General features: G+C 36.3%; 115 protein-coding genes and 1 riboswitch (1 of these 116 cut by a window edge). Of the genes, 67 read left to right on the forward strand and 48 right to left on the reverse strand.

What is annotated here, in order from left to right; all coding sequences use genetic code 11:
- Window positions 1-77 precede the first annotated feature (77 nt).
- Window positions 78-1,100: a 3-oxoacyl-ACP synthase III family protein gene (locus DBR39_RS13035; RefSeq protein WP_124533739.1), complete on the reverse strand. Its 1,023-nt coding sequence runs from the start codon at window positions 1,098-1,100 to the stop codon at window positions 78-80.
- 73 nt (window positions 1,101-1,173) lie between these two features.
- Here DBR39_RS13035 and DBR39_RS13040 point away from each other — a divergent pair, with 73 nt between their 5' ends.
- The 6 genes from DBR39_RS13040 to DBR39_RS13065 all read left to right on the forward strand — a co-directional run bounded on the left by DBR39_RS13040 (window position 1,174) and on the right by DBR39_RS13065 (window position 6,730).
- Window positions 1,174-2,073 (forward strand): CorA family divalent cation transporter, encoded by a 900-nt coding sequence (locus DBR39_RS13040; RefSeq protein ID WP_124533741.1) that lies wholly within the window; start codon window positions 1,174-1,176, stop codon window positions 2,071-2,073.
- Window positions 2,074-2,201: 128 nt separating this feature from the next.
- On the forward strand, window positions 2,202-3,788 hold the full coding sequence (locus DBR39_RS13045; protein WP_124533743.1) for a patatin-like phospholipase family protein: 1,587 nt from the start codon (window positions 2,202-2,204) through the stop codon (window positions 3,786-3,788).
- Window positions 3,789-3,821: 33 nt separating this feature from the next.
- On the forward strand, window positions 3,822-5,291 hold the full coding sequence (locus tag DBR39_RS13050; RefSeq protein WP_124533745.1) for an FAD-dependent oxidoreductase: 1,470 nt from the start codon (window positions 3,822-3,824) through the stop codon (window positions 5,289-5,291).
- A gap of 9 nt (window positions 5,292-5,300) precedes the next feature.
- Window positions 5,301-5,801 carry a DUF2199 domain-containing protein gene (locus DBR39_RS13055; RefSeq protein ID WP_124533747.1) on the forward strand — a complete coding sequence of 167 codons (501 nt, stop codon included), beginning with the start codon at window positions 5,301-5,303 and terminating at the stop codon, window positions 5,799-5,801.
- The gene (locus DBR39_RS13060; protein WP_124533749.1) at window positions 5,802-6,275 is read left to right on the forward strand and encodes a hypothetical protein; all 474 of its coding nucleotides are present in this window, start codon (window positions 5,802-5,804) and stop codon (window positions 6,273-6,275) included.
- A 2-nt stretch (window positions 6,276-6,277) separates the two neighbouring features.
- Window positions 6,278-6,730 carry a hypothetical protein gene (locus DBR39_RS13065; protein WP_124533751.1) on the forward strand — a complete coding sequence of 151 codons (453 nt, stop codon included), beginning with the start codon at window positions 6,278-6,280 and terminating at the stop codon, window positions 6,728-6,730.
- 46 nt (window positions 6,731-6,776) lie between these two features.
- Here DBR39_RS13065 and DBR39_RS13070 read toward each other — a convergent pair whose 3' ends face one another.
- Window positions 6,777-7,307: an NAD(P)H-dependent oxidoreductase gene (locus DBR39_RS13070; protein ID WP_103233027.1), complete on the reverse strand. Its 531-nt coding sequence runs from the start codon at window positions 7,305-7,307 to the stop codon at window positions 6,777-6,779.
- Window positions 7,308-7,398: 91 nt separating this feature from the next.
- Between DBR39_RS13070 and DBR39_RS13075 the strand changes: the two genes are divergently transcribed.
- Window positions 7,399-7,776: a winged helix-turn-helix transcriptional regulator gene (locus DBR39_RS13075; RefSeq protein WP_124533753.1), complete on the forward strand. Its 378-nt coding sequence runs from the start codon at window positions 7,399-7,401 to the stop codon at window positions 7,774-7,776.
- Window positions 7,769-8,185, forward strand: coding sequence for a hypothetical protein (locus tag DBR39_RS13080; RefSeq protein WP_124533755.1), 417 nt, complete (start codon window positions 7,769-7,771; stop codon window positions 8,183-8,185). Before DBR39_RS13075 ends, DBR39_RS13080 begins: the two co-directional genes overlap by 8 nt.
- Window positions 8,186-8,307: 122 nt before the next feature.
- Here DBR39_RS13080 and DBR39_RS13085 read toward each other — a convergent pair whose 3' ends face one another.
- Window positions 8,308-8,868, reverse strand: a complete 561-nt coding sequence (locus tag DBR39_RS13085) for a DNA-3-methyladenine glycosylase I (protein WP_124533757.1) — start codon at window positions 8,866-8,868, stop codon at window positions 8,308-8,310.
- Window positions 8,868-9,185: a MazG-like protein gene (locus tag DBR39_RS13090; RefSeq protein ID WP_124533759.1), complete on the reverse strand. Its 318-nt coding sequence runs from the start codon at window positions 9,183-9,185 to the stop codon at window positions 8,868-8,870. Before DBR39_RS13090 ends, DBR39_RS13085 begins: the two co-directional genes overlap by 1 nt.
- Before the next feature lie 165 nt (window positions 9,186-9,350).
- On the opposite strand from DBR39_RS13090, the gene DBR39_RS13095 reads away from it, so the two are divergent.
- The 3 genes from DBR39_RS13095 to DBR39_RS13105 are packed head-to-tail and all read left to right on the forward strand — an operon-like array spanning window position 9,351 to window position 11,728.
- Window positions 9,351-10,265, forward strand: a complete 915-nt coding sequence (locus DBR39_RS13095) for an alpha/beta hydrolase (protein ID WP_124533761.1) — start codon at window positions 9,351-9,353, stop codon at window positions 10,263-10,265.
- Window positions 10,266-10,303: 38 nt separating this feature from the next.
- Window positions 10,304-10,660, forward strand: a complete 357-nt coding sequence (locus tag DBR39_RS13100; RefSeq protein WP_124533763.1) for a hypothetical protein — start codon at window positions 10,304-10,306, stop codon at window positions 10,658-10,660.
- 54 nt (window positions 10,661-10,714) lie between these two features.
- Window positions 10,715-11,728, forward strand: a complete 1,014-nt coding sequence (locus DBR39_RS13105) for a TQO small subunit DoxD (RefSeq protein ID WP_124533765.1) — start codon at window positions 10,715-10,717, stop codon at window positions 11,726-11,728.
- A 366-nt stretch (window positions 11,729-12,094) separates the two neighbouring features.
- Here DBR39_RS13105 and DBR39_RS13110 read toward each other — a convergent pair whose 3' ends face one another.
- From DBR39_RS13110 to DBR39_RS13135, 6 genes are all read right to left on the reverse strand, one after another.
- Complete coding sequence (locus DBR39_RS13110) at window positions 12,095-12,691, reverse strand: hypothetical protein (protein WP_124533767.1); 597 nt, start codon at window positions 12,689-12,691, stop codon at window positions 12,095-12,097.
- A 398-nt stretch (window positions 12,692-13,089) separates the two neighbouring features.
- A complete protein-coding gene (locus DBR39_RS13115; RefSeq protein WP_124533769.1) occupies window positions 13,090-14,667 on the reverse strand; it encodes a DHA2 family efflux MFS transporter permease subunit in 1,578 nt (525 codons plus the stop codon).
- 143 nt (window positions 14,668-14,810) lie between these two features.
- On the reverse strand, window positions 14,811-15,914 hold the full coding sequence (locus DBR39_RS13120; protein ID WP_124533771.1) for an HlyD family secretion protein: 1,104 nt from the start codon (window positions 15,912-15,914) through the stop codon (window positions 14,811-14,813).
- A 16-nt stretch (window positions 15,915-15,930) separates the two neighbouring features.
- On the reverse strand, window positions 15,931-17,247 hold the full coding sequence (locus tag DBR39_RS13125; RefSeq protein WP_124533773.1) for a TolC family protein: 1,317 nt from the start codon (window positions 17,245-17,247) through the stop codon (window positions 15,931-15,933).
- Complete coding sequence (locus DBR39_RS13130) at window positions 17,231-17,857, reverse strand: TetR/AcrR family transcriptional regulator (protein WP_228447830.1); 627 nt, start codon at window positions 17,855-17,857, stop codon at window positions 17,231-17,233. The genes DBR39_RS13125 and DBR39_RS13130 overlap by 17 nt, the downstream gene beginning before the upstream one ends.
- Window positions 17,858-18,224: 367 nt before the next feature.
- The gene (locus DBR39_RS13135) at window positions 18,225-19,343 is read right to left on the reverse strand and encodes an ATP-binding protein (protein WP_103232936.1); all 1,119 of its coding nucleotides are present in this window, start codon (window positions 19,341-19,343) and stop codon (window positions 18,225-18,227) included.
- Window positions 19,344-19,595: 252 nt separating this feature from the next.
- On the opposite strand from DBR39_RS13135, the gene mdlD reads away from it, so the two are divergent.
- The 7 genes from mdlD to DBR39_RS13170 all read left to right on the forward strand — a co-directional run bounded on the left by mdlD (window position 19,596) and on the right by DBR39_RS13170 (window position 32,414).
- Entirely contained in the window at window positions 19,596-20,915 is a 1,320-nt protein-coding gene (gene mdlD, locus DBR39_RS13140) for an NAD(P)-dependent benzaldehyde dehydrogenase MdlD (protein WP_124533777.1), read from the forward strand.
- A 196-nt stretch (window positions 20,916-21,111) separates the two neighbouring features.
- Complete coding sequence (locus tag DBR39_RS13145) at window positions 21,112-22,425, forward strand: hypothetical protein (RefSeq protein WP_124533779.1); 1,314 nt, start codon at window positions 21,112-21,114, stop codon at window positions 22,423-22,425.
- 1 nt (window position 22,426) lies between these two features.
- A complete protein-coding gene (gene lptC / locus DBR39_RS13150; RefSeq protein WP_103232933.1) occupies window positions 22,427-23,017 on the forward strand; it encodes an LPS export ABC transporter periplasmic protein LptC in 591 nt (196 codons plus the stop codon).
- A gap of 11 nt (window positions 23,018-23,028) precedes the next feature.
- A complete protein-coding gene (locus tag DBR39_RS13155; RefSeq protein WP_124533781.1) occupies window positions 23,029-24,072 on the forward strand; it encodes an anhydro-N-acetylmuramic acid kinase in 1,044 nt (347 codons plus the stop codon).
- A 591-nt stretch (window positions 24,073-24,663) separates the two neighbouring features.
- A complete protein-coding gene (locus DBR39_RS13160; protein WP_124533783.1) occupies window positions 24,664-26,208 on the forward strand; it encodes a T9SS type A sorting domain-containing protein in 1,545 nt (514 codons plus the stop codon).
- Window positions 26,209-26,217: 9 nt separating this feature from the next.
- Window positions 26,218-28,962, forward strand: a complete 2,745-nt coding sequence (locus DBR39_RS13165) for a hypothetical protein (protein ID WP_124533785.1) — start codon at window positions 26,218-26,220, stop codon at window positions 28,960-28,962.
- A gap of 62 nt (window positions 28,963-29,024) precedes the next feature.
- Window positions 29,025-32,414 (forward strand): DUF6443 domain-containing protein, encoded by a 3,390-nt coding sequence (locus DBR39_RS13170; protein WP_124533787.1) that lies wholly within the window; start codon window positions 29,025-29,027, stop codon window positions 32,412-32,414.
- Between the two features lie 237 nt (window positions 32,415-32,651).
- Here the strand turns inward: DBR39_RS13170 and DBR39_RS13175 are convergent, their stop codons facing one another.
- Window positions 32,652-33,041: an SRPBCC family protein gene (locus tag DBR39_RS13175; RefSeq protein WP_124533789.1), complete on the reverse strand. Its 390-nt coding sequence runs from the start codon at window positions 33,039-33,041 to the stop codon at window positions 32,652-32,654.
- A 36-nt stretch (window positions 33,042-33,077) separates the two neighbouring features.
- On the opposite strand from DBR39_RS13175, the gene DBR39_RS13180 reads away from it, so the two are divergent.
- On the forward strand, window positions 33,078-33,689 hold the full coding sequence (locus DBR39_RS13180; RefSeq protein ID WP_124533791.1) for an NUDIX hydrolase: 612 nt from the start codon (window positions 33,078-33,080) through the stop codon (window positions 33,687-33,689).
- 109 nt (window positions 33,690-33,798) lie between these two features.
- On the opposite strand, the gene DBR39_RS13185 is transcribed toward DBR39_RS13180, so the two are convergent.
- Window positions 33,799-35,070, reverse strand: a complete 1,272-nt coding sequence (locus DBR39_RS13185; protein WP_124533793.1) for a UDP-N-acetylmuramoyl-tripeptide--D-alanyl-D-alanine ligase — start codon at window positions 35,068-35,070, stop codon at window positions 33,799-33,801.
- 155 nt (window positions 35,071-35,225) lie between these two features.
- Complete coding sequence (gene gldJ, locus DBR39_RS13190; protein WP_103232928.1) at window positions 35,226-36,827, reverse strand: gliding motility lipoprotein GldJ; 1,602 nt, start codon at window positions 36,825-36,827, stop codon at window positions 35,226-35,228.
- Window positions 36,828-36,991: 164 nt separating this feature from the next.
- Here gldJ and porU point away from each other — a divergent pair, with 164 nt between their 5' ends.
- A complete protein-coding gene (gene porU, locus DBR39_RS13195; RefSeq protein ID WP_124533795.1) occupies window positions 36,992-40,894 on the forward strand; it encodes a type IX secretion system sortase PorU in 3,903 nt (1,300 codons plus the stop codon).
- A gap of 59 nt (window positions 40,895-40,953) precedes the next feature.
- Window positions 40,954-42,117, forward strand: a complete 1,164-nt coding sequence (gene porV, locus DBR39_RS13200; RefSeq protein ID WP_124533797.1) for a type IX secretion system outer membrane channel protein PorV — start codon at window positions 40,954-40,956, stop codon at window positions 42,115-42,117.
- Between the two features lie 80 nt (window positions 42,118-42,197).
- On the opposite strand, the gene blaCHM is transcribed toward porV, so the two are convergent.
- Window positions 42,198-42,956 carry a CHM family subclass B1 metallo-beta-lactamase gene (gene blaCHM / locus DBR39_RS13205; protein WP_124533799.1) on the reverse strand — a complete coding sequence of 253 codons (759 nt, stop codon included), beginning with the start codon at window positions 42,954-42,956 and terminating at the stop codon, window positions 42,198-42,200.
- Between the two features lie 214 nt (window positions 42,957-43,170).
- On the opposite strand from blaCHM, the gene DBR39_RS13210 reads away from it, so the two are divergent.
- Window positions 43,171-45,435, forward strand: a complete 2,265-nt coding sequence (locus DBR39_RS13210; protein WP_124533801.1) for an FUSC family protein — start codon at window positions 43,171-43,173, stop codon at window positions 45,433-45,435.
- On the opposite strand, the gene DBR39_RS13215 is transcribed toward DBR39_RS13210, so the two are convergent.
- A complete protein-coding gene (locus DBR39_RS13215) occupies window positions 45,416-46,030 on the reverse strand; it encodes a 4'-phosphopantetheinyl transferase family protein (protein WP_124533803.1) in 615 nt (204 codons plus the stop codon). The genes DBR39_RS13210 and DBR39_RS13215 overlap by 20 nt on opposite strands.
- A gap of 158 nt (window positions 46,031-46,188) precedes the next feature.
- Window positions 46,189-46,707, reverse strand: a complete 519-nt coding sequence (locus DBR39_RS13220) for a HugZ family protein (RefSeq protein ID WP_124533805.1) — start codon at window positions 46,705-46,707, stop codon at window positions 46,189-46,191.
- A 172-nt stretch (window positions 46,708-46,879) separates the two neighbouring features.
- On the opposite strand from DBR39_RS13220, the gene ahcY reads away from it, so the two are divergent.
- The 7 genes from ahcY to DBR39_RS13255 all read left to right on the forward strand — a co-directional run bounded on the left by ahcY (window position 46,880) and on the right by DBR39_RS13255 (window position 56,208).
- Window positions 46,880-48,193, forward strand: coding sequence for an adenosylhomocysteinase (ahcY, locus tag DBR39_RS13225; RefSeq protein ID WP_124533807.1), 1,314 nt, complete (start codon window positions 46,880-46,882; stop codon window positions 48,191-48,193).
- A 102-nt stretch (window positions 48,194-48,295) separates the two neighbouring features.
- Window positions 48,296-49,099 carry a hypothetical protein gene (locus DBR39_RS13230; RefSeq protein WP_124533809.1) on the forward strand — a complete coding sequence of 268 codons (804 nt, stop codon included), beginning with the start codon at window positions 48,296-48,298 and terminating at the stop codon, window positions 49,097-49,099.
- 353 nt (window positions 49,100-49,452) lie between these two features.
- Window positions 49,453-49,845, forward strand: coding sequence for an inner membrane protein YiaA (gene yiaA, locus DBR39_RS13235; RefSeq protein WP_103234617.1), 393 nt, complete (start codon window positions 49,453-49,455; stop codon window positions 49,843-49,845).
- A 208-nt stretch (window positions 49,846-50,053) separates the two neighbouring features.
- Window positions 50,054-51,355, forward strand: a complete 1,302-nt coding sequence (locus DBR39_RS13240) for a BspA family leucine-rich repeat surface protein (protein ID WP_185147183.1) — start codon at window positions 50,054-50,056, stop codon at window positions 51,353-51,355.
- Window positions 51,356-51,386: 31 nt separating this feature from the next.
- Window positions 51,387-53,060 carry a BspA family leucine-rich repeat surface protein gene (locus DBR39_RS13245; protein ID WP_185147184.1) on the forward strand — a complete coding sequence of 558 codons (1,674 nt, stop codon included), beginning with the start codon at window positions 51,387-51,389 and terminating at the stop codon, window positions 53,058-53,060.
- A gap of 15 nt (window positions 53,061-53,075) precedes the next feature.
- The gene (locus DBR39_RS13250; RefSeq protein WP_124533816.1) at window positions 53,076-54,632 is read left to right on the forward strand and encodes a BspA family leucine-rich repeat surface protein; all 1,557 of its coding nucleotides are present in this window, start codon (window positions 53,076-53,078) and stop codon (window positions 54,630-54,632) included.
- Window positions 54,633-54,648: 16 nt separating this feature from the next.
- Window positions 54,649-56,208, forward strand: a complete 1,560-nt coding sequence (locus DBR39_RS13255) for a BspA family leucine-rich repeat surface protein (protein WP_124533818.1) — start codon at window positions 54,649-54,651, stop codon at window positions 56,206-56,208.
- Between the two features lie 54 nt (window positions 56,209-56,262).
- On the opposite strand, the gene purE is transcribed toward DBR39_RS13255, so the two are convergent.
- Window positions 56,263-56,766: a 5-(carboxyamino)imidazole ribonucleotide mutase gene (purE, locus tag DBR39_RS13260; RefSeq protein ID WP_103232583.1), complete on the reverse strand. Its 504-nt coding sequence runs from the start codon at window positions 56,764-56,766 to the stop codon at window positions 56,263-56,265.
- A gap of 54 nt (window positions 56,767-56,820) precedes the next feature.
- The gene (locus DBR39_RS13265) at window positions 56,821-57,651 is read right to left on the reverse strand and encodes an AraC family transcriptional regulator (protein WP_185147185.1); all 831 of its coding nucleotides are present in this window, start codon (window positions 57,649-57,651) and stop codon (window positions 56,821-56,823) included.
- An 85-nt stretch (window positions 57,652-57,736) separates the two neighbouring features.
- Here DBR39_RS13265 and DBR39_RS13270 point away from each other — a divergent pair, with 85 nt between their 5' ends.
- Both DBR39_RS13270 and DBR39_RS13275 read left to right on the forward strand, forming a co-directional pair.
- On the forward strand, window positions 57,737-58,747 hold the full coding sequence (locus tag DBR39_RS13270; RefSeq protein WP_228447831.1) for a zinc-dependent alcohol dehydrogenase family protein: 1,011 nt from the start codon (window positions 57,737-57,739) through the stop codon (window positions 58,745-58,747).
- Window positions 58,748-58,861: 114 nt separating this feature from the next.
- Window positions 58,862-59,767, forward strand: a complete 906-nt coding sequence (locus DBR39_RS13275) for a DMT family transporter (RefSeq protein ID WP_124533823.1) — start codon at window positions 58,862-58,864, stop codon at window positions 59,765-59,767.
- Window positions 59,768-59,943: 176 nt separating this feature from the next.
- Here DBR39_RS13275 and DBR39_RS13280 read toward each other — a convergent pair whose 3' ends face one another.
- A complete protein-coding gene (locus DBR39_RS13280) occupies window positions 59,944-60,870 on the reverse strand; it encodes an alpha/beta hydrolase (RefSeq protein WP_124533825.1) in 927 nt (308 codons plus the stop codon).
- A 94-nt stretch (window positions 60,871-60,964) separates the two neighbouring features.
- On the opposite strand from DBR39_RS13280, the gene DBR39_RS13285 reads away from it, so the two are divergent.
- The 3 genes from DBR39_RS13285 to DBR39_RS13295 all read left to right on the forward strand — a co-directional run bounded on the left by DBR39_RS13285 (window position 60,965) and on the right by DBR39_RS13295 (window position 64,424).
- On the forward strand, window positions 60,965-61,663 hold the full coding sequence (locus DBR39_RS13285; protein ID WP_228447832.1) for a hypothetical protein: 699 nt from the start codon (window positions 60,965-60,967) through the stop codon (window positions 61,661-61,663).
- 67 nt (window positions 61,664-61,730) lie between these two features.
- Entirely contained in the window at window positions 61,731-62,294 is a 564-nt protein-coding gene (locus DBR39_RS13290) for a hypothetical protein (RefSeq protein WP_124533828.1), read from the forward strand.
- Window positions 62,295-62,300: 6 nt separating this feature from the next.
- On the forward strand, window positions 62,301-64,424 hold the full coding sequence (locus tag DBR39_RS13295) for a cation:proton antiporter (RefSeq protein ID WP_103232578.1): 2,124 nt from the start codon (window positions 62,301-62,303) through the stop codon (window positions 64,422-64,424).
- A gap of 283 nt (window positions 64,425-64,707) precedes the next feature.
- Here the strand turns inward: DBR39_RS13295 and DBR39_RS13300 are convergent, their stop codons facing one another.
- Together DBR39_RS13300 and DBR39_RS13305 are read right to left on the reverse strand one after the other, a co-directional pair.
- Entirely contained in the window at window positions 64,708-65,820 is a 1,113-nt protein-coding gene (locus DBR39_RS13300; protein WP_124533830.1) for a 5-(carboxyamino)imidazole ribonucleotide synthase, read from the reverse strand.
- A 24-nt stretch (window positions 65,821-65,844) separates the two neighbouring features.
- Window positions 65,845-66,396, reverse strand: coding sequence for a DUF1543 domain-containing protein (locus DBR39_RS13305; RefSeq protein ID WP_124533832.1), 552 nt, complete (start codon window positions 66,394-66,396; stop codon window positions 65,845-65,847).
- A gap of 97 nt (window positions 66,397-66,493) precedes the next feature.
- Here DBR39_RS13305 and DBR39_RS13310 point away from each other — a divergent pair, with 97 nt between their 5' ends.
- Both DBR39_RS13310 and DBR39_RS13315 read left to right on the forward strand, forming a co-directional pair.
- Window positions 66,494-67,324: a sulfite exporter TauE/SafE family protein gene (locus tag DBR39_RS13310; RefSeq protein ID WP_124533834.1), complete on the forward strand. Its 831-nt coding sequence runs from the start codon at window positions 66,494-66,496 to the stop codon at window positions 67,322-67,324.
- Window positions 67,324-67,707 (forward strand): DUF1634 domain-containing protein, encoded by a 384-nt coding sequence (locus tag DBR39_RS13315; protein ID WP_109737959.1) that lies wholly within the window; start codon window positions 67,324-67,326, stop codon window positions 67,705-67,707. Before DBR39_RS13310 ends, DBR39_RS13315 begins: the two co-directional genes overlap by 1 nt.
- A 3-nt stretch (window positions 67,708-67,710) precedes the next feature.
- Here DBR39_RS13315 and DBR39_RS13320 read toward each other — a convergent pair whose 3' ends face one another.
- Together DBR39_RS13320 and DBR39_RS13325 are read right to left on the reverse strand one after the other, a co-directional pair.
- Window positions 67,711-68,088, reverse strand: a complete 378-nt coding sequence (locus DBR39_RS13320; protein WP_124533836.1) for a VOC family protein — start codon at window positions 68,086-68,088, stop codon at window positions 67,711-67,713.
- A 23-nt stretch (window positions 68,089-68,111) separates the two neighbouring features.
- Window positions 68,112-68,552: a nuclear transport factor 2 family protein gene (locus DBR39_RS13325; RefSeq protein ID WP_124533838.1), complete on the reverse strand. Its 441-nt coding sequence runs from the start codon at window positions 68,550-68,552 to the stop codon at window positions 68,112-68,114.
- A 110-nt stretch (window positions 68,553-68,662) separates the two neighbouring features.
- Here DBR39_RS13325 and DBR39_RS13330 point away from each other — a divergent pair, with 110 nt between their 5' ends.
- Window positions 68,663-69,745: an endonuclease/exonuclease/phosphatase family protein gene (locus DBR39_RS13330; protein WP_124533840.1), complete on the forward strand. Its 1,083-nt coding sequence runs from the start codon at window positions 68,663-68,665 to the stop codon at window positions 69,743-69,745.
- 46 nt (window positions 69,746-69,791) lie between these two features.
- Here the strand turns inward: DBR39_RS13330 and DBR39_RS13335 are convergent, their stop codons facing one another.
- From DBR39_RS13335 to DBR39_RS13380, 10 genes are all read right to left on the reverse strand, one after another.
- Window positions 69,792-70,850 carry a diphosphomevalonate/mevalonate 3,5-bisphosphate decarboxylase family protein gene (locus tag DBR39_RS13335; protein WP_124533842.1) on the reverse strand — a complete coding sequence of 353 codons (1,059 nt, stop codon included), beginning with the start codon at window positions 70,848-70,850 and terminating at the stop codon, window positions 69,792-69,794.
- 129 nt (window positions 70,851-70,979) lie between these two features.
- The gene (locus DBR39_RS13340) at window positions 70,980-72,749 is read right to left on the reverse strand and encodes an AMP-dependent synthetase/ligase (RefSeq protein WP_124533844.1); all 1,770 of its coding nucleotides are present in this window, start codon (window positions 72,747-72,749) and stop codon (window positions 70,980-70,982) included.
- Window positions 72,746-73,759, reverse strand: a complete 1,014-nt coding sequence (locus tag DBR39_RS13345) for an NAD-dependent epimerase/dehydratase family protein (protein ID WP_124533846.1) — start codon at window positions 73,757-73,759, stop codon at window positions 72,746-72,748. Before DBR39_RS13345 ends, DBR39_RS13340 begins: the two co-directional genes overlap by 4 nt.
- A gap of 497 nt (window positions 73,760-74,256) precedes the next feature.
- Window positions 74,257-75,261 (reverse strand): MvdD family ATP-grasp ribosomal peptide maturase, encoded by a 1,005-nt coding sequence (locus tag DBR39_RS13350; RefSeq protein WP_124533848.1) that lies wholly within the window; start codon window positions 75,259-75,261, stop codon window positions 74,257-74,259.
- A complete protein-coding gene (locus DBR39_RS13355; protein WP_124533850.1) occupies window positions 75,254-76,210 on the reverse strand; it encodes an MvdC family ATP-grasp ribosomal peptide maturase in 957 nt (318 codons plus the stop codon). Before DBR39_RS13355 ends, DBR39_RS13350 begins: the two co-directional genes overlap by 8 nt.
- Before the next feature lie 75 nt (window positions 76,211-76,285).
- On the reverse strand, window positions 76,286-76,513 hold the full coding sequence (locus DBR39_RS13360; protein WP_124533852.1) for a microviridin/marinostatin family tricyclic proteinase inhibitor: 228 nt from the start codon (window positions 76,511-76,513) through the stop codon (window positions 76,286-76,288).
- A gap of 52 nt (window positions 76,514-76,565) precedes the next feature.
- Complete coding sequence (locus DBR39_RS13365) at window positions 76,566-76,805, reverse strand: microviridin/marinostatin family tricyclic proteinase inhibitor (RefSeq protein ID WP_124533855.1); 240 nt, start codon at window positions 76,803-76,805, stop codon at window positions 76,566-76,568.
- A 114-nt stretch (window positions 76,806-76,919) separates the two neighbouring features.
- Complete coding sequence (locus DBR39_RS13370) at window positions 76,920-77,699, reverse strand: alpha/beta fold hydrolase (RefSeq protein ID WP_124533857.1); 780 nt, start codon at window positions 77,697-77,699, stop codon at window positions 76,920-76,922.
- A 104-nt stretch (window positions 77,700-77,803) separates the two neighbouring features.
- On the reverse strand, window positions 77,804-78,523 hold the full coding sequence (locus DBR39_RS13375; protein WP_124533859.1) for a pyridoxine 5'-phosphate synthase: 720 nt from the start codon (window positions 78,521-78,523) through the stop codon (window positions 77,804-77,806).
- A 173-nt stretch (window positions 78,524-78,696) separates the two neighbouring features.
- Window positions 78,697-79,965, reverse strand: coding sequence for a mechanosensitive ion channel family protein (locus DBR39_RS13380; protein WP_124533861.1), 1,269 nt, complete (start codon window positions 79,963-79,965; stop codon window positions 78,697-78,699).
- Window positions 79,966-80,237: 272 nt separating this feature from the next.
- On the opposite strand from DBR39_RS13380, the gene DBR39_RS13385 reads away from it, so the two are divergent.
- The 3 genes from DBR39_RS13385 to DBR39_RS13395 all read left to right on the forward strand — a co-directional run bounded on the left by DBR39_RS13385 (window position 80,238) and on the right by DBR39_RS13395 (window position 82,518).
- Complete coding sequence (locus DBR39_RS13385) at window positions 80,238-81,422, forward strand: carboxypeptidase-like regulatory domain-containing protein (protein WP_228447833.1); 1,185 nt, start codon at window positions 80,238-80,240, stop codon at window positions 81,420-81,422.
- Window positions 81,423-81,500: 78 nt separating this feature from the next.
- On the forward strand, window positions 81,501-81,992 hold the full coding sequence (locus DBR39_RS13390; RefSeq protein ID WP_124533863.1) for a DUF456 domain-containing protein: 492 nt from the start codon (window positions 81,501-81,503) through the stop codon (window positions 81,990-81,992).
- A 16-nt stretch (window positions 81,993-82,008) separates the two neighbouring features.
- Window positions 82,009-82,518 (forward strand): hypothetical protein, encoded by a 510-nt coding sequence (locus tag DBR39_RS13395; RefSeq protein WP_124533865.1) that lies wholly within the window; start codon window positions 82,009-82,011, stop codon window positions 82,516-82,518.
- Here the strand turns inward: DBR39_RS13395 and DBR39_RS13400 are convergent.
- Genes DBR39_RS13400 through DBR39_RS13415 form a run of 4 tightly spaced genes read right to left on the reverse strand, consistent with a single transcriptional unit; the run spans window position 82,505 to window position 85,163 of the window.
- A complete protein-coding gene (locus DBR39_RS13400) occupies window positions 82,505-83,146 on the reverse strand; it encodes a uracil-DNA glycosylase (RefSeq protein WP_124533867.1) in 642 nt (213 codons plus the stop codon). The two genes, DBR39_RS13395 and DBR39_RS13400, sit on opposite strands and share 14 nt — an antisense overlap.
- Before the next feature lie 37 nt (window positions 83,147-83,183).
- The gene (locus DBR39_RS13405) at window positions 83,184-84,182 is read right to left on the reverse strand and encodes an acyltransferase family protein (protein ID WP_124533869.1); all 999 of its coding nucleotides are present in this window, start codon (window positions 84,180-84,182) and stop codon (window positions 83,184-83,186) included.
- 38 nt (window positions 84,183-84,220) lie between these two features.
- The gene (locus tag DBR39_RS13410; protein WP_124533871.1) at window positions 84,221-84,751 is read right to left on the reverse strand and encodes a GNAT family N-acetyltransferase; all 531 of its coding nucleotides are present in this window, start codon (window positions 84,749-84,751) and stop codon (window positions 84,221-84,223) included.
- Between the two features lie 49 nt (window positions 84,752-84,800).
- On the reverse strand, window positions 84,801-85,163 hold the full coding sequence (locus tag DBR39_RS13415; RefSeq protein WP_124533873.1) for a hypothetical protein: 363 nt from the start codon (window positions 85,161-85,163) through the stop codon (window positions 84,801-84,803).
- Between the two features lie 257 nt (window positions 85,164-85,420).
- Between DBR39_RS13415 and DBR39_RS13420 the strand changes: the two genes are divergently transcribed.
- A complete protein-coding gene (locus tag DBR39_RS13420; RefSeq protein ID WP_124533875.1) occupies window positions 85,421-87,568 on the forward strand; it encodes an endonuclease MutS2 in 2,148 nt (715 codons plus the stop codon).
- A 126-nt stretch (window positions 87,569-87,694) separates the two neighbouring features.
- Window positions 87,695-88,363, forward strand: a complete 669-nt coding sequence (locus DBR39_RS13425; RefSeq protein WP_124533877.1) for a hypothetical protein — start codon at window positions 87,695-87,697, stop codon at window positions 88,361-88,363.
- A gap of 51 nt (window positions 88,364-88,414) precedes the next feature.
- Here DBR39_RS13425 and DBR39_RS13430 read toward each other — a convergent pair whose 3' ends face one another.
- A complete protein-coding gene (locus DBR39_RS13430; RefSeq protein WP_124533879.1) occupies window positions 88,415-89,503 on the reverse strand; it encodes a GEVED domain-containing protein in 1,089 nt (362 codons plus the stop codon).
- Between the two features lie 427 nt (window positions 89,504-89,930).
- Between DBR39_RS13430 and DBR39_RS13435 the strand changes: the two genes are divergently transcribed.
- The 3 genes from DBR39_RS13435 (at window position 89,931) to DBR39_RS13445 (ending at window position 92,136) form a co-directional block, all read left to right on the forward strand.
- Complete coding sequence (locus DBR39_RS13435) at window positions 89,931-90,593, forward strand: ATP-binding cassette domain-containing protein (RefSeq protein WP_124533881.1); 663 nt, start codon at window positions 89,931-89,933, stop codon at window positions 90,591-90,593.
- 30 nt (window positions 90,594-90,623) lie between these two features.
- Entirely contained in the window at window positions 90,624-91,424 is an 801-nt protein-coding gene (locus tag DBR39_RS13440) for a hypothetical protein (protein ID WP_103234988.1), read from the forward strand.
- A gap of 33 nt (window positions 91,425-91,457) precedes the next feature.
- Window positions 91,458-91,637, forward strand: a riboswitch (cobalamin riboswitch).
- 115 nt (window positions 91,638-91,752) lie between these two features.
- Complete coding sequence (locus DBR39_RS13445; RefSeq protein ID WP_002977578.1) at window positions 91,753-92,136, forward strand: acyl-CoA thioesterase; 384 nt, start codon at window positions 91,753-91,755, stop codon at window positions 92,134-92,136.
- Between the two features lie 55 nt (window positions 92,137-92,191).
- Here the strand turns inward: DBR39_RS13445 and DBR39_RS13450 are convergent, their stop codons facing one another.
- The 3 genes from DBR39_RS13450 to DBR39_RS13460 form a co-directional block, all read right to left on the reverse strand.
- Complete coding sequence (locus DBR39_RS13450) at window positions 92,192-92,782, reverse strand: HD domain-containing protein (protein WP_124533883.1); 591 nt, start codon at window positions 92,780-92,782, stop codon at window positions 92,192-92,194.
- An 8-nt stretch (window positions 92,783-92,790) separates the two neighbouring features.
- Window positions 92,791-93,486 (reverse strand): XAC2610-related protein, encoded by a 696-nt coding sequence (locus DBR39_RS13455; protein ID WP_124533884.1) that lies wholly within the window; start codon window positions 93,484-93,486, stop codon window positions 92,791-92,793.
- Between the two features lie 815 nt (window positions 93,487-94,301).
- Window positions 94,302-95,075, reverse strand: coding sequence for a helix-turn-helix transcriptional regulator (locus DBR39_RS13460; RefSeq protein WP_124533886.1), 774 nt, complete (start codon window positions 95,073-95,075; stop codon window positions 94,302-94,304).
- A gap of 100 nt (window positions 95,076-95,175) precedes the next feature.
- Here DBR39_RS13460 and DBR39_RS13465 point away from each other — a divergent pair, with 100 nt between their 5' ends.
- The 15 genes from DBR39_RS13465 to DBR39_RS13535 all read left to right on the forward strand — a co-directional run bounded on the left by DBR39_RS13465 (window position 95,176) and on the right by DBR39_RS13535 (window position 104,106).
- The gene (locus DBR39_RS13465; protein ID WP_124533888.1) at window positions 95,176-95,430 is read left to right on the forward strand and encodes a hypothetical protein; all 255 of its coding nucleotides are present in this window, start codon (window positions 95,176-95,178) and stop codon (window positions 95,428-95,430) included.
- A 129-nt stretch (window positions 95,431-95,559) separates the two neighbouring features.
- Entirely contained in the window at window positions 95,560-97,608 is a 2,049-nt protein-coding gene (locus DBR39_RS13470; protein WP_124533890.1) for a hypothetical protein, read from the forward strand.
- The gene (locus DBR39_RS13475; RefSeq protein ID WP_124533892.1) at window positions 97,601-98,542 is read left to right on the forward strand and encodes an ATP-binding protein; all 942 of its coding nucleotides are present in this window, start codon (window positions 97,601-97,603) and stop codon (window positions 98,540-98,542) included. The genes DBR39_RS13470 and DBR39_RS13475 overlap by 8 nt, the downstream gene beginning before the upstream one ends.
- Window positions 98,539-99,162, forward strand: a complete 624-nt coding sequence (locus tag DBR39_RS13480) for a hypothetical protein (protein WP_124533894.1) — start codon at window positions 98,539-98,541, stop codon at window positions 99,160-99,162. The genes DBR39_RS13475 and DBR39_RS13480 overlap by 4 nt, the downstream gene beginning before the upstream one ends.
- Before the next feature lie 3 nt (window positions 99,163-99,165).
- Complete coding sequence (locus DBR39_RS13485) at window positions 99,166-99,465, forward strand: hypothetical protein (protein ID WP_124533896.1); 300 nt, start codon at window positions 99,166-99,168, stop codon at window positions 99,463-99,465.
- 3 nt (window positions 99,466-99,468) lie between these two features.
- Window positions 99,469-100,101 (forward strand): DUF3164 family protein, encoded by a 633-nt coding sequence (locus DBR39_RS13490; RefSeq protein ID WP_124533898.1) that lies wholly within the window; start codon window positions 99,469-99,471, stop codon window positions 100,099-100,101.
- 173 nt (window positions 100,102-100,274) lie between these two features.
- A complete protein-coding gene (locus DBR39_RS13495; RefSeq protein WP_124533900.1) occupies window positions 100,275-100,733 on the forward strand; it encodes a hypothetical protein in 459 nt (152 codons plus the stop codon).
- An 88-nt stretch (window positions 100,734-100,821) separates the two neighbouring features.
- A complete protein-coding gene (locus tag DBR39_RS13500; protein WP_124533902.1) occupies window positions 100,822-101,283 on the forward strand; it encodes a hypothetical protein in 462 nt (153 codons plus the stop codon).
- A 2-nt stretch (window positions 101,284-101,285) separates the two neighbouring features.
- The gene (locus DBR39_RS13505; protein WP_124533904.1) at window positions 101,286-101,669 is read left to right on the forward strand and encodes a hypothetical protein; all 384 of its coding nucleotides are present in this window, start codon (window positions 101,286-101,288) and stop codon (window positions 101,667-101,669) included.
- The gene (locus DBR39_RS13510) at window positions 101,666-102,211 is read left to right on the forward strand and encodes a hypothetical protein (RefSeq protein ID WP_124533906.1); all 546 of its coding nucleotides are present in this window, start codon (window positions 101,666-101,668) and stop codon (window positions 102,209-102,211) included. Before DBR39_RS13505 ends, DBR39_RS13510 begins: the two co-directional genes overlap by 4 nt.
- A gap of 3 nt (window positions 102,212-102,214) precedes the next feature.
- Complete coding sequence (locus DBR39_RS13515; protein WP_124533908.1) at window positions 102,215-102,583, forward strand: conserved phage C-terminal domain-containing protein; 369 nt, start codon at window positions 102,215-102,217, stop codon at window positions 102,581-102,583.
- The gene (locus tag DBR39_RS13520; protein WP_124533910.1) at window positions 102,513-103,268 is read left to right on the forward strand and encodes a hypothetical protein; all 756 of its coding nucleotides are present in this window, start codon (window positions 102,513-102,515) and stop codon (window positions 103,266-103,268) included. Before DBR39_RS13515 ends, DBR39_RS13520 begins: the two co-directional genes overlap by 71 nt.
- Entirely contained in the window at window positions 103,261-103,533 is a 273-nt protein-coding gene (locus DBR39_RS13525) for a hypothetical protein (protein ID WP_124533912.1), read from the forward strand. The genes DBR39_RS13520 and DBR39_RS13525 overlap by 8 nt, the downstream gene beginning before the upstream one ends.
- A 5-nt stretch (window positions 103,534-103,538) precedes the next feature.
- Window positions 103,539-103,805: a hypothetical protein gene (locus tag DBR39_RS13530; protein WP_228447834.1), complete on the forward strand. Its 267-nt coding sequence runs from the start codon at window positions 103,539-103,541 to the stop codon at window positions 103,803-103,805.
- Window positions 103,806-103,869: 64 nt separating this feature from the next.
- On the forward strand, window positions 103,870-104,106 hold the full coding sequence (locus DBR39_RS13535; RefSeq protein WP_124533916.1) for a hypothetical protein: 237 nt from the start codon (window positions 103,870-103,872) through the stop codon (window positions 104,104-104,106).
- 283 nt (window positions 104,107-104,389) lie between these two features.
- Here DBR39_RS13535 and DBR39_RS13545 read toward each other — a convergent pair whose 3' ends face one another.
- The 7 genes from DBR39_RS13545 to DBR39_RS13575 form a co-directional block, all read right to left on the reverse strand.
- Window positions 104,390-104,899 carry a hypothetical protein gene (locus tag DBR39_RS13545; RefSeq protein WP_124533920.1) on the reverse strand — a complete coding sequence of 170 codons (510 nt, stop codon included), beginning with the start codon at window positions 104,897-104,899 and terminating at the stop codon, window positions 104,390-104,392.
- Entirely contained in the window at window positions 104,899-105,450 is a 552-nt protein-coding gene (locus DBR39_RS13550) for a phage virion morphogenesis protein (protein ID WP_124533922.1), read from the reverse strand. Before DBR39_RS13550 ends, DBR39_RS13545 begins: the two co-directional genes overlap by 1 nt.
- A complete protein-coding gene (locus DBR39_RS13555) occupies window positions 105,447-106,220 on the reverse strand; it encodes a phage minor head protein (protein WP_124533924.1) in 774 nt (257 codons plus the stop codon). Before DBR39_RS13555 ends, DBR39_RS13550 begins: the two co-directional genes overlap by 4 nt.
- A gap of 296 nt (window positions 106,221-106,516) precedes the next feature.
- A complete protein-coding gene (locus tag DBR39_RS13560; RefSeq protein WP_124533926.1) occupies window positions 106,517-107,860 on the reverse strand; it encodes a DUF935 family protein in 1,344 nt (447 codons plus the stop codon).
- Between the two features lie 2 nt (window positions 107,861-107,862).
- Window positions 107,863-108,324, reverse strand: a complete 462-nt coding sequence (locus DBR39_RS13565; protein ID WP_124533928.1) for a hypothetical protein — start codon at window positions 108,322-108,324, stop codon at window positions 107,863-107,865.
- A gap of 18 nt (window positions 108,325-108,342) precedes the next feature.
- Complete coding sequence (locus tag DBR39_RS13570; protein ID WP_124533930.1) at window positions 108,343-109,893, reverse strand: hypothetical protein; 1,551 nt, start codon at window positions 109,891-109,893, stop codon at window positions 108,343-108,345.
- Complete coding sequence (locus tag DBR39_RS13575; RefSeq protein WP_124533931.1) at window positions 109,886-110,326, reverse strand: DDE transposase family protein; 441 nt, start codon at window positions 110,324-110,326, stop codon at window positions 109,886-109,888. Before DBR39_RS13575 ends, DBR39_RS13570 begins: the two co-directional genes overlap by 8 nt.
- Before the next feature lie 134 nt (window positions 110,327-110,460).
- Between DBR39_RS13575 and DBR39_RS13580 the strand changes: the two genes are divergently transcribed.
- The 7 genes in view from DBR39_RS13580 to DBR39_RS13610 are tightly spaced (at most 60 nt apart) and all read left to right on the forward strand, a layout consistent with a single transcriptional unit that may run on beyond the window.
- Complete coding sequence (locus tag DBR39_RS13580; protein ID WP_124533933.1) at window positions 110,461-111,456, forward strand: phage protease; 996 nt, start codon at window positions 110,461-110,463, stop codon at window positions 111,454-111,456.
- A 5-nt stretch (window positions 111,457-111,461) separates the two neighbouring features.
- The gene (locus tag DBR39_RS13585; RefSeq protein WP_124533935.1) at window positions 111,462-112,430 is read left to right on the forward strand and encodes a phage capsid protein; all 969 of its coding nucleotides are present in this window, start codon (window positions 111,462-111,464) and stop codon (window positions 112,428-112,430) included.
- Between the two features lie 60 nt (window positions 112,431-112,490).
- The gene (locus DBR39_RS13590) at window positions 112,491-113,006 is read left to right on the forward strand and encodes a lysozyme (RefSeq protein ID WP_228447835.1); all 516 of its coding nucleotides are present in this window, start codon (window positions 112,491-112,493) and stop codon (window positions 113,004-113,006) included.
- Window positions 113,007-113,015: 9 nt separating this feature from the next.
- Window positions 113,016-113,525 carry a hypothetical protein gene (locus DBR39_RS13595; protein WP_124533936.1) on the forward strand — a complete coding sequence of 170 codons (510 nt, stop codon included), beginning with the start codon at window positions 113,016-113,018 and terminating at the stop codon, window positions 113,523-113,525.
- 33 nt (window positions 113,526-113,558) lie between these two features.
- Window positions 113,559-113,963, forward strand: a complete 405-nt coding sequence (locus DBR39_RS13600) for a hypothetical protein (protein WP_124533938.1) — start codon at window positions 113,559-113,561, stop codon at window positions 113,961-113,963.
- Window positions 113,964-113,967: 4 nt separating this feature from the next.
- Entirely contained in the window at window positions 113,968-115,125 is a 1,158-nt protein-coding gene (locus tag DBR39_RS13605) for a DUF2586 family protein (protein ID WP_124533940.1), read from the forward strand.
- Between the two features lie 2 nt (window positions 115,126-115,127).
- Window positions 115,128-115,343, forward strand: partial view of a hypothetical protein gene (locus DBR39_RS13610; RefSeq protein ID WP_124533942.1) — the 5' end (the start) only. The gene runs 219 nt beyond the window's last position; 216 of the gene's 435 nt are visible here — the first part of the coding sequence; the start codon lies at window positions 115,128-115,130; the stop codon falls past the right edge of the window.

Here is a 115,343-nt window from a genome sequence, read left to right on the forward strand (position 1 = left end):
TCGCCACCCCTCCAGAGGAAAGGTATTTTCACGTCTCCAGTTGTGGTATCTGTGAAAACCAGAGGGTTCTTTACTTATTAATATTCAAAAAGGACACTTCCCCACGTAAATCCGCTTCCGAAAGCTGAAAGAAGTACAAGATCTCCTCTTTTGATTTTCCCTTGCTCAATTGCTTCACTTAAAGCAATCGGAATAGAGGCAGCCGTTGTATTTCCGTATTTCTGGATGTTATTAAAGATTTTATCATCCGGTAATCCAAATTTTTGCTGAACAAACTGAGCAATTCTCAGATTGGCCTGATGCGGGATAAACATGTCAAGATCTTCAACCGTTTTTCCAGCTTTATTCAGGGCTTCCATCATCGTTTCCGGAAATCTTGTTACAGCGTGTTTGAAAACGAAGTTTCCATTCATAATAGGATACACTTCTTTATTGGTAACATTCTCAGGTTCCTTTCTCATCCTGTCACTCCATCCGAACTTAGAACCCGGAAACTGTGTGCACAATTCATCGGCATATTTCCCTTCAGAATGCATATTGACAGCTAATATATCTCCTGCTTTTTCATCTTCTGCAGCAGAAAGTATTACTGCTCCTGCCCCATCACCAAAAATTACAGAAACCCCTCTTCCTTCATCAGAAAAATCCAATCCAAAAGAATGAACTTCTGCTCCTACAACAAGAATATTCTTGTACATTCCTGATTTAATAAAAGCATTGGCAACGCTCATAGAATATACAAACCCCGAGCATTGATTTCTTACATCTAAAGCTCCGATGGTATCACATCCCAGCATATCCTGAAGCAATACTCCACATCCAGGAAAATAATAATCCGGAGAAAGTGTTGCAAAAACAATATAATCAATATCTTTCGCAGTAAGACCAGCTTTTTCAAGGGCTTTTTCAGAAGCTTTAAATCCTAGATAAGCAGCCGTTTCCTGAGAATCGTTTCTATTCTTACGATGCCTTCTTTCTTTAATTCCTGTCCTTTCCGTAATCCATTCATCATTGGTGGTCATTAATTCTGCCAGATCATCATTGGTAACAACATTATCTGGAACATAAAATCCCACACCTTTTATTGTACTTTTAATCATATAGTTTTTTAATTTTGGCAAAGATAAAACTTATTTAACACATACTTTTTCAAAATATTAGTATTTTTACTTTATGCCAATTGATACGATATACAGAACCTCCCAGTGCGAATGGGTAGATGTGGAGGCTCCTACTGCAGAAGACCTGAAATTTCTTCATGAAAGATACGAAATCAACAATCTTCTTCTGGAAGATACCATGGATCCTAATCACCTTCCCAAATATGAAGAAGACGGAAATGTAAAGTTCTTCTTACTCCGTGAAAGCACAGAACTGGAAAGAAAGAATCTGAATACGATCAGTGATATCAGCACCAAGATCGGGATCTTTTTGGTAGACAATACCATTATCACCATCCACAGGATGAAAACAAGAAGTATCTCCGAGGTGAAGAAAAAAGTTTCCATGATTCAGGAAGACCTTACTCCTCAGCAAATCATTCTGATGATCGCCATATTGATTATGAAAAGTTTTGACGACGAATCTTTGAGTCTTTTCGAAACGATGGACAATATAGAGAATGAGATTTTCCTTAAAAACACCAATCATACCAGCCAGATCCGCCGTCTTTATAAGCTGAAACGAAAATCAGGATTGAATTCACGGGTACTGATAATTTCTACGGATGCGATCGATAAATTCAAATTATTGAATCTCCAGGATTCTGAAATTGTAGATTTAAAGGATAAACATAAAGATGTAGTGGCAGATTTTGATCATTTAAATACTCAGATTACCAACCTTATTTCCATGTTCCTGGCACTTTCGGATCAGAAGGCCAACCAGGTCATGAAAGTGCTGGCTATTTATTCTATTTACTTCTTACCAATCACCTTTATTGCCGGGGTTTATGGGATGAATTTCGATAATATGCCTGAACTTCATCATAAATACGGATATTTTATAACGCTGGGAGTCATGGCTACTGTTATGATCAGTACATTTATTTATGTGAGGCGCAAGCAGTGGTAATTAATTTTATATGAACGCAAAGGCGCATAGATTTTATCTCCTATAAAATTTAAACCCGCTGACTATTTTAGATTAGAGATCACTTCTCCTCTACCCGCAAGGACTACACACCATCAAAACAAAATATCATGACCCCTGAAAACCTTAACACAATTCTGGAAGATCATTCTCTTTCGCAGGCATCTAAGGAAAAACTGATTGCTTTGCATGAGACCATTTCAGCAAAAGAATTTTCTGATCTGCTGGATCATTCAGGAAATCAATATGTGGAGTTCGTCCAGGAAGGTGGTGGTGTTTGGGGAAGCGCATTGGTGGGTTATCTTTATGGATTGGAAATATTCGGTGTCCGATTTCTGAAAGTAGCAGGAACGAGTGCAGGAGCAATCAATACCATGCTTATCGCTGCTTGTAAAACCAAAGAAGAAGCCAAAAGTGAGCTGATTAAAGATATTCTCTTCAGCTGGGATTTTTCAGATTTTATGGATGGGAAAACCTATGTAAAAACAACCCTCCACGCGATGCTGAACAACAAAGATTTCTTTAAGATCAATGCTGTTATTGCCGCAATTCTGTTCATTATCTTGGTCAGCATTCCTTTCCTGGCATCTTCAACAACCATACTGAATGCCAAACTGATGTTTTTGATTCCTCTGATTCCGGCTGTCATTCTTTTTTTCTGCATTAAAAAGCTGTACAACAATTTCAGGAAAGAAAACAGCGGTCTTAATCCCGGAAACGTTTTTCAGAATACCATGCAAAATGCACTGGATCATTTTGGAATAAAAACAGTTGCCCACCTCAACGAAAAATTCATTCAGAAAGAAAAGGAACTCAACCTCAACTATCGCTATGGAAACGGGCAGGAATATTATTTGATGGCCCTGCAGAGCATCGAAAAGATTAAAATCAAAAATCAGGAACATATTGATCAGACCCGATATAGAATTTTCTACGAAAGTGCTGTCAATAATGATTATTATAAAAACAATCCGTTTTACCTTCTTCAGTCTGATTATGTTGTGATTACCACTGATATCAATGCTAAAATTAAAGTACAGCTTCCGATTATGGCCAATCTATACTGGTCCGAAGAGGAACTGAAACACATCAGTCCGGCTGAATTTGTAAGAGCATCTATGGCCGTTCCTTTTTTCTTTGAGCCTTTTCAGAAACAAATCAATACCAACGAAGATTCTGTAAAATACGCCTGGAAATATTGGATGAATACCAAGCCGGAAGATATTAATCCCGCAGGGGTTTTCATTGATGGAGGCAGTATTTCCAATTTTCCGATTGATCTGTTTCATGCGGATGAAGTTTTCTATCCCAGAATGCCCCTTTTTGGAGTTCAGCTCACGAGTGATTCTGATATTCTTTCTGAAAAAGGAAAAACCAGTGAAGAAATTCTTAAAACACCCTTCAGCTATGCCGGAAATATCATCAATACCCTGAAAGGTTTTAATGACAAGACATTTTTGACAAAACATACTTTCTATAAACTCTACAGTATACAAACCGTGAACTGCGGTACCAGCAGCTGGCTGAATTTCTTTATGAAAAGAGAAGAAAAGGAAGAGCTTTTCAACAGAGGCTTTCAGGCTGCCCTTGATTTTCTCAACGGATTCAACTGGGAAAAATACAAATATGAAAGAATGATGCTTACCATGAAGGATAAAAAAATACTGAAAGAAGAGGATACACCTACGGTGGGATAAGGATTTTTAAGTATTTTAGCTTTTTAAATTTCCATGAAAAAGAGACATTTTTTTATATTAGGGATCGTTATGGTCCTTATTTTCATTGCTATTCCGGTTGTTCATGTTCTTAAAACAAAATGGAACGAATCTGGTATTAAAAACGAAATTCCCAAAGGATATACGAATGATGCCAGCCAGCTGAATTTAACAAAAATTGATACGCTGATCAAAGTTCCTGCTTCTAAAACTGAAATTGAAAACCAGCTTCGTCAGATCCTGAAATATGCTAAAGAAAAACATTTAAAAATCTCTATTGCCGGCGCCCAGCACAGTATGGGTGGACATACCATATACCCTGACGGCATCCTGCTGAATATGCTCCCTTATAAACATATGGAACTGGATGAAAAGACCAACATTCTTACCATCGGTTCCGGTGCGCTTTGGGAAGACGCTATCAAATACCTGGACAAACATGGAAAGTCTATCGCCGTAATGCAGGCTTTCAGTTCTTTTTCAGTAGGCGGATCTATGAGTGTCAACGGTCACGGATGGCAGAAAAACCTTCCTCCCATTTCGTCTAGTGTAGTTTCGCTTTCACTGATGGATCAAGAGGGGAAAATTCTTAATTGCAGCAGAGAAGAAAACCCGGAGCTTTTTAAACTGGTAATCGGTGGTTATGGACTTTTCGGGATTATTCTTGATGTGAAATTAAAAGTGGTTGACAACCTTGCTCTTCAGTATAAATATGTCCGCTTGAGTTCTGATCATTATACCGATTATTACAAAAAATTTGTTTCTGAAAATCCGAATGTTAATCTTGTTTTCGGAAGACTGAGAATTTCTGATAAACATTTCCTTGAAGAAGCTACCATCAATTATTTTGAAAAAGCAAATGAAAAGCCCTTACCGCTCCCCCTTCAAAATGCTAAAAACGCGGAAACGAAGCGTCTTGTTTTCCGTAGTACCGTAAACAGTGAATACGGAAAAAGGCTGCGATGGGATCTGGAAACGGGAATGAATAAAATGACTAAAGATGCTGTTTATTCCAGAAATGAACTCCTTAACGATCATGTTTCTCTCATTGAAAATAAAGACCCGAATTCTACCGATTTGCTGCAGGAATATTTTATTCCGGATAGAAATTTCAATCAGTTTATTAAAGATATAAAACCTGTTTTGAGAAACTCCGGGCTGGATCTCCTGAACATCACCATCCGCGCAGTGAATAAGGATGAAAACAGCTATATGAATTACGCCAGAGAGCATGTTTTCGGATTTGTATTACTTTTTAACCAGAAGAAAACAGAGAAGCAGGAAGAAGCCATGAAAGTTCTCACCAACAAACTGGTAGATATTACCCTGAAAAACGAGGGTACTTTTTATCTTCCTTACCGCCTTCATATCGGCAGAGAGAAAATGAGAAAGGTCTATCCACAGGCAGAATCTTTTTTTGAAATGAAAAGGAAGTATGATCCTCAGGAACTTTTTGATAATAAATTTTACCAACATTATAAATAAAACAATAGTATGAAATACATCTGCCAATGCTGTGGGGAAGAAAAGGAAGACTGGCCTGCGCTAGCCTATAACGAACCCTATTTCTATTCGTGTTTATCCGATGAAGAATTAAAAAATGCTGAGCTCAGTTCAGATTTATGTGTTGTTGAAGATTCTGATTATACTCATAGATTTATCCGTACCGTTCTTATACAGGAAGTTACAGATGACTGCAGGGATCTGGATTATGGAATCTGGGTGTCATTGAGTGAAAAGAGCTTTGATGAATATGTTGAAAATTATGACAATAAGGAATTTGAAGCTGAATATTTCGGGTGGCTTTCTACCTACCTTCCGGATTATGATTTTGAAGAAAGTATTCCTACAACAGTGGTGGTAAATAATTCTATCGGCCGGCCGTTTGTTTTTCCGCATGAAAGCTATGATCATCCGTTTGTACATGATTTTTATAATGGAATTACAAAAGAGGAAGCGGAGAAAAGAATCAATAGGGTTTTAAACAGAGAATAGATGAACTGGATTATCAGAAGTACAAAAAAGGTAAAATTCCATACTAATCTTCAGGAGGTTTTGAAACCTATATGGGATGACCTCGTTGTTTATAAATGGATTTTGACAGATTTAGATTTTATTTCTGATCAGCCTCTTCCCATTAACTTTGATGAAGATTTTTTTATTTTGAATAATCCGGAATTTGAAAAACTTTATAAAAGCAATACTCAGATAATTTGGGGAATAATATCAGCCGTAAAAGATAATATTGAACCAGATACTTCATTAGTATCCAGATTATCTGCTGAAGATACAAGTGTTTGGGAACCTAATCATTTTTTAATTCAGGAAAGTATTGTAGAAATTATTGCTTTTGATAGCGGGTACACTATTGTAAAATTTAAAGAAAAAAATCTTTCAGATAAGTTCAAAGAATATTTTCAGGAACAGGCGACAGATCTGCAAAAGTTCAATGAAAAATATATTAATTGAGTATGGAAAAATTGATCTTAAAAAATTTTCATATTGTTGTATTGATAGTCGTTTTCCTATTTATTATATTCTGTTTAATCAGTGCCAGTCTAGGAATTAATAACATACTCAAAAACCCTAAATATACAATTGGAGAAACCACCTCAGACTGGCATTATAAAAACAATAATGGGGTGGGAATAGATTATAAATATCATGTTAATGGTATTACATATTCTAAAACTGCTAATTTTTCTTATCAAAAAGGAGACAAATTCCTTATGATTTTTGATTCTATAAAACCTGATAATTCAGCGATACTTGATATCTACTCGATTGAAAACTATCTTATAGATTTAAAAGTTCCTTCAAAAGGCTGGAAATATCAGGATGTCCCTTTTAATATTGACAGTAATACGATAAAAAAATATGTGCAGGACTGGAATGTCGAGCCATTTGAATATATTCAAAAGTAGGCCGAACACATTGAACATTCAAAGTTTCAACCTACTTTTTATATCATTATAAATTATCCAAAAATTCCAGATACATCGGAACACTTCTGTTGATCCATTCATCGGAAGAATCTCTTTCAATTCCGTAGTAGACGAAAGGTTCTTTATAGTCTGCTTTTATATAATCAAAAGTCAGTTCGTAAGGTCTGAAGAGTTCATTCATCGTGTATTTATATTCTCCGGAGGTAGAGTATCCTTCCTCATCTATTCCTGCAGTAACTGCTAATGACATTTTCTTTCCGGCCAGTTTAAAACCACTGTTGCTTCCATACGCCCAGCCATATAAAACCACCTCATCCAGCCATTGTTTCAAAAGCGGCGGGCTGCTGAACCAGTAAAAAGGAAACTGAAATACGACTTTGTCATAAGACTCCATCAGTTTTTGTTCTTCTGCTACATTGATTTTTCCATCAGGATAAGCTTCGTACAGTTGATGAACGGTATATTTTTCAGGGTATTTTTTCAATTCGTCAATCCATTTTTTATTAATGGCTGATTTTTCAATATCTGGGTGTGTAACAATTACTAAGGTCTTCATTATGTTTAAATTTCTGCTACAAAATTACAACACGTAACTTACATTTCGTACATTAGCAACCTATTGTATGGTACTATAAAAAATGTAAGTAATGACTAAAATAAAGGAAACTTCAACCAATTTTGCCAATAAAAAGGCACTTGCTGATGAATGTCCGGAAATCTATGCATCCAACACGATCGGAGGGCAGTGGGCACTGGCAATCTGCTGCTATCTGATCAATGGGAAAATGAGATTCGGGGAACTTAGAAAAAAGCTTCAGAATATTACCGAAAGAATGCTTACGCTTCAGCTTCGCAGATTGGAAGAAGACAAGATTATTACCCGAACAGTCTATGCAGAAGTTCCGCCAAGGGTAGAATATGAGCTTACAGAAATAGGATACAAACTGAAACCCATTATCCTGGAGTTTGAAAAATGGGGAAATGAGCATAAGGAATTGATGAAAAAAGCTTCAAAGAATGACTGAGGAATTAGATTCATTTTATCTGGAATTAATCGTAATGGCAAGCCAAACAAGCCAAAACGACGTCTATATGGAAGGCCAGCTAGAAATAACACTCAATAATAAAAAGCCTTATGCAGAAGAGGATATTATTGATATCGGAGAGTTCTATGAAAGTATAGATTCTGATGGTGAATTTAAAATATTTTCATGTTGCTGTGGAATCCCTGAGTGCAGTGGTTGGCTTAGAGGAATCCAGGTTGATCATATTGAAAATAAGTATATAAAATGGACCAATCTTAATACCGGGCAATCCTGGACATTCGAAAAACATTTATTGGTTGATGCTCTACAGAAAATAGATGAAGAAGTAGAAGATTTTAAAAAATTCTTCAGCCAAAAAGATATTAGATATGTGGGATATGGTTATTAATAAAATATTTTTTATAAAAATTGATAAAGCCAGATTCCTACAGAATGATGAAATGTGCGAATAACCTAAGTACTCCGATTATCATTCCGCAGGAATTTAAAATTATATATTGATCAGTTTTTCTATTTATCTTCCATTTTATTCCATAACGGATTACTTTCCAATACCTTCCCGTAAATAGGGCAAGTTTCGGTATGACAGCCTTTCAAATATCCGGTACTCATGAGAAATTCGTTGACAATTTCTCCACCTGTAAATTTGAAGGTTTTCTTGAATAATTTCATCCATTCCTGCAATGTTTTGGGGTGATGATGTTCCAGCCATTTTTCAAATGAACCAAATTCCTTCTGCAGTTCAATGATGGTTTTTGCATTTTCTATCGCAGCGTTCACTTTGAGTTTATTCCTGATAATTCCCGGGTCACCGAGCAATCTTTCACGGTCTTGTTCTGTATAAGCCGCTATTTTCTGGATATCAAAATGATCATAAGCTTTTCTGAAACTGTCTTCCTTTTTCAGAACGGTTTCCCAGCTTAATCCTGCCTGGTTGATTTCCAGAATCAATCTTCCAAACAGCTCATTATCATCATGAATAGGAAACCCATAATAGTTGTCATGGTAATTTTTGTGCAGTTCTTTTCTGCTTTCGGGCTGCATGCCTTCTATTGCTAAACAATAACTCATTAGAATATATTTTCCGTTTTAGTTAAAAAATTTTCCATCGCTTCTTTAATATCAATTCCTGTTCGATCTGCCAGAACAATCAGCCACCAAATATTTTCTGCTAATTTATGTTCTAATTCTTCCGCTGAATCTTTTTTCAGCCATGTTTTCTGATGAGACATTACATTTCTTCCTACCAATCCTGCATCGGTAAGATAAGCAAGAGCATCTTCTTCCGGAGTCCATTCTTTTCCGTTGCCTTTTATTTCCAGCTGATGATATCTTTCTCTGATGTCTAAGGAACGTTTTATGATGGTATCAAAATTATTGGTGTCCATATTTTGTTGTTTTTATTAAACTTTGAGAATGTAAAGATAAACCGGAACTGTGACAACTGTCCGTCAGTAGTGTTTTCAATTTTTAAATGTAATAATAATTCAGATCACTTTATTTCCTTCTGCTCGGAGAATATTTAGTAGTTTAGAGAGTTCAAAAAAACCGTCATGAAATCACTGTTTTCCATCCTTTTCATTATATGTTCAATGTTTTTTAAATCACAGAATTTATATTCTAAAGCGTATGGAAATCCGAAAAATACTCCTATAATTTTTATTCATGGCGGGCCAAGCGGAAATGCAACTTTATTTGAGGAAACAACGGCTCAACATCTTGCTGACAAAGGATTTTATGTCATTGTCTATGACAGACGCGGTGAAGGGCGTTCAAAGGATGAAAATGCAACCATGACATTCAAAGAAAGTTTTGAGGATTTAAAAGGAATCTACACAACTTATAACATCAAAAAAGCCAATATTCTTGCCCACAGCTTTGGCGGAATTATCGGGACTCTATTTACGGCACAATTTCCTGAAAAAGTAAAAAGTCTGACTCTTGCAGGTGCATTATTTACTCAGCAGGAAACCTACGATCATATTTTAAAACAAGCCAGAGAACATTTTAAAAATGATCCTGCGCAGCTCAAAGAAATTTCGGAAATAGAAAGTCTGAACAAAAATTCTGCTGCCTATAGAAAAAGATGTTATGATATGGCCGGAAAACTGGGATTCTTCGATATGCCCCATCCTACCCCCGAAAGTGAAATGCTAAGGAATGAATACAAAGCAGGTGAATTTTACAAAAACAACATAAGAAACCCCGATTCTCCTTTGAAGTTTTATCAAAATGAACCTCAGAATAATCTGGATAATACCGCTGTTTTAAAAGACATCCGGAAAAAAGGAATTCCCATTTTTGCGGTCTATGGTAAAAATGACGGAATATTTTCAGAAAACCAGCTAAATGATCTTAAAAATATGGTCAGAAAGAAAAATTTCAAGCGTATTGATAATTGCTCCCATTACTTATTTGTAGATCAGCAGGACGATTTACTACAATTTATAAAGCTTACATTAAAATAAAGTGTAGATTTGTAATTATGCCCCATTCAGGACTTCATATGAAAACTTATAAAGCTGTCATTACGATGCTTATATTGGTGTTTTCATTGTCTCCATGTTCTGTCAAAAGAAATGTTCTTGATATTTTTGACATTCAGTACATCAGCGGCCTCAATAAAGTAAAAACAACCTCATCTCTTTCCTTCAGTTGTGATTCTGCATCTGCTTCCTCCGGAATTTCAGTTTTAAAAAATAAAGTTCAGAGCCGGTACAAAGAATCTTTTTCCGATATTTATTTCGATGCTGGGAACTCTTTTGAAGAGAAGATTTTTTTCAATCAATATTCAGGGCATTCTACAGGAAACAGCCCACCGAAATATATTTTATTTAAAAGACTGAAACTTAATCTGGTTTAAACTTTTTTAAGCCTCATTAAAAATCAGTTTTTTACAATAACAATATTAATTTCAATGAAACATATCATAAACAGCCCGTCTTCGGACCTGGCCGGATTATATACATTATCCCTCCGGATGGTTATCGGATGGACTTACTTTTCAGCTTTCTGGCGCAGACTTATCCTTGAAAACAAACTTATTCCCGATGAACAGGGATATATCGGGGAAAAATTCAATCATTTTTTACCCAATGCCCTCGGAATAAAACCCATTATTGAATATCTGGTTACCCATCCCGATGCTTTAGAGAGATCCATGATTACTTTCACCATTATTGAAGCCATTGTAGGATTATTGATTATCCTTGGATTATTTACCCGGTTGATGAGTATTGGGATCTTCAGTCTTGCCCTTGGAATCCTTCTAGGATCCGGATGGCTGGGCACAACCTGTCTTGATGAGTGGCAGATAGGAGTTCTAGGAGTCGCAGGCGGATTTGTTCTGTTTCTTACCGGAAGCGGTCCTTTTTCAATCGATTATTATTTCATAAAAAATAACAAGAATTTTACTCAAAAAAAAAGTTTCCCATGGTTGGGTTCGGGAGATCTGCCTGTTTCAAAACCTAAAACGATTGTCTTTGCGGGCTCGCTCATTATATTCGGATTAACTCTTTTTACCAATCAATATTTTCATGGAGGCGTATGGGGAACCTTACATAATAAATCGGTAAAACCCAAGCTGGAAATATCAAATATCTCCCATAGCAATTCGGATCTGACATTTGAAGTGTACAGAACGGAAGGTGCTGATGTCTATGGTTCTTTTCTGATAGGCATACATATTCTGGACAAAAACGGAAATATTTTAAAAGAATTGAACCATAAAGAACTTTCCGATTTTTCTAAAGACAATATAAAAAACCATTACGTTACCAAAGTAAAACCAGGAAAACATAGTCTTGTTATTCCGTTGGGAGCAAAGGCGGATTTAACTCTGAATATTGATGATATTCTTTTGAAAAGTGAAATTTATGCCCTGAAACTGATTGATGTAAGTGGTATTGAGTGGATAGAGAGGATTGAATAAAATATTTTGTTGGTGTACGCAAAGGCGCAGAAAGTTCATATAAATATGTTATAAGACGCAAGGATTTTATCTCCGATAAAATTGAATACTGCTGATATTTTTGATAATGTTATCGTTAAAGTGTGTGTGATTTTATGTTTTGGCTAAAGCCAATTGAAGGTATTGTTCTTTTGCAAATGGGCTTTAGCCCATTCCTATTGAATTTTTTCTCCATGATTATGATTTTATTAAAATTAAGATCTGCAGAATTAGCAAAATCTGCGAGATGCTTTATGCACTTTGACTAAAGCCATTAGATATTCATTTACAGAAAAAGCGGACTAAAGTCCGCTTTTTTTTTACTATTTAAAATTATTATTTTCATTACTATTTTTCTGAGACAATGACATGATAACTGCATGAGCTGTCCGGATCAAGCTTCAGGACTTTTATTTCAAGTAAAACATCCAGTCCCATGGTATCGCAAACTCCCTGTATGAAAGGCTTTATGACCGGCCATTTCAGCAAACCCGCAATCTGCAGGCTATGGGTGATTTTGTGGTAACGGTCTACTCCTTTAATCAGCAATTCGCATCTGTGATCATTTAATTCTTTAAATTCAAAATTATATTCGGGACTGGATGTAAAAACTGCTCCTATCAATATTTTTGCCACAGCCGGAATACCGGGCTGCAGATTAGGTTTTGCTTCAAGGTTCCTCAGTGCCATTCTAGATCCGAGATCATACATAAAAATACTGGAAAGCTGCTCAATAGCTTCTGCTCCGTAAAGTTTTCCGATCTGCTTGAGCATTCCTCCATAAAACGCTCCTGTAATATCTGACAGACGTTGGGTAAGCTCTGTAAAGGTTCCTGGGAAAAAATCTGAAATAATCTGAGCCTGATTCATTTCAGGAAGGTAAATATCATTTTTCCTGAAATCTGATAATGCCAGATAGGTCTCCGGAAGTTGTATTTGATTCATATTTAATGTTTTGTAAGTGTTTTGAGATCATGGTTAAGATTAGTATGAAAGAAAAAATAGTATTCATACATCCTTTCGGAAATAAGACTATTTCTTTTATAGATAAAAAAGTATCGTAAAGGGTAAAATACGATCAGCTGAGATACAAATACTCTTCAGATCAAAGTCCGGTAATAGAGTAAGACTCTACTTTTTGAAAAGGTATCTTCGGGTTGAGGGAATCTATTCATATTTTTTCATTTGGTTATGTAAAACTAAAAAAAATAAATAAATTCTCCAATAAGTGATATTATTTTTATTTTAACAAGAAACTGTAAATTAATATCTTGTGTTAATATATTCAATCTGTATAATAAAAAAAAGCCTTCGAAAATTTCGAAGGCTTTTTTATTTACAATTTAGTGCATGGCTTCACTCAAATCTATTTTTTCTTTGCTTTTCCTTTCTTTTACGAGTAAGATAAACGGAATACATATCAGGAATACGATTCCAAGGTAAAGAAATACGTCCATATAGGACAATACTGTTGCCTGTTTGGTTACAGACAAATCAAGCATTTTATAAGCGGCATTCATGGCCTCATCAGGCGTTTTTCCTTTTGCGATAAAGCTTGCCTTTAGCGCAGCCAGTCTCTGCTGAACTTCAAAGCTATTTTCGTCCAGATGGGAAATCAGATTATTCCTGTATTTCTGACCTGCATTGGCGATAAATGTTGTAATGGCAGCAATACCAAATGAACCTCCTAACTGTCTCATCATTCCTGTAAAGGCTGCTCCCTGACCAATCTCCTGACCTTTCAAGGTACTTAGTGATAAAGAGGTAATCGGGATAAATAATAATCCAAGACCGGCCCCTCTTACAATCAGCATCCAGAAAAAGGCATCTTTGCTGGTATCCGGTGTCAGAATTTTATATCCCCAGAAACTATAGACAAAGAAGATAAAGAGACCTAATGAAACCAGGATCTGCTGTTTTGCTCCTTTTGCTAATAGTCTGCCGATAATAGGCATCATAAAGGCGGTTGTCAATGCAGCCGGAATCATTAATGCTCCTGACTGAAGTGCCGTCCATCCCAAAATACTCTGTGTATAGAGTGGAACGATGAACGTGGAACCATAAAGTCCGAATCCAAGCACGAATGACATCATTGTTCCGATTCTTAAGTTACTGTTTTTAAGCACCCTGAGCTCAACGATCGGATATTTAAAGGTAAGTTCCCGCCAAAGGAATAATATAAATCCTAAAATTGCCGCTGCAGTAAATGCTACAATCATTCCGCTTTCAAACCAGTCTTCTTCATGTCCTCTTTCCAGAATGAATTGTAATGAACCTACCGTTACTGCCAGTAAACCAATTCCAATCCAGTCGACATCCGAAACTTTACGCTTTTCCGCATATTTCGGACTTCTTACAAACTGAAGTGTCATCAAAGTGGCCGCAATTCCGATCGGAATATTAATATAGAAAATATATGGCCAGCTGAAGTTATCAACGATATACCCCCCAAGAGGCGGACCTAAGGTAGGGCCGATAATTACTCCCAGACCATAAATAGCCTGAGCCATACTTCTTTTTTCAATCGGATAAGATTCCGTAATGATCGTCTGTGAAGTTACCAATAAGGCTCCCCCACCGATTCCCTGCATCAATCTGAAGAACACGAGTTCCCAGATATTGGTCGCATTTCCACATAAAAATGAAAATATGGTAAATATAATGATGGATGCCGCAAAGTAATTTCTACGCCCAAACTGCTGGGAAAGCCAGCTCGTCATCGGTACTATAATTACGTTACCAATGGCATAAGCCGTAATTACCCATCCCACTTCGGAAAGTGTAGATCCAAGATTCCCCTTCATTTCATTCAAGGCAACATTGACAATCGTGGAGTCTACAATTTCAAGAAGGGCACAAAGGATAGCAGTAATCGTAATGATCACTCTACGCGCTCCATATTCTACTAATGAATCTTGCATAAGTTTTTTACGATGTAAAAAATCAATGGTGAATTTTGCTTCGCAAGTGAATCGTGAATTATAAAGCAGTTTATATTAAAATGACTATAAAAACTGATTCACTATTAAAAACGAAGTTCATTGACTTTTAACAATTTTAAATGTTATTTCAAAGCAACCTCTGCCTTCACGTTCATACCTGTTCTCAATCTCTTTGCAATATTCTTATCAAGATTTACAAAATCAATTTTCACAGGAAGTCTCTGAACTACTTTTACGAAATTACCACTCGCATTATCCGGAGGAAGTATAGAGAAAGTAGCTCCTGTAGCCGGAGAGAAAGAGCTTACTACTCCATCAAATTTCTGGTCAGGAAAAGCATCAATTTCAATTTTCACTTTCTGTCCTTCTACCATCTTATCAACCTGTGTTTCTTTAAAGTTGGCCACTACCCATTTCTGGTCGTTTTTAACCAAAGCAAACAACTGTGATCCAGCCTGCAGATACTGACCTGCCTGAGTAGATACTTTTCCTACGTGTCCATCTTCAGGGGCAAGGATTACGGTATATGATAAGTTTAATTTTGCATTTTCAACATCTACCTCTCTCTGCTTTGCCACAGACCCTGCAACACTGATTTGTTGTGAGCTTGCTGCTGTCTGAGAAGAAGCAATATGGGTTTGCTGAGCAATTTGATTTCTCTGATCAATCAAAACCTGCAGCTGTCTGTCTGCTGATTGTTTTGCAGCCAGAGCCTGCTCATATTGCTGTTCTGTAATAGAGTGGTCTTTCACAAGATTAGCATATCTTTTCAGATCCTGAGTAGTTTTCCAAATATTTACTTTCGCAGCTTCTATCTGAGCATTAGCAGTTACTACAGCAGCTTCTGAAGAACCTATATTTTTTGAAGTAGCCGTTGTGGTAGCTTCTGCATTTGAAATATTACTTTTGGCTGTAGATAGTGCTGCCTGAGCCTGCTCAAGAGCCATTTTCTGATCTCTGTTGTCCAAAATCACCAAAGTATCTCCTTTCTTTACAAACTGATTATCTTTTACCTTTACCTGAGCTACATAGCCAGAGATTTTAGAAATCACAGGAGCCATATTGGAAGTAATCTGAGCATCGTCAGTTTCTTCATGATACTGTCCGTAAGTGAAGGCTCTGTAACCGTAGATTCCTCCTCCGATTACTACTGCCGCTAAAATGATAGGAAAAACTAAACTTTTTTTCTTTTTAGGTTCAATTGCCTGTGTATTATTATTTTCCATTTTGGTTTCGATCTGCTTATTTAATTGTTAAAGTTCCTGTTGTCTGTAATAGTTTTCTGTATGCAAGTGCAGCATCTGCCTTAGCATTGATCACGCCAACGTTGGCCGCGATCTGAGCGGCGTCTGCATCCAGCAATTCGGTCATGGTTGCAAGACCGTTATCATATTTATTTTTTGTAATTCTATAATTCTCATTAGCCTGTTCAGCAGTTTTTTCGAAAACGACAATTCTCTTTTTTGAATAGTCTGTGTTCTGATATTCTCTGTTCACATCAAGCTTAATGTTGTCATTCAGTAATTCATCAGTAGCTGCAAGTTGCTTTTCTCTCGCTTTGTACTGTCTCAATGAAGAATTTTCTTTCCAGATATTGGATAAATTATAAGAAACTCCAATCCCAACATTAACGGCATTGTAGACCGTAAGAAACTTAGGAATATCTGCTGCTACATAACCTCCTGTAAATGCGATGGAAGGAAGGTTTTCTGCTTTTGCAGCTTTTGAACCTAATTCTGCAGCTTTTCTCTGCTGTGCTAAAGCCTGTAAGTCTTTACGGTTTTCTCTGGCCTCAGTAACATAGAAATCAACAGGTTTTACCTCTGTTCCTTCTTCAATATAATTCTGATCTACTTCAATCTCTGTTGTTTCAGGAATACCAAGTAATAAATCCATATTGATATTGGCAATATTGTAGTTATTTTTAGCTTCCAACAGCTGAAGTTCAATATTTGAAGTCTGAAGATTTGCTTTTAATCTGTCATTTCTGGCGATCAGACCGTTATTTTCCATTTTAAGGAAGGTTTCATCTCTTTTTTGAGAAGCAGACAGGTTTTCTTCAAAAACTTTGATCGCCTGATTGGCTTTAAATAAATTGTTATACGCCTGGGCAACATTATAAGCAATGGCTGTTTTATCGTTCTCGGTAGTTAGTTTTGAGGCTTCCACCAAATATTTAGCTGATTGTATCCCATATCTGATTCTTCCTCCACTGTAGATAGGAACGCTAAGATTAGCAGAACCATAAAGCACCTGATGTACTTCAGGACCCCCTGCTCCGCCTGAAAGCCCCGGAAGTTTAATATCAACATTGGGTTTTATCGGAAGGTACATGTAACTACCTGACACTTTCAATTCCGGTAGCTGTCTGTTTTTCGCCTCCAGAAGATCAGCTGTAGCCTCTTCGATCTTGGCTGCATCGATCTTGAGATTCTTGCTGTTCTGGATTCCCAGCTGAACGGCTTCGTCAAGAGAAAGTGTTTTTTTCTCCTGAGCATTTGCATTTGCTATTCCTACGAATAGTGATAATGCAATCACTGAGTTATTTATTCTCTTCATAACCTAAAAGGTCTTTTAGTAAATATTTTATATGTTTATTAAGTTCTGTATAGTATTTTTCGTCAAAAGCCTCCTCGTCTTCTGTTTCGTTCAGGAATTCTTTATACATTTCTTTAGCATTGAATGCATAAAACAGAGTTCCGCTTACGGTAGAATGAAGCAGATAAATAGGTGGGTTTTTGGTGAAAATTCCATTTTTAAGACCGCTTTCCAATATTTGTGAATACATAGAAAGAAATCCCATTTTGGTTTGCTTCAAAAATTCTACAATCTGAGGATTTTTACTGTGCAGCTGCTCTCGCTGCATAATCCTGTAAAAGCATTTTTGAGTTCGGATCTTGTTAGAAAACTGATCGATTACTCTTTCAATCTTCTGCCATTCGTTGATATCTGTTCTTCCCAAAAGATCTTTTGAAAAAAACTGACCTTCATTCATTCTGTATTCCACTAATTTCTCATAAAGTTTTTCCTTAGAGCCAAAATAATATGAGATCATAGAGATATTTACATTAGCATCTTTTGCTATTTCCCGGGTGGAAGTTCCTTCGAATCCCTTTTCTGCAAAGAGTTTCTCGGCCGCAAATAATATATTTTCTTCTTTTGAAATCATGTTAGTGTTCATTTTTCAGGGCGCAAATTTACATAAGTTTTTGTTAAAATCAAACGATTGATTGATTATTTAATATAGATTTAATTGATTGTAAACAAAAGACTGTTTCTATAATTACATGTAAGAACAACAGACAATCCCATGTTTATAAAAAGAAACCGCAGTAATATCTCTGTTTATCTGAGATTACGGAAATGAATTAAAAAAGAATTACATTGATCAACCTTAAAAATTGAGATCATAAAAAAAATAATTTCAATTGCAGCGGTCATTTTTTTTACATCGGATTATGCTCAGGAAAAAATAAAAAAACTTAGTACAAGTCCTTTATAAAAAACAAAAACTCCGGTAATGTTACCGGAGTTTTTTATGTGCTTTTGTGAATATATCTTGATAATTTGATGCCCAGATCGGTCCATACAATTTTAGGATTTCCGTTTCGGGTCAGATGCAGATCTGCGGTATTGATTTCTTCTAATATACTTTCAATATTGGCTCCGCTGATGAATTTCGAAAATCCTGCCCAGTTGAAGCCATTGGCATTGATCTTTTTATATACCAGATTTTCGGACTGATAATTCTGAAGGAGTGCCAATCTGAAAATTTCAGAACAGTAATTCAGGAAATTCTTCTGTTTTTCCCTGTTCCATCCTGCAATTTCTCTCGCCCAAAGAATAATGCTCCTAAGATACTCCGGTTTCTTTTTCACCATAAAGGCATCTCTCACCCATTGTACAAAAAGTTTTTCAAATTCGTTGGTTTTGTCTCCCGAATTAAGAAGCTTTACAGCATCATTCAGATCTCCCTGTGCTTCATGAACAATTTCTCTTATTTTATCCTCCGAAACAGATAATTTCGTTTTAAGGTGACTCTCAATATCTTCATCAGTGATTCTTGGGATTTCTACCACCTGCGTTCTGGAAAGAATGGTAGGAAGTATATCGTTTGTACTTTCTGCAGTAAGAAGAATGATCGTTTTGGCTGGCGGTTCTTCCAAAAATTTCAAAAACTTGTTGGAAGCGGCAATATTCATTTTATCAGCTCTCCAGACAATGAGGATTTTCGTTCCTCCTTCATAACTTTTTAGCGAGAATTTTTGATTTTGATCATCAATCTCATCCGCTGAAATAAAAAGCTGTTTATTTTCAGATTCTAAAAAAGCCGTCCAGTCATCATAGCTTGCATAAGGAGAAGCCAGTATCATTTCTCTGAACTCTTCAAATTTATTCTTGCTTAAAGAATTTTTATTATCTGTAAAAACCGGAAAGCTGAAATGCAGGTCCAGGTGATTGAGATGCTCTACTTTCGCTGCAGCATGTTCATTTTCCTGACTTAAAATTTCCCGTGCATAGGCCAATACCATAGGTAGAGTTCCGTATCCCTCCTTGCCTACAAAAAGTTGGGCATGGCTCACTCTGTTTTCGGCAATGCTTTCTCTAAGAAGTTTTTTCAGATTCGTCTGTCCGGCGATGTTCTCCCAATTCATGTTTCAAAGATAAAAAATCTTATCTCAATTTATAAAATTAAGTCTGCTTAAAATGCATAAACCTACAGATCATTTATTCTTGAAGGTTCAGAATATCTATTATATGATAGGTAATATCAATAATCTTATTAGAATAAAATTAAAAATTAAATTGTGTAAAATTTAATTTTAACCAATATATTTGCGAAGTAAAATTTCTCGTAAATTACATTACCATTTCAACGTATACTCTAATAGTAAAATCACCAACCAATGAATAAAGATTTAGAACAAAAAATAAAAAGTGTATTTCAGGAACAGAAGGCTTTTTTCAAAACGAATCAGACAAAAGATATTGAATTCAGAAAGACCCAGTTAAGAAAATTCCGTGACGTATTTTTACAGCATACAGATGATCTTTGCGAAGCTTTATCCATCGATTTGGGGAAAAGCAGAAAGGAAGCAGAATATGTGGAAATTCAAATTGTCATCAGTGAACTTGATTATCTTCTTGAGAATATTGATGAGTGGGCAAAACCGACTCCGGTACTTTCAAAACCACATCCGTCAGGAGCAGAAGTTGAGAGCAAGATAACCTATCAGCCTTACGGCGTTACTTATATTATTGGCCCATTCAACTACCCTGTTCAGCTGACATTCAGTCCGCTTATCGGAGCTCTGATTGCAGGAAATACGGCGATTATAAAACCTTCGGAAAATACGCCACATGTTGCAAAAGTTCTTGAGCAAATTGTCAATGAATCTTTTGACGAATCTTATGTAGCGGTTATTCAGGGAGCTATTGAGGAAAACACTCTCTTATTGAGCTTCCCTTTTGATTATATCTTCTTTACAGGAAGTCCGAATGTTGGAAAAATCGTGATGAAAGCAGCTGCAGAACAATTAATTCCATTGGCTCTGGAACTTGGAGGAAAATCTCCAACTATTGTTCATAAGGATGCAGATCTGGATAAAGCAGTGGCCAGAATATCGTATGGAAAATGGATCAACTGTGGTCAGACATGTGTTGCCCCAGACTATATTTACATCCATGAATCTATAAAAGATGCATTTATCGAAAAGTTTAAAGCAAACTTAGAAACCACTTATGAAGGTAATTCTTTAGGAAAAATCGGAAAAATTGTAAGTCAAAACCAGATTAAACACCTTGCAGGTTACCTGGAAGCAGCTCCTGAAAAGGTGGTCTATGGGGGGCATTATGACCTTGAAACCCGTCATTTTGAAGCTACAGTAATGGATAATGTTACCTGGGATGATCAAGTTATGCAGCAGGAAATTTTCGGTCCTATCCTTCCTATTATGACGTATAATGATATTGAAGAGGCTTTGGAAGAAATCAATAATCGTCCTAAACCATTGGCTTTATATGTTTTCACGGAAAATCAGGAGTTTGCAGATTACGTTCTCAATCATACGACTAGCGGAGATGCGGAAATCAACAGTACGATTATCCATGTTGGTTCTCACTATTTGCCTTTTGGAGGGGTGGGAACTTCAGGAATGGGAAAATATCATGGTAAATTCAGCTTTGAAAGTTTTAGTCACAGCCGTTCTGTTCTTCAGGTAAAATAATAATAGAGATAATACTCTGTATAAACCGAGACTGTTCATCATAGAACAGTCTTTTTTGTATAGCAGAATTACTATTTTTATTGATAAAAATTTGCATTTTTCTTTTAAAGGAAGGCCCTTAACAAACTTTAACCACATATAATTTTTACAATTCATTAATATTTAAGATATTTGCGCATTATTTTAAAAATAAAGAATGAAAAAAATCTTTGTAGTATCATTCATATCAGTTGGATATTTTCTGAACGCACAGAGTCTAAGCAACTCACCTTATGCAACTTATGGAATTGGAGATGTGAAATATGATAATACGATCGAAACTGCTTCTATGGGAGGTATATCCACTGCTTTTATCAGTGATTTTACCAGTAGTTTCAATTTTGCCAACCCGGCAAACAATGCCAATTTCGAACTTACGAGTATCAGATTGGAGGCTACCAATGAAAACAATTATTTCAAATCGAACTTTAACGATATGAAATCTACAAAGCATTCTACGTACCTTTCCAGTATTTCGTTGGCATTTCCGTTATCTTCAAAAGTAAAAATGGGAATCTCTTATCAGCCATACAGTTCTAAAAGCTACGATATCGTAACTGAACAGTTTGCTGAAGATAAGACTCCTCTTTATAAAAATAACTTTAAAGGAAGCGGAACTTTGAACACCGCACAGGTAGCAGTTTCTTATAAAATCAATCAGGAACTTTCTGTGGGGGCAAGAGCCAACCTTTATTTTGGAGATCTTAGTGACCTTAACGAATTCCGTGCTTATAATGCTGCCACTGGTAGTTATGCTGGTGAATATGTGAATGGTTATCAGACGAAAAACAGAATCAGAAACTTTAACTTTACCCTTGGTACAAGTTATCAGACTTTAAATACACGTACTGACAAGAAGTTTACAGTAGGGGCTACTGCTACATTTGGTAACACGAGTAATATGACTACTGAGTATATCAACAGTACCTACAGATATTCTGATGCTCAGGAAACGACAAAGGTTAGCGGATCAGAAACAATTATAGAACAGCAGGATACAAAATCTAAAAACCTTCTTCCATTACAGGCATCTGTAGGGGTTGGATATGGAAGTGAAAACCATTGGTTTGTATCCGGGCAGGTTGACTATAAAAAAGGAGAAAACATCGCTTATTTTGGTAAAACTTTTGATTTCCAGGATACCTACAGAATTTCTGCCGGTGGATGGTATCTTCCTAACTATAACAACTTCAGAAGCTACTTCTCAAGGGTAGTCTATAGATATGGGGCTTTCTATGAAAGAGGAAATCTTAATCTGGATGGAACGAGCATCAACAAATTCGGTATCTCAGGAGGGGTAATGCTTCCATTCAAAAACAGCAGTATCACCAGAATGAGTGGTCTTGAAATAGGAGTAGAAGTTGGAAAAAGAGGAACTCTTAGCAACAACCTGATCAATCAGAATTTCATCAACCTGAAAATCGGCTTTAATTTTGCTGATAAATGGTTCAGAAAGACTCTTTATAACTAGAATGAATTTTTCAGAAAAAATATCATATAAAAATATAGCATGCCTTTTTAGTTGTGCTATATTTTTTATATTGACATCCTGTGAAGAGGATCTTACCAAAAGAAATGGCAGTCAAAGTAAAAACTTCCCTTCACAGATTATCAACAACGCCAATATTATACAGCGTGACTCTGGTTTTGTCACTTTAAAAGCCAAAGCACCGATCATTGAAAAGTATGAGCTTATCGACAGCCCGTATGTTGTAGCCAGAAAAGGAATTGATATTGAGTTTTTTGATAAAAAGAAACCTAAAGTTCCGGGAAGGATTACAGCCAAATATGCCAGAATCTTTGAATACAAAAAATTCTACGAAGCCAAAGGTGATGTAAGAATAAAAACCAATGAAGGGCAGAGATTTGCGATGCAGAGTATTTATTGGGATCAAAGAAAGAACAGAATCTATACTAAAGATACGGTGTATGTTACCATGGAAGACGGCTCTACTCTAGTGGGTGCCAATGGAATGACTGCTAAAGATGATTTTTCCGAATATACCTTCTATAACAACTCAGGAGATTTCAGTTCAAAAAGAATTTCCGAGAATAAAAAATAAATCCAAAAAGAATGAAAGCTCTTGCTATTGGACTGATGTCCGGGACGAGTCTGGATGGTTTGGATATCTGTCTTGCAGCATTTGAAAAACAGGACAAATGGACCTTTCAAATCCTGAAATCCGAGACATTACCTTATTCTGAAGATTGGGAAAACAGACTCAAAAACTCCATTCATCTTTCTGCTGAAGACTTACTGGAACTGCATTCGGAATATGGTTTTTATCTGGGAGAGCAGGTTAAAGAATTTATTCATCAGCATCAGCTTGAAAATGTCAATCTGATTGCATCCCATGGCCATACCGTTTTTCATCAGCCTCAGAGAAAATTTACGCTGCAGATAGGTGACGGCAGAGCAATCAAGCTGGAAACCGGATTACCTGTCATCTATGATTTCAGAAGTCAGGATGTCCTGCTGAAAGGAAACGGAGCTCCACTGGTTCCGATAGGTGATGAATTGCTTTTTTCAAAATACAGTGCTTGTCTGAATCTTGGTGGATTTTCCAATATTTCTTTACAATCAGACGGAAAAAGGATCGCTTTTGATATTGCTCCTGTTAATATTGTATTGAATCATTTAGCGAAGAAGCTCCATAAAAGCTTTGATGAAAATGGAGAACTTGCGAAAAAAGGGAAAATACATGAAGCTTTACTTAATGAGCTTAACAATTTAGATTTCTATCAGCAATCGCATCCGAAATCATTAGGAATAGAATGGTGCCATCAACATGTATTTCCGGCTCTTGAGAATATCGAAATTTTAGATGCCCTTGCCACTTTTACTGAGCACTGTGCCCAGCAAATCGCTCATGTCATCAATAAGAACAATATAAAAGATATCCTTATCACCGGAGGGGGTGCTTACAACACTTTTTTAATTGAAAAAATAAGAGCAAAAACAAAATCCGAAGTCATCATCCCTGAAAAAGAGATCATCGATTATAAGGAAGCTCTGATCTTCGCCTTTATGGGTGTTTTAAAAATAAATAACGAGGTGAATGTATTGTCTTCCGCAACGGGAAGCTCCTATGATCACTGCTCGGGAATCATCGTATAGATAAACTTACTTTCATAGATTTATTTCATTTACTAGCTCGGCTAAGGAAATATCAAGTGCATAAGCTATAACAGAAATAGTGAAAATACTGGAAGTAACCTTTCCATTTTCAATCTTATAAAGATCCTGTCTATTCTTCCTTATCATCATAGCAGCTTATGTTTGTGAAAGTTTTTTCTTTTCACGAAATATTCTTACCCAATTACCTAATTCGATAAGTATTCTTCCCTTTAATTCTGAGATTTTATTTTCTTCAATGTATTTCACTTCCACAAAGGGAACCATAAAATACTACATTTTTGTATTCTTATAATATTGTATTTTTTGTCTACTTGTAAAACATTACAAACCTATCTCAAAAACTTAATAGGGATTCAATGAATTAAAAAATCTTACGACAAGTTTTGTCGCTGCTTAGAGATAATTTTACACCAGAAAAGCACATATTTAGATATTTGTAATGAATATTCAGTTAAGAATAGTATAGCTTATGTTAAATGACATAAACATATTTTTCAATGTATTAAAAAGTGTTAAATTCGAAAAGTTTTAAATAAACTAATTAATAACTCAGAAAACAATAATACAAGAATGAAGAAATTCTATATCAGTGTATTCACCTTATGCACGGTCTTGGGCACCTCTGCCCAGGAAGTGGTATGGCAGAAAGATATCAAATCCTCTACCCAGGATTTTTTAAGCCAGGTTACCACTACAATCGATCAACAATACCTGATCACCGGAAGCTCTATTCAAAGTAATAATCAGCAGACTTCAGGAAGTAAGCAAAACAACGGTTATGATTTCCATTTGGTAAAACTCAACCAACAAGGAAATGAAGTGTGGGAAAAATACTTTTCCGGATCCAATCATGATTATTTATCAGCAACAGTTACAACACAGGATGGTGGATTTCTTTTGGCGGGAACCTCCTATTCAGGAAAAGGACTGGATAAAAAAGAGGATTCCAAAGGAGGATCAGACATCTGGCTGATTAGAATCAATGAATTTGGGGACCAAATCTGGCAAAAAACCATTGGCTCGTCGGCCGATGAAGAAGCCAGAGCTGTGATTCAAACTACGGATTTAGGATTCTTTGTTGCTGGTAACGTGCAAAACGCTGCAAAAGGTTATGGTTCAAAAGATGTTTTAATTACCAAATTAGACAAAGACGGAAAAGAATTATCCCAGCTTATTTTAGGAGGAAAAGGCTTGGACGAAGTGGAGAAGATGATTCCAACCCGCGATGGTGGTGCACTGCTCGGAATATATTCACGCAGTAATGCCGGAGGTACAAAGAAAACGGAAAATTATGGCGAAGGAGACTTTTGGGTAATAAAACTTGATAAAAACTCGAAAGTGGAATGGGAAAAAAACTTTGGAGGGAAAGCAGATGATCATTTGAGAACATTGGCTTTAACTTCTAGTGGTTTCATCATTGGTGGAGAATCCAGGTCGGAAAGATCAGGAAACAAAACGGTAGGTATAGAAGAAGGCACAGATCTATGGCTGATATCTTTAAACGAAAGAGGAGAAGAACAATGGCAGAAATCCTACAACTTCAAGAACCGTGATATTTTAATGGGAATGAGTGTAATTCATTCTGCGGATGATAAATCTTCCAAAGGAATTTTATTGGGAGGCTATACTCAGGCTGAAGGAAGGATACAAACCGATGACGAAACTTTCTGGATGCTGTACATGGATCAGAATGGCAATGAACAGTGGAGAAAGCATATCACCGGAGAATCTAGGAAGAAAGAGGAAAGGCTTTCCGATTTAAAACTCAACAGAGATGGTTCAATTGTGTTGGCCGGAACAAGTGCCGAAGAATTGGGTAAAGAAAACTGGAAGATTGTGAAATTGGGAGACAAGCAGGTTGATCAGTTAATTGAAAAGTATGATATCAAAATCTATCCAAACCCTGTCTCTGATTATGCTTATGTAGAAATTGGCTTTGATTTCAAAGATGCTGATATTCTCTTGTATGATATGAGCGGTAGACAGCTGCAAAATATAAAAACCAAGAACAGAGTGACTAAGATCAATACCCAGACTTTGGTTCAGGGAGCGTATCTGATTACGATAAAAACGGATACCAACAAAACAGCAAATGCCAAATTAATTAAGAAATAAAACACAATAATGAAAACCATACATAAATTACTGTCATTATCTATATTGATTTTTGGCATGGGAAAGGCACAAAGAAATTTTGGAGATACTCCAGAACCAGTTCCTTCGGTTTCGTCTTTCTCCTCTTATGTGAATACGCCTGTTTCACTATCAACAGGTGTTCCTAATATATCAATACCTTTATTTAGCTTACCTACTATCAATAGCCAATTGGAAATGTCTACCGGCTTGAGTTACCATGTCGCTAATGCATCAGGGAATAAACCCGGTAGTGAGGTTGGTATCGGATGGTCCCTGGGCAGTGGAGGAAGTATATCCCGTGTTGTAAACAACGAGGTTGATGAATTTTATGATAATGCCAGTAAACCGGATTATAAGAAAAATCAATTTGATGATGTGTATTATTATAATATTCCCGGGAACTCAGGTAAGTTTACCTTTATCAGGGATCTCACCAACAACACCTTTACTTTAAACCATATTTCAGGCAACAATATTAAAATTGAATACACAAGAGATGCTAATACAGCAACATTAGTTTTGAATTCATTCAAAATTACTGATGAAAAGGGGTTCAAATATATTTTTGAAGACTATAGCAAGTCTTTGAACGGAACTAACTTTTACTTTAAATCTGCTTTCTTTCTTACTAAAATTCTGGATGAAAGCAATATTGAAGTTGCAACTTTTAGCTACCAAAAAGATAATATTAATAAACAAGGAAGTACCACTTTACTATACCAAAGCTGTAAACTAAAAGAAATTTCTACAGATTTGGGAAAGCTTAGTTTTGAAAATATCTACGAGCCTTTAAAAGAAAAAGGATACGATGACCCCTACAAAATAAATAGTGCATCCCTTTTTGATAAATCAAACAGGCTTATTTCCAAATATAAATTTTCGTATTTCGGTGGAAGCAAGAGAGAGCTGAAAAGTTTGGAAAAATTAAACAACAATCAGGAAAGTATTGAAAAAAGATCATTTGAATATAGTGATTTATCGTCTGTAGAATACCAGAATATTGGAAATAAAGATTACATCTGTACTAGTTATACTACTACAGAATACAAGTACCGCACTTTGAATAAGATAATCCATCCTGAAGGGGGATATACAATCTATAATTTTCAGTTTAATGAAATTTATCAAGATAACAGCTCACTTCAGCTAAATAACAGCAGTTTGACTAATCCCTATTTACAAAAGTTAAATGATGAGACAATCTATTTTGACACAAATCAAAGTAGTGTATACAACCTTCACGTAGATACTGAAAAAGCTTATTATATAGGTTTTTTTTATGATGAAATATATGATAATAAGTATCCTGTACATATGCCCCATGTAATTACTTTTAAGCTTAAAAAATCTGGTGTAGAGATTCAGCCTGTTACTTCTACCTGTAGCAAATACCTTCTGACACCAGGTGATTATACTTTTGAGATTAAAGGGCAAGGAAATAGCCCCGGCTTCGGAAATGGAAACATAATATATCATACCATTATTACAGCACCAATGCCTTATAGAAATACATTACAGGTTAACACAGGGGTAAGAATCGCAAGTATTCAGCATTTTGACAGCAATAATGCATTGAAAAAGACAACCAAATATGAATATAACTCATTTTTGAACCCTAATGATTCCAGCGGAGGGTCTTATACTTCTGAAAACTGTCATGGGAATAGTGAATTTTATGATAACGGAATCATACTATATAAAAATGTAAAAGAAATGTATGGAGACACAGGCAATAACTTGGGATATACGAACTATTCTTTTAAAATGCCTCAAGATTTCACCTCATCCATACCTTCCTTCCGACCTTATTATAATATCACCTCCACCGGGCTTTTGTATAAACAAGAAGTGTATAACCAGCAAAATATAATGACAAGCTCACAAAATACAGAGTATGTGATGGAGGATATTCCCGGAGCGCCTCAGTATTCCACCTGTTCTGTATATAATTCAAAAGCAGCTTGGATAAAATCTGCAAAAGTGACTTCTACAACCTTCTTTGATAACTCATCAAATCTTGTAAGCAATAGCGAGACTTTGTATAGCCCTTATAATTTTGCACCTTCAATGGTAAAAGAGACTTCTCCCGAAGGCATCATTACGGAAAAAGTAATACGGTATGCATCTGATGTTGCCAGCACCAAATTGATGAATGCCCGTATGCTAACTACTCCTTTGCAGACAGAAACCAAAGTAGACGGACAGCTGGTCGCAAAGTCAGAAACTAAATTTGATAATCCTGCGAATCTGTATCCCAGCTCAGTAGTTTCTTATGATGTTAAGAGCTTGGCTCCCACAACAGAAACTACCATTAATAATTATGATGGCAAAGGAAATCCAAGAGAAGTTATTTCAAAATCAGGAATTCCTACTGCTATTATTTATGGATATAACGGAACTCAGCCGATTGCAAAAATTACAGGAGCATCTTACAATCAGATTGCAGCTCTTACGGCTGTTACAACAGCCATTGCTGCCTCTGATGCTGATGCCTCTAATCCTGCTAATGAGCCTGATTTGATTATTGCTTTGGAAAATTTAAGAAAAGATCCTGCAATGAAAGATTATTCCATTACGACCTATACCTATGATCCGCTTATCGGAACAACCTCGGTTACATCTCCTAACGGAATAAGAATAGTGTATAAGTATGATAATTCCAACAGATTACAGAGGCTTGAAGATAAAGACGGTAACATCCTGAAAGAATACGAATATAACTACAAACATTAAAAGTGATGAGTGAATATTTAAAACATACACCAAAGCTTTTAACCCTTATTATCTAAGAAATTATGAAAAGAATTTTAAACATATTCAGCATATTGTTTGTAGCAGGATCATTGTATGCACAAACAAGTCCGAGTACTACGGAAAATTATATACAGACCAGAACCTATCTGGAAAAAGTAACCTCTTCCAGTCCTAATGCCAGACAAGCTCAGTCTATTCAGTATTTTGATGGGTTAGGAAGAGTCATACAGACCATTGATGTGAAAGCAACCCCATCAGGAAAAGATATTGTAATGCCAATTGTTTATGATGAGTTTGGAAGACAGACCAAAAACTATCTTCCGGTTCCTCAACCGGGAACCCAGGGAGGGGCCATCTATAATGCCCCGTTAAATAATGCCACGGCTATTTACGGAAATGAAAGGATCTATGGAGAAAAAGTTTTAGAAAATGCCCCAACAAGCAAAGTAAAACAAGTTACCCCCATAGGAAACGAATGGACTCTTCATCCTTCAAAGTTTACCTATGCTGCCAATACCACAGGAGAAGTGATATGGTTTGGTGCACCTACTTCCGGTTCTGTGATTTACAAAGGGAAATATTCTGCCAATACACTATACAAGAATACCGTAACAGATGCTGATGGAAATCTTACCATTGAGTTTACCAATGGCCTGGGACAGGTTATTTTGGTAAGAAAGAATGACGGTACCAAAGACGTAGATACCTACTATGTATATAATGAATATGGTCAGTTGGCTTATGTAATTCCTCCTTTGGCTGTAAAAGATGCTGCACCGGATCAGACAGCCTTAGATAATCTTTGTTACCAATATCAATATGATGGGCAAGGGAGAATGATAGAAAAAAAGCTTCCGGGTAAAGGCTGGGAATACATGATCTACGACAAGCAGGACAGACTGGTGGGTACTCAGGATACTGAATTAAAGAAAAAAGGACAATGGCTGTACACCAAATACGACCAGTTTGGAAGAGTAGCCTTTACCGGAATTTCTTCCGGAGGAACAAGAGCTTCTGAACAGGGCTTAGCTAATAATTTTCCCACCAACAATGTCAAAAGAACTGATTTTCCATTCTTCAACCGGGAAGGTATGGATGTTTTTTATGATCCCGATCAAACCTATCCCAATGTGGTTTGGGTAAAGCTACTGTCCGTAAATTATTATGATACTTATCCCCAATATAGCTTCAATCCTGCATTCCCGGCAGCGATATTAGGAACACCTGTTATTTCAGACATTCAGAATACCAGTGTGAATACTAAAAATCTTCCGGTAATAAGCCTGGTTAAAAATATCGAAGATGATAACTGGACGAAAAACTATGTGTATTATGATGACAGAGGAAGAGCTATCGGAACCTATTCTATCAATCATCTGGGAGGGTATACCAAAACCGAAACAGAACTTGATTTTGCCGGGGTTACGAAGCAGTCAAAAGTCTATCATAAAAGACTTTCTTCAGATACAGAGAAAGTAATTACTCAGTCTTTTGAATACGATGTTCAAAACAGACTAAAAAAACAATGGCATCAGGTGAATAGCCAACCGCAGGAGCTTTTAGCAGAGAACAGTTACAACGAGTTATCCCAGCTTTACAATAAAAAGGTAGGAAATAATCTGCAGAATATTGATTACGCTTATGACATTAGAGGTTCTGTTATTAAAGTGAATAATCCTGCCAGTCTTAATGGAAAATTATTTGGATATGAACTGAAATATACCAACCCGTCTGGAACTACATCAAAATATAATGGAACTGTTGGAGAAGTAGACTGGAAGACAGCCAATGATAATATATTGAGAAGGTATACCTACGAATATGACGGACTGAACAGACTTAAAAAAGCAGTGTATTCCGAGCCCGGAGCTTCAGTTCCGCAGAATGGTTTCTATAATGAAACGATAGGATATGATATGAACAGCAATATTACTTCCCTCAAGAGAAATACCGGAATGTTCGGGATGGCATCCCTTATGGATGATCTTACTTATAATTATACCGGAAACAGATTAAATACTGTTACAGATACTTCTACCAACTACAGCGGTTATCCTGATGCATCGGGAAATACCATTTCCTATGATGATAACGGAAATATGACAAACCATATCGATAAAGGAGTCTTGCAGATAGATTATAACTTCCTGAATCTTCCGGATTATGTAAAGTTTGATACGGAGTACAGATCGCATGATACTTCAGTGCTTTACAATGTCAATACCAGATATACCTATCGTGCAGATGGTACAAAGTTGAGAAAAGTCTATACGTATGGAACAGGAAGAGCCCAATTTGAAACAGCCAATATTACAGACTATCTGGATGGGTTTCAGTATGAAGGAGATGATATCGTAAGCAGTACTCCGCCGGCTCTGGAATTAAAGTTTGTTCCCACTGCTGAGGGCTATTATAATTTTGAAAATAATAAGTATATTTACAGCTATACCGACCATCTGGGAAATGTACGTCTAAGCTATTTTAAAAATACCAGTGGCAGCGCAGAAGCTCTTGAAGAAAGCAATTACTACGCTTTCGGATTAAAGCATATAGGATACAATCATGCAGTAGGTAACCCATCATATAATTACCAATACAATGGTAAGGAAGTACAAAAAGAAACCGGCTGGAATGATTACGGTGCCAGAATGTACATGTCTGACATCGGCCGATGGGGAGTGATAGATCCTTTGGCAGAAACATCAAGAAGGTTCTCACCATATGCTTACGCTTTAAACAATCCTGTCAGCTTTATAGATCCTGACGGAAGAAAAGCAATGGTACCTAATGAAGCCAGCAATATAGTTCCTCCACATCCGAACTCAGGATGGTGGATGGGTATTACAGGAGAAAGGGGAGACAGAACGGGACCAACAGGAGTTGGACGTGGTGGTGGCCCAATTGCAGGAAACCTTCCAACATTTGGGGAAACACAGGAGTTTAGAAATATTATGGCTTATCTAGCTGAGCCTGGAAAAGAATATTTCAAAGGAATTGATTTTACAAAATTTAATTCTGATAAGGAAGGTCCTGGAGATAAAGAAAAAAGCCAACAAAAAGTAACACTTTCAGGAAAAATTAGAAATTTTACAGGTAAGTTTTCAATATCATATGATTATGAAGTAAAAGATGGTAAAACTATAGTTTCTGATATTAAAATGCATACGAACCTGAATGATAATTGGAGTCCGCTTGATTCTTGGAATGAAAACGTAAATGGAAGTATGGAAGAAGAACCTATTTATACAGTAAGAGGAAATTATATATTTTTCGAAACTTATGGAACTTTGAAATTATTAGACTTTTCATTTTCCAAAAACGGAGTTTCGGGAGGGTTTTCAATTTTTGAATTCCCTTATAAATTTACAGGATATGTTAATGTAAATAATCCAAGTAATTCAAATGTACATATTAAAGCAATTAAACCTTAAAAATATGAGATTATTAATAGGTTCTATAATTACATTCATAGTAATTTATCTTTTGACATTTTTTGTCATCAATGTAGTATTTAATTTAGACAACACTAATCTAGTGTCTCTTGTTTCTATAATACTATTTGTAATAGTATATATTTACTATAGGTTTTTTCTTAAAAAATCTAACAAAGAATAATATAAAATATATCTGATGATAGAAGAGGCTGTCCAAAAAGGACAGCCTCTTTATTATTTATAAGCTTCGATCTTATCGGTAAGCGTATTGATAAAGTTCTGTAATGGTTTTTCTACCATCATTTTGATGAAAGGATTAAATTTCCCTTCAAACAACATCTGAACTTCAGTCTGGTTTTCACTAATTGGGTTTAAAGTTGCTGTTAATGTAAAATCCAAGCTTGAACTTGCAGATCTTAAAACAGCCTTTTGATCATCTACTTCATCTATTTTTAACGCGATTTCCGGCATTCCCTGTAATCCAAATTTAAATCCGTTATCTCTTGTTTCAAACTTTTGAAGACCATCCGGCATAAAATCTTTGTAATTTTCAGGTGATTTTAGCAATTCGGTAAGCTCTTTAGATGATTTATTGACAATAATCTTTCGTCCTTCTAAATTCATTTTTTATTTTTGTATTTAAATTCTTAACTCTTACAAATGTATAAAGTTTTTATCAACGAAAAAAAATTATTAATATCTAAGCATCCTGAAGAACTTGAAAAAAAGCTTGGGTATGAAAATTATACGACTTTAGAGATCGCTCTTGATCTTTTGGAGAATACTTCTGTGCAGGAACTGAATGTATATGGTGAGAATTTGGACGAAATCTGGCAGGAATTCCAAAAGCTTTTCAGAATTATAGAAGCAGCAGGAGGGCTTGTCAATAATCCTGAAGGTAAGATTCTTTTCATTAAAAGACTTGGTAAGTGGGATCTTCCCAAGGGGAAAATGGAAAAAGGAGAATCCAGAGAAGAGTCTGCAGTACGTGAAATAGAAGAAGAAACCGGTCTGAAAGATGTTGAACTTCTAAAGTTCATCAATACCACCTATCATATTTATATAGAAAGAAATGGTGAGAAAATCTTAAAATGCACCCATTGGTTTGAAATGAGCTTCGATGGAGAAGACACTTCCACGCCTCAGATAGAAGAGGGCATTACTGAAGTAGCCTGGAAAACAACATCACAGATTGAGAATGAAGTATTTCCGAGCACCTTCAAAAATATTCAGCTCATTGTACAAGAATTCTGGGATTTAAAGATTAAATAAATTTAATATTAAAAAACCGGAAGCTGGAAAAGGGAGACTCATGTTTCTATTCGAACCGTTCTCCCCTACAGCTATATTTTTTGATGTACATTACATCAATTTCTGAAGTTTATACAAAGTCAATCAGTTTCTCAAGGGCAATTCCTCTGGATCCTTTCAACAATATGTTTTCAGATTGAATTTTATTCTGTTTTAAATATTCCATCAATACTGTTGTATTTTCAAAAGCAAGATCTGAAGGATTAACTGCCTTAAAATACTTTCCTACCGTAATAATTTCATCGAAATTCAGATCCTGAGCCAGTTTTAAGATGTTTTGGTGCTCTTTTTTGCTTTCATCTCCCAGTTCAAGCATATCTCCGATAATAATGGTTTTACGGCCTTCAAAACTGATAAAGTTATTCAATGAAGCAGTCATAGAACTTGGGTTGGCATTATAGGTATCCAGAACCAAAGTTCTTCCCTCCTTTTTCACCACCTGAGATCTCATATTGGTAGGCGTATACAATTCCAGAGCATGTTTTATTTTCTCAAAACTGATTCCGAAATGAAGACCAAGACTTGCGGCTGCACAAAGATTGGTAAAATTGTATTCTCCTGTCAGTTTTGAAACAGCTTTTACTCCCTGATAAGCTAATCCTACAAAATGTTCTTCCGAAAAAGATTCAAAATTATAATCGGATGCATCTTTTCCAAAGGTAATTTTAGGGGAATAATCTTCTGTTTTCTCAACCTGGATAGGATCATTTTCGTTAACAACAATGGTTTTATGATTGTTTTTAAGATAATCATATAGTTCAGACTTCCCTTTGATCACTCCTTCGAATCCTCCGAATCCTTCTAAATGAGCTTTTCCAAAATTGGTAATATATCCTAAATCAGGTTGTGAGATGGTACACAGAAATTCAATTTCTTTCTGATGATTAGCTCCCATCTCAATGACGGCCATCTCATGTTCAGGTTTAATGGAAAGGATCGTCAAAGGAACTCCGATATGGTTATTCAGGTTTCCGAATGTATACTGAACATTAAACTTTTCTGAAAGAACAGCATGAATCAATTCTTTTGTAGTAGTCTTTCCGTTACTCCCTGTAAGCCCGATAAAAGGAATGGCAAGCCTGCTTCTGTGATAGAGAGAGAGCTGCTGTAAAAACTCAAGGGTAGACGGAACATAGAAAATATTTTTATCTCTGTTTTCAAATTCCGGAAGCTCAACAATTACTGCCAAAGCTCCATCATCTATGGCTTTTTCTGCTAAAGTAGCCGCATTGAAATTCTCACCGGAAAAGGCAAAGAAAATATCATTCTCTGCTATTTTTCTGCTATCAATAGTCACCTTTGCGGCCTGCAGAAATAAAGGATAAAACTGTTCTATATTCATGTGGAAATATATATATATTTTTTAAAGAGGTCACATGCAATCGCCAAATCTATATGAGTATTTTAGACTTTTTAATCAAAGCGATTTCATGGTTCAAAAATAAAAAAACCTTCCGGAAATCCGGAAGGTTTTTTATAAGTATTTTTTGATAAATATTATCTTCTAGTTCTACTCTTATCGTTTGTTCTAGAATCCTGTGCAACACGGAATCCTACCCAACCATAAGCTCTGTTTTGATTTTTATATCTTCTTTGTCCCGGGTCCAGCCAATACGCTGTATCCTGCCAAGAACCTCCTTTTACTACTCTAACCTCGTTAGAAATTCCAGAAGTTCTTTCTTTAGTATCTTTCTGTAGTTTCACTCTACCCGTTCCATCTACAACGAAACTTGTTTTAGGAGCGTTGTACATATCAAATCCTGCAGCAGAATCTGAAGCTCTGTAATATTCTAAAGAAGATTGTCTGTCACCATCTCTGTAATTTCTGTAGTCAGCGATAGTCTGTCTTTCGAATTGTCCAGGAAGTCCTTTATAAACTAATCTTCCGTCAGCTAAAGTATCATATTTGATACTACCTTCGTCGATCATTTTATAAGTTCCGTCACCGTTTCTTACGATAGCTTGAGGCATGTTTCCTCTATAGTAGTTGAAATCACTGTAATCCTCATCAATGATAGGTCTGTAAACGTCAGCAGTCCATTCTGAAACGTTACCGAACATACCATAAACACCAAGATCATTAGATGGATACTTTCTTACATCAGAAGTTTGTGCAGAACCATCGTTCTTCCATCCTGAGATACCAGAATAATCCCCTTTACCCATTTTGAAGTTTTCAAGGAACATTCCTCTGTCTCTTCCTTTAGTACCTCTTAATCTTTCGATTTCAGGTTTTTTACCTAAGTATTGGTTATATTCTCTGGTTTTAGCCATACCAAGAGCTGCATATTCCCATTCTACTTCAGTAGGAAGTCTGAACTTCTGTACCATTGCAGAATTTGGAGCTCTGTTGGCTGCAAGCAATCTCTGGTTTGTAGTTTTCATCCCAGTTTTTTGCTGCATTCTTTTCTCATTAATATATCCTTGCATTTCAGGATCATTCGATTTGAATTTATCCATGTTGAATGCAGTACCTCCTTGGTTATTGGATTCGTTGATATACAAATCTTTAGCAATAATACCAGACTGCATCAAAGCTTTTTCGTTCGCTCTGTCTGTCAGCCATTCACAGTATCTGTTTGCCTGTGTCCAAGAAACTCCTACAACTGGATAGTAATCGAATTCCGGAGAACGCAAATACGTTTCGTTATAATCGTTTCTAGCTAATTTGTTGTCCCATAATAAGGTATCAGGTAAAGCACCGTTATAGATCTCCTTAAAACTCGGGTCACTTGGTGGGAATACATACTTCAACCATGTCAGGTATTCGCGGTATTCGTAGTTAGTAATTTCAGTTTCACCGATAAAGAATGAACTTACCTGCATTCTGCGAGGTGTGTTATTCCAATCGTGCATAACATCATCTTTCACTAATCCCATCGTAAAAGTTCCACCTTCTACATATACCATTCCAGGCCACCCCTTCTGCTTCTGTTGCTTTCCTGCAAAAAACCAACCTTGTTTTTCGTTTGGTTTCCAACCTGTTTTGCTGACAAATTTTTTGGTACCGCCACCCTTGCTGGTTCCTGATCCGCCACAGCTGGTTAATGCAAGTGTAGAACTTAATGCTATTAATGAAAACAACTTTAGTTTTTTCATAGTTGATATAAATATTTTCAAAGTACAAAGAAAAAATAAATTATTCAATAAATCAAGTAAACATTTGATTTTTTTGAAAAACGTTAACAAATTAATTTTATTGTATCGCAATTTAATTCTAAAATTTTCATTTATTTTGTAATTTAGCAATTTCAATAGTAAACATGAAACGAAAAATTACGCTTTTATCTTTAATCGCTTTTGCATCAACACTTTACGCCCAGAGAAACACCATAGAATGGAGTGGCTCTAAAATTCAGGATTTTGGTGACACAAAATTGAATCTTCCAAATTTTAAAAATGAAGGTTTTTCTTTCAACCAAAATAACGTTTTTATAGTAACCAAGCAAAAAATTGGAGAAAAGCAATTAAAAATTTCAGACCTTGTCTGGGAAAACGTTTCCAATCAGGATTTATTTGAACTTGATAAAGGCAGTCTTCCCAATTATGATGTGGCAGATGTTGCCTATTATACTTTAGATGGAGACAGCTATGCAAGTGTGAGTATCGCTTTATTCAAAAATGTAAAAGGCCGTGTTCAGAGATTATCCTCATTTAATGTTTCAGAAGCCTCCGCATTTGTCAATACTACAGGTACTGTCAGTAAAATAGGATCCAACATTAACCCATTATCAAGTGGGAATTTCTACAAAATAAAAGTAGACAAATCCGGAGTATTCAAAATTACCTCTCAATTTTTAAAAGATAACGGAATCAATCCTGGTTCTGTAAATCCTAAAAATTTCAGAATCTATGGAAACGGGGGGGTAATGCTTCCTGAGTTTAACCAGGATGCGAGATACGGAGCCTTACAGGAAAACGCTATTCAGGTAGTGGGTGAAGATGACGGCGTATGGAATGATAATGATTATGCTCTTTTCTATGCACAGGGACCTGATGGATACAATCTTTATGATACTTCCAATGGAAATGGTTTTAAAAGAAAGGATACCCGATTCAGCGAAAGAAGCAATAATGTCAAAAATATATATGAGGATTTCTCTTATTACTATATCAACTTTGACAAAGGTTCCGGTAAAAGGGTTCCGACGGTTGATGGAACTCTTCCGGCCCAGGTAATTACAAGATACGACAATTATCAGGTGATCAACAAGGATCAGAAAAACCTGTTGAAAGTGGGTAGAACATGGGTAGAAGACACTCCTTTCAACAATGAAAAAACAATAACGCTTGCTACCAATTCGCCCATACAGGCAAATGATGTTGTACGATACAGAGCACAGGTGATAGCTTATAATTCACAACAGAATACGATTGATTTTAAGATCAATAATTTAAATCCGCACCCGCTGCAAATAATCCCTTCAGATACATCAACATATCAGTATACCTTCTATCCTGTAACCTATACAGGTTCTCTTACCAATCTTACCGGGAACCAGATTACAATGGTTTTGAACCCTGATATTTCTAAAAACCCTAACGGAACTTTCTATTTTGATTATGTAGAAGTTCAGTATAAGGAAAATCTGGCTTTCAATGGTTCACAGATGAATTTCAGAGATTATTCGATTGTAAGTGGAAGCAATACAGATTATGGTTTCAGCATTAGCAACGCTGCTAATATTGAACAGGTATGGGATGTAACGGATATTACAAATGCTACTAAAAGGGTTAATAAAGGAGGAGCCGGCTCTTTCAACTTTGCCTATACTGCTGCTGATCAGAATTTCAATAATGAATTTGTGGCTTTCCGTGCTGATGCTGCTTTCAGTCCTCAGTTTGTAGGAAGAATTTCAAATCAGAATCTTTCTGCTTTACAAAATGTAGATTACCTTATCCTTACTGTACCTGAAATGATGGGCCAGGCACAAAGACTTGCCAGCTACCATCAGACCAATCATAATTATAAGGTAGAAATTGTAGATGTTAACAAGATCTATGAAGAATATGGCAGTGGAAGCAAAGACCTTACTGCTGTAAGAGATTTCGTAAGCAAGCTAAATACTCCTCTTGGAAGACTTCAGTATGTATTTATTCTGGGGGATGCCTCATTTGATTATAAGAACAGGGTTCCGAATAATACAAACGTTGTTGCCAGCTACCAGAGTGAGCAGTCTTCAGATTATGTATCATCATTTGTAACGGATGATTATATTGTAATGACCAAGCCGCAGACTACATTATTAATTGAAAATAATTTACCGGATCTGCCAGTGGGTAGAATTCCTGCCGCGAATACCAGTGAAGCCGGAGATATGATCAATAAAACGCTGGCTTATTATAATTCTCTTCAGGGACAATCAAGTCCTTTCGGAGACTGGCGTATGAGACTTGACTTTGTAGTGGATGATAATAATGAAGGAGGAAGTCCTTTCCACAATGTCATGAACAACTCTCTGGTTAGTATATTTGAACAACCTGGCCAGGTAGACCTGAAAGAATATAATGTTAAAAAATTATACCTGGATGCCTTTACCGCTCAGAGTACATCCGGAGGTCGAAGATATCCGCAGGTAAACCAGGCTATTTCCAACGCTATCGGAAACAGCTTATATCTTTTCTATTTCGGACATGGAGGAATCAACGGTTGGGCACAGGAAAGAGTATTGACAAGTACTGAGGTTCAGAATGCCAATAACTTCTCCAATGTATACAGCAGATTCCCGTTTGTGTCTACCATCACCTGTGAATTTACTTTATGGGATGAGCCTTCAACCAACTCTGTAGGAGAACAGTTTATTAAAATGAAACAGGGAGGTGCATCAACAATGATTACTTCCAGCCGTGCCATTGGGGTAGATTACGGACGTGACTTTACCAATACATTGACTCAAAATATATTTAAGCTTACCAACGATGATTTCAACTCATTAGGAAATGCTCATTTAATTGCTAAAAAGCAAAAGGGTCCCAACAATAATCACTTAAAGGTAAACTTATTGGGTGACCCTGCTATGAAACTGAGCAGACCACAAAGACTTCTGATCATTGATAATATCGAAACACCAGTTCCGGGACTGATCAGAGGTTTGGATTTTGTTAAAATAAAAGGACACGTCAATAATACGAACGGAACATTGAACAGTACCTTCAACGGAAAGGTCAGCATCAATATTTTCGATAAGAGATTAAATAAGAAAACTTTAAATAACAATGGAGTTTTATCTCCTGTATTAGATTATACTGAAGAAGGAAGCGCCATTGTAAAAGCCGCCGGAACTGCTGTGAACGGTGTATTTACTGCCGAATTCTACGTCCCTAAAGACATCAACTACGCAGTAGGTCAAGGAAGAATACTAGCCTACGCAGACAACAAATCTACGGATGTTTTCAACAATCAGGCTGTACAGGTAGGTGATATCAACCCTAACGGAATTAATGATAACCAGCCGCCAAAGGTAAAACTGTATATGAATAACACCAACTTTGCTGATGGCGGAATTACCAATCAGAACCCTATGCTTCTGGCTTGTCTTACGGATGATACAGGAATTAATTCAACCGGATCAGGAGTCGGTCACGATATTACCGTATACCTTGACGGGCAGATTATCAATACTGTTGTTTTGAATGATTTTTATGCTCCGGGAGAAGGAAACGGATGTTTAAACCCAAGTCTTGCCGACTATCAGAAAGGAAATGTTACCTATCCTTTCAGAAATATGTCAATCGGACAACACCAATTGACATTTAAAGTTTGGGACATAAACAATAATTCAACAAGTGCTACGTTAAATTTTGAAGTTAAGGATGAATCCGACCAACACCTGACGATCAACCGTCCGCTGAACTGGCCAAATCCATTTACTAATAAAACATATATTCAGTTTGAACACAATTGTGATGATATTCTGGATGTGAACGTACAGATTTATACAATAACGGGAAGACTGGTAAGAACTTTATCACAACCTGTGGTGGCAGAACCGTTCCTACAGGGCTTTAGAACCCCTCGTCAGGCAATAGAATGGGACGGAAGAGATGATTTTGGGGCTACTGTTGCAAAAGGTACGTATATTTTTAAGATATTTGCAAAAAGTCAAAATCAAGAAAAATGCAAAGGAAGTGCTACAGCTGTAGAAAAAATGGTACTTTTGAAATAATTAAATAATACATAGACAATAATATTAACAAAAAACTGATAATATATAAAAGACAACATATGAATTTAACTACTAAACTGCTTTTAGGATTTGGTTTGAGTGCTGGTTTTTTAGGCTATTCGCAAGATTTAGGTAAAGTAAACCCAGTTCTTACCGGAGCTCCTTTCCTAAGAATTGCTCCTGATGCGAGATCGGGAGGTATGGGAGATCAAGGGGTGGTAACCTCTCCGGATGCATTTTCTCAATTCTGGAATGCGGCTAAATATCCTTTCAGCAGAACAAGTTCTTCCGTAGGTCTTAACTATACACCTTACATGGGAAAACTTACCAATGATGTATTCTTATTATATGCTTCGTTCCACAAGTTCCTGGGGCAGGAAGAAAGATCTACAATTTCTGCAAGTATCTATTATTTCAATATGGGACAGGTAGACCTGACTCAGTTGGTAGGTACAGAAATTGCATCAATGGGTACATCAAAACCAAACGAATTCTCAATTGACGTTGCCTACGCTTTGAAGCTTTCTGATTCATTCTCTGGTGCTGTTACCGGTAGATTCATCCGTTCAGACTTAGCCGGAGGTTTCAACACAGATACTACACTTAAGGCTGCAAACAGTTTTGCAGTAGACGTTTCAGGATACTATACTTCTCCAAGATTCTCCAGTATTGGTGGATATGATGGGAAGGTAAATGCAGGTTTGGCTATTCAGAACTTAGGTCCGAAACTGGATTATACAGGAAATGAAGAATCAAGATCTTATCTTCCGACTATGGCAAGATTAGGGGTTGGATATGACATGTACCTGGATGATATGAATAGAGTAGGAATCTCTGTAGAAGGTTCAAAACTTTTGGTTCCTGGATCTGAGTATGCAGGAATAGACCCTAATACAAGACAGCCTATTTATCAAATCCCTAACGTAGGGCCAATGGCTGGTATCGGAAAATCTTTCAAAAACAAAAATAGTATCATGTACAGTGGTGCTTTAGAATATTCTTATGACAATGCTTTTTCTGTAAGAGGAGGTTACTTCCATGAAAGTGAAGAGCAGGGAGCAAGACAGTTTGCAACAGCGGGTGTTGGACTAAAATACCGTTCTTTCGGACTTGATCTTTCTTACCTGATCAATATGTCTAAAATCAACAGTGCATTGGATAATACTCTTCGTTTCGGTCTTACCTGGAACATTGGAGAAGAAACATCCAATAACGATCGTTAAAAAAAGCAAAAGCTATACAAAAAAGCCTCATACATTGTAATGAGGCTTTTTTTTGTCAATTTATTTATAATAACAATTGACTATTGACCTTTAAACAATTGAATGGTATAATCAAGAAGTCTTCCATCCCCATAATCCCCATGTCCAGGAACGACGATTTTTACATTGGGATATTCTTTTTTTACTTTTTCAACGGTATTGGACCACGCAGAAACATTGGCGTCTCCCAAATATCCTTTGCCTGCCTCAAGTTCTTTCAACAAACAGCCTCCAAACAGAATATTTTCACTTGGAAAATACCCCACTGCATTATCCTTTGTATGGCCTTCCCCAAAAAATTTTGCAGTAACCTCTTTATCTCCTACTTTCAGAACAACTGCATCATTGAAACTGTTTTCAGGAATGACGAAATGATTTTCTTTGGCCAATTCAATTGTTTTAGCATATGAATAAGAAGGAATACTATGCTTGTGGAATGCCATCAATCCACCTAAACTATCATCATGAAAATGAGTAGGAATCACCGCATTGATTTTTGCATGGAGTTTTTCAGTAATCCATTTAATAAGCTCTTCGGAACTTTTATCATTAGTAGGAGTATCAAAAACGATAGTTTCATCATGATCTTTTACAATCAATCCGTTACAAGGGACATTTCCAAAATCATTGGTTTGTTTAAAGGAAGTATGAATAAAAGAATGTTCTGAAATCTGAGTAATGATCAGAGTATTGGATTTATAAATTTCTTTTGCTTTAAAAGGATCTTTATTCCGTGAACTGCAGCTTAGGATAATGAAAGAAAATAAAATGACAACTATATTATTAATACTAATTTTCATGAGCCTGAATATTTAAGAGTTGAGATAAGCTAAGGTAAGAATTCATAAAACACGATTTGTCAGCGAAAATGTTAAAGTGAATCCTCAATCCACTTTTGTTGGTGTGTTTATTTTTAAACACTCAGTAACGCTCATTAAAAAAATATAATATTTAAGTTTACAAAAGTCTCTTTTTTATGGCGCTTTTCTTAAATTCAATAGCTATTTTTGTAATATGAACTATTCGGCGGAACTAAAAAAATTTGTAACCAGTCAGTATGTATATTCTGCCATCAGAATTACATTAGCTACTGTTCTGCCTTGTCTAGTCCTCGCCCACTTCGGGATTTTGAAAGAATACTTCCTCTTCCCTCTCGGAACCAGCTTTGTAGCCCTTACGGATCAGCCCGGCCCATTTATCCGAAGAAGAAATGCCCTTACCTTTGCGATCTTCTGTTTTGTTTTTGTCGCACTCATTGCAAGTCTTGTGATGAATATTAAGCTATTGGTTCTTCTTGAGGTTATCGTATTCGGGATGTTTTTCTCACTCATTGGGGTTTATGGTCAAAGATTGGCTGCTGTAGGCTCATTATCCCTGGTTGTGCTTGCTATCTTTATTGACGGGCATCTTACGGGAAGTAATATCTTTAAAAGTCTGCTGATCTTTGCTTCAGGCTGTATTTGGTTTTTACTCATATTCCTTATCGTAACCACCATACGTCCTTATAAACTGGCGAGCCAGATGATTGGAGAGAATTATCTTCAGCTGGCTGAGTTTTTAAAGATTAAAGCCAATTATTACCAGAAGAATCCAGATTTTAACAAACTGACCACTCAGGTGATTGCGAAACAGATTGCAATAAAAAACCTGCAGGAAGATACCCGGGAAACGGTTTTTAAAACGAGAACCATCGTCAATGAATCGACAACCACCAGCCGTTTGTTGATGCTGATGTTCCTGAATTCCATGGACCTTCATGAAAAGCTGATGACTTCTGAAAGTGACTATCAAAAACTGCAGCAGAGTTTCGAAGACAGTATGATTCTGGTGAATATCCATGATTATCTCAATCTTTTGGCAGAAGAGATTACCAATATAGGAATCGCCCTTCAAAGTGGAACCAGAGCAAAACCACTGTCTGATCTGGAACTGGAATTAAAGAACTTAAATTATAATTATTTCGAGCTTAGAAATAAACAACTGTCTTCCGACAACCTGGAAAATTTCATGATCCTGCGTCAGATCCTGATGCGTATCTATGAAATCACGAAAGAAATCAACGAGATCTATAAAGTATTTTCTCAGAATATAAAACTGGCGAAGAGTTTATCCACAGGATTAGATTTGAAAAAATTTATGCCTAATGAGCCTAAATTGAATGCCAAGGTTTTAAGAAATAATATTTCATTATCATCTTCCCATTTCCGTCACGCCATAAGAATTACAACCGCTTTATTGTTGGGGTACCTTTTTTCTATGTTCGATCTTTTGGGACTGGGGCATACTTACTGGATATTAATTACCATTACGGCTATTTTAAAACCTGCTTATTCCATTACAAAACAGCGAAATCTTCTTCGTCTCTATGGAACCATTGCCGGAGCAACGATTGCTTACGTTATTCTGCATTTTATCCATATTAACGGAGTATTACTGGCTATTCTGCTTGTCAGTATGATCATGTGTTTCAGCTTTTTGAAAGGACGGTACTTCTGGGCGGTATTATTCATGACTATTTATGTTTTCCTGAGTTTTAATTTTTTAAATCCAGGAAAGGTTAATATCATTTTTAAAGACAGAATCGTTGATACAGCGATTGCAGGAATCATTGCTTTTGTGGTGTCTTATATTGTATTGCCGGTCTGGGAACATACCCAAAATCTGGATCTGATGAAAAAGTCTGCCGCAGACAACCTTATCTATTTCCAGAGTGTAATTTCTAAATTCTTACAGGGAAATTTTGACCTTGAGGAGTATAAAGTAAAAAGAAAAAATGCCATCATTTCTTTGGCCAATCTTTCCGATAATTTTCAGAGAATGATTTCTGATCCTAAAAATCAGCAGAAAAAACTGGAAGTAGTACATCAGTTTGTGGCAACCTCCCATTTGATCACAGCCTATACTGCTTCGTTATCTCAATATGCAAAAAGTAATGAGGTATATCCTGAAATAGATGCTGAAAGCTGGAGCAGAAAGATTGAAGCAGAAATGCAGCAAACCTCTACCCTTCTCAACGGAAATGACGTGAACGAAACCCTGAAAATGGAAAGCCGTCTTGAGCCGGAAGATTCTTCCATTGAAGATATGTTGTTGAAAAGAAAAACCGAGATTGAAGAAAATGACATTGTTGACAGAAGAGATCCTGATAAAATATCACATTTGACGGAGCTTAAAAATATCCACGATATTCTGGAGCTGATCTATGATGTAGCAAAAGAACAGAGAAAGGTCATCGAAAAATATAAAAATGAAACAGAGCCTACTCCTCCACAATCGTAAAACAGTAGTCATCAAAAAATTCTACCCTGGCTTTGAATTCATCTGAAAACTGATCGTCATATACACGGCAGCTTATTTTATGAAGGTGCTTCAGCTCAAAAGGCTTTACCTCATAATTCTTCTTTAAAGACCAATATTTTGAGTGATGAATTTTGTACATGCTTTCCTTTACACTCCATATAATGGTGTAAAAAGTATCGGCTTTATCTTCGGGAATGAATCCGCGTTCATTTTCATAGGTGAATTTATCGATTACCCTTAAAATCTTAGGGTTGAATTTTTCGACATCAATTCCTATTTTATTTTTAGAAATGGCTATGGCAGCAAAAGGAAAAGAATGCGTAATAGAAATTTCCGCATCGTTGGGAGAAAGAAAAGGTTCTCTTTCTTTATATAAAATTTTAGAATGAGGTTTTAGTCCTTTCAGAAGTTTACGGACCATCAGTACTTCAAGGAGTTTCTTAGGATGATAATCTTTCACCTTTTCAGCATTCTCCGGCTCCAGAAGGTCGTTGATATCAAGCTCTTCATCCTCATCATATTTCCAAACAAGGATCGTGGCATTATCATCTGAAAAATCTCTGTAAAGGGGCATTCTTTTTTTATTGGACAAAAATACTAAAAAGAAACCACTTCCAAAAAATAGGAAGATGAGAGCTGGAGGATGGAAGTTGCTACTCGTTATAAAAATAAATTCTTTGTTTGATTAATCTTTATAAACCTTAAGCCTCCTTCTTCCAGCTCCCAGCTTATTTATTTAGATTGGTGATTCGCATCATTTCTATGCTCTACAATGTCAAGATTGGCATCTACAAAATAAGCACTTCCAAATCCGTTCACATAAGATCCTTTTACAGGCTGCAGAGCAATTAAAATAAAGTCTCCCATTCCGGAAATGACATCCACTACTTTTCCGTGAGTTTCTTTAAGTTTAGCCACTACCTCATTCCATACTTCAGAATCTCTTTCAATTTGAGAAGGTGCTGCTTCAATAGTCAGACGTTCACGGGCATAGATCTGTTTGGTTGCAGATTCGTCTTCAATAAACATGATAGAGGCATTTCTTCCATCAGCAAGGTTTTTTGTATGTTTTGCCATGAAAGATACCAGAATATAAAACGTCTGTTCCACCTGTACAAAAGGGGCATAGCTGGAATTAGGAATTCCTTCAGCATCCACCGTAGCCAGGATGATACTTTTGGAAGCATTGATGAGCTCCTGTACTTTTGGAGCAATAGGCTTAGCACTCTTTTCTGTATGAGTATGATTCATAATATATATATTTTTTTATCCGCTAAAATTAACTATTTATATTAAGACTAAATAATATTAACTCATGTTTAATCTCATAAACCTGAACTTAATTTTGCCGTTTTTATATCTTAATTATTAATCGTAATTTTGCCTTTCGTTATCAATTGAATTTAAAAACTATTCATTACATATGAGTACTACAACACAATACGTTCCTTACAAAGTTAAGGATATCTCCCTTGCAGAATGGGGTAGAAAAGAAATTACCCTTGCAGAAGCAGAAATGCCTGGTTTGATGTCTATCCGTGAAGAATACGGACCTTCTCAGCCACTGAAAGGAGCAAGAATCGCAGGATGTCTTCACATGACTATCCAGACGGCTGTGCTTATCGAGACATTGGTTGCTTTAGGAGCTGAAGTTACCTGGTCATCTTGTAATATTTTCTCTACACAGGACCACGCTGCTGCGGCTATTGCTGCTGCTGGAATTCCGGTTTATGCTTGGAAAGGTTTAAATGAAGAGGATTTTGACTGGTGTATTGAGCAGACTTTATTCTTCGGTGAAGACAGAAAGCCATTAAACATGATTTTGGATGATGGTGGAGATTTAACAAACATGGTTTTTGATAAATACCCTGAATTCACAAAAGATATCAAAGGTCTTTCTGAAGAAACTACGACAGGAGTACACAGACTGTACGAAAGAATGAAGAACGGAACTTTGGTAATGCCTGCTATCAACGTAAATGATTCAGTAACTAAGTCTAAATTCGACAACAAATACGGATGTAAAGAATCTGCTGTAGATGCAGTAAGAAGAGCTACAGATGTAATGTTAGCTGGAAAAAGAGTAGTAGTTTGCGGATACGGAGACGTAGGTAAAGGTACAGCTGCTTCATTCAGAGGAGCTGGTTCTATCGTTACTGTTACAGAAATCGATCCCATCTGTGCGCTTCAGGCTGCAATGGACGGTTACGAAGTAAAAAGATTAGATACAGTGGTAGATAATGCTGATATCGTTATCACAACTACAGGTAACTTCAATATCGTTAGAGGGGAGCATTTCCTTAAAATGAAAGATAAAGCTATCGTTTGTAACATCGGTCACTTCGACAATGAAATCGATATGGCTTGGTTAAACAAAAACTATGGTCAGACTAAATCTGAAGTGAAGCCTCAGGTTGACATCTATACTATTGAAGGAAAAGAAGTAATTATCCTTGCAGAAGGTAGATTGGTAAACCTTGGATGTGCTACAGGTCACCCAAGTTTTGTAATGTCTAACTCTTTCTCAAACCAGACTTTGGCTCAGATCGAATTATGGAACAACTCTGCTGCTTATGGAAACGAAGTATATATGCTTCCTAAGCACTTAGATGAGAAAGTAGCTGCTTTACACCTTAAGAAATTAAGCGTTGAGCTGGAAACTCTTTCTCCTGAGCAGGCTGAATATATCGGAGTAGACGTAAAAGGGCCATTCAAGCCTGAATACTACAGATACTAGGATCTATATAAAACATGATATTATCCCACTATTTCTAAGATAGTGGGATTTTTTTCATATAATATTATGAGCTATTCCGTATGTTTGCCGGCTAAAAAAAGCATGAAAAATCACTTATTTCCGATACTTATAAGTATAAGTGTTGCAGTATTCTTTAACAGCTGCAGCAGCAGTAATGATGATACCAACCTTGAACCTGAGAAAAAACTATTACTGAGTAAATTTACCACCACTTATTATGATAATCCTTCACAACCTGAGACGATTGAGCAAACATTCGAATATAATAGTAAGGGAGAACTTATAAAATCTCTGCATAAAGGATTAGTAACCACTTTTGAATATTTCAATGGTAAGCCGACAAAAGCTACCTTTTTTAATAACAAACAAGAGCCTTCATATTCCTCCGTATTTTATTACAATCAGGGGGGACAACTGGATAAGATTAAGGCTACTTACGCTAATTCATCTTCCCGAACCACAAACTACACCTATAATTCAAACGACCAGCTTATCAATATTACCAATTGCTTTTCTGAAAATTGTAATAATCCGGGAACTATTTCCTATACTTATGATGGAGAAAATATTTCAACGGAAATCACCTCAACACCAGGCACGGTCAGCTCAACTTATAAAGAAGAATATACTTCTGATAGTAAACTAAACCCTTATACCAATACCAACAAGTATCTGCGAATTATGATGGGAAGAGCAGATATTCTCAGTAAAAACAACTATACAAAAGATAAAAGCAGTACCAAAATCAGCAATAGCTGGGAAGCAGGTGAAACCACTACTTTCACTTTACAATACAACAATGCAGGTTTTCCTGTTCAGGCTACAGGAATAGGTAGCGACGGAAAACTTTCCGTTCAGTACCATTACGAATATATTACTCAATAAGATAAGAGCTCTCCAATTTGGGGAGTTTTTTTTATGAGCTGATCCCGCTATCCGCTCATACTCCTCACGCCATAGCCTTCCCACATCTTACCTCTGCAACTCTCCTACTCTTGCTCCGGGGTAACCGCTGCTATCGGGGCTAGGGAAGAATTATGAATTATCAATTTTCGTTCAACCTTATAAACATTCAATAGGAATGAACTTTAGTCCGTTTTTACTATTCAATAAAAGTCCATTGGCTTTAGCCAAAAATTAATGAATATCTCTACCGTATTTTGCCCATATTTTCCCTCTGTTAGAGCTCTATTTATAAAAAATGAATATCTTAGCCCCTTAAATAAAACAGTAAATACATGAAAAAACAAAAAGTCTCGAATGCATTCATCGCTGCATCTTGGGTAGCATTGGGAGCCGGAATGATCGGTTTCATCGTGGGTCTTGTGAGGGCTGAAATGCTTCTGAATGAGAAAGGATATTATTTCACCATCCTTCTTTATGGCTTATTTGCCGTTGTTTCTCTGCAGAAAGCAGTAAGAGACCGATTAGAAAATATTCAGGTAACCGATATTTATTATGGCATTTGCTGGTTTGCTACATTATCATCCATTATACTATTAGCCATAGGACTTTGGAATGCAACCATCCTTCCAAGTGAAAAAGGATTTTATGCCTTTGCATTTTTGCTCGCTCTCTTCGGAGCTATTGCAGTCCAGAAAAATACCAGGGACAATATGATTCAGGAATAAAGTAAAACTCTCCAAAATGGAGAGTTTTTTATTTTATCAGAATAAACAAAATTCAAAACAAACACGAAAAACATCATAAATATTTTAAATTTTTATTATATTTATATCGAAAAAAATAGAGATATCATTAAAAATATTCTTTATTTCTATTTTTCCCATGAAAAACTAATACCATAAAACAATAAGCATGATTTTAAAAAAAATCCCAATGCTCATTTTTCTTTTGTCAATATTCACGGCAAAAGCGCAAAATGAATTTATCACCATCTGGAAAACCCAGAACGCACAACAAATTACATTTCCGGGAAGAGGAACCAATTTTCAGGTTTCCTGGGAAGAGGTCGGATATCCACAACACAATGGAACGATGAATAATGTAACTTCTACTAAGGAATTCATCATCAATCTAGGCACTCCTTTGAATCCTCAATCATCCCAAGTCAGCTATAAAATCAAAATCAGCAACGGAAATGGAAGCTTTGATCAGGTAAGGTTCTACGACAGTACAATAGTCCCTGTTTACAATGCTGCAGACCGAATAAAATTTACCCAAATTGCTCAATGGGGAAATATAAAATGGAAAAGTTTTGACAACGCTTTTGTATTCTGCAACTTTATGGACGTGACAGCAACTGATGCTCCTGACCTGAGCATGGCAACCAGTATGAATCAGATGTTTTATATGTGTACAGCATTGGTAGGCAATCCTTCTTTCAATACATGGGATACTTCTACCATTACAGATATGTATTATATGTTTGGAGATGCTGACCAGTTCAACCAACCGTTAGGAAACTGGAATACGGCCAATGTCACAGATATGTCGTTTATGTTTGATAATACAGCATTCAATAAGCCTCTCGGCGAATGGAACACATCGAAAGTGACCACCATGGAGCATATGTTTCATGAGGCTAAGAATTTCAACCAGGATATTCAAAACTGGAATATATCCAGTGTTACCAATATGAACGAAATGTTTCATCATACAGCTTTTAATCAAAATCTGGGAAAATGGGACCTCAGCTCACTGGTAACTGCTAATGATATGTTTCTCAATTCTGCTATGAGCTGTCTGAATTATGACAAAACACTTTTCGGATGGAGCCAGAATTCATCAACACCTAATAATATTACCCTATCCAGTGTTTCTCCAATAGTATATTCTCATCCGGATGCAGTTACCGCAAGAAATTATTTGATCAATTCTAAAGGCTGGACTATATCAGGGGATGTTTATAATGCGCTATGTAATCAGACTCTTTCAACTTCTGAAATGGAGATTAGCAATAAAGCTTTCATCTATCCCAACCCTGCCAAAGATAATATTCACCTGAAAAACATTCCGAATACAGTACGTTATATCATCACCGATATGAGCGGAAGAACTGTTGTCAAAGACCGCCTGGAAAATGATGAAATTCCTGTCAGGTCTTTATCTCCGGGAAATTACATCCTGCAGGTGGTTACCAAGAATAAAATTCATTCATTCCCATTCATTAAAAAATAACCGTAAAACCAATCACTATAAAATTTTAATCATGATTTTAAAAAAAATTCCGATGCTCATTTTCCTTTTGCTGATATTCGTGGCAAAAGCGCAACATGAATTCATTACGGTGTGGAAGCCCAGCCTGCCCCCTCCTCCCAATGCTTATACAGGAATTCCTGTAAACTCAAACAATAATCAGATCTGGTTTCCCGGAAGAGGAACCAATTACCAGATCTATTGGGAAGAGATAGGCTATCCTTCTCACAATGCTACTTTAACGAATGTGACTTCTGCCTATCAGACCTTGATCGATTTCGGAGCCCCACAAAATCCCAATCCGTCAGATGCTACTTATCGGATAAAGGTAAGTAACGGAAACGGAAATTTTCATCAGATAAGATTTGCAGACTGGGATATGCTAAATTATGACGCAATTGTAGGAGATGTTCATAAAATACTATTGGTAGAACAATGGGGAACTATTCAGTGGTCTTCTATGGAACAGGCGTTCCAGGCGTGCAAAATTTTAGATTTCACCGCAACTGACATTCCCGATCTGAAGATGGTAACGGATATGTCTTACATGTTTTCAGGATGTTATGATTTAGTTGGAAACCCTAGTATCAACAACTGGAATACTGCTAGTGTCACTACTTTGCTGGGAACGTTTGCAGGATGTTTTGTCTTTAATCAGCCGGTTGGAAATTGGAACACTTCCAATGTGACTATGATGGGAGTAACGTTCAACGTAGCAAAGCTTTTCAACCAGCCATTAGACAACTGGGATACCTCTAAAGTAACTGCCACTACAGCAATGTTTAGTATGGCTAAGGAGTTTAACCAACCTATTGGAAGTTGGGATATGTCTAATAATCTTGATGCTGAATTCATGTTTTCAAATGCTTCAAACTTCAATCAACCACTTGGAAACTGGAATACCTCGCAGATTATAGAAATGAATAATATGTTTTTGAATGCAAGGGCTTTTGACCAGGATATCAGCAACTGGGACACCCAAAATGTGAAATTTATGAATAGCATGTTTAGTAATGCAGAGAACTTCAACAGTAATATTTCTCACTGGGATACAAGAAAAGTAGAATGGATGCAGGATATGTTCAACGGAGCCAAAAAATTCAATCAGGATATAGGAAAATGGAATGTGGCTTTAGTAAAAAGCACAAACAACATGTTCAATAATGCAATTGTCTTTAACCAAAATTTAGGAAGCTGGGATCTGAGTTCTTTGATTTATGCTTCCAATATGTTTAAAAACTCTGCACTGAACTGCCAGAATTATGACAGCACTCTTTATGGCTGGAGCCAGAATCCTTCAATTCCTGATAATATCAATTTGTCTTCGGTTTCACCTCTTACCTATTCTCATAATGCGGCGGTAACGGCAAGAAATTATTTAATCAACAGTAAGGGCTGGACCATTAGCGGAGATACTTATAACGGAGAATGCCAATCTCTCCTTGGAACTTCTGATCTAAAGGTGAAAGGTGAAATCAATCTGTATCCTAATCCTGCTACCGATATTATCTATGTGAAAAACTCCAATGCAAAAGACTTTAAGATTATGGATCTAAGCGGAAGAATTGTTTTACATGGAAATGTGGTGAATGAACAGATTAATATCCAAGCATTAACTCCTGGTAATTATATTTTACAGCTTTATTCAAAAGAGAATATTCAGAATTTAAAATTCATCAAAAAATAATCTTAAACATTCAACATGATATTAAAAAAAATCCCAATACTCATTTCCCTTTTGTTGGTTTTGATGGTGAAAGCTCAGCATGAGTTTATCACCATCTGGAAGCCGGCCTCTACTGTACTCCCGGCATTAAATGTAGATGCCCCGTATCAGGCTACCAATGAGCAGATATGGTTTCCCGGAATTGGTGAAAATTATGACATTTATTGGGAGGAAGTTGGTTATCCCCAGCACAATGGTTCTCTTACCAATGTAACCTCTACAAAACAGGTTTTTATTGATTTTGGGACATCAATCGCAGATAAGGATGATGCAAAATACAGAGTAAAAGTTACTAACGGCAGCGGAGTTTTCAAACAAATAAAATTCGGATCTCCTCAACTATTTGCTGCTCCTGAACAACTCATTCCTATATGGCAGGTCAACGGAAGTGCAGATAAATTGTTAGAAATAGAGCAATGGGGTAATATCTCATGGACTACGATGAACAGCGCCTTCAGCCTATGTAAACTTATGATACTTACAGCAACAGATACTCCGAAACTTAATAATGTGGATGATGCATCCTTCATGTTTTTTGGTACTAAAAGCTTTAACGGCGCTCCTTCCATGCAAAATTGGGATACTTCGAAAATCAAAAATTTCAGTTTTATGTTTTCCCTTTTATTTGATCCTGCACCATCCACATTAACAGATCAGTTTAATCCTCCTTATTTTGACACCTGGAATATGTCTTCGGCTACGAACTTCAGCTATATGTTTGCAGGAAGAGAAGTTTTTAACCAAACTCTCAATAGCTGGAACGTTTCCAAAGTAACTGACATGAGCTGGATGTTTGGCCAGTGCCTAAGTTTCAATCAGCGTCTGGACAATTGGGATACTTCCAATCTTGAAGATATGCATTTTATGTTTCATATGATTCCGGTTTTCAATCAGCCCCTCAATTGGAATACGTCCAATGTTACTAATATGGCGCATATCTTTCATGGCTGTACGGCCTTTAATCAGCCTTTAGAAAACTGGGATACAACTAAGGTAACCAGGATAGATCAGATTCTTACCAGTGCTTCAAGTTTTAATCAGCCGTTAGGAAACTGGAACTTAGCTTCTCTTACTAATGGGAACAGTGCTTTCACTATGTCAGGTATTAATTGTGAAAATTACAGCAAAACACTTCTGGGATGGGCAGACAATCCCAATACGGCCAACAATGTTCCACTAGGTTCTTTAATAGGAATAAAATATGCGTCAAATGTGTCAGACAAAAGAGATATTCTCATCAATAAAGGTTGGGTATTAATAGGTGACGCTGTGGGAAGCTGTTTATTGTCTTCATCAGATTTGAAGCTGGATAAAAAACCTCTACTTTATCCTAATCCTGTAGTGGATGATATTCACATTGAAGGCTTAAGTGATATTAAGAATTATAAAATTTATGATGCAAGTGGAAGACTGGTAAAGGAAGGAAATCCTAATCATGAGATGATCAATGTAAACTCTTTACCCAAAGGAAATTATATGATACAACTTATCATGAAAGAAAAAACAGTTTCTTCAAAATTCATTAAGAAATAACGATAAACTCCTCTATATGGTATTGAAAAAAATATTGGCCAGCTTTTTTATTGTACTGGTATGTATGGTGAAAGCCCAGAATGAATTTATCACCATCTGGAAGCCCGCTTCTACTGTGATGCAGCCTATCAATGTAAGTGCTCCCTATCAGGCAAGTTCTGAACAAATATGGTTTCCCGGAATTGGTGAAAACTATGATATTTATTGGGAGGAAGTAGGCTATCCCCAGCACAATGGTTCTCTTACCAATGTAACCTCTACCAAACAGGTTCTTATTGATTTTGGGACATCCATCGCAGAGAAGGATGATGCAAAATACAGAGTAAGAGTGAGTAACGGAAATGGTATTTTTCAACACATAAAATTTGGAGATGTACAGGAGGTTCAGCTTCCGGATCAGGTTTTCCCGATCTGGCAGATCAACGGAAGTGCTGATAAAATTCTGGAAATAGAACAATGGGGAAACATTGTCTGGACAACGATGAACAGTGCCTTCAGCCAATGTAAACTCATTCAGATCACGGCTGCTGACACTCCCAATCTTAGTAATGTTGAAGATGCCTCTTATATGTTTTTCGGCACTAAAAGCTTTACCGGTGCCAGCTCCATGCAAAATTGGGATACTTCCAGAATTAAGAATTTCAGGTTTACGTTTGCTATTCTCTTTGACAGCATTATGAACTCACTTCCTGATCAGTTCAATCCACCTTATTTTAATAGTTGGAACATGTCATCAGCAACTGATCTCTCCTTTATGTTTGCAGGAAGAGGACTCTTTAACCAAACATTGAATAACTGGGACGTTTCGAAGGTAACTGATATGAAATGGATGTTTGCTCTTTGCTCCAGCTACAATCAACCGATGGATCACTGGGATACTTCAAGTCTTGAAGATATCCGTTATATGTTCCATTTTATTCCTGCTTTCAATCAATCCTTAAACAATTGGAACACTTCCAAAGTTATCAATATGGCTCATGCTCTCCATGGCTGTACAGCCTTTAATCAGCCTTTAGAAAATTGGAACATGACCAAGGTTACCAGAATAGATCAGCTCCTCAAGACGACTCCTAGTTTTAATCAATCACTTGCCAACTGGAATCTGGCCGCCCTTAATGAAGGTATGCAGGCGTTCACGGAGACAGGAATAGGTTGTGAGAACTTCAGTAAAACACTGGCAGGATGGGCAGACAATCCTAATACTGCCAATAACATTGACTTAGATGATGTAACCTCTTTGACCTATGCTTCTAATGTAACAGATAAAAAGAATATTCTTATCAATAAAGGTTGGGCAATGTCGGGTGATACGGTAGGAAACTGCTTACTGGCTTCATCAGACATAAAACTCAGAAAAAAACTTTTGCTCTATCCTAATCCCGCAGTAGATGATATCCACATTGAAGGATTAGAGGATATTAAAAGTTATAAAATTTATGATGCAAGCGGAAGACTCGTAAAGGAAGGAAATCCTAATAGTGAGATGATTAATGTAGGATCTTTATCAAAAGGAAACTACATTTTGCAGCTGATTCTGAAAGATAAAATAATCTCTTCAAAATTCATCAAAAAATAAAAACAAAAAAGCCTCGCTGTACAGTGAGGCTTTTATTTTGAGTGTAATGATCAACTATTTGTCAAAATGATTGGGATGCTGAGCTTTGATGTCATCTACGGTTCCCAGTACTTTATCTTTTAAAGAATCCTGATACTTCTGAAGTTTAGCAGCCACTTCTTCATTACCGCTTCCTAAAATTTTTGCGGCTAAAATCCCGGCATTTAAAGCTCCGTTCAAAGCTACTGTTGCCACAGGAATTCCACCAGGCATCTGAAGGATAGATAAAACAGAATCCCATCCGTCTATAGAATTACTGGACAAGATAGGAACTCCGATTACCGGAAGTGTAGTACAGCTTGCCACCATTCCCGGAAGATGCGCTGCTCCTCCAGCTCCTGCAACAATTACTTTCAGCCCTCTTTCCTTAGCTGTTTTTGCATAGTCGAACATTCTTTCCGGAGTTCTATGTGCTGAAACTACTGTTAATTCATAAGGGATATCAAGGCTTTTAAGAAAATTTGCAGCCTGTTCCATGATTGGCAGATCACTCTGACTGCCCATAATAATTCCTACCATCTTCAATTTTTATTAGATGTTCAAAGATAAATGTCTTCTTTTAAAATAACAACTTTATTCGTTTCTAAATACAGAAGGTGATATTCCTTTCACTTTTTTAAAGAACCTGTTAAGGTGGCTTTTATCGGTAAATCCAAACTCATCGGCTATTTCACTGATCCGCATATCACTGTATCGCAGGCGGTTTTCAATAAGCTTCAGCTTGTACTGAGCAGAATACTCATTTAATGTTTTTCCTGTATTATTCTTAAAATAACGGCCTACATACGTTTTCGAGATACCAAACACAGTACTGATATTTTCACTCGTTAGCTTTTTAGGATTATAAATATTCCCCTGAACATACTGAATAATATCTGCTGCCTTATGATCAGTACTTTCATTGACTTCCAATATATTTTCCTTGACCAGATTCTGAGCTACTATCGTCAAAACAGCCTGTACAAGAAGCCGGACTAATTCATCATTATAGAAATTCTTACTTTGCATGGCAATCATCAGGCTTTCCATCATTTTTTTGATCACCAGGTTGTTCTCCTCTCCTTTAATAACAGATCCCTGCAGCGTATGACTGGAAAAAACCTTCTCCAGCTGTTTCATAAATACAGGGGTCATGGCATGAAGCTGAAAAAAAACCTTATTGAATCTTATAAAAAAAAGCTGAGTTTTTGTTTTGAATAGGAAACGGTGGGAATCTTCCGGCACAAGCAAAAAAAGGTTTCCTTGATTGTAAGAAAATGTATTCCCATTAATCTCCTGCTCCCCTTCCCCTGAAACGATATAAACTAGTTCAAAAAAACTGACGCTGTGATCTCCTCTCGGACATACCTCTGCTGGTTCTTTTAAAACAAGTTCAAACGGCTGCTGAAGAAAATCTTTTTTCATGACAATATTATACTCTTTTATCATGTAAAAATACAACATACAGAGGTAGCAAATCATAGAAATTTGCAGAAGAAAAAAGAAAATAATGAATTCAAAAATCAATAACAGAAAAATGCAGGCATTGGTATCAGAACAATTTGAAAAACCTTTTGTATTAAAAGAAATAGATAAACCTACTCCGAAAGATCATGAAGTTCTTATTCAAATCAAATCAGCAGGATTGAATCCTTTAGACCTTAAAATAAAAAATGGGCAGGCAGCTCACGCCAAGGTCACTCTTCCGGCTGTACCAGGCATTGATATGTCAGGAATTGTGATAGAAACAGGAAAAAATGTAGAAGGGTTGAAAAAAGGAGATGAAGTATTTGGAATGGTTGGTGGGATTGGCGGCCATCAGGGCACTTTAGCAGAATATATTACTGCTGATGCGGAACATATTAGCTTAAAACCTAAAAACATCTCATTTCAGGAAGCTTCTGCAGTCCCTTTAATATTCATCACAGCATGGGAAGCATTAGTTGATAAAATTAACGTACAACCCGGTCAAACGATATTAATTCACGGAGGGGCCGGTGGTGTTGGTCATATGGCTGTTCAGATCGCAGCAGCCATGGGAGCAGAAGTATATACTACCGTAAGCCCGGATCATTTTGAGAGGGTAAAAAATTATGGTGCTACCCCCATAGATTACACTGCCATACCTGTTGATCAGTATGTGAATGAATATACTGCCGGAATTGGATTTGATGCTATAGTAGATACAATAGGAAATAGCGTGCTGGATGATTCTTTCATAGCCGTAAAAAAATATACAGGGCATGTAGTGAGTATTCTGGGCTGGGGAAATCATAATCTTGCTCCTCTATCTTTTCGTAATGCAACCTATTCAGGAGTATTTACCCTATATCCGTTATTGAGTGGAGAGGGAAAAAAGCACCACGGTGATATTTTAAAAGCGGCTTCTCAACTTTTTGAAACCGGAAAATTGAAGGTTCAGCTCCATCATCAATCCTATACTTTGGATCAAATAGAAACAGCCTATGAACTCCTTGAAGACAGAAAAGCAAGCGGAAAAATAGTCATTACGGTTTCTTAACTGCTGCAAATTCTATCCTGCAAACCAGCATCTGTACCGGCAAAAATCAAAGCAACTGTATCCATCAAAATCATTTTAAAACCGCTAAATTTGCTTGTTACACTTTGATTTACGTTGAAAGATTATAAACTTATTTTCGCTGTTCTTACCGTTGCCATTGTCTGGGGAACGACTTTTTTAGCCATCCGTGTTGCTGTGGAAACAATTCCTGCATGGTTTGTTGCCGGTATCCGTCAATTTCTGGCTTCTGTCATTATGCTTTTTGTTCTTCTTTCGAGAAAGGAATTCAAATGGATCGGCTGGAAAAGTTTAGGATATCAGATTGTTTTTGCTTCCCTGATGCTGGTGATTGCTAACGGGATGACTACCGTAGCTGAAGAAACCGTATCAAGCAGTCTTGCTTCATTGATCAGTGCCTGCTCACCTATCCTGGTGTTTCTGGGAAGTGTGGCTGTAGGATTACAGAAGTTCAGTCTGCGGGCTCTTAGCGGTATCATATTATGTTTCAGCGGCATCCTTTTTATTTTCTGGGATGGACTTCAAGATCTCGCCAACCCGGATTACAGAATGGGAATGATCTTCCTTTTCTGTGCGATCGCAGGTTGGGCTTCCGGAACCATTTTCACCAAAAAATTAAATATCCAGAGCGGAAATATAACGTTGAATTTATTTTACCAATTCCTATTTGCCGGAATCGTCCAGATCATTCTTGCATTTCTGTTTTCAGATAATTACAACTTTGGAAACTGGACTGCAAAAAGTATTTCTGCGATGATATACCTTTCTGTTTTTGGTTCTGTAGCTGCCTTTTTTGCATTTCATTATGCATTAACGAAAATTTCGCCGGTACAGGTTTCTATTCTGGCGTATATCAATACCATTATTGCCATATTTTTAGGCTGGCTGATTATGGATGAGAAAGTGACATTTAAATTCATCCTTGCTGCTGTAATGATCATTTGTGGTGTTTTTATTATCAATTACAAACCGGAAATGTTCAAAAGGCAGAAGGTTCAATAACGAAAAGAGGGTTTTCTCAACCACAAAAGACACATTAGTTTTTAAAGTTAACAGCAGCTTACTAAAAGGTTCGTTGAAATATTAAAATCTGTCATATATTACCACAAACACCTGTTTTACACACGGCTAAACAATTAATATTATATTTCAAAAAAAATATTTAAATTTCTACAGACCTACTCTGTCCTGCTATAAATTCCGTTTACTTTCAACCATTTTAAAAACAGGTCCGTCCACTCACCGGTATTAGTTCCTTTTTTACCCAAGCCCCAACCATGACCTCCTGATTGAAACAAATGCAGTTCAGCAGGCACCTTATTATTTTTCAAAGCCTGATACATCAGAATACTGTTTTCTACAGGAGAAATAGGATCATCTTCTGATTGGGCAAGGAAAGTGATGGGAGTCTGAGCGTTCACCTGCTTTTCAACCGAAAGTCTGATCTGATCCTGTATATCAGCATTTTTTCCTAGTAAAGATTTATAGGAATGGGTAGTATTGTTGGGGGGCAGCATCGATACTACCGGATAGATCATTGCTGTAAAATTGGGCTTAGCAGCAATCAAATCGGTGTCATCCTGAGGTGGATAATAAGATGTATTGAATGTAGAAGAAATATATCCGGCAAGATGACCTCCCGCAGAAAATCCGAGCACTCCTATTTTATTGGGGTCTATTTTATATTTTCCAGCATTCTTTCTAATGATTCGCAGAGCACGCTGTGCATCCTGAAAAGGAACTGATTTTGTTGTCCAGCCTTCTCCGGGAAGCCTGTATTGAAGTTCAAAAGCTGTAATTCCCAGGGACTTCAGCCATTCTCCTGCAGGATAGCCTTCTGATCCTGATTCAATGTGGGCATATCCACCGCCACTGATGACTAAAACTGCAATTCCGTTAGGGTTTTCAGGCTGATGAACAATAAGTTTTGGCGTACTGATATGAGTGAGGGAACCTTTGTCAGAGATGATACTTTCACCACCCGGTCCAGGTCCATCAGGGATTTTCGTCCATAAAAGTATAGACGGTAGATTTTGTGCAGAAGTCTCTTGCTGCGCAGCAAAAAGATTGGCAGAAAACAAAAATATAAGTAGTCCCTTTTTCATTTGCTTTATGTATTTCTATGTATTGAAGATAATTAAAATTTATAGGTAAGTTTCAGAATTTCTTTACATTTGTTTAGACACAACTATTATAACTATGAAGCAAAAATTATCCATCATGTCCGTTTTACTTCTTCCTGTCTTGTATTTTTCTCAAAAAGCAGAGCCCAGAGAAGATATCAAACTGAAAAGCTTTGATTATAAAATCTATATCCAAAGCAAGAAAGACCAGACCATTGATCAGGAACTCTATCTGATTCCGAATAAAGGAGATACCATCAGGGAAAATGCCCTTGTTAAAAAAACATCAGGAGAAGAAACTCATAGAGGCATTTACAGAATAAACAATACAGAAATTCATTTTGTGGATATTGATCTTACCACAGAAAAAATGAACCATAAAATATATAGCCCTAATAAAAAAGGAGTGCTTACATTAGTGAAAGAAAATTCAAACCTAAGCTCTTATCCTAAAGACCTTCCACCAAAATTTAAAGACAATAAGCCTCCACATCCTGAATTCGAAGGCGGTGATGCAGCATTGTATCAATGGATTGAAAAAAACGTGTATCCTATTCTGGAAAAGAAGCACAAGAAAAAGGAGAAAGGAAATTCTGTTCTTATTTTAGATATAGATTCAAAGGGAGTTCCATCTTTCGTAGAAATAAAAAATCTGAATGTTCCGGATACAATAAAAAAGCAACTCACTGATATCATAAAAACATCTCCTGCCTGGAAGACCAATATACAAGGTTATGATGTCTCAGGAATTGTTTTTATTCCTTTAGAATATTAAAGGGTATAATCGGGTCATTTTCATATTCCCTCCATTTTTCTTATATTGTATACTCAACTTATACAATATGCTGAAAAACACATTTTTTTTATTTCTGGCCGCATCTTTTCTTTTGATAAGCTGCGACTATAAAGAGAAAGAGAAGAACCTTACAGACAGGGAAAAACAATTATTAGAAAAAGAAAAAGTATTCGCCAAGAAAGAGTCTGAATATCAGTCGCTCCTGAAAATGAGGGACAGTATTTATACAAAAAAAGATTCTGTAGTTATCGCGACATGGCCTGCAGAAATTTCCGGTCCCTGGAACGGAAAGGTAATCTGTACAGAATCCAACTGCAGTGAATATGCTGTGGGTGACCAGCGTACCGATATCTGGGAATTCGATAACGATTCTACCCAGCCTATTACCAAAATCATCAATAACAATAATCTGGTAAGGCTGTATACAGGCAAATTTGAAAATAATGAGATCAGATTGTCTTTCAAAACAGATTCTACAGCTAAAAAGAATGTAGAAATGAGCGTTCTTCTTAATGATATTTCAGACAACAAGATCAAGGGTACAAGAAGCATCACTTCTGATGGCTGTACTGCCAAGTTCTCTGTTGAATTAGTACGTTCCACAAAATAAACACTTATGATTTTACTGAGTATACACAACCTGAGTCTTCCTATAGAAGATCCGGTACTGAAGTTCCTATTGGTACTGGTTATTATCCTTGCAGCACCCCTGCTTCTTAATAAAATTAAAGTTCCTCACCTGTTAGGACTTATTATAGCGGGAGCGATTATTGGTCCCAACGGATTCAATGTATTATCCAGAGACAGCAGTATTGTTGTGACGGGAACTACCGGATTGCTTTACATTATGTTTCTGGCAGGGCTGGAAATTGACATGGGCGATTTCAAAAAAAACAAATGGAAAAGTCTCACCTTTGGTATCTATACCTTTACCGTTCCTTTTGTACTGGGATATCTGGGAGGTTATTACCTTCTTCACTTTTCTATGCTGACTTCTATCCTGTTTGCCAGTCTTTTTTCGTCCCATACTCTTATTGCTTATCCATTGATAAGCAAGTTGGGAATTGCAAAAAATAAAGCGGTTAATATTACCGTTGGAGGTACAATGATCACAGATATTCTTGCCTTATTGGTACTTGCCGTGATTGTGGGAATGTCTCAGGGTGATGTAGGAACAGAATTCTGGGTTAAATTATCTGTCTCTTTTGTAGTTTTTGCTTTAATTGTACTTATTGTATTTCCTATTATAGGGCGTTGGTTTTTCAAAAGAGTGGATGATAAGATCTCACAGTATATTTTTGTATTGGTGATGATTTATCTGGCCGCTATGCTTGCAGAATTGGCTGGTGTGGAAGCCATTATAGGGGCATTCTTTGCAGGATTGGCTTTAAACAGACTTATTCCTCACACTTCTTCTTTGATGAACAGGGTTGAATTTGTGGGAAATGCGATCTTTATTCCTTTCTTCCTGATCAGTGTGGGAATGCTGATTGATTTTAAGGTTTTCTTTAAAAGCTGGGAAACGCTGGAAGTAGCAGGAATTATGCTTGTAGCTTCTATCGGAGGGAAATATCTTTCTGCAGTGGCTACTCAAAAAACATTCAGACTGACCAAAGAAGAAGGAAAACTTATTTTCGGATTGAGCTCTGCTTCAGCAGCGGCTACACTGGCTTCAGTAATGGTGGGATACAACATTATCCTCTCTGAAACGGAAACCGGAGAACCTGTAAGATTATTGAATGAGCATGTCCTGAACGGAAGTATTTTACTGATCCTTATTTCATGTACCATCTCCTCTTTCATTTCTATGGCAAGTGCTCAGAAAATTGCGGAAAGTGACAATGAAGATACTGTTTCCGGGAACACTCATGAGGAAGAGAATATTCTATTGGCCATCAATCACGAAGCCACTGTTGAAAGAATGGTGAACCTTGGAATCCTAATCAAAGCCCACTCTAATACAGAAGATCTGTTTGCTTTAAATGTCATTAATGAAGATAAAAATGAATCTTCAGTGAAAAATGCAGAAAAGCTTCTTCACCAGGCAGCAGATGCAGCGGCAGCAGCGGATGTTAAGTTACAAGCCTTAAAAAGATACGACAATGATGTTATCAATGGGGTCAACAATGTTATTAAAGAACAGAAAATTACAGACCTCATCATAGGATTGGAAGGTGAAAAAGGATTCTCTCCATCTTTTGTATATAACCTTTACAATGGCTATCTTCAGAATGATGATGTGAATGTACTCGTCTATCATGCAGCACAACCCCTTTCCACCATAAAAAAATATGCAGTGATGATTCCTGAAAATGCCCATCAGGAAGCTGGATTCTTCCATGCCCTACTGAGAGTCTGGAATATTGCCAGGAATTCCGGAGCGACAGTTGCTTTTTATGCCCCTGAAAATATTATTGATATTCTACAGAAAATTATTAAAAAAGCCAATATAGAAGCAGAATTCATTATTATGAGCACATGGCAGGACGGAGAAAGAACCGCTGCTCAGCTGAAAGATGATGAAGCATTAATTATTCTGATGGCAAAACGTGGTATGAAGTCCTATATTCCGCGGATGAGACTGATTCCGGAACTTCTGAACAGAAACCTGAATGATAATAATTATCTTTTGATATTCCCTTTCTCAGAATATGATAAAAACAGTCCGGAAATACGTTCCGTAGGAAATCATGGAGATTTTGTGGAGATCGGAAATGTGATTCAGAAGATTTTTAAGTAAAAGAATGGGAGCTGGAAGAGGTTACCTATGAGCGAATAATCACTTTTCTTAAATTATTAAATAATTGAGTCATCAATAGCGTCGGGCTTTAGCCCGATATAAACAACATGCATACATTTGGCTTTAGCCGAAACCTAAAATTAAGTTTTGGTTAAAGCCAATTGAATCTATAATCATTGGTAAACGGGCTAAAACCCGTTCCTATTGAATAATGATATAACAAAATAAAAGGGAGCTGTTTTATATTTAAAAACAGCTCCCTTTTATTTATTTTAACCTGATATTACTCAGCAATCACTCTCACCATTCCTTTTACCTGTACAAGCTTTTCCATCAGCTCTTCTCTGGAATCTGCAAGAACGTTGATGTGTCCCATTTTCCTTCCCGGCTTGGTTTCTGTTTTACCATACAAATGAATGTAGGTTTCAGGTAACTTAAGAACATCTTCCATTCCTTCATAAACTACTTTTCCTTCATACCCTTCTGCTCCTACCAGATTCAGCATTCCGCTGTAAGTAATGGCATCAGTATCTGCTAAAGGAAGGTTTTTTACCACACGGTACATTTGTTCAAACTGTGAATTGGTATTTCCTTCCTGGCTTTGGTGTCCAGAATTGTGAAGTCTTGGAGCGGTCTCATTCACCCATATTTTTCCTTCTTTATCAAGGAATAATTCGATGGCAAATAGTCCCGGAGAATTTACTGCATTCAAAAATTTCTCTGTAATAGAATCAATCTGCTCCTGAACATCTTCTGTCAGAAGAACCGGACATACATTGAAGTCCAAAAGATTCAGTTTTGGATCGGCAACCATTTCCGTTACCGGGAAAATATTGGTTTCTCCTTTTTCATTTCTCGCCACAATGACGGAGAGCTCCTTATCAATATCGACCAGACTTTCAATGACTGAAGCTTCTGTCCATATATGCTGATAATCTTCTTCTGTTTTGATCACCTGTACTCCTTTCCCGTCATAACCTCCTGTATTCATTTTCTGAACAAACGGCAACGGCATAATGATTTTCTCATCACTGTTCCATACTACCTGAAATTCAGGGCTTGGGATATCATGAGTTTTATAAAATTCTTTCTGAAGGATTTTTTGCTGGATCGTTTTGATGATATTGGCATTAGGAACCACTCTTATTCCTTGTTTTTCAAGTTCTGCCAATGCTTCGGCATTTACGTGTTCTATTTCAATAGTTACGACATCTTTATCTTTTCCGAAGTTCAAAACCGTTTCATAGTCATTAAAATTTCCCTGTGTAAAATACGAGATATTATGACATGGTGCATCAGAAGCCGGATCCAGAGTATAAAACTCATCATCATACTTCAGTGCACTTTGTATCAGCATTCTTCCCAGCTGTCCGCCACCCAGAATTCCTATTTTCATTTTTTATTTTTATTAGATTTATCCTTATTGAATTTTATCGATTTTTAAATAACCAAGCCCCATTGGATTCTCCTGGTTTTCTGCATCAGATTTTTTAAGAACGATAGAATATTTTTCTTTCATATGTACCGGAAGAATATCACTCACATTGAAAATATCATCAATGTCTACTCCATGTTTATCATCAATATGACTCACCGCTCCTTCAAATCCCATGGTCTGATAAAACTCGGTGCCTCTTGCTCTTTTTACAATTTCTCCCATAGAAAGCCCCACCATCAGGTGCTGCTCATGAAATTCTTCAAAAAAGCCAGGCTTATACCCTCCCAGATTGAGAAAAAACAGTTGATCTTCAGAAGAATTCTCTCCTTTTTCTACAATCTCCACCTCATATCCGTCAACGAATTTTACTTCCTGATGACAGTCTACATGAATTTTTCCTTCTGCTTCCTTCCAAAACTCCTTCATATCCGGAACAAGATCTCTAAGATTCTCTGCTATTCCGAAGAAAACATCGTGCTGCTCAATGTTTCTTCCCTTAGGGGTAGCCCCAAGGATTACATAAAATAATTTCATTCTGTTTTTCATGCATGCAAAAATACGTTAAATTTATCTTTTTCAAATGTTTGGCAGACTACTACAATAATTTTATATTTGTAACATTATTTGTAGTATGTCAGAAATCATCATACTCTTCCTTGGCGCAATTTCCGCTGGTCTTTTAGGTTCACTTACGGGTTTAGGAGGAGGAGTCATTATCATTCCTTTATTAACGCTGGGCTTTGGCGTTCCAATGCATTATGCCATCGGTGCTTCACTCATCTCGGTGATTGGTACCTCATCCGGTGCGGCTGTAGCTTTCGTCAAAGAGGGTTTTACCAATATGAGAATCGGTATGTTTCTCGAAATAGCCACAACAGCTGGTGCCATTGTTGGTGCTCTGGTTTCAGGAATGCTTAACCCGAATACCATCGGAATTATTTTCGCAAGTATCCTTCTTCTTACGGTTATTTTGAATCTTAAAGGTAAGCCTGATCACCAGGAACCTCTGATCAAAGGAAGTCTGGAAGAAAAACTGAAATTATACGGAACATTCCCAGATAAAGGAGTATTAAAAAGCTATTCTGCAAGAAATACTGTTCCCGGGTTTTTGATGATGATGTTCGCAGGTGCCATGTCCGGACTTTTAGGAATAGGTTCCGGTGCGTTGAAAGTATTGGCAATGGACAATATGATGAAACTGCCTTTCAAGGTTTCTACAACAACAAGTAACTTCATGATTGGAGTAACGGCTGTAGCCAGTGCACTGATCTATTTCCAGAGAGGAGAAATTATTCCTGTTATTGTTGCTCCTGTATTGATTGGAGTTGTAATCGGAAGTTTTATCGGTTCAAAAACACTGATGGTATCAAAGACCAAAAAATTAAAAGTATTTTTTGCCATTGTTATCACTATTCTTTCGGTTTATATGATGTATAACGGTATCAACAAAAGCTTCAGATAATGAAAAAGAATTTTACAGATGTAGATCTGAACCGCTCCGTAGGAAATCTTCTTAGACTGGGTGTTATTCTGTCTGTGGCAACCTCCCTGATTGGTTTTATCAAGTTATTTTTTGAAGGGTTTAAAATGCCTGAAAAATATACCAGCCTTGTGGTAGGGACTTCTTCAGAGAAAGTATGGAGTCATTTCTGGAATTCCCTGTGTAAAGGGGAAGGCATGGCTATTATTCAGCTGGGTATCCTTTTGTTGATCTTCACTCCTTTAATGAGGATTGTTTTCGCTTTAATAGGCTATCTAAAAGAAAAAGACTACGTATATGTAGTCATTTCTTCTATTGTTTTAGCGATTATGGCCGTGAGTTTCTTTGCAGGCTACGCCCACTAATTTTTACATTTCATAAAACTCCAACGGCAACTGGTCCGGATCCTGAGTAAAGAAAAATTCTTTTCCGGTGAATTCGTCTATGCGGATTTCTTCGCAGCTCAGCCCCTTTCCGATCAGTTCATTCCGTTTTTCTGTAACATTGTCAACGGAGAAGGCAAGATGTCTTAAACCGCATGCTTCCGGACGTGATGGACGCTGACCTGGATCAGGAAAAGAGAATAGTTCTATGACATAATGATCTCCAATGGCCAGATCAAGCTTATAAGATTGTCTTTCTTCACGGTAAACTTCCCGAATGATATTCAAATCTAAAATTTCTGTATAAAATTTCTTTGAAACGGCATAATCTGAACAGATGATTGCAATATGATGAATTTTCATTGTCTACTTCTTGTTTAATCTTATTATTTAATTTCCTTACAATTATCCTTTCTTCTTGTATCAATGACATATTGAATTTTCCATTCATTATTCTGTTTCACCAACTGAAAACTGTTAGCCCCACAATGTGATAATTTTTCCTTTACATAAAAAGAATAAGGGGTAAATACACTTGCCAGGTTTCCATCTGTATGAATGGCTTCCACAGTAATTCTTTCATCCAGATCTCCTTTCGGAAATTTAGAAACTGAGGCAATGAAATCCTGTATACTGTCGCTTTTTACAGTACCGTCTTTGGTAATAGTCTGGAGGACTGCATTTTCCGCAAAAGCAGATTTTACCAGCTCAGAATCTGCATTTTTCATGCCAAGGAATAGGTTACGGATCGGTTTTTCAATATCCGGGTTCTGCTGACCAAACCCTGAAATACTTATAAGAAGAAAAAGCCCTGCTATTTTATACATACTATAAATTTACATAAATAAAAGTAAGCAAAATTTAAACTAATGAATGGATTCTACAGTTGATTTTCCTTAAATTGTACCAAAAATTATTTCAGCCAAAGAATTTTCATATGTGGATTATTTATCTGGTTCTGGCCATACTTTTACTGGTCTTGACTATCCTTCCAAAAATTCAGCATTCTCACTGGATATTCAGGGTTCCTGAATTTGCTAAGATACAGGTTACTTATCTTATCTTTTTCACTTTTCTATTAGGACTCATCATTGATTCTATAGAATATGTATGGTATTATCAGGGATTTTTACTTGTGCTGTTTGTTTATCATAGCCAGACCCTCATCAGATATACCCCTCTTTATCCTGTAAAAAAATATAAACAGCATACCAAGTCCTCTGGAAAACTTCATTTCATTTCGGCCAATGTATATCAGTTCAATAAGGAATATGATAGGTTTTATAAACTTATTGAAAAGTATAACCCGGACTTTTTCATGACTATGGAAAGTAACGGAGATTGGGAAAAAGCAATGAGACCTTTAGAGCTAGAATATCCCTATCAGCACAAGATAACTCTTGAAAATACCTACGGCATGCATTTCTATTCCAGGATTGAAATTAAAGAAGCCATAACTCATTATTTTGTAGCAGACGATATTCCCAGCATTGAGGTACACATGAAAACAGCTGATGGCTTTTCTTTTGTTTTCTTTGGTGTTCATCCTCCCCCGCCAAGTCCTACAGAAGAGGAAACCTCAAAGGAAAGGGATGGTGATCTTCTAAGCACAGCCAAATGTGTAAAGGATATCAAAAAACCGGTCATTGTAGTGGGAGATTTCAATAACGTTGCCTGGTCAAGATCATCTGTACTTTTCAGAAAAACAAGTCACCTGATAGATCCGCGAATCGGGCATTCTTTCGTTTCTACCTTTCATGCAAAATACCGTCTTTTAAGGTTTCCTATTGATCTGATGTTTCACAGTGAAAACATCTTTATCAAGCAGCTTAAAACATTGGAGAATTTTGGTTCAGACCATCTTCCGGTATACTGCGAATTTTTCATTGACCATCATAATGACGAACAGGAGGAGCTGATAGAAACAGCAACTTCCGAAGAAAAAGCTGAAGCTGAAATGATGATAGAAGAAGGAAAGCAGGAAGACGGCGACCGGGAAGCTATAGTTACCGAAGATTAAGTATAAAAAAAGTGGACTAAAGCCCACTTTTTTTGAATATTTTTTTTTAAAACTTCATCACATCCTTCACTACTCCATTCTTCTGCGTATGCTGTAATAATTCAGCTTCAATGAAGGTTTTGATCTGTTCTTCAGAATCATTGCTTGGAAACAGAAGGTGAACATTGGCTCCTGCATCCAGGGTAAAGAATAATGAAAGTCCGGTTTCTCTTCTAAAATCCCAGATTTTATTGATGACTTCCAGGGTTCCTGTTTTCATTAGGATAAAAGCTGGATCACTCATCATCATCATGGCATGCAGTGTAAGTGCTTCATGCTCTACCAGCTTGATAAAACGTTCCATATTTCCACTTTTCAGGATCTCTTTCATGGGAACAAAGTTTTCCCTTGCTTCCTGGAATCTCCTTTCTGCGTAAGGATTGGTATTCATCAAACCGTGTCCTACCGTTGATGAAACACTTTTTTGTCCTTCATGAATTAACAAAACCCAGTCATTAAAGTTTTTAAATACCTCATGAATTTCTGTATCCGGATATTGTACTCCAAATAGATCAGAGCTTCCTTCTACCTCATCAGTTTTTCCCCATACCACAAGTCCGTTGTATAAACTTCGGCATGCACTTCCACTTCCAAGTCTTGCTAAAAATGAAGCTTTTCTCAAAGATTCTTCTTCGGACATTTTCCCTGTAAATGAAGCATCCAATGCCATCAGACATTGTGCAATCGCTCCAAATCCCGAAGCTGAGCTCGCAATCCCTGAGCTATGCGGAAATGTATTTTCTGTTCTGATACTATATCTTCCTTTTAAAATCCAGGGAAGGTACTGTTCTATATTTTTGAAATATTTCTCAATTTTTTCAGCAAACTTCACTTCTTCATTTCCAGCCAGAAAAGTCTGTACTGAAAAAGGCTCATCCGCTATAAATTCCATTGAAGTATTGGTTTTACAGTGGTTTAGAGTATAGCTGATACTCGGATTGGCAGGAATCTGATTGTCATATTTTCCCCAGTACTTAATCAGGGCAATATTGGACGGACAGCTTTCTGAAACCGTTTGTGTATGAATGCTGAAATTTTCTTTTCCTATAAATTCTTGTGTCGTCATCGTTTAATTTAAGTGATAAAACTTTTAACCGCCCCGTCTAAAATTCTTTGAATTTTTGCTCCCCTCCAGAGAAAGGGAATTTTCACTTCTTCATTTCTGATATACGTGAAACCAGGAGATCAAAAACTCTTAGTACATCTTCTCTATAATATCTGCATATTTTTTGATCACCACATTTCTTTTGACCTTCAATGTAGGAGTGATTTCTCCTGTATTGATATCAAATTCTGCAGGCATCAAAGTGAATTTCTTCACTTTTTCATAGTCTGCCAGGTGGCTCTGTAATTCTTTAATTTTTTCTTTGTAAAGGTTGATTACCTTCTCATTTTTTACAGCCTCTACCCAATTGGTAAAAGGAATATTATTTTTCTTGATATAATCCTGTAAAAATTCAAAATTAGGAACAATTAACGCCGAAACAAACTGTCTTCCTTCCGCAATCAGCATGATCTGCTGGATAAAATTATTGTTGGTCAAAAGGTTTTCAATCTGTTGCGGAGCAATATATTTCCCATTGGAAGTCTTCATCAGATCTTTGATTCTATCCGTAATGATCAGGTTTCCTTTATCATCAAATTTTCCTGCATCACCGGTTTTGAACCATCCATCTTCCGTGAACACTTTCTGGGTTTCTTCAGGTTTGTTATAATATCCTTTCATGATCCCGTTACCTCTCGCCTGAATCTCATCACTTTCTCCGATACGCATTTCTACTCCCGGCAAAGGTTTTCCGCTTGTACCATGTTCAAAATGAGTTAGAGGGAAAAGAGTCAATGTTGCGGTAGTTTCTGTTAATCCATAGCCAACAGTCACATGAATTCCCACTGAATCAAAGAAACGGGTAACTTCCGGTGAAAGAGAAGCGCCACCGCATGGTAAAAACCAAAGTCTTCCGCCCATTTTTTCTTTAATTTTACTGAAAACCAGCATATCTGCAACAGATTCTTTGAGTTTCAATACAAAAGGAATCGGTTTTTCATTTCTTTTCAATTCAGCAGTTTCCCATCCGGTTTTAAGCGCCCAGTCAAAGATTTTCTTCTTCAATGATGAACCTTCTTCCGCTTTTTCCAGAACTCCTGCATATACTTTCTGAAAAAATCTTGGTACAGCACACATCGCAGTAGGCTTTACTTCCTCCAATGCTTTAGCTATATTTTTAGGATCTTCCAGGAAATAAACACGGGCACCACCATATAAACAAAGTAAGCTCCAGCTTCTTTCAAAAACATGGCTTAAGGGTAAGAATGCCAGTGAAAGCTCTTCTTCAAAGTTTTTAAACTTAAAAAATTCAAAGTGAGAATCGAATGCTTTAATGAAATTTCCATGGGTAAGCATTACTCCTTTTGGTATTCCGGTGGTTCCGGAAGTATAGATCAATGTGGCAGTATCATCATTTTCTTTCTTACAGAACTCCAGCTCTAGTGAAGCTTTTGCAATAAAGTCTTCAAGATAAAAACTATTAAATTCCTTCTTGATCCACACTGCTTTTTTGGAAACGATAATTGTTTCCAGATTATTCTCTTCTTTATGTAAAAATTCTAAACAAGCATCATACTGCAGCTGGTTGCCTACTAAAACAACTTTAGCTCCGGAATCGTTGATGATATGTTCTGCCTGCTCAGCATTATTGGTTGAATAAATAGGGACCGTAACAGCACCAATAGCCATTGAAGCAAGGTCCACGATCATCCATTCGGATGAATTATCTGAATAAATAGCAACTCTGTCATTTTCCTGAACACCCGCTTCTTTTAAGGAATTGGCTGTTTTAAAAATAATCTCACTGAATTTTTGCCAGCTCAGCTCTTTCCAGGCTGCATCTTTCTTTTTAAATCCGATGGCCGCTTTTATAGGATGTTTTTCTACATTTTTAAGGATAATTGCCTCTGCAAGATTCATTTCTTCAGCTTTTTGTCGTTAATATAATTATTCAGGTGAAAGTCTATACTTTCTTTTACAGGAATAAACTGATAATTCAGCTTTTCTTTGACTTTGTGATTGGAAATGGTGTTGAATGATGAAATGGCCTCAATATTTGATTTGGTAACCATTTTCAGTTTCGGGATCAGCCATCCGAAAAGGGTGTTGGCAATTCTTCCGATATTTAATATAGATTGTGAAAGAATTCTAGCATCTTTAAGCCCAAGACGGGTTCTCACTTGTTTTGCCAGGTCAGCATATCGGTTGTTTTCAGCAACAATGATAAAACGTTCTCCAAAAAGATTATTTTCCATCAGCCCGATTGCAGTATTGGCTACGTCTCTTACATCAACGTAGGCAGAACCACCGGAAAAGGTAAAACTATTATCTTCAAAGGTCGAGAAAAGTTCCCCGCTGCTTTGGCTCCAGTTTCCACTTCCTACGATCATTCCCGGATTGATAATGATTGTATTCAGACCTTCTGCTGAGGCTCTCCATACCTCCATTTCTGATAAGTGTTTTGAAATAGCATAGGCCGAGTGTTCCAGTTTTGGATTAAATTCAGAATCTTCATCCAGCTCTCCTTTTTCATTGAAATTATCAAGAACGGCAACAGAACTTACATGGAGAAATTTTTTCACGTCTGATCCTTCACAGGCAAACAACAGGTTTTCTGTACCCTTGATATTTGTACGGTACATTTCTTTTTCATCTTTTGGATGAAAACTTACTTTTGCGGCACAGTGATACACCTCATCTACACCTTGCAGTGCAGTTTTCAAAGAATCCAGATCATCAAAATCTACGTTTACCCATTCGATCTTATTGAAAAAATCGTCGGGATTCTCCGTATAAAAGCTGTATGAATGCCTTACTTCGTTTAAATTGCTGCCCGGTCTTTTGGAAGCACGTACATTTTCACCTCTTTTAAGAAGTTCCAGTACAATTATTCTTCCCAGAATTCCGGTAGCACCCGTTACAAAAATCATTAATTATGTTGCTTGATTGCTGACTAAAATATAACAATATTTTCTATCCGGCAATTCTTCGGAATCCTGTGAAAATTCTTCTGAAAAACCGCTTTTGCAAATTTGCGATTTTTAAAGCATAATTCAGCTTAATTTAACCAATATTATCATTTTGAAAACGATAAACATGAAAGTTTTCACCACAAAAGTCACAAAAGTTTTTAACCGTTTTTCGTTTAATCGAGATACAAGCTTTGCATGAAAAAGTACACCTAAGTTTTGAGACTATAGATTTTTAAACATCGAAAGGATATTTAGATTCCTAACTACAAAAATAACATTGAAAAACATTACAATGGTTACAAAATATTCCAACTGAAAGAGCAAAAATTCCCTTCCTCTGGAGGGGTGTCAAAAGTTCTTTGAATTTTTGCCGGGTGGTTCCAGCCGATTCAATAAAAAAGTCCTGAAAGAATTGACAACTTTCAGGACTTTTATGATGAAAAAACACTTTGTTTTTAAGCCATCACCTCATTATTTCTTCTTGGAGCCTTGTCACAGAGAACATCTGCAATACTCTTGGAAATAAGGTTTCCTTCTGTAAGATTATCCAGCCAGAAGAACTCCCCTGCGGCATTGATCTCAATAAAGTAATATTCGTCTTCAGGAGAAACAATCATGTCTATTGCACCATAATCTACATTGTAAATATCAAGCAGCTCCAGCAGCTTTGCTTCTACATCTCCCGGAAGTTCTGTTCTGATCCATTTATCAATGAGATTTATTCCGTCTTTTCTCCAGTCTACTTTGGCATCTTCTGACTGTTGAGAGTCTATTTCAAATGCATAGACATCTCTTCCCACAATGGTAATACGAAGTTCTTTTTTCTTTTGAATCATCTGCTGAAACTGCATTGGGCAGTACAGGAGTGAATCCAGCTCTTCCAATTTATCTTCACTGACAACGTTTGTAAAAACTACATTTTCAACCCCGTCTTCATAGATCGCAAAACCGGTTTGCATTTTGGCCACTACATTCTGATGTTTTATAATAAATTTTCTTGCTTCATCAGGATTGTTGGTCAGACAGGTTGCCGGAATGGTCAGGCCTAATTTATCCGCGATTTTCAACTGTTCTTCCTTACTGTCAAGTCTTCTGTAAACACTTGGTTTTCCTAAAGAATACGCATCTACCGATTCGAAGAAACCAAAAAGAGTATTGCGGATCTCGCCCATTGTTGCTCCGTAAAACTTAGAGTCTATCTCTTCTTTCAGTCCTTTTCCGATATTGTAGGCTCTTCTGTACCAAATGGCTGAAATATCATCCAGGCGATGTTTTGCCTCAGGAGTTTCAAGGTAGCTTATCCATTCTCCATCCTGGAAAATGGTAGACAGTTTGTTTTGTAAAGGATATACGTCAACATCAAAGCGAATGACTTCACAGCCGTTTTGGCCAATATATTCTGTTACTTTTTCAATTGAAAAATTATCTGCGGTATGGGTTATAATTAAAATTTTATTCATGGAAATTAATTCTTTTGATAAGATTGTCGGCAATTCTTTCTGCAATGGGAAATCCCAGTTCTTTCTGCAGCATTCCCCATTCTCCCTGTGGATTGACTTCAAGGAAATAATAAGCTCCATCTCTTCCTTTGATCATATCGATTGCTCCGATATAAAGCCCCATTTCATTCATCATGGAAGTAAGATTGGCTTTCACAGAATGTGGCAGTTCATAGGCTGACCAGAAATAACCTTCACGAGCAACTCTCCAATCTGCGTTTTCGCTGTTATTAATTTTTCCTGTGAAGAAATCACCGTCTACATAGACGATTCTTAATTCATATTCTTTATCAATATAAGGTTGAAAAATCATCGGGCAGTATGCGATATCTGACAGATGTTCCAAAGATTCTTCTTCAATAACAGTCGTGGAAATCATGTTTTCACCTGACATCGTTTTTGCTGTTACTCCATGAAGTTTAGCGATTGCTTTTCCCTTACAGTATTGATGGAAAAATGTTGTTATTTTTTCTGCGTTATTGGAAAAAAGGGTTTTAGGAATGGTCAGGTTATTTTTTTGAGCAATTTTCAGCTGAAATATCTTATTTCCATCGACCTTTTTTTCATTTTCATAAGGATTGATCCAGGGAATATCTTCTAAAGCTGTCATCAGATTATACCTCAGACTTCCATATTCATTCAGAAAAATTCTTTCATAATCCTGATCCAGTTCTTCAGGAGCATTAATTTTCCAGGCTTTTCTGTGCCATACTCCTTTAATAGAATCGGAATGGATTGTATTTCCGGATTCGTCAGTTAATTCAAACGAATTTTCATGAATACTAATCTTCTGAAGATGATTCAGCCGGTCAGAATTCAGTCTGAAATAAGGGATATTTTTGGAGGTCAGATATTCGAAAAAGAGATCGATATTATAAAAATCCTGTGAATGAGTGATGCAGAGAATCATTTGCCGGTTTTTATTAAAAAGGGAAACTTAATGTCTAAGTTTCCCCCTATTATTTTTATTTATATTCTACTTATTTTATAGTGGAATAGTAATGGTATCATCATCACCGTCAGATGGATATTTCATCGTATGCATCATATCATCTTTTGGAGATGTTACAGTGTCTACTGAAGGTTTTGTGATCATATCTCTTTCAGGAATTGAAATAATATCTGTTCCTCCTTTTACCGTTTCCGGATCTTTAACCTGTTTTTCTAAAAATGATGCGAAAAACGGCTTTTTCTTTGAGCTGTTGCTTTTCATAATATTTAGTTTTAGTTTGATATATAATTTAGCTTACGCTTTCGTATATTTCTTACAGTTCAAAAACATCATCATCTCCGTCAGATGGATATTTCATCGTAACATTATCATTATCAGGCGTTGTAACGCTATCTTCAAGTGCTGAAGTAGTGATATGATCCTTGATTACCGAAGTAATCTGGTCTGCAAGTTTTGAAGTAATAGCTCCTCCTTTCACCGTTTCCGGGTCTTTAACTTGCTTTTCTAAGAATGTTGCAAAAAAAGGCTTCTTTTTTGAATTTTTGTTTTCCATAAGTTAATATTTTTATTGTTTTGGAAATCCAAAGTACAAAAAATTCAAATCATGGAGAAATAATATTAAATTTTAATATAAATTTAACATAATATCAAAAATCAAAGGATAAAATTAATTTAATTCCAAAAATTCCTTGACAACGTTTGCAAAATCAACCGGATTTTCAGCCTGTACCCAATGTCCTGCATTTTTCACCGTTACCACTTTAGCCTTTGGAAACTGCTGCTTGATTCCGAACTCATCCTGAGGCAGGATATAATTGGACTTTTCTCCTGCTATAAAGAGTGAATCTCCTTCAAAAACACCGAATTTAACAGCGTTGGAAACAAATTCATTATATTTTTCGGATAATGTTTTAAGATTAAATCTCCAGCCAAGTTTTTTATTTTCATCCCAATACAGGTTTTTCGTTAAAAACTGTATCGTAGATTTTTCCGGGATATACTGATTGAGAACTTCTTCCACTTCACTTCTTGAGCCCACTGTATTGAAATCAACAGTTTCCAATGCTTTTATAATTCCTTGGTGATGGGGAGGATATGCTTTAGGCGAAATATCCACAACAATCAGTTTATCAACACGTTCAGGATACTTTATGGCAAACTGCATCACTGCCTTTCCTCCTAAAGAGTGTCCCAGAACATGTGCTTTCTGTATTCCGTAATGATCCATATAGCGGGCAATATCATCTGCCAGATCATCATGAGACATACTTTCCGAATGAAAGCTTCTTCCGTGATTTCTGAGGTCGATCAGGTGTACAGGAAGATATTCTCCCAGGTCTTTTCCGAAGCTTCCCCAATTGTCAAGCATTCCAAATAGTCCATGGAACACCAACAACGGCGTATTAGTTAAGTTTTCGCCGAATATTTTTGAGTTTAAAATTTCCATTTTTTCTTAGAAGTTAGATATGAGAAACTAGAAGTTAGATAATATGAGAGACCAAAAACGAAGTGTTACTCACTTCTAATCTCTAACTTCTAGTTTCTTATTGATTACCATTTTGCCAGTCTCTTCAAATAAGCCTGAACCGTATTTTCCAATCCCATATAAAGCGCTTCAGAAACTAAAGCATGTCCGATAGATACTTCCAAGAGGTTGGGAATGGTATCTGCAAAGTACTTCAGATTTTCTAAGCTTAGGTCATGCCCAGCGTTGATTCCCAATCCGAAATTGGTAGCTTCAACCGCTGTATCATAATAAGGTTTTATTGCCTGTTCTTTATGAGTCAGATAATTTTTTGCGTACGCTTCAGTATACAGTTCAATTCTGTCTGCTCCGGCCTTCGCTGCATATTCCACCAATTCTGGTAAAGGATCAAGGAAAACAGAAGTACGAATCCCTGCATTTTTAAATTCTGCGATGATCTCTGTAAGAAAATCCAAATGCTTTTTAGTGTCCCAGCCTGCATTAGAAGTAATCGCATCATCAGCATCCGGCACTAGGGTTACCTGCTCCGGTTTAACATCCAATACCATATCAATAAAGCTCTGATGAGGATTTCCTTCAATATTAAACTCAGTCGTAACCAATGGCTTCAGATCATAGACATCTTTTCTTGTGATATGCCTTTCATCAGGTCTTGGGTGAATGGTAATTCCCTGTCCTCCAAATTCCTGAATTTTTACAGCTGCTTCTGTAACACTTGGGGTTTCACCTCCTCTTGCATTTCTTAACGTCGCAATTTTATTAATGTTTACGCTTAGTTTTGTCATTTTTTATTTTAGATGTTAGATATGAGATGTAAGAAGTTAGAAGCTTGGCTGGAAGTAAAATCCAGACTTCATACTTCAATTGATTCTTCTACATTCATGATCATTTAAAAATTTAATTTAAAATTTATAGAAAAGGGATAAAACTTCCTGCTTCCCTCTTCAATCTTCCTGCTTTATACTTTTACGCTTACCTGCATCACCTGAAGCTCAAATTCTTTTGAGGCGACCAATAAATGGTCAAAAATATCTGCCTGAATCTGCTCAAAACGCTCCCATTTGGAATCACTGGCAAAACAGTAGACTTCAAGCGGCAGCCCTTGAGGGGTGATATCCAGCTGTCTAACCATTCTGGTTCCGGTTTTATCTACATCCGGATCATTTTCAATATATTTCTGTGCATAATATCTGAAAACCCCAATATTGGTAAGCTGTCTTCCGTTCACAATTTTATCTTTATGTTCCAGACTTTCTTTTTCTTTTTTGATCTCAATATTTCTTTCTTCAAGGTAATCTGAAATAAGATTAATTTCCTTTAGACGTTCAATATCTTCATCTGTCAGAAACTTAAAAGAATTGATATTAAAGTAGATTGATTTTTTTATTCTTCTGGTATTAGATTCAGACATGACCTGCATATTCTTGATCTCAGTGGTCATCAGATCATAGGTTGGAATAGTGGAAACTGTCTTATCAAAATTGGTAATTTTGGTTGTCAAAAGGCTAATATCTGTAATATTTCCCTCGATGCTGTATTTGGGGATGCTTACCCAGTCGCCTACTTTCAGGATTTTAGAAGTAGCCACATGCAGTCCCGTTACAAATCCTAGAATTGTATCTCTGAAAACAAGTACCAGAACAGCGGTAATAGCCCCCAGACTTCCTACAATAGTGGTTCCTTTGATCCCAAAGATTACACAGATTCCTACTACTGTAAATACAAAGAGTCCTAAAATTTTTACCGTTTCTGAAATGGCATTAAGGGCCATAATTTTATAAAAATCCTGTTTGATGCTAAAATAATTTCTAAAAGCAGTCAGTGATCTGTACAACATCCCGGCAAGTATTAATACCAATCCCAAATTGACACATCTAATAATAAAGATGGTTGTTTTGGGCAGTGCATTTTCCGGAAATATAGATCCTTGTATGGACCCAACCACGATCAAAGCAGCAAAATGAGCTACAGAATTGGTGATTTTAGACTGATAAATAGATTTTAAGATGGGAAACTTCTCTTCATTATGAAATAACCGAAAAATAGAATTGATAATAAATTTAAAAACAAAATCGGTAATTAAAAGCAAGACAAGAAGTAAACTAAGTTTTACAATAATATGAAAAAACCAGTCCAGCCCAGTTGGTGAAATCCGGGTAATATAGATGTAAAGCTGCTCGCTCAGCTCCTGTATAAAGTTTTTGGTTTCTTGTAACTGGTCATTCATTACAGCAAATTTATGAAATTAAGAATCATGATTTTACTATTCACAATCAATTTTCATCCCAAAAAGTATTTACCCTAAGATATTTGACAAAAATTTTTCATAGACCATATCATAAAATATCAAATCCCTCATAACACTTAATTATAAATGAAAAATTAACTATAAAAATCATAATAAAATAAATAATATTAAAAATAATTACAATTTCAATGTTTTAATATTATTTATTTATTAAATTTGGTTAAAACTAAACCCATCAAAATCAATTAAATATGAAACAAAATTATTTGTTAATCATGCTATGCACTCTTGTGCTGTTAGTAAACTGTAAAGGCAGTGAGGATTCAGCCAGTCCAGAAGACTCTAAGCCAGTATTAACCGGAAAGGTAGAAGGCAAGGTCTTTGCTAAAAACGGCACAAAACCCATTGGCGGTGCTATTGTATTCACTATTGATAATAAAAATCAGGTCTATCATACCTATTCCAATACTGATGGTACGTTCAGCCTGACTGCCCCTGAAGGAAATACGACCCTTCACATTCAGACCGGGAATGGTCTTAATTTTAGAACCGAGACTCCTGTTACCATTAAAAAGGATGAAGTAACCAGCGTTCCCAGCAAAGATTCAAAACTGAATCAGGTTGCAAAAATAGCTTATGTAGAAGGCAGTTATGACGAGATAGAAGCTATTATTACAAGTCTTGGCTATACAGCAACAGAAATTAGCTATCATGATTTAAAAAATTTCAACACCATTTCTCAATATGATATTATTTTCCTGAATTGCGGTTCACGTAATCTTACACAGACAGGGACCAACAATCCAGGTAATGATCTTTCTGTTTTCAATAATCTCTCTACTTTTATAACGAATGGTGGAAGCATTTACAGTTCAGACTGGGCAGCAGCGTATCTGGTAGGAGGAGATAAAAACGCTCCCTACTGCGGTGTTTATGGAGGCTTTCTCGATCTTCCAAAAATCTGTTTTAATACGAATGGGAATGTCGCTATGTATAACAACTGTAGTGTTTCCAATACTGCTATGGCTTCAGCAATAGGATTTAATACATTAAATATTCAGTATGATCAGCCTTTGTGGCAAAAAATACAGCATTATGATCCTTTGTTCTGGGAAGTATTGGTACAGAAAGATAATGAACCACTGATGATAAGAACCAATAAGTATGTGGATACAACAGCTCCTAAGATCTCCGTGGGAACGTCTTTAAACAATAATCACATGACAATCTGCCATCATACAGCAAGTGGCAGCAATATTACCATTACGATTAATCAGAATGCATGGAATGCCCACCAGGCACACGGTGATTATACGGGATCATGTACAGGAACTACCAATAGCGGAAATATCTATTATACTACATTCCATAACCACGCAAGTGGAAATATCGGTAAGTCAGGACCGATTCTGGAATACGTAATCTTAAATTTGTAATAAAATTTTATAACTCGTTCTCAAAGTGGTCTTTTATAAGGCCACTTTTTTTATATTGCATCTATATTTTTAAAACGAATGGATACAACGATTATTAATATTTTCTGCCTTATTTTATTATTTGTAGGGATATTGGGAACTTTTCTTCCTGTTTTGCCCGGTCTTTTGCTGAGTATCTGCGGACTTCTGATTTATAAATTCGGGACGGATGCGGATCTGTCTATGATTTATATCTGGGCATTCGGAGTTCTTACATTGGCTTCGGTAGTACTAAGCTACGTGATTCCGGCAAAGACCAACAGAAAATATGGAGGTACGCGCTGGGGAAGTATCGGTTCTGTAATAGGGACCATTGTCGGAATATTTATTCCAATCCCATTAGGCTTTCTGATCGGAATGTTTGCAGGAGTATTTATTGGTGAATTACTTCATGACAGTAAGGATATGAATAAAGCTTTACAATCTACTAAAGGAGCACTGATTGGATTCATTTATGGAACCGGATTCAGTTTTGTGGTAGGAGTGGCAATGTTTTTGGTAGTACTTCTTAATATGTTCAGTGTCATTTAATTAAATATTAGAAACTATGTTCCATAAAGTTATCATACTCAGTCTGGGAATTTTTGCATTAACGGGATGTGATGCCCAAAAGAAATCTAAGATTAATCCTAAAGCTTCTGAAATGCAAACCAATCCAAAAGCTATGAATTCCAATGATCAGAAAGACGGTATTCTGTACTTCAATGAAGGTGAGAATAAGTTTTTAAAGGAATACCAGATGAATGTTACATTCAAAGGAATTTCTGAAGACAGCCGCTGTCCTGAAGGGGTCAACTGTATCTGGGCCGGAGCAGCTGTAGCCCAGGTTGAAGTAATGGGAACTGCAACCCGGCCTGCTATTTTAAACCTTGCCAGTACAGATTATCCGGGAAGGAATTACCACCAGTCGGCAGAATTTAACGGATACGTCATTACATTACAGGATGTTGCTCCATACCCGAAACAACAGGATGGAACAAAAGCATTAGCCGGAAAATATAAAATCGGAATTACGATAAAAAAGGCAGGTCAATCAACAGATTCTACCAAGAAATAGGCTTCTTCCCTTTGGAAATAAGATATTCATTAATTTTTGAAAACGGTTTACTTCCAAAAAAACCTCTGTACACTGAGAATGGTGAAGGGTGTGCCGATTTCAGAATAAAATGCTTAGCCGGATCTATAAGTTCGGCTTTTTTTTGTGCAAAAGCCCCCCACAATACAAATACCACATTCTCTTTTTTATCCGAAATTTCCTTAATGATAAAATTAGTGAATGTTTCCCAGCCGAGATCTTTGTGAGAATTAGGGGAATGGGCACGAACCGTTAAAGTGGCATTCAATAGTAAAACGCCTTGTTTTCCCCAGTCTTCAAGTTCTTTGGAAGTTCTTACGACGCCCAAATCGTCTTTCAATTCAATAAAAATGTTCTTAAGTGACGGTGGCGTGGCAACCTGCTCAGAAACAGAGAAGCACAAACCATTTGCCTGGAAATCATTATGGTAAGGATCCTGGCCAATAATTACAACTTCAACATCGTCAAAAGCTGTGAGCTCCAATGCTCTGAAAATCTGATTTTTCGGTGGGAAAACTTGAGTCGTTGCATATTCATTCTTTACTTTCTCCCAAAGGGTTGTAAAATATTCCGTACTCTTTATTGGGGCTAAAATTTCTGTCCAGGTCATACTGCAAAAGTAATAATATTAAAAATAAGAGTTTAGATTATACCTTAAATATCTTCACTTTCCTTTCGATCAGCATATACGTAAAATAGGACAGCAGCAGTGAAAACACAATTAATAATAAAGGATTAAGGAGTGGGATATCCACAATTATAAAATTCTGGCTCTTAATAATATAATGGATAATATACAATGAATATGAGATATTTCCTAAAATATAAATGGGCTTAGTTTCCAGAAACATTTGAAGATAATTCTTTTCTCGCGTATATAATTGCTTTATAATCAATGCTGATAAAAATGGGATAAGAATCAAGCCCTTGGTCGTAAAGAGCAGTATTAAAGATAAAATAAACACTTTATACACAGGCCATTTGCCTTTTAATGTAAGTCGTGGCAGTATAGCAACCCCTATTCCGAAAAAATAAGAAGCTATGGTTCTGATTAAGGAATTTACTCCATACGGAATATCGAGATATTCCGGGGACTTCAGCATATTCACTGAACCTGCTGAACGAATATATATATCAGGAAAATGAGGGAGAATTAATCTTAAAAGCAAGCCTGTAATAATCAGGATTTCACCACGGATTTTATATCGTATAATCAGATAAAGCATAAACGGGAAGATCAGATAACACATCCACTCCGTACTCAATGACCAATAGACAATATTCAGTAAACGATTGGGATTAAAAAAGCACTGTACCAATCCGGCATTAATAAAAAATGTAAGCCACGGAACACCTCCCATCAACAGAACAATAAAAACAATTGATAAAAAATATACTGGATAAATCCTATTGATTCTTTTCTTATAAAAAACTTGTATCTTTTTAAATTCCAAACTTTTAAACTTCTCAGAATAGGAAACTGTCAGCAAAAAAGCACTTAGTACAAAAAAGACATCTACAGCAAGATAACCTTTCCCTATCAGATTTTGAAGAATCTCGTTTTTAAATTGAAAAAAATGAAAAAAAGTAACCCATAATGCCATTACCCCTCTAAGCCCCGTTAAAGATTTTATTTCATTTTTCATATATAATTTCAATCGGCGATAAAGATAAAAAAAACCTGTTAGTTTTCGTGTTTATCATTATCCGACACTCTTTTTAAGCTAAAAATAATATTATCCGGAAATCCTTCATCTTCCTTCCCTTCTTCCAAAATAAAATCATGCTTTAATAGAAGTCCTTTCGAGTTTTCATTAAATCTACTGGTAATTGCTACAATTTCCTGTAAATGCAATTCATTAAATCCACAGTTTAAGACCGCTTTCAAAGCTTCGGACATAATTCCCTGTCTGTGATATTCCGGCAGCAATTCATAACCGACTTCTGCTGTTTTCCGATCTTCAGAAAAATTCCAAAGACAAATTGTTCCGATAAGATTCTGCTGACCTTTTAAAGAAATTCCGAAATAGACCGTCTGATTGTTTTTAGTTCTTTCTTTAATGGTTAAAATAAATTGAAGTGCATCATAATTATTTTTCGGTGAATTTCTCCGCACGAACCGGTTGGTTACTTCATTGCTTCGAATCCGTAAAATATCCTCAGTATCGTTTTCATTGATTGCTTTTAAAATCAATCTTGTGGTTTCCAGTTTCATTGGTAAGATAGAATAAATAGTTTTATATTTTCTGTTCTGTGCAGCTGTTTCAGATATCTCTCAATGCCAGCGCTTCCGAAAATTCATTTTTGTCTGCATCGAAATTCATAAATAAGTACACGCCGTATTTGATGGAGTAATTTCTTTCATAAACAACAATAGATTCTTCTTTATCACTACCATTTTTTTTGTACTCTTTACGATAATGATCTTCTTTTTTTCGATGATGGCTGAAAGTTTTTTTCATGTCTTTATTTGTAAGACTTTTCACCAAAAGCTTTTTACCTCCAGGTTTTTTGTTCTTCCTGCTATGGGATTTCTGTTCACCTTTTTTAATCTCATTTTTTTGAATTTGGGCCTGAGCCTGAATACCTGCCAAGAGAAAAAGAAGAGCAAGTAGTAAATTTTTCATGGTTATCGTTATTAGTGCAATAAATATAAGCCTTAACCATTATACATTCAAAATTTTTCCTTCTAAAAAGAATGATTCTATTTTTTAATGTAAACTATAAGGTGTTTCTAAAGAAGGAATGATAATTAGAGATTCACAAGCGAACCTTAAAATTTTCATCATCTCAATAGTTAAAAAAAACATCCAATTCAACATTAATTTATTCTGTAAATATCTCGGATATACGTAATAATCAAAATTCTCACTAAATTTGCACTGTGTATATAGATAAAGAAGATTTAGACGAATTAGAGTTTCCGCAATTGCTCGCGGAAATCTCCCCATTTGCGTATTCTCCGAAAACAAGAGAAAAAATTCTTCAACTTCGCCCAATGGAAATAGAAGAGGCGGAACTTTCCTTAAAAAAAACCTCAGAATATCTGTCGAGTTTTGAAAGTTCAAATGCGATTCCGTTTGATGAATATGAAGATATTGAAAATGAGCTGAAAGTGATGCTGATTGAGAACTACCGTTTGGAAAACGCGGCTTTCATCAAAATAAAAACCATCACGGAACAGATCGGAAAATTGCAAAAATTCTTTCCTACCATGCCGGAAACCTTTCCTAACTTATTGGAAGAAGTTTCTGTACTGGAATTCAGAAAAGAGATCATTGATAAAGTAGATAAGGTTTTCAACCGATTTGGTGAGGTAAAAAGTGAGGCCTCTCCAGCTTTAAAGGATTTGAGAACTGAAATTCAGCATGCTAAAAAAGCGATTCAGGAAAATTTCAACCGTGCACTCACCACGTATGGACAGAGTGACTTTTTGGATGATATACGGGAAACGATTATTGACGACCAAAGAGTGTTGGCCGTAAAATCAGGATTCAAAAAAAGAGTTCCCGGAAGAACTTTAGGAATTTCCAAAACGGGCTCCATTACTTACATTCAGCCGGACAGTGTTGTAAAGCATTATTTCAAACTTCGCGAGAGTGAGGAGGAAGAGAAAAAAGAAATTGATAAAGTTCTCCGAAAGCTTACTGCAGAACTGGCAGAATTTCAACCTCAGCTATGGAGATATCAGGTTTATATTTTTGACCTTGACCTTACGAGAGCTAAAGCTAAATTTAGTGAATTGATCAACGGAGTTCTTCCGAAAATCAACCACCATAGAACGTTGAGATTAAAAGATGCTTATCATCCTTTGCTGTGGCTGAGAAATAAGATTGAAAATAAGATCATCCACCCACAGACACTGAGTTTAACGGATCATAACAGAATCATTTGTATTTCCGGACCCAATGCCGGTGGAAAATCTATTACGTTGAAAACGGTCGGACTCTTACAACTGATGATTCAGAGTGGTATTCTGGTTCCTGTACATCCTAAGTCTGAAATGTTTTTCTTTGAGAAGATGATGACCGATATCGGGGATAATCAGTCCATTGAAAACCATCTATCGACCTATTCATCCCGATTGAAAAAAATGTCTGGAATCATCCGCGAGGCTGATGCCAATACGCTTTTACTGATTGATGAATTCGGGACAGGTTCTGATCCGGAGCTAGGAGGTGCTCTGGCTGAAAGTTTCATGGAGTTTTTCTATGATAAAAAGAGTTTTGCCATTATTACGACGCACTATACCAATATTAAACTGGTTATAGAACAGCTTCCAAATGCTCAGAATGCAGCCATGCTTTTCAATGAAGAAACATTGGAGCCGATGTATAAACTGGAAGTGGGACAGGCAGGAAGTTCATTTACTTTCGAAGTTGCTGAAAAGAATAAAATCCCAAGATTTATCATCCATTCTGCCAAGAAAAAGGTAGAACACGATATCGTAAATCTCGACAAGACCATTGTAAAGCTGCAACAGGAGAAATTCGAGGTTGAAAAACTGAAAGTTGATCTTGCAGAAAGAAAAGAATCTGTAGAAGATAAACGTGATAATCTTCAAAAACTGAATGACCAGCTTCAGCAGAAACTGTTCAATTTCCAAAAACTGTATGAGGAAGAACATCGTAAACTTCAGTTTGGAAATAAGATTGAAACATTCATCGACAGTTATACCAAAGGAAAATCCAGAAAAGATGTTGTAAAAGACTTTGTAAAGCTTCTTGAGCAGGAAAAATTCAGGAAATTAGGTCACGACAAAGATGAAACTAAACGTCTGCAGGTCGTGAAGAGAAAAATCACTCAACAGTTGAAAAAGGAGGATGTCATTGAGAAAATCGCAGAAACCAATGAAAAACTGGAAGAACAGCGTAAAAGTGACCGAGCTGTTTGGATGAAGATCGGGCAGCGTGTTCGTATTACAGGAAGCACCAGCGTGGGAACAATTGAGAAAATTTCCCGAAACAAGGTGATTGTCAATTACGGAACCTTCAAGACAACGATTGATGCCGATGAGCTTGAGAGAATTTAATTAATCTGAAATGAGTTTAAAAACGAGCTCATTGTATGCAAATATGAAGAGAGAGTACCATAAGGTGCTCTCTCTTTTTTATGCTTTATCCTATATTTTTTCTATTTTTATCTAAAACTATAATTTATGAAACCATTAAAAGCACTTTCGGACCTTTTGCCAATACCCAGTTATACGGTTATTATCCTATGTTTTTTCTTTCCGTTTTTCCTGATAAAATGTGGAGATACCACTCTAATGTCTGTCAAAGGAACTGATCTTGTAACGGGAGTTTCCAAAAAAGCCATCAATGAGCGAATGAAGGAAAGCCTCAAAAAAAGTTCACCTTTTGGTGCTGCATTCGGAAATGATAAAGCAGAAGCAGATACCTCTTCAGACACAGACATTGAATATTCACCTCTGAACGAACCTAAAGATAAAAAAGACCATCAAAACATCTCTCCTAACCCATTTATTATCATTACATTGCTGGCCGCCATTGCAGGTATTGTCGTTCAAGTGATGAAGAATATCAGAAAGAAATATCTTTATCATATCATTCTATCTATTATTGGACTCGCCTCTTTACTTATTTTTTATCTGACGTTTCAATCCAATATGGAAGGATTTGGAAATAATAAAATGGCAATGGGATTCGGAAGTGATATCTCGATCAGCTATGGTTTCGGGACTGCGTTTTATCTATGTGCCGTTTTATATCTTTTCGTTCTTTTATTCTATGGAGTCTTTTCTTACTTTCTAAAAAATGATCCACAAGCCATTTATGGATCTACAAAACAAAATACAGAATCTTAAAACTGTATTCCAGATAAAAAAGAGTGCTTTTCCAAGCACTCTTTTTTTATTTTATTTCTTAATGAATTTTAGTCGGGTTACCTTTTCTTTGTCTTTCAACTGGATAAAATAAACTCCTTTTGAAAGATGATGAAGGCTCACTTTATGATCTGAAACTTTACCTTCTTCTGTTTTTTGTCCCACGGCATTATAAATTTCAAAATTGGCTGCTTCTGAAATTCCTGAGATATTTAAAATATCCGATGCCGGATTAGGATAAATTTCAGGCTGTATAGATTTTCCTGATTCTCCAACGCCTAATGTGAGATTTATTATATCTACCCCATAATCTTCAACCTCACCATAGGTGAATGTTCCACAAGCATCTGTAAGTAACGTTTGACTTGAAACTACACGCATTACAACACCACACGTTGTCAATGCGGCAAAACTTGGAATGGTAAATACCGACACAGCCGGAGCTGACTGAGTAATATTATTAGCACTCATCACTCTTTCACTGGCTTCAAAAATACCGTTAGCATTAAGGTCTATCCATGCAGTAACTGCTATTGTGCCAGGAGCTCCGGTCCAGGTATTACTTACCGAAAGTGTATTGCCCACACTTCCTACAAGAAATTTTATCCTACGGCTTACATCGCTTCTGTAATCTGTATAGTTAGAGGCGCCAGAGCTGCTTATCATAGGCGTTCCTACCCCTGAAGAAGTTACTGTAACATTGGAGATATGCATCATACTTGTATCTGTAGAAGCACTTGCGCAGTAATTGAGCACTGTTGTAAAAAATATAGGATTGGACCATGTCCCCTGAGTAGTACATGTTTTTGAAACCTGTACTTCATACACTGTACAAGGCTGCAGATTCGTAATAGTAAAAGAGTTTTGGCCCTGTACCGTGGTACCTGTCATCCAGGTAGTCGTTCCAGGTAGTCTGTATCTGATCATATTATCCGGAGTATTGGGATCTGCAGTCCAGGTGACTGTTCCGGAGGTAAGGGTTACATTTGATATCTGGACACCCGTTGGGGCATTCGTATCACAATAGAATAAAGATTTTGATCCTTCTTCTATTTTGTTTTCTGCCTGAAAGCTGGAAATTCCCAAAATAAAAGAGAATACATAAAGTAGTTTTTTGGTCATGTTTATTAGTTTTAAAATTCTCTTGAAAAATAAGGCGTTTTCCGGAATATACTTTACATCCACTCCATATATTATTGTATTTTTTCAATACATTTGAAATTAAAAATGTAAAAGATACATTTCTATTGGTATCTCATTTTTACTGTTACTCTATGATCAAAAACTTTTCTATTCTTTGGATTTTTTATAAAAAAATAGTACTTCCCGCCCTGCTGTTTTCATTACTCATTTCTTTTTTGCTTCCCTTCGGGTTTGAAACGTTTGGATTAAGTTTTCTTCTAATTTTACCAGTCCTTCACTACTTTATTTATGAATTAAGGTTTAAAAACGAATATTATTTCTACGCCAATTTAGGACTTTCAAGAATCTTTCTTTGGAGCGGAACTCTTTTATTGAGTCTCATTGTAAAATTTATAACTTTATTCTTATGAGTAAACTTCATATTGACAGTGTAACAAAATCCTTCAATGAGAGAAAAATTTTGCAGGACATTTATATTGGGTGTGAAACGGGTCAAATTACAGGGCTGTTGGGTAGAAACGGAAGCGGAAAATCGACCTTATTAAAAATCATTTTCGGAGTTATCAGCAGTGATACTCAGTTTATCAGATGTGATGACAAAGTTTTGAAAAATAGATCAGACCGGAAAAACAGGATATCCTATTTACCGCAGAACCTCTTTCTCCCTAAATATGAAACCGTTAAAAGACTGATTCCCCTTTTCTGTAATAAAGAAAATACAGACCTCTTATTTTCCTCAGAACTCATACATCCCTTTCTTCATGAAAAGCCTAAAAACCTTTCCAAAGGTGAGCAAAGACTTATTGAAACTCTGATGATCATTCATTCTGAAGCTGATTTTGCTTTACTGGACGAACCGTTTCACAGTCTTTCTCCAATAGTTTGCGAAGAATTAAAGAAAACCATTCGCCAACAGTCAAACAATAAAGGTTTTATCATTTCTGATCATAATTATCAGGATGTTCTGGATATTTCAGACTCAATATATCTGCTTTCTGACGGCCATCTGAAACAAATACAAGATTTTAAAGAACTGCAGCGGTATAATTATCTCCCGAAAAGCATTTAATTTATATATTTGGGGGATCAAAAAATTTTCATGATGACTTTCATAAACAAAGCATTCTATGTATCCGCTTTCAGTATTTTTTCTTTAGCCTTTGTAAAAGGACAGAATAAGGTTCCTTTTGGAGTTGTAAAAGCTGAAGAGGGATATGCCAATGTACGGGTTCATAAAGACAATTACCGAAAAATTGTAGACAAGATCCGTATGCGTAAAGGAGATGTATTCGTTTATGTAAAGCCTGCTCCCGGAGAAACAGAATGGATCTGGATCAAATATCCTGAAAAACAGGATGATGACAAACCGTTTGTACGTTATGAAACTCTTGATAAAGAAGGAATGGTCAATAAAGAACGTATTGCTTATATCGATCAGCTTCCGGCGTATACTCCTTCAAAATCTAAAAACGGGAGATCACTTATTTTCACAGACAATTCTGATCCGAAAATTCCTACCGCTCAAAGAAGCAAGGTTGTGATTGATGTCTATCCTTCCAACGCGGGCTACCGTAAAAAGGAAAAAGATGCGGAAGGAAAGCTCCTTACCATCGATAAAGTAAAGCCCTGGGGAATTGGAAACGACCTTCCTGAAGGGATGACCGAGATCAAATCGATCAGAGTACAGCAGCCCGGAAGAGGTTCTGTTTTTGTAAGAGAAGCGATCAAAAATATGTTCCAGCCTACCATGGATTTTGAGAACATTGGGGTAACCTCTCTTGACAATGACAATATTTTCCTATACATGATAAATGGTTCGGGAGAGAACAGATATACCACTCTCTGGACGATCAAGAAAGGGAGAGTAATCAGCCAGATTATTTACCATAATCCGGAATAAATTCATTATTTTTGCACTCGAAAAGTTTTACACTTATTCATCACAGAAATTGGTTCTGCATCACTGCAGATTAAAAGGGAACCGTGTGAAAATCACGGACTGTCGCGCAACTGTAAGTAACTGAAATCTTTATCAAAGATCCACTGTGCGAGGCATGGGAAGGAGATAAAGATGTTACGAGTCAGGAGACCTGCCTTTTTCTTAAACATGTAACTTTCGCGATTTGAAGTTGTATTGATCTGATGGATTGTTTCAGGAATTCTATAAGTTCCTGTCATTATTCTGTTATTTTAATATCATTTTATTTCGCTTTAATTAATAATGATATATGACTACAGAAGAAAGAATTGAAGCATCCGAAACCAGAATCTTTAAAGCGGTTTTCCCTAACACAACCAATCATTATGATACCCTTTTTGGAGGTACGGCGATGCAGCTGATGGACGAAGTAGCTTTTATTACCGCAACCCGATTTGCAAGAAAAAGAGTGGTAACAGTGAGCAGTGACAAGATCGATTTCAAGAAACCTATTCCTGCCGGAACGATTGTTGAGTTGATCGGAAAAGTGTCATACGTAGGAAAAACCAGTATGAAAGTAAATGTTGAAATCTACACCGAGCAGATGTATTCCTATGAAAGAGAAAAAGCCATTGTAGGTGATTTCACTTTTGTAGCAATAGACGAGTTCAAGAAACCAATCCAGATACTATAAATAATAAGCTTCGGGCGGCCTTTGGCCGCCCGAAATTTTTCTATTCTCACTGAAATTATTTCAAAACTTTTTCTGTTTCCAGACTTCTGTTCAGCAGCAGTTCAAAAGCCTCTCCCATTTCATCTGAGGCTCTTGTGATCGCATTTTCAAGTATATTTCTGATTTGCTTTTCTGTTACTCCGGCTTCCGTCCAGCTCTTTCCTGAAGTATGGGAATTTAAGATAAATGGCATGATTCTGTCTATTCCACAGGCAAAAACAGCATCCGGTGTTTTCTCTTCTTCAAACTCAAGCCAAAGATTAAAAAATTCCGAACGTAAAGGTTCATCCAGAATTCCGAAGATCTTCTGAGCAGAAGCTTTCTCTCTTTCAAACTTTCCTACCATTGCTTTTTCATCAAAAATAAAAGTGTCTCCGGCCTCTATTTCCACAAGATCATGAATGGAAAGCATTCTTATCACCCTTAACAAATCTATATCGGTGCGGTTTTTTGCATAGGGATAAAGTATCTGAGCCAGAATGATAATCTGCCAGGAGTGTTCCGCTGTATTTTCTCTTCGGGAATCGTCTGCATTATAATTTCTTCTCTGTACATTTTTCAAAGCATCCACTGCCAGGATAAAATCGATTTCTTTCTGAATTTTCATCTTACTTCTTATTTTCTATTATATTGATCTGCAGGATATACCTTCGTTTTGGTATTCCATTTATTATTGATCTTTTCTTTTGTTATTACTTTTACCTGATCTTCATTAGTCGTATCTTCTTCCTTTTCAAAGACCATATCCAGTCCTTTATTCGGAATTACGGCATATTCCATCGTGAAAAAATTGCAGCATCCTGATTTTCCATAAGCGATGAGGCGTTTGCGCTTGGCATCAACATCAAAAATATCAAGGGAATTGGAAGCAAGATCCGTAAGCTCTTTACTCTTCACAAATGCCATTCTGGTACTATTGAACACATATACATCGTATGAAGCAGCGCTATAGTTCCCCATATTTCCGTTTCTTATCGCAATATCTTCTGTTCCGTCAAAATTAAAATCATCTATAATCACAGAATTTTGCGGCTTTGTTAACTGAATCATTTTCCCCGGGGTCAGCTTCTGGCTTTCTTCTGTTTCCAGAACAAGATCATCGGAAACAAAAGTCTGTACCTTACTGTTTCTGTTATCAAAAAGCTCCACAGTCCCCTTTCCACTGCATCGGCTGTCATAACAATTTTCTACCTTGATGATCGCACTATAGTTTTTTGACGCATTTTTTACTTCAAACTGATATTGCCCGAAACATAAGGGACCCAACAAAAGAAAAGCCGATAAGTTCTTATACTTATTTAAAATATTCATGGTAATAGTAATTTGGATTTAGGTGTTTTCTATTGCTAACAAAAATACGAATCATAATACCGATCTCAAAATATCAATCCCATTATCTCTCAGAATTTAAAACAGTTTTATTCCTTCAAATAAAAGGATATCCGCTGATAAGAAGCTGTTTCCCGCTATCCGCTCATACTCCTCGCACCGGGCCTAAAACCCAACCCGCTGTGGGGTAACCGCTGCTATCGGGGCTATGATATGAGTAATAAGTAATCGGTAATAAGTAATAAGCAATAATTAATAAATGATGATTTTTTTCCTCTGTATAGGGCATAAAACAAAAGGTCAAAAAAAATAAAGGTCAAAAAAAAGCCTAATCCCTTATTAATAAAGGGAAAATAAAAAAAATAAGCTATATCCAAAAGTAAAACTGATTGTCATTTACTACCTTTTTATTACCATTTTAAATACACTTTAAATAACATTTAAGCACCCTTATAGGATGCTTATTCTTTTTTATGGCAAAAACAGCCTTGTAATAATGTAGAATGCGGAATTTTCATAAATAAAGTGAGTCTAATATCCTTTTATTTATAATACTATCTGGTTAAAATAGCTCTTGAAAGAATTTTCAAAAAAAGTAATAGCAGTTACGTTAGGGGTTACGTTTGGAGTTACTCTATAGTGTAGTTACTGGTTGAGTGTAGTATGTGATTTGTTTAAAATTAACATCAAAAATACATTAAATACAATCATTGTGCCCCCTATTTTTCACACTTTATAAAACGTAAAATATTGATAATCAGAATAAACTGATGATCTTATTTTTTGAAGGGGTGTTTTTATTGAACTCTGCGTTTTACTTCTTGTAATTCTGCTTCTAAATCGTCCATTCTGTCATAAATATCAGCAGGATCAGGTAGTTGAAAATTTAGATGTAGTTTGACTTCCCACACCTCCTTTATAGATAATGGATTGATGTTCTGGGTGGGGAAATTTCGTCTATTATCTGATTTACAGATTAAATTGTCATATTTACTTATGCGGTTAATGCATCTCTTTATAATGCCGTCTTCAACTTCATTTGAGATGATTGCATATATTTTATTATCTTTTATATCTTTCTCCCAGTCATCAATAAACTGACCTACTACATAGCTTTTATTTGGCAATGTTGGAAACATTGAATTTCCTTCCACTTCAAACATTCTGAATATTCCATTATTTAATCCAGGCATTCTATATGCAGGGAGCTGTTTTATAAATGTAGGGTCATTATAACCTGTGATATACCCAGCTTTCAATGTTTGAGGGACTAAGGCAATGTTATCATGATTATATGAATCAATTGTTACAATTTGAGGAACCCTGTTATCTAATTTAATGTTTTTTGATTCTTTTTCCTTCTCCATGTCTCCAATACCCAATATTAACCATTCGGTATTTATTGCGAATGTTTTACATATTTTTTCAATTACATTGAATTTTGGTTCAGTTCCATTAAGGTAACTACGCACATTTGACTCACCAATTTCTATTTTGTTTGCAAATAGTGAGTTATTTCCACTACAGAAATAGTCAATTAACTGTTTTATTCGCAAATTTATTTCATTCATAATCAATACGTTATAATTAAACCGCAAAATATTACGGGAAACCGTTTGGATAATCGCAAATAAATGCGATATTTGTCCCAACAAAAAGACAATTGAAACAATGGACAAACCTACAAAAAAAAGAATTAAGTACAATGAGGACATTCTGAATGTTTTAAGAAGTAGATACGGCTACACTTTTGATTTCATTCGAAAATCATTGCGAGGTGATCGAGTTGGTGAAATGCCTGATCAATTAATAAAAGAATATAAAGAGCTTGATAATGCTTTAAAAAAAAGACTAGAAGAAAAAATGGAAACCTTAAACCCTGCATCATATGAAAACAATTCAAAAATTAGTTCATCTAATTATTAGATGTCGAGCCAGTAGTATAAATTTTCTTTTTGCTCAGCATGTAATAAATTATGAATGGGTATTATTTGGGAAATTTATTATAAGAAAAACCAGTAAGCCTATATAACAGCATTTAAACACAATTTAAAAATGTATCAATTCTATCAAAATACTTTAACGATTCCTGCAAAAGCTTTGTACGATGATTTAGGAATAATGTCAGAGTCAAATTACAAAAAATTGTGTAGTACAGGTAAATTAAATAAAATTAGAACCGCAGGCGGTTTAGATAATACAGCTCTGGTAGAGTTTGATAGTATTCCTGAAAGATTCAAGGTTCAGTTAATAAAAATAAAAGGTTTTCCTCCCAAGAAAAACTCGCAAAATCTACTATTAAACTATTATCATGACGATTACGAAGCTGTAGACTTCTTTGCTTATTATCTACTTGATGAATACCGCACATTGTCTCCAGAAAAGCAAGACGAGTATGTAAAAAACGCTCAAATGCTTCAGGCGGTGGATGTATTCATTAAAGAGACTTTAACCTTTGTAAAGAGCCGTAATGGCAAAAGAGGATTGACCGATATATGGAATGATACCACTGATGCTGTAACTGCTGTAAAAGATCAAATAGGGCACACATTGCCAAAATCAGCCAGAAGACTAAAGGAAAAACTGGAAGACTTCAAAAAAGAGGGTTACTCGTCTCTTATTTCGGAGAATTTTGGGAACAAAAAAGCTTCTAAAGTAAAAGATAATCAGCAGGAAGCCTTATTAAGAACTTTATTACGTGATCACAGGACTTTTGACAATGAACAAATAGCAATGGTATATAATTCAGTTGCAAAGCTTCAAAAGTTCCCTGAACTCTCTGCATCAACAATCGGTAATTATCGTAAAAAATGGAATTTACTTGTAATGGCTGGAACAAAAGGAGAAAAGGGGTTTGATAACAAAGTGGCTATGCATGTTAAAAGATCAGCGCCTTCAGCACCTTTGCTTTACTGGACGGTGGACGGTTGGGATGCAGAATTATTGTACCAAAAATCGTCAGTATCCCTTAAAGGACAGAATATCACAACATATCATAACAGATTAACTATGGTTGTGGTTCTTGATCCTTCCATTAAATATCCGATAGGATACGCGATAGGAACTCAGGAAAACGCAGAGCTTATAAAAGCTGCTTTAAGAAATGCAGTAAGACATACGGAAGAGCTTTTCGGATCAAAACACAAAGTACTACAGATTCAGTCTGATAATTATGCTAAAAAAGAAATGACACCTATTTATACAATGATGTCAGATCACTATACACCTGCTAAGGTTGGAAACGCAAAATCAAAGGTAATTGAGCCGTGGTTTAAGCACTTTAATAAAACATATTGTCAATTCGCTCCAAATTGGAGTGGCCAAGGTGTCAAAGCTAAAATTCAGCCTAATGATGAATACCTGAATAAAATTAAACATTCTTTTCCTGACGAGGTTGGTTGTAGAATGCAGCTTATAAGAATGATTGAAATGGAACGTGAAAGATTACAGGAACAATACCTGCAAGCTTACAACGAAATGCCTCAGGATGCTATAAAATTAATGTCCCAGCATGAATACTTAATGTGCTTTGGAGAAACCACCGGAGATACTAATAAAATAAACCATAACGGTTTACATATAGCAATTAACGGTCGAAAAATGGAGTTTGACAGCTTTGATCCCAACTTTAGAATGAATGCTCATGTAGATTGGACAGTCAAATATGATTCTGATAACCTTCAAGAGGTTTTAGCTTATGATGAAGCCCGAAATATCAGTTTTATGCTTACCAATAAATATGTACAGCCGATGGCATTGTATGACCTTAAAGAAGGTGATTCAGAAGAAAGAACGAAAGTTAAGAACTTCAATAAAGATTTAAAAACATTAGTACTAGAAACTCAGGCTGAAGACAGTAAAAAAGTAAGTCAAATGTTTATCCAAAATCCAGAGTTAGACAACACGCTTGCCAAAATGTTGATAGTAGATAGCCGGGGGCAGCACAAAGACCAACGTAATGCCAAGCGTCTGAATAATGGAAAAAAACTCCTTGAAAAACAGGATAAAAAACAGCGATTAACTGAACAGCGAAACTGGGATGACGAACAAATGGATTATTTAAACAAAAAAATGGACTTCTCAAAATACTTAGAAAATGAATAACACAATAAAAAATAATATTATATCAGCTCTTAACCAATGGTTAATAAATAATGAGTACACCGCTGCTGATTTCTCTGCAAAATCAGGTGTGCCAGCAAATTACCTTTCTTATATGCGAAAGAATACCTATTTCGTAAGCACAGGAGGAAAGGATGTAGAAATTGATGATAAATACTTCAGGATGATTTGTGAGGCTATAGATTTTGATCCTGAGAACAAATTAGCCTGGACTACACGACAAACACCTCAATTCATGCAGATGATAACTTATTTAACGGATGCCAAAAAACACGGATATACTAATATAATTATTGGAAATACTGGGGCGGGTAAAACATATTGCTTTGATATTTTTATGAAGCAAAACCCCAAAGATACCTTTAAAGTGACTGTAGGCTCTCTTGATACAATTACTGACCTATTGGATAAATTAGGAATAGCAATGCGAATCCCGCTAACTGGAACCCCTTCCAAAAAGTTAAGGACAGTCACAAAAGAAATCACCAAAATGAAACTTGAAGGGCGGGAACCAATGATTGCATGGGATGAGTCCGAGTACCTGAAACAATCAACACTTTGTAATATCAAAGAGCTGCATGATCATTTATATGGCAAATGTGCACTGATCATGATTGGCACTGATCAGCTAATTGCAAAGATTGAAAGGCTTAAAAGTAAAAACGCCCCGGGTATGCCTCAGTTTTACCGCCGTGTAAAATATGGTATTCGTGAATTGAGATCAATAGATACACGTTTCAAAGAATTTTTAACTGATATGGCTGACCGTGGACTTAAAAAGTTTCTTCAGGATGAATGCGAAAATTATGGAGAGTTGCACGATGCTTTACTACCTGCCATGAGAGAAGCTGAAAGACTGGGGGAGCCACTGACAGAAAATCTAGTCAGAACAATTTTAAATAAACCAAAACTATGAGGAAAGCCATATCATCAACGGATTTATTAGCAACTAAATACGACTTAATTACATGGGATGGCGAATGGCATGACAATTTTGACGAGCCGGAAGCTTCAGGATCCTGGTTTATCTCTGGAAACTCAGGAAACGGAAAAACTTCCTTTATGTTGGAGCTGGCCAAAGCTTTATCTCCATTTGGAAATGTTCTTTTCAATTCTTTAGAGGAAGGCACTTCCAGAACAATGCAGAAGGCTTGGAAAAGACATAATGTATCTGATTGTGGTCGTAAAATTCAACTCATTAAAGAAAAATATGACGACTTACGGATCAGACTTAAAAAACGAAAATCTCCACGCTTTATAATTACAGATAGCTGGCAGTATACAGGGATGACTTTCGAGCAGTATTTAGCCCTTAAAGAAGAGTTTCCAGATAAACTATTCATATGGAATTCGCAAATGGATGGAAACAAACCTCTTGGAAAAACTGCAATTCGTATTCAATATGATGCTGACCTTAAAATATGGGTAGAAGGTTTCAAAGCCTTTTCAAAAGGTAGGTATCTTGGAAGATATTATGCGGAAGGTTTAACCATTTGGCAGGAAGGAGCAGAAAAGTACTGGACTAAAACGGGATAGCCTATGGATAAGACTACATTAAAAAAGGTTTTACAACTTGATAGTCTGATCAATTTTTTAGACTGGCAGGAACGGGCTCAAATCCATCATTGTAATGAGAGTGCTGTAATAGCATCAAAAAAGGTTTTAATAGCCTTAGAGTGGATAGGAAAAGTAAACTGGGAGTCTCCACAAACAAAATATGGGCAGGACCGTCTTCTTTATTTCTTTAATTCAGAATATGACTGCTGGTTTGTAGATGAAGATTATCTGAAGCTATATCCACAATACAAAAATGATTTACTAAAAATAAAACAATTATAAATTATGAATACAACAAAAAATTTACAAGTATTAACAACTGAGGAGTTGGAAGCTGAACTAAATAAAAGAAAAAATAAAGAAGCTTCTGACCGGGAAAACAAAAGGAGGGAATATGAAAGCCTTAAGCAATCTGTAATTAATGAGCTGGGACCATCAGCAGAAAAATTATCATGGGAGCTTACAAAATTTAAAAAGAAAGCATTTTCTGATATGGGAACTCTTTTCGACCTCCTTAAAGAATATAGTAAAAGGCATCAGGATAGCCGTGGTAATTTTCAAATTGAATCTGAAAATTATAGAATACAATTTAAAAGACAAGGCAAAGGAAATTTTGATGAAAGATCACATCAGGCAGAAAAACATATAATTGATTTTCTGACATCCAAATACCAGGGAGATCTTGATACCAAAGACTTAATTATGTCACTCCTTGAAAGAAAGAATGGGGCTCTTGATATTCAGCTTGTGCAGAAATTATACAGTATGGAAGGTCGCTTTACTGATGAAAATTGGACAGAAGGCATCAGACTTCTTAAAGAAAGTTACAGCTTCAATCTAAGCAAAGATTATGTTTCTTTTTTTACGAAAAACGAACGGAACGAGTGGGAAGGTATTAATCTAAATTTCTCTTACTAAAATGACAGACTTTGAACTATTGGTAGGGGTTTCCTCAGTGACTTTCATATTGGGATTTTTATTGGGAATACTCATTACAGCAATGATATCAGCTGATCGCATAAATAAAATAACAAGTATTAAAAAATAATCAAGTGGATTTAAAGAACCGGCAGGATTTATAAATTATTACAATGAACCCAAAAGAAGAATTAAAACAAATTTTTGCAGATCGTACTCCGGTCGATATAGCAATAGAAATCAGTGGGTATACAGGACATAGAACCACCCTGATAGATGAACTTACAGAAGCGGAAGCATCCGGCCTTTTGGCTGTGTATAATCCTTCTGTTGATTTGGAAAAAGAACATACTCTTTTGCAACAGGTATTAATAAAAAAAGAATGGAGATCTAAAATTTTAGCAAAAGCCGAAAAAATAAAAATTAAAAAGCCCAATTCTTTCTTTGAATTTAATGACTGGATGCAGCTTAAAAGCAAGTTTAAAAAGCATTTAAACTCTCATTCAATACAAGAGCTTAAAGAATTACACCAGCAGTTATGTGCTTTCGAAAGCAATAATTCTAAAAGCGCAAAAAAACCCTTTACAAAGTCATGGTGGGATAAAGGGACTGAAAAAATTAATTTAAACTAAATGCTTAAGAAGAGAAGAACCTCACTTGCAGACCTTTTTCCTGAGCGTGAGGGAATTAGAATTTATCCAATTAATACAAATAAAAACAATGATACCAATAACAAACGGTGTTCTGATGATCGCCAAAGAAAGACAAAAGCAAATAGATAAACACGGTTTTACTGCTGAATATCATGTAAATCATCCTGAATATTATGAGGATAAACAATTAATTCAAGCTACAGTTACTCTATTGCTTCAGGATTTAGCTCCACATGACCTTGTAACTGAAATCCCCACAAACTGGGATGCTGTAAGATTTCAGGATTTAATCGATAGAGGGCACATAGAACGATTGACAATTGCAGGGGCTTTATTGGCTGCTGAACTAGATAGACTTTGTGAGTTAGCTTGTTATCTAAAATGCGAAAGTTGCCAGAAAGAAACAGATATCGAAAGAATGCACGAGGATGGTGATTCAAATAATTTCTGTCCAGAATGTTGGAAGGAACTGGCACCAACAATGAAAGCAGACTACGAAGAGTTAAAAAGAAATGGAGAAATAGAATAGTTATGATTACAACTGAACAAATATTAAAGGCTCAGGAAGAAGCAATAAAAAATGCAGGGCCAATTAGAGCAGAACTCGAAAAATTTAAAAAAGAATATCAAAGTAAAATTAATGAATTTGAAAAACCTATAATGGATTTAATTGAAGCCTATTATGATGAAAATCTGACTGATAAAAACAATGCTATTGTTCAAATCGGAATGACAATTACGAATGGTAAATCAAAACTATACATCCATAGTAGAGGAATGCAGTTCATTTTTGGCCATATCGTTTTTAATCCCAGAGTAATGGGAAAAAAAATAGATGACAAAGGATTTATTAAACCAAACGCAAGAGAAATTCATGTACATCCAAAGGAATTAAAAGAATACTGGATATTATGATACTATCATTTTCAACACAGTTAAACGGAAAACCAACCTATTTTCCTGAGAAAATAATAGCAGGATTATTTGAGAATGAAATTTTAACATTTGGAATATCATGTGAACTTTTAGAGCAATATGTTAATAAGGTTGATGCATCACTGCTTTATAATAAACTTCATACCCCAGTGTATAAAGGGTATTCCAAAATACATACAATAAGAGAAGATAAAACCTCTCGTTGGAAATCAGGAATGATGATAGACTTTTTCATTAATGCACGGCAAAAAAACATGTTCTGTTTTGCTCCCAGAATACAGGTTACTTCAATACAAAATATTGAAATAAAATTTATGTCTATATGGAATAGCCACGGCTTGTATGCAAAACCGTTTGTTAAAATTGATGGAACTATAATTTATGATGTTGCAGGAAACGGTAAAGAAAAAATGCTACAGCTAGCTGTAAATGATGGTTTTGAAAGTATAGATGATTTCTTTTCTTATTTCAATAAGGATTTTAAAGGAAAGATAATACACTGGACAGGTTTTAAATATTAAGAGATGGAAGCAGAAACAATAACCCCAGAAATTGAAATCCTTAATCTGTTCAATCAGATCACAGGACACCGACACCGCCCGGGAAAAGCAAATTTAACGGGAATCAAACGAGTATTAAAAGAAGGCTATTCTCTTAATGAGATACAGGAAGTAATACAGTTAAAAACTATCGAATGGAAGAAAAACGCTACAATGAGCGGACATCTTAATCCGGTAACGATTTTTAGAGAGTCAAACTTTGATAAATACATTAATCAGGTACTGAATGTAAAAGAGAATCCTAAACTCTACCAGAAATATTATGAGCAACTTAATAAAGTCGAGCGAAGTGCCGCCGACAACGTTGATGATCTTAAAGCCATGTTCGGATAAGGATGCTTTTAATGCCATTGCAAAAATAGAACAGTCTCTTACAATTAAAGATTCAATAAAGGCAGGAGAGCTGATCATGAAGCAGGGATCTAAAGTGGATGTTGTTATAGAGATTATTAAAATCATTGAATTTTACTTAAAAATTACCGGGAAAGAACTTGAGATATATCAGGTACGGGTTCTTGCTGGTGATCTTTATGATAAGTTCAGAACTGATACAGTAGAGGATTTAATTTTATTCTTTAAGATGATCAGAACGGGAGATCTGGGGAAGCTAAAGTACTATGACAATTTTCATGATAAAATTATGTCGTATGTCCCTCAATACTTTCAGTACAAGTCAGAACAAAGAGAAAAGATGATTGAAGCAAAAAAGAAGCAGTTTAAGAAAAAAGCCGATCAAACACAGATGTCTGAGGAGGCATATAATAAGTTTACAGAACTTCAAAACAGGATTTCAAATCCAATCCAAAGATCTGCAGAGATATTTAGTGTAAAAGGAATTTTAAGCAGTATAGATAATTACATTGAAAAATTACCTGAAACCTGTAAAAAATTATCTGACAGTGATCTTAAATATGAAATCCAGCGAACTCAGTTTAGTAATAAAACAGCGTATGAAATCTTACTACAAGAGCAGGAACATCGAAAAACAACCCCAAAAAAGAAGAAAAAAAATGAGTAAAATTATAATTGTTGGCACTAACGAAATTAAGTCTTTACAAGAAGGTGAAAAAAATGTTACTGATTACAGAAAACATTTAACCTATGAAGAATTACACGCACTTCTTAAAGCAATTCCTGAGCCAATAGAGAAATCAAGGGAAGACTTTGAAAAGCTCGCAACTGCAATGACATCATTAAGTTTCGGAAAACAAAAAGTTGTAATTAATGAAATTCACTCTGTTAATCCTAACGCAAGACATTTCAAAAATAAAAGAAAATGGTAAGAATAATGCCAGAAGGCGATAATATTTACAAAATGGAAATCAAAATGCATATTCCCCAGATGAACATCATCAACTTTCTGCAAAAGAAAGGTTACGAGGTGAAAGGTTATGTCTTAGTCATTGAAGCAGTTGAAACTATGCTTTTAAGTGAACCAAGGCAGGAAATATACACTTTTACAGCTACCAAGGCTGGAGAGTCTCAAAGTGCAGAAAAGCTTTATTTAAATGTCTTTGAAACAGAGTTAAATTGTTTTTTAAAAGAAAATATATAGGTTACGGAAATCCACAACCTATTTAATTTCTTTCATAATACATTTATCACCTAAATAATTATTAATGGAACATAGATACACAGCAAACAACGAAAGGATAAAAGTAATTCAGGAGGCATTAAATACCTGCATAATGGGATCAGGTTTTGCAACTATTTTTACTGTCACGGTTGAGAAAGTAGATAATGACCGTTCTACACTTGTTTTTAAAAGTGATCGAGAAAGCCCGATTAATCCGATGGAATTTTTTGAATTTGGAATTATAGTTGGTCGTGATTATGTCTCTAAAATTGAACGCTAAAAAAACCCGCATTAATGCGGGTTTTTTTATGTGCTATAACGCCAGCTTGACTGGTATATATCTGGATTGTACTTTTGTCCCGATAATGGCATATAATCGTAGAAATTATATTAAAAAAGCGAAGTATATTATATCGGTGTATAACCAGTATAAGCATCAGGATGTGCCAGATACAAGGATTCTTAATAATTACTTTCCACAGCATAATATTTACATATCCTATCGTCAATGGATGAATATTAAAGGAATGGTTTTTCCTACAGCTGAAACTACAGAACAATTATCACTGTTTTAAATCCCCATTAAATTTTATTTCAAACTCATTGAAATCTTCCTCTTCCGGATAGTCTTCATAGGAAGTTGAAAAAGTAATTGTACGCACTCTTAACCCTATGTCATTATTATTTTGGGACTTTACATTAGTTCTGATCAGTGGTGTAAAATAGTCAAGTTTCCATTTTTGCAAACACTTGAAAAGTTTCTGTTCTATTTTTAAGTACTCCAGACCTCTATTAATGACGTCCTTTGGTACTTTGTGCCATGTCGGGCTGTAGTTTTCAAAAATAAGCTGAAATGTAATATTAACCGCTCCCAGCTGTGCTCCTGTTGAAAGTTCAGAGTAATCCGAATCCGGGAAATCAATAAGTACAGCAGGAGAAGAAATAGCGGGTCTTTCGTCTTCACCCGTTTGCCCTAATTGTCCAAGATCCTGATCTATATAATTAATCTCAGGAACTTTAGCGGAAATACGGTCCTGCAGGTCTATTAATATCTGTGAAAAAAAGTAATCCATTATTTCATAATTTTTTTGATGTCATTTTCAATCATCTTTGTAATAGCTCTATTAAGGGCCACAGATTGTCTCTTAGCGGTTGGCATAAACTGTCTTCGTGGCATATTAACACGTCTTGAGTGAGTTTTCACTTTTGATTCGCCACTCTTATAGCTTACTGTTTTTTGTCTTTCTTTTCCGGTCTTGGTAAGCTTCCCTGTGCCGACTTTCGTTTTTGAATATTTATTACGGGTAAAAGATCCGATCACCATTTTACCTTTGAAACCTTCGTTATGTATGGCAGCATATGGCATTTTATTTTGAACCGTAACCTGCCCTTTCGATATATTTACTGTGGTTCCTGCTCTGAGCCTTCCGCTTTTTATCAAAATAGATCCTTTCTTTTTCTTGGAAGGTTTCCATTTTTTAAAATAAGTTCCCTGCCATCCCTGAGCCCGAAAATTGCCATTAACAAAACGTAAAATTGTATTTGCCTGTTTTCCCGGCAAAATATTCTCTGTATAGTTTTTCAGCTCAAGAGCTTTTCTTTGTATTATTTGTTCTGGTGTCATTCCTTGTGCATTAATACTCCTTTTCTAAATTGATTAATCACTCTATCACGGCTCATCCCGATAACTTTTACCTGGGTGACTTCATCATCTTTGCCCGTAGTAACAATAACAGTTTTGTCCTGGTAATACCTAACATGATTTGTGGTTCCTTTGTCTGGATTCATCCAACTTTCATGAGGACTTTTTACTGTTTCATTTTTACCCATTTCCCGGCTTTGGAATGCATCCAGTTCTCGGGTTTTTATTTTTTTGAGATCCTGAAGTCCATAATTACTCCATGTGAGTTGCTTTTCCTTTCCGTTGGCAGTTTGGAAATAAGGGTGTTTGTCATTGAAAATTATTTTTGTGACGGCTGTATTATTTTCAAAAATAGTCCCCTTTACATCATCTTTTACAATGTCATAAGCTTGTTTATTATTCAATTTTTTGGGTGTTGTTCCTTTACCTGGTCCGATCTTGCAACGGCACCCCCACGCTAAAGGCGGGCAAATCCTTCTCCAAACCGGGTCACTTTTTGGAGCAGTGAATTTATCTAAAAGAGCGTGAGCAGGTCTTACATAACTATCTCCAGCAGTATTGAATTCTACGAGTTCCGAATCCAGTTCATCCCAAACCTGAGCCATAAGAGCAGAACTATGAGCCATGTCATACTCCGTTTTCAAATGTTTTTCGTTGAACATTTCCCCGGAATCCGCTACCCACTTTTTAAAGGCAGAAAAACTTTTAATATTTCCTTTTTTGTCTACCATCCCATTTCTGAAGTATTCCATCTGCACAAAGCTTTTGGCAGCCGAAAAATGGTAGATATTTCGTTTTAAATAGGGCTCTAAACTGGCTGTTTTTTTATTTCCTGATTTAATAACCCCTCCTGAGTTGACCGCTTCAAAAAGCTGTTTCGCAGTAGAAAGATGAAGATCTGCATTCGTAACAGTGTTTTTATTATTCAGAAGATCACGGGCTATTTGCTCATAGTCTATTTTTCCATCTGCTAAATCTTCGTAATGATCTTCAATTGTTCCTCCACAGACTTCGCATGTATGAGAGTATAAATTATTTAATTGCCCGACTAATGTCGGGCTGGGTCGAAAAAATCCGCCAGCTTTTCAAAAAAGTGATCAAGTAATTTTGGCTTGCTAACATCAATCAAATCATCATTATTTTCAGATGTTTCTTTTTCCTTTTCCGGAATTTCCTTTTCCTCCGGCTTTTTTTGTTCAATAGCTGATGTCTTTCGATCCATTTCCTTTTTCAATTCTTCATAATTATCCGGTTTTGGTATTCCATATGTATCATACCAATAGTCATCACTTACAGGCACTTTTGTAGATACCTGTATGTCGATTTCGAGACGTGTCTTTAATTTTGCTAAATTGAGTTCTAATTCATAACCAAATTCCCCTCCTTCTACATCAAAACCATATGATTTAAGAATCGATAAAAATTTATCTGAGTTCAGGTAGTTTTCCACCATGATCAAATCAGATGCAGTTATTTCATCCTGCTGTTCTCCATGTTCTTTGGATTGTGCATATCCGGAACTTGAAGAGCTTGAAGTCGTTTCCGTATTACCAAGAATACTAATTGCCATTTCTTGGTTACAAGCATCTTTAAATGAGCCCTGAAGCTTACCATCTCCATTGCTGTGTTTTCCGTCAAGCATTTGGAATTCGGCCTGTTTAGGAATCATCATGGCTAAAGAGTTGCCTGACTTTGTCAAGATATCTTTTAACTCTTGCTTTGTCTTTGTGTCGTAAGCATCATATTGAAGAATTCTTACAGGCTGACCAAAAATTTCAACATACTGAGCCCAATCTCCAAAATTACCACGTTTGTAAATGGCATACATTGAGCAGGAAAGTAACTTTCCTAAGTCGTTTTTTTTACCGATAATCCAAACAAAAGGCATTTCATCAATAACAAACCCCCCGTTTTCCGCGGTCATTCCGTACTGGCTTTTCGTGATAATGCCCTTTTCTGGTTTTATGTGCTTCCTTGGAATTTCGTTAAAGCACATTTTATCACCAATGATAAACTCTACTCCAGAAATCCCCCAGAAAATAGATTCCATAATGTAACGAATGAGATCTCTTCCAGCAGTTTTCATAAGCTTGGTTATTTCCTCAACTTCTTTGCCTGATTTATCATAAAATTTCAAACGTTTATTAAGAACGGCATCAATCCTTTTGCCAACTATTCCCTGTAAAAAACCATCCATGGACAGAATATCATGATACAAGTCGTATAGTAGTGTCCTGTTTGGAAAGTGTACAAGTTCTGCACTTGTTACCGAATTTTTTAAAGACTGTATGTCCTTTCGTGTTCTATCTGGTGAAACGAGGGTTAAATCATGTATAAGATATGCAGGAGCAGCAGTTTGCGGATCTGTCAGGGTATTTCTATTCTTTCTCATCGTTAAAATCGGTTTACTCGTTGTTTTGTAGAAGTCCAGTACACATCATTATTTTGTGTGCTTTCATCTTCAGGGGTATCGGGGTTATCAGGTTTATAAGGCCATGCTGGATTGAGGTCTCCATTTCGGATCATTTCCAACCAGCCAGGTTCCTCTTTTGTTCCTACCATCAGCATATAATCATCTCTAAATAATGATAGACTTACATTTGGATTTGCTTTTCTTACCAAAAAGTAAGCAGCAATAATCTTGACGCATTTTTTGAGACTGTCATCGTCAACAGCTGGAAGTAGTGTGTTAGTGCCAAAAAGGGCTATTAAATCATATTTAAATAGGTATGCTTTGGCGAAGTCTTCCGCAGCCTTTATTTGGTCTTTTTGCTCCTGATCTGAAGCCCTGGTAATTTCGTCAATGACTTCAGGATATAATTCTGTTACCAGATCGGCTGGTGTTATTAAACTCATATTTTGCAGTATTTATAATTATAATCTGTGTCTACTTGGTTTGCGCTCATACATTTCAACTCCACCAGCAGTTTCAGCAGCTACTTTATTTCTGATAATGACCACACCACCTTCTACGAAGTCAGGTCCGTCAAGAGCTTTTGATCTTGGATTAGCATTTGTGAATTGCTTTTTTAGTCTGATCATGTGCGGATTTTCTTTTTCTTTAGCGTTGAAAGTCAATGATTCCAAACGTATCATAGGCTCCAGAGTTCCTTCAATTCTGGTCCATTTGTGTGGCTTGAGTCGCTCGTCAGGAGTTATTGGTAGGTTTATGTTTTCAGTCTCTTGTTTCTTGAAAACAGCGGGGAGTAGAACATCTTTGTAATGAGGATTTTGTAATGTATTGTTTTCAACATAAATTACAATTACGTCTACGCCAGCATTAATACATATTTTATAAGCTTCAAAAAGATAATCAACAAATTTTGCGTTAGTCATTCTATCTAACCATGCTTTGTATACCTGATATTTTAGCCCCATATTGGCAATGATTCCAATACCCTTACTGGATGATTGTTTACTCTCACTGTCACTGGGAGCAGGATCAGCATAAATTATAACATGATTGCAATATTTTAGCTTGAACGGTTCCGTATCTACAAGGTTGGTGAAGGTTTTCCCCCCATCCATAGGATTGTTATTGTATTCTTTTTCCCATGCTTCATAACTAATGGTATCTTTTACCCTATCAATAGCTTCTTCAGTGTTTTTTTGGGGCCAAGATGACACCCCATTTTCATCACGAATATTGATGATCTCCCATGAGCCTCCTTTTATAGATTTTGCCTTTGCTCCCATTTCGGAAACACAACAGTAATCAGCAATGATATTACCACAGACAATAAGCAAAAGCCCCCGAGAAATAGAACGTGTAGGAATAAGAGCCTCATTAATCCATTTGATTTTTTTCTCAATCAATTCAGAGTTTAAGCATTCTGCATCAGTATCAAAATCATCAATCAAAATAACATCCGGACGAATCTCATTGTTTCGGGTTCCCCTCGGTGACTGACCTGCTCCCAATGCTCGGAACGCTGCTCCTCCACGGGTGGTAAATTCTCCATCTTCCCAACTTCCAATCCGTTTTTGTGGACCATAATCATTAATAATCCTGTTATTTCGTTCTAAAATAGCCTTGTAAGGCATTAATAAACGGTTGGCGTTATCATATGAATTTGAAACTAAAAGAATATTTTTCTTTTTCCCGGTTAATACAAGCTTCAGGACTTCCATCATTGTACGGCCCGATTTTGAAAGCTCCCGGGCCCATGAACGAACTAAATAATATTCAGCATTGTTCATGACCTTTTTAGTAGACTTTAAATGAAAATCAGCGGGTTCAGACGTGTAAAAATTCGGAAAATAGTATTTAAACCATTCCTCGTCATTTTCTTCCAGGCGTTTAATCCTTTTTAATTTATCTACAGACGATTCTGTCAGATCAATGGGAGTAGCGTTGTCTATGTTGTCACCAAATTCCTTCCATTCTGACAACCACTCTTTATCTGACTTTTTTTTCTTAGCCATTTTTTGCGCGGTGGTTTATATACTCATCAAAATAAGCCTTAATCATTTTGGCATCATTAAGGTTGATCTGTTGCGTATAGGTTATTATTTTTTTTGCAGTATCAATGATTTCCCCCAGCCCAACTTCAATTTCAAGTCTTTGGATATTTGAGGTGATTTTACTCATGGTATCAGCTTCAGCATTGGTAGGAATGTTATCTCGGAGTTCAATCTTACTTGTTATAGCATCCAATTGTTTATACCATCTTGAAAGCTGTGTTTGTCTTGTCGTTAAAAGACCTTTTCTAAGTTCTTCCCAACTATCTTCTTTACACCATCTACCGATTGTTTTTTCGGTAACGTTAACACGCTCTGCAACCTCCTTCAAGGTGATCCTTTCACCTACATAAAGAAGTCGTGCATGTTCCCGTTGTTGTGTCTTACTTACTGCCATTTTATAGTATTTCTCGGTACAAAATTGTATTTAAATGGCTTGATTTTAAAATAGTTGTGCAATCCTTGCACAGCTATTTCGGCAGGCTGTGAAAAAACGAAATCTTTGTACTCAGAAAATTTTACAGACAAAAAATGAGTGCCGAAAAATTTAAGAAAATAGATAAGGAATTCTGTATAACAGATAATTCTGTAAATGTTTACAAGTACCGTTGTTTATCAGAAGGACTCCAGTTGGATGAAGTCAAAAAAAACCCTATCGGTTATTACTTACATGGTACTGAAGAATATCCAAGAGAGCAAGGTGTTTTAGTACGTTGGGAGAATTTTCGAGTTGAAGGTGATCGAGTATTTGCAAAACCATGTATCAATTTATCACACCCACGAGGTCAAAGAACAGTAGATGAAGTTGAATCCGGTTTTTTAAATGCTGCTTCAGTTGGGAAAATTACTGTTTTGGACGCTACGAGTGATAAAAAGCTAATGTTATCGGGTCAAGAAAAACCAACGGTTACAAAGTGGTTTCCCAGAGAAATATCCCTTGTAGATATTCCAGGTAATTACAATGCATTAGCTAATCTTTATGATAAAGATAATAATGAGTTAAACCTTGCTGACTTTGAAGAATTTATAATTAAAAAAAATATGAATAATACAACTTTAGATGCTGCTAAAATTTTAACAGCCCTTAATTTAAAAGACGGTGACGAAAGCGATGTAGTTACCGCTATCAATAATCTTGTGGATAAAGCCAATTCTTCTGATAAGCATAAAGCTGACAAAGAAAAGGCAGAAACCGAACTAAAAGATTTAAAAGTAGAGTCAGTAAAAAAAGAAGTTCAGGACCTTATCGACAAAGGTAAAACAGATAAAAAATTGACTAATGAAATGGCAAAAGCCCTTTCCACTTCTTTTGCTGAAAATCCGAAAGGATTAAAAGATCTTATTGATGCAACACCTGCTCAGGTTTCAGTGACTGAAAACAAGGATAAGGCTGAAGAGCAGAAAAAATACGAAGGGAAGAGCTGGGATGATCTTTACAGTTCCGATAAGTTGGAAGATGTAAGAAAGAACTTCCCGGATTTGTATACGAAATTAAAAGATGAAAAATACCCTAACCTAAAAGACTAAACAATATGGCACAAAATCCAAAGGTACCCCAAGAGTTATGGGTATCATACATTATTGAAAAACTATTCAAAACAAATCCACACCTATCTCTATGTGTTGATGAATCCAAATTTGTAAAAGGAGGTTCCATCGTCTATATTCCACAAGCTGGCGCGAAGCCAAACGTGGTCAAAAATAGAGCTTCTCTTCCGGCAGTCGCTGTACAGAGAGGTGATACTGCAATATTTTACGCACTGGATGTATATTCTACTGATCCTACATTGATCACCTGGACAGAAGGGATGGAGATTTCTTATGCAAAAACAGATTCTGTATTAGGAGATCACACCAATACAATGGCTGAAATTGTAGGTGATGATATGTTGTTTAACTGGGTAAGAGGTTTTAAACCAACTGTTGGAGGTGGTTCTGTGGTGGACTATCTGCCAGTTGCTAAGCAACTTAAAACTTCGGGATCTGCTACAGCTGTAAACTTAACAGACGGACAAACTGGACAAAGAAAAGCTTTACATTATAAAGACTTCCAGAAGGCTCAGGCAACAATGAACAAGGATAATGTTGTAAAATCAGACCGCTACGCAATGCTGGAGAGTAATATGCTTCAGGAATTTATTGACTCATTGTCACAGAATCAAATGGCAGCCTTTCAAGGGTCTGTAGATTTGAAAACGGGCGTTGTGGGATCTTTTGCAGGATTTACATTCTTAGAAAGAAGCAGTGTTCTTGCTTTCGATCCAACATCCAATCATCCAATTTTACCAGGTGAAGCTTTATCTGCAGATTCCAATCTAGCTACTTTCTTGTGGCAAAAGGATAGTGTTGGTAAATCTACTGGAGATACTGAACTATTCCAAGATATTGGTAATCCTCTTTATTATGGTGATATACACTCTGGTCTTATCAAAACAGGCGGTAGGTGCCGTAGAGAGGATTGGAAAGGTGTTCTTACCATTAATCAGGCTCCAACTGTATAATAATTCTAAATACCAAAGAACCGCCTCTGATGATGGCAGGCGGTTCTTATTATCAAACTTATGGCAAATTTTCAATTTAACCTAAATGCATTAAACCTTTCTTCATGGGAAGCTGATAAAATGCTGGACCTTTCAGGTCAAAAGTTTTTAACTGAAGGTGAAAGTATCCGTTACACAGCCTATTTGGATAGTGTAAAGGTTTGGACCATTGGAAGAGGAGTAACAGAATATGAAAATGGAACCAAGGTAAAAAAGGGTGATGTAATCACTCCTGCAAGAGAATTACAACTCTTTCAAAATACCCTTAAAAAATATGTTGCTAATGTGAATGCAAAGGTAACATCACAAATCAATCAAAATCAATTTAATGCTTTAGTTTCCTTTTGTTATAATGTTGGAATTACTGGGTTAAATGTATCTACCTTACTCAAAAAGGTTAATAAAAATCCTAACGACCCTACTATCCGGGCAGAATTTGCAAAATGGAATAAAGGGACAGTGAACGGAAAAAAACAAGTTATAAATGGTCTTGTGAATCGTAGAAAAGCGGAGGCAGATCTTTATTTCAAAAAATAAATCCAAAACATGAAAAATTTCTTCTTTTTAATACTTTTTATGTTAACCATTGGGATGGTGGTTTCCTGCTCAGTAAGGAAACCTATTCCCCCGGTGGTTATTGAGAATACAAAAGAAATCACAAAAACAATCAGAGATACTATTTATAAGGTAGAAGCTGACAACTCCTATTATGAAGCGTATATCGATTGTATAAATGGTAAACCTGTTATCAGGGAAACCACAAAAACGCAAAATAAATCAAAGCCGGGAGTCATACTTGAAATTCCAAAAGTTAATATTAATAATGGACTTCTTCAGGTTGACTGTAATAAAAAAGCGCAGGAGCTATTAAAGCAATGGCAGGAAGTATATATTAAAGAACACGAGCAAAAAACAATTTACCTGGATAACCCAGTTTATGTGGATAACCCACTAGCATGGTATCAAACAGTACAGATATGGCTTGGAAGAATCTTTTTATTTATTACTGCCATTGTTGGCCTTGCATTTATCCTTCGATGGAAAAAGGTTATTTAAACTCACTTTAAAAATAATTTAAATTTTATACCAATGAATAAATTTATTGAAAAAGCCCAGGATTACTTTGAGCGTCATCCTTCCAGCGATGAATGTCATGTAACATCTGACGGGCGAGTATTTCATACGATCGGATCTGCACAAAGCATGTCTGGAACTTTAGATGATCAGAAAATTGAATCATATAAAAGAAAAGTTCTGGAAAAAGAACTTTTGGGCAAAAGTCTAAATGATGAAAACTTAACTACAGGCGGTGATCAACCTACCCCAGCGGAAATTTTAGCAATGGAAGTTTTTTTGCAAAATAATGAGGTTGATAAATTGAAATATGAGGATCTGAAATCCCTTGTTAAATTTTTTAATCTACAGGTTGAAAATGCTAAAGCGCCAACTCTGATCGCTGCATTAACAGAATTCAAAACAACTCTTAATAAATAATTATATGCAAGGAACCGGAACGCCATCGGTAACAGCAACCGTTACCAGAGGCAACTTGCAACGTCAGGTATTAATCACTGATGGCGTTGCTGGAATTGTAGGAACTGCATCTGTAGTTCAGAATATTGGCAAAGTAGCAACAGTATACTCTTTATCTGATGCCGAAAAAAAAGGATATACGGAAACAGCAGAACCTTTTTTACACCGTCACATCTTAGAGTTTTATAATGAGTTAGGTGGAAGCCAGGAATTATGGATTTTGGGCACAGAAGATACAATGACAATGCAAAGCGCTTGTACATCTACCAATGCAAATGGAGTAAAAAAATTATTAACTGTCTCAAAGGGTCGTGTAAATATTGTGGGGGTTTGTAGGAAACCAGCTGCTTCTTATGTTGCAGGTACCGGATTTCTCGATACTGATGTAAAGGCCGCTCTTATCACCTCCAAGGTTTTAGCGGAGTATCAACAGTCTATTAATAGACCTGTAAGAATTATTATTGAAGGTCGTGTCAATGATGATACTATCACTCCTATTGATCAAATAGTCACCTCAGAAAACACCTTCTCCGGTGTTGCTCTTGGAGGTACTAAAAATGACGGATCAGCATCAGTGGGCGTTGCCTTAGGTCGTGCAGTAAAATATCCGGCTCATATAAAACTTGGTGATGGAACCAATGGTGTATTAAGCATTACATCAGCATTTATCGGAAAAAAACCAATTGACGAACTTGATCCTGTTGAATTGGATAATTTCACTGATGCAGGCTATATTCACTATCACATAAGGGAAGGTGTTTCCGGATATTTTTTCTCTGTAGATAAAATGGCAGGTAATGATGATTTTAATATCCTCGTTTTTGGAAGATTGATTGATAAAGCACAGCGAATCTCTACAGCAACTACCACTCCATTTTTGGAAACTACTGTAAGGATGACCAAAGAAGGGAAAATCAATGATGCAGATGCTGTATATCTTGAACAGAACATAAAAACACAGCTTTTATTACAAATGTCAGGGCAAATCAGTGATGCTGATGTATTGATTTCTACAGATCAGGATCTGATCACTACCAGAACTTTAAATATGGATGTGAAAATCCAACCATTAGGGTATATGACATGGATTGTCATTAACCTGGGATTAACTAAAACAATTTAACAATGAATATTAATGTCACTTCATCAGAATGTGCCTGGTCAGATTTTGAGGTCAAAATTTTAAACAGGGTTATCCGGGGATTACGAGGGTTTGAAAGTAAAAAAACGGTAGAAGCAGAACATCTTTACGGAGCAGGTTCCGAGCCTCTTGATATTACAAAAGGTAATATTAAATATGAGGGAAATATCAAAATATTAGGTTTTGAAGCAGATGCAATG

The organism is Chryseobacterium sp. KBW03, from assembly GCF_003852415.1.
Lineage (GTDB): Bacteria > Bacteroidota > Bacteroidia > Flavobacteriales > Weeksellaceae > Chryseobacterium > Chryseobacterium viscerum.

What these genes read in the sequence shown, in the direction of transcription:
- DBR39_RS13035 (WP_124533739.1), bottom strand. Translation starts at nt 1,100, where the DNA reads ATGATTAAAAGTACAATAAAAGGTGTGGGATTTTATGTTCCAGATAAT.
- DBR39_RS13040 (WP_124533741.1), top strand. Translation starts at nt 1,174, where the DNA reads ATGCCAATTGATACGATATACAGAACCTCCCAGTGCGAATGGGTAGAT.
- DBR39_RS13045 (WP_124533743.1), top strand. Translation starts at nt 2,202, where the DNA reads ATGACCCCTGAAAACCTTAACACAATTCTGGAAGATCATTCTCTTTCG.
- DBR39_RS13050 (WP_124533745.1), top strand. Translation starts at nt 3,822, where the DNA reads ATGAAAAAGAGACATTTTTTTATATTAGGGATCGTTATGGTCCTTATT.
- DBR39_RS13055 (WP_124533747.1), top strand. Translation starts at nt 5,301, where the DNA reads ATGAAATACATCTGCCAATGCTGTGGGGAAGAAAAGGAAGACTGGCCT.
- DBR39_RS13060 (WP_124533749.1), top strand. Translation starts at nt 5,802, where the DNA reads ATGAACTGGATTATCAGAAGTACAAAAAAGGTAAAATTCCATACTAAT.
- DBR39_RS13065 (WP_124533751.1), top strand. Translation starts at nt 6,278, where the DNA reads ATGGAAAAATTGATCTTAAAAAATTTTCATATTGTTGTATTGATAGTC.
- DBR39_RS13070 (WP_103233027.1), bottom strand. Translation starts at nt 7,307, where the DNA reads ATGAAGACCTTAGTAATTGTTACACACCCAGATATTGAAAAATCAGCC.
- DBR39_RS13075 (WP_124533753.1), top strand. Translation starts at nt 7,399, where the DNA reads ATGACTAAAATAAAGGAAACTTCAACCAATTTTGCCAATAAAAAGGCA.
- DBR39_RS13080 (WP_124533755.1), top strand. Translation starts at nt 7,769, where the DNA reads ATGACTGAGGAATTAGATTCATTTTATCTGGAATTAATCGTAATGGCA.
- DBR39_RS13085 (WP_124533757.1), bottom strand. Translation starts at nt 8,868, where the DNA reads ATGAGTTATTGTTTAGCAATAGAAGGCATGCAGCCCGAAAGCAGAAAA.
- DBR39_RS13090 (WP_124533759.1), bottom strand. Translation starts at nt 9,185, where the DNA reads ATGGACACCAATAATTTTGATACCATCATAAAACGTTCCTTAGACATC.
- DBR39_RS13095 (WP_124533761.1), top strand. Translation starts at nt 9,351, where the DNA reads ATGAAATCACTGTTTTCCATCCTTTTCATTATATGTTCAATGTTTTTT.
- DBR39_RS13100 (WP_124533763.1), top strand. Translation starts at nt 10,304, where the DNA reads ATGAAAACTTATAAAGCTGTCATTACGATGCTTATATTGGTGTTTTCA.
- DBR39_RS13105 (WP_124533765.1), top strand. Translation starts at nt 10,715, where the DNA reads ATGAAACATATCATAAACAGCCCGTCTTCGGACCTGGCCGGATTATAT.
- DBR39_RS13110 (WP_124533767.1), bottom strand. Translation starts at nt 12,691, where the DNA reads ATGAATCAAATACAACTTCCGGAGACCTATCTGGCATTATCAGATTTC.
- DBR39_RS13115 (WP_124533769.1), bottom strand. Translation starts at nt 14,667, where the DNA reads ATGCAAGATTCATTAGTAGAATATGGAGCGCGTAGAGTGATCATTACG.
- DBR39_RS13120 (WP_124533771.1), bottom strand. Translation starts at nt 15,914, where the DNA reads ATGGAAAATAATAATACACAGGCAATTGAACCTAAAAAGAAAAAAAGT.
- DBR39_RS13125 (WP_124533773.1), bottom strand. Translation starts at nt 17,247, where the DNA reads ATGAAGAGAATAAATAACTCAGTGATTGCATTATCACTATTCGTAGGA.
- DBR39_RS13130 (WP_228447830.1), bottom strand. Translation starts at nt 17,857, where the DNA reads ATGATTTCAAAAGAAGAAAATATATTATTTGCGGCCGAGAAACTCTTT.
- DBR39_RS13135 (WP_103232936.1), bottom strand. Translation starts at nt 19,343, where the DNA reads ATGAATTGGGAGAACATCGCCGGACAGACGAATCTGAAAAAACTTCTT.
- mdlD (WP_124533777.1), top strand. Translation starts at nt 19,596, where the DNA reads ATGAATAAAGATTTAGAACAAAAAATAAAAAGTGTATTTCAGGAACAG.
- DBR39_RS13145 (WP_124533779.1), top strand. Translation starts at nt 21,112, where the DNA reads ATGAAAAAAATCTTTGTAGTATCATTCATATCAGTTGGATATTTTCTG.
- lptC (WP_103232933.1), top strand. Translation starts at nt 22,427, where the DNA reads ATGAATTTTTCAGAAAAAATATCATATAAAAATATAGCATGCCTTTTT.
- DBR39_RS13155 (WP_124533781.1), top strand. Translation starts at nt 23,029, where the DNA reads ATGAAAGCTCTTGCTATTGGACTGATGTCCGGGACGAGTCTGGATGGT.
- DBR39_RS13160 (WP_124533783.1), top strand. Translation starts at nt 24,664, where the DNA reads ATGAAGAAATTCTATATCAGTGTATTCACCTTATGCACGGTCTTGGGC.
- DBR39_RS13165 (WP_124533785.1), top strand. Translation starts at nt 26,218, where the DNA reads ATGAAAACCATACATAAATTACTGTCATTATCTATATTGATTTTTGGC.
- DBR39_RS13170 (WP_124533787.1), top strand. Translation starts at nt 29,025, where the DNA reads ATGAAAAGAATTTTAAACATATTCAGCATATTGTTTGTAGCAGGATCA.
- DBR39_RS13175 (WP_124533789.1), bottom strand. Translation starts at nt 33,041, where the DNA reads ATGAATTTAGAAGGACGAAAGATTATTGTCAATAAATCATCTAAAGAG.
- DBR39_RS13180 (WP_124533791.1), top strand. Translation starts at nt 33,078, where the DNA reads ATGTATAAAGTTTTTATCAACGAAAAAAAATTATTAATATCTAAGCAT.
- DBR39_RS13185 (WP_124533793.1), bottom strand. Translation starts at nt 35,070, where the DNA reads ATGAATATAGAACAGTTTTATCCTTTATTTCTGCAGGCCGCAAAGGTG.
- gldJ (WP_103232928.1), bottom strand. Translation starts at nt 36,827, where the DNA reads ATGAAAAAACTAAAGTTGTTTTCATTAATAGCATTAAGTTCTACACTT.
- porU (WP_124533795.1), top strand. Translation starts at nt 36,992, where the DNA reads ATGAAACGAAAAATTACGCTTTTATCTTTAATCGCTTTTGCATCAACA.
- porV (WP_124533797.1), top strand. Translation starts at nt 40,954, where the DNA reads ATGAATTTAACTACTAAACTGCTTTTAGGATTTGGTTTGAGTGCTGGT.
- blaCHM (WP_124533799.1), bottom strand. Translation starts at nt 42,956, where the DNA reads ATGAAAATTAGTATTAATAATATAGTTGTCATTTTATTTTCTTTCATT.
- DBR39_RS13210 (WP_124533801.1), top strand. Translation starts at nt 43,171, where the DNA reads ATGAACTATTCGGCGGAACTAAAAAAATTTGTAACCAGTCAGTATGTA.
- DBR39_RS13215 (WP_124533803.1), bottom strand. Translation starts at nt 46,030, where the DNA reads ATGCCCCTTTACAGAGATTTTTCAGATGATAATGCCACGATCCTTGTT.
- DBR39_RS13220 (WP_124533805.1), bottom strand. Translation starts at nt 46,707, where the DNA reads ATGAATCATACTCATACAGAAAAGAGTGCTAAGCCTATTGCTCCAAAA.
- ahcY (WP_124533807.1), top strand. Translation starts at nt 46,880, where the DNA reads ATGAGTACTACAACACAATACGTTCCTTACAAAGTTAAGGATATCTCC.
- DBR39_RS13230 (WP_124533809.1), top strand. Translation starts at nt 48,296, where the DNA reads ATGAAAAATCACTTATTTCCGATACTTATAAGTATAAGTGTTGCAGTA.
- yiaA (WP_103234617.1), top strand. Translation starts at nt 49,453, where the DNA reads ATGAAAAAACAAAAAGTCTCGAATGCATTCATCGCTGCATCTTGGGTA.
- DBR39_RS13240 (WP_185147183.1), top strand. Translation starts at nt 50,054, where the DNA reads ATGCTCATTTTTCTTTTGTCAATATTCACGGCAAAAGCGCAAAATGAA.
- DBR39_RS13245 (WP_185147184.1), top strand. Translation starts at nt 51,387, where the DNA reads ATGATTTTAAAAAAAATTCCGATGCTCATTTTCCTTTTGCTGATATTC.
- DBR39_RS13250 (WP_124533816.1), top strand. Translation starts at nt 53,076, where the DNA reads ATGATATTAAAAAAAATCCCAATACTCATTTCCCTTTTGTTGGTTTTG.
- DBR39_RS13255 (WP_124533818.1), top strand. Translation starts at nt 54,649, where the DNA reads ATGGTATTGAAAAAAATATTGGCCAGCTTTTTTATTGTACTGGTATGT.
- purE (WP_103232583.1), bottom strand. Translation starts at nt 56,766, where the DNA reads ATGGTAGGAATTATTATGGGCAGTCAGAGTGATCTGCCAATCATGGAA.
- DBR39_RS13265 (WP_185147185.1), bottom strand. Translation starts at nt 57,651, where the DNA reads ATGAAAAAAGATTTTCTTCAGCAGCCGTTTGAACTTGTTTTAAAAGAA.
- DBR39_RS13270 (WP_228447831.1), top strand. Translation starts at nt 57,737, where the DNA reads ATGAATTCAAAAATCAATAACAGAAAAATGCAGGCATTGGTATCAGAA.
- DBR39_RS13280 (WP_124533825.1), bottom strand. Translation starts at nt 60,870, where the DNA reads ATGAAAAAGGGACTACTTATATTTTTGTTTTCTGCCAATCTTTTTGCT.
- DBR39_RS13285 (WP_228447832.1), top strand. Translation starts at nt 60,965, where the DNA reads ATGAAGCAAAAATTATCCATCATGTCCGTTTTACTTCTTCCTGTCTTG.
- DBR39_RS13290 (WP_124533828.1), top strand. Translation starts at nt 61,731, where the DNA reads ATGCTGAAAAACACATTTTTTTTATTTCTGGCCGCATCTTTTCTTTTG.
- DBR39_RS13295 (WP_103232578.1), top strand. Translation starts at nt 62,301, where the DNA reads ATGATTTTACTGAGTATACACAACCTGAGTCTTCCTATAGAAGATCCG.
- DBR39_RS13300 (WP_124533830.1), bottom strand. Translation starts at nt 65,820, where the DNA reads ATGAAAATAGGAATTCTGGGTGGCGGACAGCTGGGAAGAATGCTGATA.
- DBR39_RS13305 (WP_124533832.1), bottom strand. Translation starts at nt 66,396, where the DNA reads ATGAAATTATTTTATGTAATCCTTGGGGCTACCCCTAAGGGAAGAAAC.
- DBR39_RS13310 (WP_124533834.1), top strand. Translation starts at nt 66,494, where the DNA reads ATGTCAGAAATCATCATACTCTTCCTTGGCGCAATTTCCGCTGGTCTT.
- DBR39_RS13315 (WP_109737959.1), top strand. Translation starts at nt 67,324, where the DNA reads ATGAAAAAGAATTTTACAGATGTAGATCTGAACCGCTCCGTAGGAAAT.
- DBR39_RS13320 (WP_124533836.1), bottom strand. Translation starts at nt 68,088, where the DNA reads ATGAAAATTCATCATATTGCAATCATCTGTTCAGATTATGCCGTTTCA.
- DBR39_RS13325 (WP_124533838.1), bottom strand. Translation starts at nt 68,552, where the DNA reads ATGTATAAAATAGCAGGGCTTTTTCTTCTTATAAGTATTTCAGGGTTT.
- DBR39_RS13330 (WP_124533840.1), top strand. Translation starts at nt 68,663, where the DNA reads ATGTGGATTATTTATCTGGTTCTGGCCATACTTTTACTGGTCTTGACT.
- DBR39_RS13335 (WP_124533842.1), bottom strand. Translation starts at nt 70,850, where the DNA reads ATGACGACACAAGAATTTATAGGAAAAGAAAATTTCAGCATTCATACA.
- DBR39_RS13340 (WP_124533844.1), bottom strand. Translation starts at nt 72,749, where the DNA reads ATGAATCTTGCAGAGGCAATTATCCTTAAAAATGTAGAAAAACATCCT.
- DBR39_RS13345 (WP_124533846.1), bottom strand. Translation starts at nt 73,759, where the DNA reads ATGATTTTTGTAACGGGTGCTACCGGAATTCTGGGAAGAATAATTGTA.
- DBR39_RS13350 (WP_124533848.1), bottom strand. Translation starts at nt 75,261, where the DNA reads ATGAATAAAATTTTAATTATAACCCATACCGCAGATAATTTTTCAATT.
- DBR39_RS13355 (WP_124533850.1), bottom strand. Translation starts at nt 76,210, where the DNA reads ATGATTCTCTGCATCACTCATTCACAGGATTTTTATAATATCGATCTC.
- DBR39_RS13360 (WP_124533852.1), bottom strand. Translation starts at nt 76,513, where the DNA reads ATGAAAAGCAACAGCTCAAAGAAAAAGCCGTTTTTCGCATCATTTTTA.
- DBR39_RS13365 (WP_124533855.1), bottom strand. Translation starts at nt 76,805, where the DNA reads ATGGAAAACAAAAATTCAAAAAAGAAGCCTTTTTTTGCAACATTCTTA.
- DBR39_RS13370 (WP_124533857.1), bottom strand. Translation starts at nt 77,699, where the DNA reads ATGGAAATTTTAAACTCAAAAATATTCGGCGAAAACTTAACTAATACG.
- DBR39_RS13375 (WP_124533859.1), bottom strand. Translation starts at nt 78,523, where the DNA reads ATGACAAAACTAAGCGTAAACATTAATAAAATTGCGACGTTAAGAAAT.
- DBR39_RS13380 (WP_124533861.1), bottom strand. Translation starts at nt 79,965, where the DNA reads ATGAATGACCAGTTACAAGAAACCAAAAACTTTATACAGGAGCTGAGC.
- DBR39_RS13385 (WP_228447833.1), top strand. Translation starts at nt 80,238, where the DNA reads ATGAAACAAAATTATTTGTTAATCATGCTATGCACTCTTGTGCTGTTA.
- DBR39_RS13390 (WP_124533863.1), top strand. Translation starts at nt 81,501, where the DNA reads ATGGATACAACGATTATTAATATTTTCTGCCTTATTTTATTATTTGTA.
- DBR39_RS13395 (WP_124533865.1), top strand. Translation starts at nt 82,009, where the DNA reads ATGTTCCATAAAGTTATCATACTCAGTCTGGGAATTTTTGCATTAACG.
- DBR39_RS13400 (WP_124533867.1), bottom strand. Translation starts at nt 83,146, where the DNA reads ATGACCTGGACAGAAATTTTAGCCCCAATAAAGAGTACGGAATATTTT.
- DBR39_RS13405 (WP_124533869.1), bottom strand. Translation starts at nt 84,182, where the DNA reads ATGAAAAATGAAATAAAATCTTTAACGGGGCTTAGAGGGGTAATGGCA.
- DBR39_RS13410 (WP_124533871.1), bottom strand. Translation starts at nt 84,751, where the DNA reads ATGAAACTGGAAACCACAAGATTGATTTTAAAAGCAATCAATGAAAAC.
- DBR39_RS13415 (WP_124533873.1), bottom strand. Translation starts at nt 85,163, where the DNA reads ATGAAAAATTTACTACTTGCTCTTCTTTTTCTCTTGGCAGGTATTCAG.
- DBR39_RS13425 (WP_124533877.1), top strand. Translation starts at nt 87,695, where the DNA reads ATGAAACCATTAAAAGCACTTTCGGACCTTTTGCCAATACCCAGTTAT.
- DBR39_RS13430 (WP_124533879.1), bottom strand. Translation starts at nt 89,503, where the DNA reads ATGACCAAAAAACTACTTTATGTATTCTCTTTTATTTTGGGAATTTCC.
- DBR39_RS13435 (WP_124533881.1), top strand. Translation starts at nt 89,931, where the DNA reads ATGAGTAAACTTCATATTGACAGTGTAACAAAATCCTTCAATGAGAGA.
- DBR39_RS13440 (WP_103234988.1), top strand. Translation starts at nt 90,624, where the DNA reads ATGATGACTTTCATAAACAAAGCATTCTATGTATCCGCTTTCAGTATT.
- DBR39_RS13445 (WP_002977578.1), top strand. Translation starts at nt 91,753, where the DNA reads ATGACTACAGAAGAAAGAATTGAAGCATCCGAAACCAGAATCTTTAAA.
- DBR39_RS13450 (WP_124533883.1), bottom strand. Translation starts at nt 92,782, where the DNA reads ATGAAAATTCAGAAAGAAATCGATTTTATCCTGGCAGTGGATGCTTTG.
- DBR39_RS13455 (WP_124533884.1), bottom strand. Translation starts at nt 93,486, where the DNA reads ATGAATATTTTAAATAAGTATAAGAACTTATCGGCTTTTCTTTTGTTG.
- DBR39_RS13460 (WP_124533886.1), bottom strand. Translation starts at nt 95,075, where the DNA reads ATGAATGAAATAAATTTGCGAATAAAACAGTTAATTGACTATTTCTGT.
- DBR39_RS13465 (WP_124533888.1), top strand. Translation starts at nt 95,176, where the DNA reads ATGGACAAACCTACAAAAAAAAGAATTAAGTACAATGAGGACATTCTG.
- DBR39_RS13470 (WP_124533890.1), top strand. Translation starts at nt 95,560, where the DNA reads ATGTATCAATTCTATCAAAATACTTTAACGATTCCTGCAAAAGCTTTG.
- DBR39_RS13475 (WP_124533892.1), top strand. Translation starts at nt 97,601, where the DNA reads ATGAATAACACAATAAAAAATAATATTATATCAGCTCTTAACCAATGG.
- DBR39_RS13480 (WP_124533894.1), top strand. Translation starts at nt 98,539, where the DNA reads ATGAGGAAAGCCATATCATCAACGGATTTATTAGCAACTAAATACGAC.
- DBR39_RS13485 (WP_124533896.1), top strand. Translation starts at nt 99,166, where the DNA reads ATGGATAAGACTACATTAAAAAAGGTTTTACAACTTGATAGTCTGATC.
- DBR39_RS13490 (WP_124533898.1), top strand. Translation starts at nt 99,469, where the DNA reads ATGAATACAACAAAAAATTTACAAGTATTAACAACTGAGGAGTTGGAA.
- DBR39_RS13495 (WP_124533900.1), top strand. Translation starts at nt 100,275, where the DNA reads ATGAACCCAAAAGAAGAATTAAAACAAATTTTTGCAGATCGTACTCCG.
- DBR39_RS13500 (WP_124533902.1), top strand. Translation starts at nt 100,822, where the DNA reads ATGATACCAATAACAAACGGTGTTCTGATGATCGCCAAAGAAAGACAA.
- DBR39_RS13505 (WP_124533904.1), top strand. Translation starts at nt 101,286, where the DNA reads ATGATTACAACTGAACAAATATTAAAGGCTCAGGAAGAAGCAATAAAA.
- DBR39_RS13510 (WP_124533906.1), top strand. Translation starts at nt 101,666, where the DNA reads ATGATACTATCATTTTCAACACAGTTAAACGGAAAACCAACCTATTTT.
- DBR39_RS13515 (WP_124533908.1), top strand. Translation starts at nt 102,215, where the DNA reads ATGGAAGCAGAAACAATAACCCCAGAAATTGAAATCCTTAATCTGTTC.
- DBR39_RS13520 (WP_124533910.1), top strand. Translation starts at nt 102,513, where the DNA reads ATGAGCAACTTAATAAAGTCGAGCGAAGTGCCGCCGACAACGTTGATG.
- DBR39_RS13525 (WP_124533912.1), top strand. Translation starts at nt 103,261, where the DNA reads ATGAGTAAAATTATAATTGTTGGCACTAACGAAATTAAGTCTTTACAA.
- DBR39_RS13530 (WP_228447834.1), top strand. Translation starts at nt 103,539, where the DNA reads ATGCCAGAAGGCGATAATATTTACAAAATGGAAATCAAAATGCATATT.
- DBR39_RS13535 (WP_124533916.1), top strand. Translation starts at nt 103,870, where the DNA reads ATGGAACATAGATACACAGCAAACAACGAAAGGATAAAAGTAATTCAG.
- DBR39_RS13545 (WP_124533920.1), bottom strand. Translation starts at nt 104,899, where the DNA reads ATGGATTACTTTTTTTCACAGATATTAATAGACCTGCAGGACCGTATT.
- DBR39_RS13550 (WP_124533922.1), bottom strand. Translation starts at nt 105,450, where the DNA reads ATGACACCAGAACAAATAATACAAAGAAAAGCTCTTGAGCTGAAAAAC.
- DBR39_RS13555 (WP_124533924.1), bottom strand. Translation starts at nt 106,220, where the DNA reads ATGGAATACTTCAGAAATGGGATGGTAGACAAAAAAGGAAATATTAAA.
- DBR39_RS13560 (WP_124533926.1), bottom strand. Translation starts at nt 107,860, where the DNA reads ATGAGAAAGAATAGAAATACCCTGACAGATCCGCAAACTGCTGCTCCT.
- DBR39_RS13565 (WP_124533928.1), bottom strand. Translation starts at nt 108,324, where the DNA reads ATGAGTTTAATAACACCAGCCGATCTGGTAACAGAATTATATCCTGAA.
- DBR39_RS13570 (WP_124533930.1), bottom strand. Translation starts at nt 109,893, where the DNA reads ATGGCTAAGAAAAAAAAGTCAGATAAAGAGTGGTTGTCAGAATGGAAG.
- DBR39_RS13575 (WP_124533931.1), bottom strand. Translation starts at nt 110,326, where the DNA reads ATGGCAGTAAGTAAGACACAACAACGGGAACATGCACGACTTCTTTAT.
- DBR39_RS13580 (WP_124533933.1), top strand. Translation starts at nt 110,461, where the DNA reads ATGAGTGCCGAAAAATTTAAGAAAATAGATAAGGAATTCTGTATAACA.
- DBR39_RS13585 (WP_124533935.1), top strand. Translation starts at nt 111,462, where the DNA reads ATGGCACAAAATCCAAAGGTACCCCAAGAGTTATGGGTATCATACATT.
- DBR39_RS13590 (WP_228447835.1), top strand. Translation starts at nt 112,491, where the DNA reads ATGGCAAATTTTCAATTTAACCTAAATGCATTAAACCTTTCTTCATGG.
- DBR39_RS13595 (WP_124533936.1), top strand. Translation starts at nt 113,016, where the DNA reads ATGAAAAATTTCTTCTTTTTAATACTTTTTATGTTAACCATTGGGATG.
- DBR39_RS13600 (WP_124533938.1), top strand. Translation starts at nt 113,559, where the DNA reads ATGAATAAATTTATTGAAAAAGCCCAGGATTACTTTGAGCGTCATCCT.
- DBR39_RS13605 (WP_124533940.1), top strand. Translation starts at nt 113,968, where the DNA reads ATGCAAGGAACCGGAACGCCATCGGTAACAGCAACCGTTACCAGAGGC.